Here is a 113,834-nt window from a genome sequence, read left to right on the forward strand (position 1 = left end):
TCGTCGTGCAACTCCATGGCCACACGTCGGCGTTCCTGCTCCTGCGCCTCCAGCACACGGTGCGACAGGGCTTGCAGCTGTCGGGTGGTGGTCAGCAGCCGGGTTTCAGCCTGGTGTTTGTACAGCGCCATGGCCAGCACGGTGTTGAGTTCACGCTCCGAAAAAGGCTTCAGGATATAGCCAAACGGCTCGGTGAGTTTGGCCCGCTCCAGAATGTCGTCGGCCGCGTAAGCAGTCAGAAAAACCACGGGAATGGCAAACGCTTCGCGCAGTGTGTGTGCCGTGGTGATGCCGTCCATCTCACCGGCCAGCTGGATGTCCATCAACACCAGGTCAGGCCGCCACCTGTCAGCCAGTGTGATCGCCTCTTCACCCAGCGCAGTCGAGCCCACCACCACATAACCCATGGCCTGTACCTGCAGGCTGATGTCACGCGCCACAATGGCCTCGTCTTCCACAATCAGGATCTTGGACGGCTTTTTGGGTGACGGGTCGTTCATGGGTGAGAGGGTGTGATCTTTAGTTTTCGCGTGCAGGTGGCTTTTTGGCGGACACAGACTTGGCTATTTTGGCCGATTTGTTTGACTTTGTAACAAACTGTTGCTCTGCGGCACGTTGTGGATGTGCAGGATGCTGTAATGCCGCCTCCAGGCGTTGGCACAAAGTGCGCAAAATCTTGACCCGGGCGTAGTTCTTGTCATTGGCCTCAACCAGCGTCCAGGGCGACTCTCCGGTGCTGGTGCGCTCCACCATGTCACAGATGGCTTGCTGGTAGTCGTGCCACTTTTCGCGGTTGCGCCAGTCTTCCTGGGTGATCTTGAAACGTTTGAAGGCGACTTTTTCGCGGTCCTTGAAACGTTTGAGCTGCTCGGCCTGGCTGATTTGCAGCCAGAACTTCACCACGATCACACCGGCGTCGATCAGCTCGTGTTCAAAGTCGTTGATCTCACCATAAGCGCGCAGCCAGTCGGCCTCGCTGCAGAAGCCCTCCACCCGCTCCACCAGCACCCGGCCATACCAGGTGCGGTCAAAAATGGCGACATGGCCCTGGCGTGGCAGGTTGCGCCAAAAGCGCCACAGGTGCGGTTGCGCCTTTTCTTCATCGGTGGGTGCGGCCACCGGCGTCACCTGGTATTGGCGCGCGTCCATCGCCGCCGCAATACGGCGGATGGCCCCGCCTTTGCCTGCGGCGTCAGCCCCCTCAAACGCACACACCAGAGAACGGTTTTTGAAACGCGCATCACGCAACAGCTCAGACAGCTTGCCCTGCCAGCGCGCCAACTCGTCTTTGTAGGGTTTGTCAGCCAGCACCAGGCTCAGGTCCAACTCGGACAGGACAGTGCGGCCATCCAAGTCAATACGAACCATCGGCGCCACCGTGGCACGCGGCGGCTCGGTCTCGGCCAGCTTTTTCTGGATCGCAGACAGCAACACCTGGCCCACGGTCAGGGACCGATACCGATCATCGGTGCCCTCCACCACCACCCAGGGTGCTGCGGCCGTGTTGGTGACACGCAGCAAATGGCCTGCCACCTCCTGCAACTGGTCATAGGTTTTCAGCCGGTCCCAGTTCCATGGGGTGACTCGCCAGGCGGTGCGCGGATCGCTGGACAAGGCTTTGAGGCGCTGTTTTTGCCCCTCTTTGGTCAGGTGGAACCAGAACTTGAGCACCAGCGCACCCTCGTTGACCAGCATCTCCTCAAAGCGGTTGATCTGCTCGGCCCGTGCATCGAGTTCCTTGATTGAGATCTCGCCCTGGATGCGTTCGCGGATCGGGTCGGAATACCACGAGCCCGCAAACATGCCAATGCGCCCCTTCGGTGGCAGGCTGCGCCAATAACGCCACATCGGTGGGCGCTCACGCTCCTCATCACTGGGTTCTGAGAACGCCAGCGTGGACATAAAACGGGGGTCCATCCACTCATAGAGCACGTTGATGGTTTCACCCTTGCCGGCACCGTCCTGGCCGCTGATCAGCACCACCACCGGCGTTTTGCGTTGCTCAAACAGATTCACCTGCGCATCCAGCAAGGCCGCTCGCAATCCTGGCACGGCAGCGCGGTAAACGGACTTTGACAGCTGGTGCCCGATTTCGGCAAATTCAAACATAGGAGGCTTTCAAAAAGGAGGTGTGGCCGGTGCAGCAGCCTGATGCCGTGTGGTGGTCATCACAGTCTGCCTGGCTGAGACCGTTGGCTCACACAACACACCTGACGCAACAGGGGGTCAATTTTTCTACCAACGTGGTTTGATTCTAGGGTGGGCAGAACGACCGTGGTAACAACACCGGATGAATGGGCAATTTGGACGAGGCACACAGCGCGATGACAAAGCCCGTCCAATCTTGACCCACATCAAACAAATGCGCCACCTGCCCGGAGAAGCGGGTGGGATCAAGGGTATATTGCTTGCCAAAGAGACCCAGGAGACGCTGTGCAAACAGTCAAATACAAAATATGGATTCAGCTACTGACCACCATCGGCGCTGCGCTGTTGGTCGTCTGGACCGGCGTCATCATCTGGCAGGGCCACGTGACACGCCAGGCAGCGCTGGACCAGGCCACCGACTTTTCTGAAAGCATGCACGATGCCACCATGGCCGGCCTGACCGGCATGATGGTCACCGGCACCGTGGCACAGCGCGATGTGTTTCTGGACCAGATCAAACAACTCGGAGCCATCCGTGACGTACGGGTGTTGCGCGCCGAAGCTGTGACCAAGATTTACGGCCCTGGCACCGCCACCGAGTCCGCCACGCCTGACGCACTGGAGCAACAGGCGCTGAGCACCGGCCAAGCGGTGGTAGAAGTGCAATCGGACAGCACCGGCGAATATTTGCGTGCGGTGCGCCCGGCACTGTCCTCCAAAAACTACCTGGGCAAAGACTGCACCACCTGCCACGCCGCGCCCGAGGGCACAGTGCTGGGCGTGGTCAGCATGAAGGTGTCACTCGACAAGGTCAACGCCAGCCTGGCCGACCAGCGCTTCAAGTCGATCCTGGCGGCGCTGATCACCTGCATCCCGGTGCTGATGCTGATTTACCCGTTTATCCGCAAGGTGGTCACCCAGCCGCTGGAATACTGTGTGCAGGTGGCGCGCGGTATTGCCCAGGGCGACCTGACACAAAAAATCGAGGTCGAAACCAGCAACGAAATGGGTCAGCTGGAACAGGCTTTGAAGGACATGAACGACAGCCTGGTGAAAATTGTGCAGCAGGTTCGCCTGGGCACCGACACCATCTACAGCGCCTCCAGCGACATCGCCAGCGGCAACCTGGACCTCTCCAACCGCACCGAACAACAGGCCAGCTCCCTGGAGAAAACCACCACCTCGATGGGTGACCTGACCACCGCTGTCAACCAGAACGCCGAGAACGCCCGCCGCGCCAACGAGTTGGCACAATCCGCCTCCGAAGTGGCGGTCAAGGGGGGCAGCGTGGTGGCCGGGGTGATCAACACCATGGCCTCCATCAACAGCTCGTCCAAACGCATTGTCGACATCATCTCGGTGATCGACGGCATCGCCTTCCAGACCAATATCCTGGCGCTCAATGCGGCGGTGGAAGCGGCCCGCGCCGGTGAACAAGGGCGTGGTTTTGCGGTGGTGGCGGCCGAGGTGCGCAGCCTGGCCAAACGCTCGGCCGATGCAGCGCATGAAATCAAGGCACTGATCGGTGACTCGGTCAACAAGGTGGATGCTGGCAGCACCCTGGTGCAACAGGCAGGCAGCACCATGAACGAGATTGTCGAGAGCATCCGCCATGTGACCAACATCATGGGCGAGATCGCGGGTGCCAGCGCCAGCCAGTCGGAAGGCCTTGAAATGGTCAGCAGCTCGATTGCCCAGATGAACCAGGTCACGCAGCAAAACGCCGCCCTGGTGGAGCAAGCGGCAGCGGCGGCCCAGTCCCTGCAAGACCAGGCAGAAAACCTGGAACAGGTTGTTGGCGCCTTCAAATTGAGCACAAATCCACCTCAAGCCCTTATAGGACATGGCTAAGCAGCTATCCATTAGGTAGCTACTTACAAAGCCGTCACAGGGCCCCAAGCGCCCGCCAGGCCGCACCGGGTAAACCCTTAGAATCTCCGGTTCTGGCTGTGCACCACTGACCCGTTCCTTGCGCCTGCGCCTACCTGCGCTGGCGCCTGACCGGCCCGCATCCCGGGCACGCTGAATGGCCGCCGCAGACCGGAAACAGGTACACCACACGCGCCTGTGCGTTTTGTCGTTGTCCTCCCGCCTGCGTTCGCGCAGCGGTCTCCTACTGCCCAAAGAGTCCACATGTCCAGCTCACTTCCGCTTCCCGTCGGCGCGTCTGCCGAAACCTCTCCCTCCCTGTCCCGCAAGGACGTGCAGACCCTTGGCCTGTCGGCCCTGGGCGGCACGCTGGAGTTCTACGACTTCGTCATTTATGTGTTCTTTGCCACCGTGCTTGGCAAACTGTTTTTCCCGGTGGACATGCCAGACTGGCTGCGCCAGTTGCAGACCTTTGGCATCTTCGCAGCGGGCTACCTGTCGCGCCCGCTGGGTGGCATCATCATTGCGCACTTTGGCGACATCCTGGGCCGCAAGCGCATGTTCACGCTGAGCATTTTCATGATGGCCGTGCCCACGCTGGTGATTGGCCTGTTGCCCACCTACGCCAGCATTGGCGTGGCGGCGCCGCTGCTGCTGCTCGCCATGCGTGTGTTGCAAGGTGCCGCCATTGGCGGTGAAATGCCCGGTGCCTGGGTGTTTGTGGCCGAACACGTACCCGCCAAGCGTTACGGCTTCGGCGTGGGGGCTCTCACCGCTGGCATCACCGGCGGCATCCTGCTGGGCTCGCTGGTGGCGATGGCCATCAACCGGCATTACAGCCCGGCCGACGTCAGCGATTTCGCCTGGCGTATTCCTTTCATCCTGGGCGGTGTGTTTGGCCTGATCTCGGTCTACCTGCGCCGTTTTTTGCACGAAACACCGGTGTTCCAGGAACTCGCCAAACGCCGCACGGTGGCGCGTGAGCTGCCGCTCAAGACCATCCTGCGCGAACACCGCGCTGCCTGTGTGCTGGTCGCCCTGCTGACCTGGGTGCTGTCCGCTGCCGTGGTGGTGGTGGTGCTGATGACCCCGAGTTATCTGCAAAAGGTACACGGCATCGCACCCACGCTGGCGTTGGAGGCCAATGCGGTGGCCACGCTGATGTTGACCCTGGGTTGTGTGTTGGCGGGCTGGGCCAATGATCGTTTTGGTACCCGGCCGGTGATGTTGTTGGGTTTCGGCGGACTGGTGCTCACTTCTTACCTGTTCTACACCGGCCTGCCGGGCACACCCACCTCGCTGATCTGGAGCTACGGTTTGGTGGGCCTGTTCGTCGGCTCAATTGCGATGGTGCCGATTGTGGGTGTGCGCGCTTTCCCGGCGGCGGTGCGTTTCTCCGGGCTCTCGTTCGCCTACAACATGTCCTACGCGATTTTCGGCGGCCTGACACCGATCATCATCACGCTGTGGGTGCAAAAGGATGTGCTGGCGCCGGCACATTACGTGGCCGCTTTGGCTGCGATGGGTTTTGTGCTCGGCCTGGTGCCGATGTCCAGCCGCGGTTACCAGAAAAAATAAGCCAGGTGGCAATGGGTGGGCGAACAATGGCCACCACGTGAATCAAAAAAACGGCCCTTGCAAGGGCCGTTTTTTTTGTTCGGTGCAACCCGTCAGACCGGCAGAGGGCTGCGGGCTGCTTGGCTCACCGCAAACGTTCGGTGTGCCATTTGAGCACCCGTGGCACTGTCAGGATCAACACAATCACCAGCAAGATCGACAGTGACATCGGGCGCTCCAGAAAGATCATCGCACTGCCCTCACCGATGGAGATCGCGTTACGCATCTGGGCTTCTGCCAGCGGCCCCAGGATCATGCCCACCAACACCGGTGCGGTGGGAAAGTTGAAGCGGCGCATGACCAGCCCCAGAAGGCCAATGCCATAGAGCAAAAACAGATCAAAAGCACTCTGACGCATGCCGTAGACCCCCACGGTGGCAAAAATCATGATGCCTGCGTACAGCTGCGGCTTGGGCACTTTGAGCAGTTTCACCCACAGGCCGACCAGCGGCAGGTTCAGCACCAGCAACATCACGTTGCCGATGTAGAGTGAGGCAATCAGCGCCCACACCAGCGTGGCCGAAGTGGTGAACAGCTGCGGGCCGGGCTGGATGCCATAGTTCTGAAACGCACCCAGCAAAATGGCGGTGGTGTTGGAGGTGGGAATGCCCAGCGTGAGCAGCGGGATCATCGCCGCCGTCACCGTGGCATTGTTGGCCGCCTCTGGCCCCGCCACCCCTTCAATCGCACCACGTGTGCCGAACTCCTCTTTGTGGGCACCTTTGGCCAGTTTTTTCTCAGCCGCGTAACTCAAAAAGGACGGTATCTCGGTGCCGCCCGCCGGAATACAACCAAAGGGTGCACCAATCGCGGTGCCACGTAACCAGGCTGGCAGCGAACGTTTCCAGTCGCTCAGCGTCATGCTGACACGGGTCAGGCGGTTTTCGGTGTCGATCACCCGCCCTTCAAACATCACCGCGTGCATGGCCTCGGCCACCGCAAACAGCCCCACGGCCACCAACACGATCTCGACCCCATCGAGCATCTCGGGCACACCGGCGGTGTAACGCACCTGGCCAGTGATCTGGTCCATGCCAACCAGCCCCAGCGCCAGCCCAATGAACAGCGCAGTGAGGCCACGCACCGTGCTTTTGCCCAGCACCGCACTCACCGTGGTGAAAGCCAGCACCATCAGCATGAAGTATTCCGGCGGGCCGAGCTTGACCGCAAATTCGGCCACCACCGGCGCAAACAGGGTCACCAGCACCGTGGCAATCGATCCGGCGACAAAAGAGCCAATCGCGGCCGTGGCAAGCGCGGCACCAGCGCGCCCACTCTTGGCCATTTTGTTGCCTTCCATGGCGGTCACCATGGTGGCGGTCTCACCCGGTGTGTTGAGCAGGATCGAAGTGGTCGAGCCGCCATACATGGCACCGTAATAAATACCGGCAAAGAAGATCATGGAGGCGGTCGCCTCGACCTGGGTGGTGATCGGCAGCAACATGGCCACGGCGGTGGCCGGCCCGATACCTGGCAACACACCCACTGCCGTACCCAGCGCACAACCGACAAAGGCCCACAACAGGTTCACCGGCGTGCCCGCCGTGGCAAAACCCTGCAACAACAGATTCCAGACATCCATCACAACCACCCTGTTTGGGTCAGACCAGGCAGGTTGATGCCCAGAAATTTGGTAAACGCCCAATAGACAGGTGCGGCAATCAGCAGGCCAACCAGCACGTCCACGGACAAGGACACCCGCCAGGCCACTGGCTGGCCCTGCGCCAGGCGCATGCCACGCGCTGCCAGCACAAAACACAGGGCACAGCTCAAAATAAAACCGATGCTGGTGATCAGCGCCGCATTGAGTAACAAGCCAGCCGACAGCCAGACAAATCCGACCCAGTCGGGGTGGTCACCCGAGTGGTCATCCATGTGCTGAAAACCACCCCGACCAGCCTTGTAGACCAGCCGAACACCACACAACAGCAGGGCCAGCGTCACCACCCACGGCAAAAAATTGGGCCCGACACCGGCGTACCCAGCCTGAGCCGGGATGCCATAGGCCCCCAGGCCCATCGCCAGCGCCAACAGCAGCACACCCAGGCCCACCAACAATTGCAAACGTGGCGAATGTTTCGCCGGGGCGTGTTGACGCATGGTGTCTCCTGGGCTGTCAGATCATGCCGGACTTGACCATGGTCGCCCGCAAGGACGCAAAGTCGTCGTCGACAAATTTCTCGAAAGCTTCACCCGCCAACACCGCCGGGGTCCAGGCGTTTTTCTCCAGCGCCTCGGCCCAGGCCTTGGATTGGGTGGCCTTGATCACCATCTCGGTCAGTGCCTTGCGTTGTGCTGCGGTGATGCCCGGGGCACCGTACACACCACGCCAGTTGCCAATCTCGACATCGATGCCCTGCTCTTTCAAGGTAGGCACATTGATGCCTTTCAGGCGGGCGCCCGATGTCACCCCGATGGCGCGCATCTTGCCGGACTCGATGTAAGGCGCAAATTCGCTATAGCCACTGCCGCCAATCGTCACATTGCCACCCAGGATGGCCGCAGTGGCTTCACCACCGCCCCGGAAGGCCACGTAATTGATCTTGGCCGGGTCGACCCCCACCGCACGCGCAATCATGGCGGCGGCGATGTGTTCGGTGGCACCACGCGAACCACCACCCCACTTGACGCTGGCCGGGTCTTTCTTGAGCTGTTCAACCACCTCGGCCAAGGTCTTGAAAGGCGAGTTGGCGGGCAGCACAAACACGTTGTATTCGCTGGTCAGACGGGCAATCGGGGTCGCGGCGGTGATCGACACCGGCGGCTTGCCCGTGATGATGCCACCCAGCATCACCGCACCCATCACCATCAGGGCGTTGGGGTCACCCTTACTGGCGTTGACAAACTGGGCCAGACCCAGGGCACCGGCGGCGCCGCCTTTGTTTTCGTAGACCACGGTATCAACCTGTTTGGCATCAATCAGCGCCTTGCCCAAAGCGCGGCCGGTGGTGTCCCAACCACCACCCGGGTTGGCAGGCAGCATCATCTTGAGGTTGGTGGCAGCCAGAGCCGACAGGGGCAGCCCGCTGCTGGCAGCGAGAACCGCCAAAGACTTGAGAAAAGTATCGCGACGCATCAGATTCTCCTAGGGGTTGAGACAGGGCCTGATGATGCGTGGACAGCCTGTCAAACACCTGTCCGGATGCACTAGGGAAAATACCGAGCCAAGTTGGCGCTGGGGTCCGCGGCGCTCATCTGTTACAACCCTGCCATTCACTTCGAGAGTCCAGTCCCATGTCCGACCCCGTCATCCCCGAGCGGCCCCTTCCCGTCAGCGCCAACACTGACATCCATTGGCAAGAATCTGGCCGGGCCTGCAGCGCACGCTGGCGCTCAGAACGCGGTGCCACAGCGCCCCGTCAAGTGGTGCTGGCGGATGACACCTTGACCGCCGACACCGCTTACCGCCTGGCCTGTGCAGGCACCGCTTTGCTGTGGCGGGGCGACTTCCAGAACGCGCGTCAACTGTTGCAAGCCATGGCACGCCGAGCCGACCAGGTACCCAAGCGCAAACGTGCCAAGGTGCCAGCCCCTGTCAGCGCCGCCGAGGCCTTTCACCAGCAGCGTCTGGCCCAGTCACAACGCGCTCGCACCCTGGGCATGATCCTGATCGAGTTCAACGCCGACTACAGCATCGGGCTGCGCCGCGCACCCGATGTCAAAGCCGCCTGCACCGAAGCCTGGGGCGAAGCAGAGGCCAACAGCGACACCACGTCCGGCCACTCGGTGGCCTCGCTGCGTGAACTGCTGGGCATCACCAGTGCCTTCGAGTGGCAACGGGTGGGGGTGGAGGTCAGCTCACTCGGTGCCGCGCCCAACAACCGCATCCACCCGCATTACGGCGTGTTCTCACCAGTGCGTGGTGAATACATCCAGTTGGTGGCCACGGCGCACCTGCCCAAACCTGCCAAAGGCCAGGACGGCCTGACGGCTTTTGACATCGGCACCGGCACCGGTGTGCTGGCGGCGGTACTGGCACGCCGCGGGGTGCCACACATCATTGGCACCGACATGGATGAGCGGGCCCTGGCCTGTGCCCGCGCCAATGTGGCCCAGCTTGGCCTGCAGGAGCAGATCAGCGTGGTCCAGGCCGATCTGTTTCCCCCAGGTCGCGCCTCGCTGGTGGTGTGCAACCCGCCGTGGTTGCCGGCCCGGCCAGGTTCACCGCTGGAGCGCGCGGTGTACGACGAAGGCGGTCAGATGCTCAGCGGTTTTCTGGCGGGTTTGTCGGCGCACCTGGAACCCAAGGGGGAAGGCTGGCTGATTCTGTCGAGCCTGGCCGAACACCTGGGCCTGCGTTCCCGCGAGGCCCTGCTGGCGCTGTTTGAGCAGCATGGCCTGCGGGTTATCAGCCGCATCGATGCCAAACCGCTGCACCCCAAAGCCAGCGATGCCAGCGACCCGCTGCACCAGGCCCGCGCTCAGGAAGTCACCTCACTCTGGCGGCTGGCGGTGGTGACCAGCAGCACACTCTGAAGGACCCGGTCAACTGTGAAACTGCTGCTGATCGAAGACGACGAGGCCCTGCACACCGCACTCACACGCAGCCTGACACGCTTGGGCTGGCAGGTCGAGGTCTGCCACGATGGGCGTGCTGCACTGGGCCACTGGCGCAGCAGCCAGCCCGATGTGGTGATGCTGGACCTGAGCCTGCCGGTGCGCGACGGCCTGCACATCCTGGGCCAGGCGCGTGACGAGGGCCTGGCCACCCCAGTGCTGATCCTCACCGCCCGTGGCACCGTGGGCGACCGCATTGCCGGCCTGAACGCCGGCGCCGACGACTACCTGCCCAAACCCTTTGACCTCGACGAGCTCGAAGCGCGCTTGCGTGCCCTGCACCGCAGGCGTTCAGAAAATTATGAAAAAACGGCCTCTAGCCCTTACGCCAAAAGCATTCTCAGCTACGACAAAGAGAGCGGTGCAATCTACCATGCAGGCCAAGTGCTGGAGCTGGCACCGCGTGAGTTGAGCTTTCTGAAAACCTTGCTGGCGCGCCCCGGCCAGGCGGTGTCCAAAGAGCGGCTGTTTGAGGTCGTGTTTCCGGGGCAGACCGAGGTGCAGTTTGAAGCGATCGAGGTGGTGGCCTACCGACTGCGCAAAAAATTGCAAAGTACCGGCGCCACACTGACCACCCTGCGTGGCTTGGGTTACTTGCTGAAACTGCCAGCATGAGCAACCAGGCCTTGGCGGCACCCCGCAAGCTGTCGCTGCGCAGCTACCTGATGCTGGGCATTTTGTTGCCGGTGGTGCTGTTCATTGTGCTCGACACCTTTGTGCTCTACCAGCAAGCGCTGGATGCGGTCAACACCGCCTACGACCGCACCCTGCTGGCCTCGGCCAAGTCGATTGGGGAGCGCATCAGCGCCAACGGCGAGGCAGAGGACGCGCAGCTCAGCGCGGCCGTGCCCTACGCGGCACTCGAGGTGTTCGAAGCCGACAACCGCAGCCGCATGATGTACCGTATCTCCAACACCCGGGGGGAACTGATCGACGGTTTTGCCGACCTGCGCGCCTGGCACGGCAGCCTGCCGCAACACGGGCCCTATGCGGCGCTGGTCGATTTTTACAACGATGTCTACCGGGGCGACCCGGTGCGGGTGGCGGTGCTGCTGCAGCCGGTGGCGGTGCAAAACGCCCGCGTCATGGCGGTGGTGCAGGTGGCCGAAACCCTGGAGCTGCGCCGCACACTGGCGCGCCAGATCCTGATCAACACCTTGCTGCGCCAGCTGGCGCTGGTGTCAGTGATTGCGCTGGTGGTGTTTGTGGTGGTGCAACGCGCCACCAAACCGGTACGCCAGCTCAGCGACCTGCTGCGCCAGCGCCGGGTGGACGACCTGACCCCCTTGCAGGTGGCCGATGCACCCACCGAGTTGCTGCCGCTGATGGACGCCACCAACACCACCATGAGCCGCCTCAAGGACCTGCTGGACAACCAGAAACGTTTTGTGCGCGACACCGCGCACCAGCTGCGCACCCCGCTGGCGGTGCTCAAGGTACAGGTGCAGTCGGCGCTGCGCGGCGATGTGGAGCACCAGCAGGCGCTGCAGGAGATCAGCCACACCGTGCAACGCGCCACTGTGCTGGCCAACCAGATGTTGTCGCTGGCCAAGGTGGCCCAACTCGCGCAGGAGCGATCTGACCCCGGCCCAAGCCTGGACTGGGCGCTGGTGCTGCGCGAGGTGGCGCTGGACCTGTCCCCGCTGATTGCCGAACAGGAACTCGACTTTGACATCCAGACCACCCACGCCAGCATCCAAACCCATGACTGGATGCTGCGTGAACTCACGCGCAACCTGCTGCACAACGCCATCCGCTACAGCCCGCGCGGCGGCCGTCTGCACCTGCGCCTGACACGCGACCGCCGCTGGGCGACCCTGGTCATTGCCGACAGCGGACCAGGCATTTCGGACGAACTGCGCAAACGTCTGTTCCAGCCGTTCTCGGCCGGCCAGGCCAGCAGCGGCTCGGGCCTGGGGCTGGCGATCTGCCTGGAAATCACCCGCACCCTGGGTGGCCACATCGAGCTGGTCAACCGCGAAACCCACGGCCAGCGCGACGGTCTCGACACCATCGCACGACTGCCGCTGGCGGCCAGCAAGTCCTCCAGCCAGCAGCTAAGGCAACGCTGAACAAGTAGAGTCAAAGCAGGCCCCAGCGGTATCGAGAAACCGAAGTTGTCGAAATTGCGACCAGCTGAGCTCGCTTTTGCCCCCTTTGAGGCTGTTTCAGGGGGAATTCACCCCCTATTGCGCCCTCATGGACGCACCTGTGCCATCAGCCTTTGTCGGCAGAGATAGATGTTGGCCAGCGCCAAAGCAGTAAACGCCCGCGTGGCGTTCTTCTGCAACCCACGGTAACGCACCTTGCCAAAGCCCCACAGGCGCTTGACCACAGCAAATACATGCTCCACGCGTGAGCGGATCTTGGATTTGTTGCGGTTCTTGGCGCGAATGCCTTCATCGACCACACCAGAGCGGCGACTGCGCTGGTTGGTGAAGTCTTTGGCCTTGGGTGCTGCACTGCGGATCAGCTCCTTCTGGCTGGCGTAGGCACTGTCGCCATAGACGCGTTGCTCCTTGCCATGCAACAAACTGGGCAGTGGGTGTTTGTCATGCACGTTGGCTGCTGTGACCACCGCATGGTGGGCCAGACCACTTTGGCTGTCCACACCGATGTGCAACTTCATGCCAAAGTACCACTGTTGGCCCTTGCGGGTTTGGTGCATGTCCGGGTCGCGCGCCTTATTCGCATTCTTGGTGGAACTCGGTGCACCAATGATGGTGGCGTCCACAATGGTGCCGGTGTTGAGCTTGAAGCCCTTGCTTTGCAAGACAGCGCCTACTTGGGCAAACAGGGCTTGGCCAAGTTTGTGCTTGTTGAGGAGTTTGCGAAAGTTCAACACCGTGGTGGCGTCCGGCACAGATTCACGCCCCAGGTCAATGCCCACGAAGCGACGCAGGCTCACGCTGTCGTACAGAGCTTCTTCACAGGCCAGGTCTGCCAGGTTGAACCAGTGCTGGATGAAGTGGATGCGCAGCATACGCTCAAGCCCGATGGGGGGACGCCCATTACCGGCCTTGGGGTAAAACGGCTCGATGACTTCGCACAGAGCGGCCCAGGGAACGATGACTTCCATGGTCTTCAAGAACTCATCGCGCCGCGTGGGCTTGCGGTAGGTCTCAAAGCTTTGTTGTTCGGCCATGGCCAGAGTTTGTTGTTTCATCTGCATCTCCTGCTTGGGATGCCACGAACCATGCAAGTCATGGGCCAACTGGGGACTTGATCAGTGTTGCCCTAAACTGAAACAAACACCCAGGAGCTCCACCATGTTGCGCAACACCCAGACACCCGGCTTTTTGTGGCGCCCATCGATCAGCCCGTGCCTGCTGGCTGGCGCCACGCTGTGTATGGGCCTGCTCACCGGCACGGGCGCCATGGCACAAACCAGCCCGGCCACCTCCGCTGCTTCCGGGACCAGCGCAGCCGCCTGCCCGGCCATCCTGAACCACAGCTTCAACCGGCTGCAAGACGAAGCCCCCCAGAACCTGTGCCAATACGCGGGCAAGGTGGTGCTGGTGGTCAACACCGCAAGTTACTGCGGCTTCACCGGCCAGTACGAAGGACTGGAGGCGCTTTACGCCAAGTACCAGGCCAAAGGATTGGTGGTGCTGGGCTTCCCGTCCAACGACTTTGGCCAGCAGGAGCCCGACTCCAACAAACAGATTGCCGACTTCTGCTTCAACACCTACGGCGTCAAGTTCCCGATGTTTTCCAAATCCGTGGTGTCTGGCGCAGGCCGCAACCCGTTGTTTGCCGAGCTGGCGCAAGCCACCGGCACCGCCCCAAAATGGAATTTCTACAAGTACCTGATTGACCGCAACGGCAAGGTGGTAGACAGCTACAGCAGCCTGACCGGCCCGACCAGCCGCAGCCTGATCGCCGACATTGAGCGTGCACTCTGAGCCGACACAACAGCAGCTGACACATGGACAAATTGCGCATCGACAAATGGTTGTGGGCCGCCCGCTTCTACAAGACCCGCAGCCTGGCCTGCGATGAGATCGACAAGGGCCGGGTCCAGGTCAACGGCGCAACCGTGAAACCCGCACGCGAGGTCAAGGCGGGTGACAGCGTCCAACTGCGCAACGGCGCCATCACCCGCACGGTGACGGTACTGGGAGTCAGTGACAAACGTGGCCCGGCGCCGCAGGCCGCCCTGCTGTTCGAGGAAACCGCCGAATCTGTGCAACAGCGCCAGCAAGCCTTGGAGCAACGCCGCCTGGCACCCGAACCCGCGCTGACCATGACCCAAGGCCGCCCCACCAAACGCGACCGCCGCTACGCCGACAAATTGCGCGGCGACGCCTGGGGTGACCGCTGGAGTGCGTCGCTGGAGCGGTGAACTGTCACAGTGCGGCTTGGTCTGATGTGTCGTCAACTGTACTTACCGTGACAGTGATTCAAGAGTGACCAGATAGCAGTGGTGGGCCATATGGGGTCAGGCAGAGGGCCTCATACGCGCTCCGCTTTGCGAAATCGGCCCCCTGCCTGCCCCCACATGGCCTGAGACAGTCGTGGCGTTCGGTACTGCCAGGAATCTGAGATTGAAAGCTGGCGAACCTGAACGCTTGCCGCCGTGGGTGGGGTATTGGGGACCACCGATTTCGCAAAGCGCAGCGCGTATGAGGTGGGCCCCAATACCCCACCCGCTGCCACCACAGACCAGAAACAACAGGACAATCAAAACCACCAAAGCAAAAACCCCGCACAGGCAGCCGATGCGGGGTTTTCGTGGTGACTGGCTCAGCACCAGTCTTATAGATCAAAACAGCCTCTAGCCCTTATATAACAAGGGCCAGTAGCTATTATTTTGATCAGTAGGTCTGCCCCAACTGGCTCAGGATCGCCGGGTTTTCCAGGGTTGAGGTGTCCTGGGTGATGGTTTCACCCTTGGCCAGGGAGCGCAACAGGCGGCGCATGATCTTGCCGGAGCGGGTCTTGGGCAGGTTCTCGCCAAAACGGATGTCCTTGGGTTTGGCAATCGGGCCGATTTCCTTGGCCACCCAGTCACGCAGCTCCTTGGCAATCTGTTTGGCTTCGTCACCAGACGGCACACCGCGTTTGAGCACCACAAAGGCGCAGATGGCTTCACCGGTCAAATCGTCCGGGCGGCCTACCACCGCAGCTTCGGCCACCAGGTCGGTCTTGGCGACCAGGGCCGATTCGATTTCCATGGTGCCCATGCGGTGGCCGGAGACGTTGAGCACATCGTCAATCCGGCCGGTGATGCGGAAGTAGCCACGGTCGGCGCTGCGCACCGCGCCGTCACCGGCCAGGTAGTAAGTGCCACCCATTTCTGCCGGGAAATAGCTCGATTTAAAACGCGCCGGATCGTTCCAGATGGTGCGGATCATCGACGGCCAGGGGCGCTTGATGACCAGCATGCCGCCCGAGCCATTGGGCACGTCGTGACCGGCTTCGTCCACGATGGCGGCCATGATGCCGGGCAGCGGCAAGGTGCAGCTACCGGGCACCAGCGGTGTTGCGCCAGGCAGCGGGGTGATCATGTGGCCACCGGTTTCGGTCTGCCAGAAGGTGTCAACGATCGGGCATTTTTCCTTGCCCACGTTCTTGTAGTACCACATCCAGGCTTCGGGGTTGATCGGTTCACCGACCGAACCGAGGATGCGCAGGCTCGACAGGTCTGAGCGGTCCGGGTGCACCTTGGGGTCACTCTCGGCCGACTTGATCAGGGAGCGGATCGCGGTGGGGGCGGTGTAGAAAATGCTGCACTTGTGGCGCTCGATCATCTGCCAGAAGCGCCCGGCGTTCGGGTAGGTGGGCACACCTTCAAAAATGATCTGGGTGGCACCGGCGGCCAAGGGGCCATAACCGACATAGGCGTGGCCAGTGATCCAGCCGATGTCGGCGGTGCACCAGAACACGTCGTCAGCGCGCAAATCAAAGGTCCAGTCCATGGTCAGTTTGGACCACAGCACAAAACCACCCGTGGCGTGTTGCACGCCCTTGGGTTTGCCCGTGGAGCCGGAGGTGAACAAGATGAACAACGGGTGCTCGGCACCCACCATCACCGGTGCGCAGGTGGTGCTTTGGCCAGCCAAGGCTTCGGTGAAGGTGATGTCGCGCCCAGCGACCATGTTGCATTGGGTCGGGGTGCGCTCAAACACCAACACCGTCTTGATCGACTCACAACCGCCCAGGCCCAGGCCTTCGTCGACGATGGATTTGAGCGGCAGCTCCTTGCCACCACGCATCTGGAAGTTGGCAGTGACCACCGCCACCGCGCCAGCGTCGATGATGCGTTCTTGCAGCGCCTTGGCCGAGAAGCCACCAAACACCACGCTGTGGGTGGCGCCGATGCGGGCGCAGGCCTGCATGGCAATCACACCTTCGAGCGTCATCGGCATGTAGATCAGAACGCGGTCACCCTTCTGGATGCCGCGGGCGGTCAGGGCGTTGGCAAACTGGCTGACCTTGGCCAGCAATTCCTTGTAGGTGGTCTTGGTGACTTCGCCACCGTCGGATTCAAAAATGACCGCGACCTTGCCCTCGTTGGGCGTGCCCATGTGTTTGTCGAGGCAGTTGTAAGAGGCGTTGAGTTCGCCGTCTTCAAACCAGGTGTAGAACGGGGCATTCGATTCGTCGAGTACTTTGGTGAACGGCTTGTTCCAGACCACGTTCTCACGCGCCAGGCGCGCCCAGAAACCTTCAAAGTCATTGGCAGCTTCAGCGCACAAGGCGTTGTAGGCATCCATGCCGGAAATACGTGCGGCTTTGACAGTCGCCTCGCTGGGTTCGAACACGCGGTTTTCAACCAGCACGGACTCAATAGCGGAAGGTGTGCTCACAGATCTGTCTCCTCTTTGTTAAATGGCGGTCGCACCGTAATGTCAAGGTGCGCACTTACAAGCCACTGACTAGCCAGAGGGAAAGAAGGGCCACGATAAACTCCGCACATTTCCACCCTGGTTCACCCTCTATGTCCACACCAAGTCCCATTAAAAGTCCAGCTCTTCGCCCGATCCCCCGCCTGATTTTTGCCAGCCGCTGGCTGCAATTGCCGCTGTATCTGGGCTTGATCCTGGCGCAATGTGTGTACGTCTACCATTTCTGGGTGGAGCTGGTACATCTGCTGGAAGCGGTGTTTGGCAGCCAGACCGCACTGGCGGCTTTGGTGGAAAGTATTGGTTACCGCAGTGACGCACCGGTCACCCACCTGAATGAGACCGTGATCATGCTGGTGCTGCTGGCGCTGATCGACGTGGTGATGATCTCCAACCTGCTGATCATGGTGATTGTGGGGGGTTACGAGACCTTTGTGTCACGCATGGACCTCGAAGGCCACCGCGACCAACCTGAGTGGCTGGACCATGTCAACGCCTCGGTGCTCAAGGTCAAGCTGGCCACCGCCATCATCGGCATCAGCTCGATCCATCTGCTCAAAACCTTCATCAATGCCGCCAACTACAGCGACAAGGTGCTGATCGCCCAGACGGTGATCCACATCACCTTCTTGCTCTCGGCCATGGCCATTGCCTACACCGATCGGCTGATGCATCATCCCAGCTCAGACAAACACTGAACCGGGGTGATCGGGCTCAGTGGTGGTCGGGCTGCCGCGACTGGGCCAACAACAGCGCCACCGCCAGCGTGGCACTGAGCAGCGAGCCCAGCAAGACGCCCATCTTGACCTGGACACCAAACACAGCATCGGCGCCGTCAAACGCCAGCGAGCCGATGAACAGGCTCATGGTGAATCCCACACCACACAAGACACACACACCAAAAAACTGCAACCAGCTGCTGTGTTCGGGCAGTTTGGCACCACCAAAACGCATCAGCAGCCAGGAGGCGCCAAACACCCCCACGGTTTTTCCCAGTACCAAACCAGCCGCAATGCCCAAAGGCACGGCCTGTGTCAAGGTGGACAGTGTCACACCAGCCAGCGACACCCCGGCATTGGCAAACGCAAACACCGGCAAAACCAGGTAAGCCACCCAGGGGTGCAAGGCGTGTTCAGCAGTTTTCAGGGGTGAACCACCACGCCCGTCCGACAAAGGCACGGCCAGCGCGGTGATGACACCAGCCAAGGTGGCATGCACACCTGACTTGAGCACAAACACCCAGATCACCAGCCCCACGATCACATAGGGGCCAATCGCCATCACCCGCAAACGGTTGAGTGCCAGCAGGACAAGGATGCCGACGGCAGCTGCCAGCAACATGGTCAAGGACAGGTTGTCGGTGTAAAAGAAGGCAATCACCAGAATGGCACCAAGGTCGTCGATGATCGCCACTGCCGTCAAAAAAATCTTCAGTGAGGCTGGCACCCTGCTGCCCAGCAACAGCAAGATACCCAGCGCAAAGGCGATGTCGGTCGCCATCGGAATGCCCCAACCACGCAGGCCCACCGGGTCACCGGCGTTAAAAGCGGCATAAATCAGCGCGGGCACCAACATGCCACCCAACGCCGCACCGGCGGGCAACAAAGCCTGCGCACGCGAAGCCAGTTCACCTTCAAGCAGCTCTCGCTTGATCTCCAGCCCCACCAGAAAAAAGAACACCGCCATCCACAAATCGTTGATCCAGACCAGCGTGGGTTTGGTCAGCACCAACCAGTCACCCGCCAGATGCACGGCACTGGGTGTGTTCAGAAAAGAAACGTAATACGGCGCCAGCGGTGAGTTGCTGATGATCAGCGCAACCAGCGCGGCCAAGGCCAGCAACACACCACCAATGGTCTGTCCGTTGACAAACTGGTTGACACTTCGAACGATGTTTTTGATCATGGGCTGGCGACGGGTGAAACCGTGTGTTCTGAAGGGGCTTGGTTAAACTGTGATGTTATCGAAGACACCCAAACCCGCTTAACCCTTGAGGCAAATCACCATGAGCACAGCCATACGCCAAGCCGACCTGATTGAATCCGTTGCCGCCGCCCTCCAGTTCATCAGTTATTACCACCCCGCCGACTACATCGCCCATCTGGCGCGCGCTTACGAGCGGGAACAAAGCGCAGCCGCCAAAGACGCCATCGCCCAAATCCTGACCAACAGCAAGATGAGCGCCACCGGCCACCGGCCCATCTGCCAGGACACTGGCATCGTGAACGTGTTCCTCAAGGTGGGCATGGACGTGCACTGGGAGGGTTTCACCGGCAGCCTGGATGACGCCATCAACGAAGGTGTGCGCCGCGCCTACAACTTCCCGGGCAACACCTTGCGCGCCAGCGTGGTGGCCGACCCCGAGTTTTTGCGCAAAAACACCAAGGACAACACCCCGGCGGTCATCAGCTGCGAGATCGTGCCCGGCAACACCGTCGAAGTCACGGTGGCGGCCAAGGGTGGTGGCAGCGAGAACAAGAGCAAGATGTACATGCTCAACCCCGGCGACAGCGTGGTCGACTGGGTGCTCAAAACTGTGCCGACCATGGGCGCGGGCTGGTGCCCGCCGGGCATGCTCGGCATCGGCATTGGTGGCACGGCCGAAAAAGCCGTGTTGATGGCCAAGGAAAGCCTGATGGACGACCTGGACATGTATGAATTACAGGCCAAGGCGGCCAGCGGTGCCGAACTCTCCAGCGTTGAAAAACTGCGCCTGGAACTCTTCGAGAAAGTCAACGCGCTGGGCATCGGCGCACAAGGCCTGGGCGGTTTGACCACGGTGCTCGACGTCAAGATCAAGATGTACCCAACGCACGCCGCAAGCAAACCGATTGCGATGATCCCGAACTGCGCCGCCACCCGCCACGCGCATTTTGTGATGGACGGCAGCGGCCCGGTTTACCTGACCCCACCGTCGCTCGACACCTGGCCCGATGTGGCCTGGACACCCGATTACGTCAAGAGCAAAAAAGTCGATCTCAACACCCTGACAAAAGAAGAAGTCGCCAGCTGGAAACCCGGCGATACCTTGCTGCTCAACGGCAAGATGTTGACCGGCCGCGACGCCGCCCACAAACGCATCCAGCAGATGCTGGCCAAGGGTGAAAAACTGCCGGTCGACTTCACCAACCGGGTGATTTATTACGTCGGCCCGGTCGACCCGGTCGGTGATGAAGCGGTGGGCCCGGCTGGCCCGACCACCGCCACCCGGATGGACGGTTTCACCGAAATGATGTTGGCCGAAACCGGCCTGATCGCGATGATCGGCAAGTCCGAACGCGGCCCGGTGGCGATTGAAGCGATCAAGAAACACAAGTCGGCCTATTTGATGGCCGTGGGTGGCGCCGCCTACCTGGTCAGCAAAGCCATCAAAACCGCCAAGGTGCTGGGTTTTGCCGACCTGGGCATGGAAGCCATCTACGAGTTCGACGTGGTCGACATGCCGGTCACCGTGGCAGTGGATGCCGCAGGTATCAGCGTGCACAACACCGGCCCGGCCGAATGGAAAGAGCGCATCGCCAGTGGTGAATTCAAGGGCATCACGGTCACCACAGCGTGAGTCAACAACGGTTTGACTGAGTTAACCCCTTCTTTCGATAACACGCTGCCAAGGCGCCCGATCGGCGTCTTTGACAGCGGTGTGGGTGGTTTGAGTGTGCTGCGTGCCTTGCGGACCGAGTTGCCACACGAAGACTTTGTCTACCTGGCCGACAGCGGTTTTGCGCCCTACGGCGAGCGTGACGAGGCCTTTGTGGTCGAGCGCGCGCGCCGTATCACCCACCATCTGCTGCACGCTGAACAGCCCCCCATTCAAGCGCTGGTGATTGCCTGCAACACCGCCACCGCAGCGGCGATCCACCTGCTGCGCCAGGAGCTGCCCGGCCTACCCATCGTGGGTGTTGAACCCGCCCTGAAGCCCGCAGTGGCCAGCAGCCGCACCCAACGCATCGGCGTGATGGCCACCCGTGGCACGCTGGCCAGTGCCAAGTTCAAGACCCTGCTGGCCAGGCTGGAGGGGCAAGCCGAGTTTGTCTGCCAGCCCTGTGATGGCCTGGCCGATGCCATTGAACATGCGGACACGTCAAAAATAATAGCTCTTTGCTCAATCTACACAAGGGCTATCGGCCAATTTGGCTTCAAAGAGGGCGAGGTAGACACCTTGGTGCTGGGCTGCACCCACTACCCCTTTGCCAGCGCCACACTGCGTGACTTGTTGCCTGCGGGTGTGCAACTGATCGACAACGGTGCGCCTGTGGCGCGTCAGACCCGCCGCGTGTTGCCCGACCCGGCCAGTGGCCAACACACCGGCCAAATCAAGCTACTCAGCACCGGCGACCCGGCCCTGTTGGCCCAGGCCGCAGAGCGCTGGTTGGGGCTGCAGGCACCGGTGCAAGCCTTGCCGGGATAAGGGCTGGGCAAATCCCCGCTGGGAGCGGGGCCAGTCGGGTCACACGGCCCAGCGTCATCCGGGATAATCCCCGGCCATGAACCCTCTGTTGCCCCTGCTCCAACCCTACCCGTTTGAACGTCTGCGCCAGCTGTTTGCCGGTGTCACGCCCAACCCCGCTTACACACCGATCAGCCTGGGCATTGGTGAACCCAAACACGCCACCCCACCCTTTATCCAGCAAGCGCTGTGTGAGGCGATCAACCGCGCCCCCAGCGGCCTGGCCGCTTACCCGGCCACAGCCGGTGAACCCGCGCTGCGCCAGGCTTTTGCCGACTGGATCCAAAAACGCTATGGCCTGAGCGTCAACCCGTTCACCCAGACATTGCCCGTCAACGGCTCGCGCGAGGCGCTGTTTTCACTGACCCAAACCATCATCAACCCGGGTGACAGCGCGGTGACGTGTGTGAAGCCCATCGTGGTTTGCCCCAATCCGTTCTACCAAATCTACGAGGGTGCTGCACTGCTTGCTGGGGCCGAGCCGTATTACGTGGCCAGTGACCCGGCGCGCAACTTTGCGCCCGATTGGGACAGCGTGCCCGACGCCGTGTGGGCGCGCACCCAGCTGCTGTTTGTTTGCTCCCCCGGCAACCCCACCGGTGCGGTGATGCCCTTGTCTGAGTGGCAAAAGCTGCTGGACCTGAGTGAACGTTTTGGTTTTGTGATTGCCAGCGACGAGTGTTACAGCGAGATCTACTTCCGCAACGAGCCACCGCTGGGTGGCTTACAAGCCGCAACACAACTGGGCCGCAGCGATTTCAAAAACCTGATCTCACTCACCAGCCTGTCCAAACGCAGCAATGTGCCGGGGCTGCGCAGCGGTTTTGTCGCGGGTGATGCGGCCATCATCAGCGCTTTTTTGCTCTATCGCACCTACCACGGCTGTGCCATGAGCCCGGTGGTGCAAACGGCCAGCATCGCCGCCTGGGGCGACGAGGACCACGTGGTGGCCAACCGCACGCTGTACCGAGCCAAGTTTGCCGAGGTGACCCCACTGCTGGCCGAGGTGCTGGATGTCGCTTTGCCCGATGCCGGTTTTTACCTGTGGGCCAAGGTGGCTGGCGATGAGCTGGCTTTCACCCGCGACCTGTACGCAAATTACAATGTGACCGTGTTGCCGGGTTCGTTCCTGGCGCGCGAAGCGCAGGGCAGCAACCCCGGCGCTGGTCGTATCCGCATGGCACTGGTCGCCGACAGCGCCGAATGTGTACAAGCCGCTCACCGTATCCGGGACTTTGTCAAACAGCGGTCTGCCGCTTGACCCACCCTTTTTTTCCTCTGACTCACCACACCTACCATGACCCAACAATTGCAAACCCTTTTGGACGCCGCCTGGGAAGACCGAGCCAACCTGTCAGCTGCCAGTGCCCCCAAAGAAGTGACCGATGCCGTCGAACACGTCATCCACCAGCTCAACAACGGCCAGCTGCGTGTGGCCAGCCGTGACGGTGTGGGCCAGTGGACCACCCACCAGTGGATCAAAAAGGCGGTGCTGCTGAGCTTCCGTCTGCGTGACAACGAGTTGATGAAAGCCGGTGACCTGAGCTTTTACGACAAGGTGCAAACCAAGTTCTCGGACCTGGACGAAGCCGGCATCAAGGCCACCGGCGTGCGCATCGTGCCCCCGGCCGTGGCGCGCCGTGGCAGCTACCTGGCCAAGGGTGTGATCCTGATGCCCTCGTTTGTGAACATCGGCGCCTATGTGGACGAAGGCACCATGGTCGACACCTGGGCTGCCGTGGGCTCATGCGCCCAGATCGGCAAAAACGTGCACCTGAGCGGTGGCGTGGGTATTGGTGGTGTGCTGGAGCCGATGCAGGCCAACCCGACCATCATCGAAGACAACTGCTTCATCGGCGCCCGCTCCGAAATTGTCGAAGGTGTCATCGTCGAAGAAAACTCGGTGATCTCCATGGGTGTCTACATCGGCCAAAGCACCCCGATTTACGACCGCGCCACCGGCACCGTGAGTTATGGCCGTATCCCGGCCGGCTCGGTGGTGATCTCCGGCAACCTGCCCAAGGACGGCGGCAAATACAGCCTGTACGCAGCCATCATCGTCAAGCGTGTGGATGCCCAAACCCGGGCCAAGACCAGCCTGAACGACCTGCTGCGCGACTGATCCCCACCCCGCAGCCGCGCCCTCCTCCACTCACCCAAAGGCACACCCACATGGCCAGCACCGACAGTCCCAACGAGGGCACCATGCGCCGTTTGTTGCGGCTGATGTCCGAGAAACGTGCGTCGGACATCTACCTGTCGGCGCACTCACCGGCGCTGATCCGCATCAACGGTGTGTGTGTGCCGATCAACAGCCAGCTGCTGCCGCCCGATGCGCCGCTGAGCCTGCTGTGTGAAATTCTTCCTGAGCAGCAGATCCAGGAGCTCAAAGCCAACAACGAGCTCAATGTGGGTTGGTCGATGACGGGGGTTGGGCGCTTTCGTGTCAGCGCCTTGCGCCAGCGTGGCTCGTTTGCGGTGGTGATCCGTTTTATCGTCAACGAGGTGCCGCCGATGTCGACACTGGCGCTGCCGTCAGTGCTGGCCGATCTGATGCTGCAAAAGCGCGGCTTGATCCTGATGGTAGGCGCCACCGGCTCGGGCAAAAGCACCACGCTGGCCTCGATGATCGACCACCGCAACGCCAATTTGTCGGGGCACATCCTGACCATTGAAGACCCGATCGAGTTTTTGTTCAAGAACAAGCGCTCGGTGGTGAATCAGCGCGAGATCGGCACCGACACCGAGTCCTTGCAGGTGGCGCTCAAAAACGCGCTGCGCCAGGCGCCTGACGTGATCATGATCGGCGAAATCCGCGACCAAGACACCATGACCGCGGCCATCACCTACGCCCAGACCGGCCACCTGTGCCTGGCCACCTTGCACGCCAACAACAGTTACCAGGCCCTCAACCGGATCTTGAGCTTCTTCCCGGTGGAAGTGCGCCCCACCATGCTGGGGGACCTGGCCGCCTCGCTACGTGCCATCGTGTCGCAGCGGCTGCTGCAAACCGTGGCCAGCACCCGCACACCGGCGGTGGAGATCATGCTCAACACCCGACTGGTGAGTGAAATGATCGAAAAAGGCAACTTCTCGGGCATCGTCGAGGCCATGGAGAAATCCCTGGCCGAAGGTAGCCAGACCTTTGAGCAAGACATTGCCCGCCTCATCATGGCCGGCATCGTCGAGCGCAAGGAAGGCCTGGCCAATTCGGACTCCCCTACCAACCTGATGTGGCGCCTGCAGAACGACTTCACCAGCCAGGCCAACTCCCTGGCCAAAGCCAATGAGCCCGACCCGGATGACCGGGCCACCTTCACCGAAATCACCCTGGACATGAGCCAGTAGCCAGCCCGTGCCCATGACCGCGACCCTCGACCTGGCCCAGCAACTGATTGCCTGCCCTTCTGAAACACCTCTTGACGCAGGTTGCCTGACCCTGATCGGCCAGCGCCTGGCCGCCCTGGGTTTTGTGCTGGAAACCCTGCATTGCGGGCCCCAAGACCAGAGCGTCACCAATTTATGGGCAAAACGGCCTTCAGCTCTCATAAAACAAGGGGGTACAGCTAGCAAGTTGATAGTTTTTGCAGGCCACACCGATGTGGTGCCCAGCGGCCCGCTGACCAGTTGGCACAGCCCACCCTTCACACCCAGCGTGCGTGACGGCAAGCTCTATGGGCGTGGCGCGGCCGACATGAAAACCTCGCTCGCGGCCTTCGTCGTGGCCACAGAAGAGTTCCTGCACGCCCAGCCGGACACACCCCTGGCCATTGGCTTTTTGCTCACCAGCGACGAGGAAGGCCCAGCGCTTGACGGCACGGTGCGCGTGGTGAACCTGCTGCGTGAACGCGGTGAGCGGCTGGACTACTGCATTGTGGGTGAACCAACCTCGGTGCAACGCACTGGCGACATGATCAAAAATGGGCGCCGCGGGTCACTCAGTGGCCGTCTCACCGTCAAAGGGGTGCAGGGCCACATCGCCTACCCGCATCTGGCCAACAACCCGATCCATCAACTGGCCCCCGCACTGGCCGAGTTGGTGGCCACCGAGTGGGACGCGGGCAATGCCTTCTTCCCACCCACCAGCTGGCAGGTCAGCAACATCCATGGCGGCACCGGTGCGGGCAATGTGATTCCGGGCACGGTGGTGGTGGATTTCAACTTCCGCTTCAGCACCGAGTCGACGCCTGAAGCACTGCAAACGCGCCTGCAAGAGGTGCTGACCCGGCATGGGCTGGACGTTGACCTGGTCTGGACCCTGAGTGGTCTGCCGTTTTTGACCCCACCCGGCACGCTGGTCGACGCGGTCGTGGCCGCCATCCAGGCCGAGACCGGCCTGACACCCGAACTCTCCACCAGCGGTGGCGCCAGTGATGGGCGTTTTATTGCCAGCATCTGCCCGCAGGTGATTGAGCTGGGCCCACCCAATGCCAGCATCCACAAGGTGAACGAACACATTGCCCTGGCCGACATCGAGCCCTTGAAGAACATTTACCGCCGCGTGCTGGACAACCTGAGTACCTGAACCCCATGCCTTTGTCCCCCTCTCCCACACTGAACCTGCTGCAATGTGTGCAACAAGCCGAACAGCGGCTCACGCAGGCCGGTGTCGCTTTTGGCCATGGCACCACCAATGCCTTTGACGAGGCCGCCTGGCTGGTGCTGTGGCGCCTGGGCCTGCCGCTGGACACCTCGCTTGATCCTGACGATGAGGCATCAAAACGTGCTGTAACCCTTGAAGAGCAAGGGCTGATAGCTACTTTAATTGAAGCACGCATCAGCACCCGTCAACCCGCCGCCTACCTGACCAAAGAGGCCTGGCTGCAGGGCGTGGCTTTTTATGTGGACGAACGCGTCATCGTGCCGCGTTCGCTGATTGCCGAAGTGCTGATGGAAGGCAACCTGGACTACTGGCTCAGTGCCGAGACCCACCGCGTGCTGGATTTGTGCACCGGCAACGGCAGCCTGGCGGTGATCGCCGCCATGGTCTACCCGGATGTGAAGGTACAGGCTTCCGACATCAGCCAGGACGCGCTCGATGTGGCGCGCATCAACATCGATCGCCACGGCCTGCACGAACGCATTGCGCTGCGTCAGGGTGACGGCATTCCCAAAACCGGCAGCCACTACGACCTGATCCTGTGCAACCCGCCTTACGTGAACGCGCAAAGCATGGCCGAGTTGCCGCCTGAGTTCAAGGCCGAACCGGCGCTGGCGTTGGATGGCAACACGGCGGGCGGCAGCGATGGCATGGACTTCATCCGCCAGCTGTTGTCGGATGCGCCTGCACAGATGTCTGAAGAGGCTGTTTTGGTGCTCGAAATTGGCCACGAGAGACCCCACTTCGAAGCGGCCTTTCCCGGGCTGGAAGTGATCTGGCTGGAGACCAGCGCGGGTGAAGACCAGGTGCTGCTGATGACACGCGAAGCCCTGGTGGCCTACCAAGCGCAGGCCCACCTGAGCAGCGCTCAAGCCTTTACCCTGTGCGGCGTATCGAGCGCCGAAGACTACGCGCTGTTTGGCCAACTGCTGAAGGAGTACGCGGACAAGGATCTGGCCGACGCCGCCAACAGCAGCATCTGGAAAGATCTGGAGGCCCTGCCTGAGCGTTATGGCCCGCCCCACGGTGCCGCTGTGCTGGCCTATGCGGGGGAGACCCTGGTTGGCTGTGGCGCCCTCACCAACACCCAACACACCGGCGTGGCCGAGGTCAAACGCATTTATGTGCGCGAGGCTTTTCGCCGCCAGGGGCTGGCCCGCACCCTGACCCAACAGCTGATGGCCCAGGCGCAAGCCATGGGCTACCACACCGCAGCCATCAGCACCTGGCCTGAGAACACCCAGGCCCTGGCGTTGTACCAACAACTGGGCTTTGAGCCCATTGCCCCGTTCAAAGTCCATCCCTACGCACAACTGGTTTTTCTGGGCGTGCCGCTCAGCCCGGCCACACCCAAGCTCCCTACATGATCACCCTCAAAAATGTCACCCTGCGCCGCAGCGCCAAAGTCCTGCTCGAAGGCGCCTCCGTCACCCTGAACCCCGGCGAAAAAGTGGGCTTGGTCGGGCGCAACGGCGCGGGCAAATCCTCGCTGTTTGCCTTGTTCAACGGTAGCCTGCACGAAGATGTGGGTGAGTACTACATCCCGACCCAATGGCGCATGGGCCAGGTGGCCCAGGACATGCCTGAAACCGAGCAATCCGCCACCGACTTTGTGGTGGATGGGGACACGGCCCTGCTGGCCGCGCAACAGGAAGTCACCGCGTCTGAGGCCACCGAGGACTATGACCGCATGGCCCACGCTTACATGGCCTTGCAGGATGCTGGCGCCCATGATGCACCGGCACGCGCGCAGGCGCTGATCCTGGGCCTGGGTTTCAAAACCACCGAACTCACCAACCCGGTCAATAGCTTCTCAGGCGGCTGGCGCATGCGCTTGCAACTGGCCCGAGCCCTGATGTGCCCGAGTGACCTGCTGCTGCTGGACGAACCGACCAACCACTTGGACTTGGATGCCTTGGTCTGGTTGGAGGCCTGGTTGCAGCGTTACCAGGGCACGATGATTGTCATCAGCCATGACCGCGAGTTCCTGGATGCGGTGACCAACGTCACCCTGCACATCGACGCGGGCAAACTGGTGCGTTACGGCGGCAACTACAGCAAGTTTGAGGACATGCGTGCCGAGAAGATGGAGCTGCAACAAGCGGCGTTTGCCAAACAGCAGGACAAGATCGCCCACCTCAAGAAGTTCATCGACCGCTTCAAGGCCAAGGCCAGCAAGGCCAAACAGGCGCAAAGCCGGGTCAAGGCGCTGGACCGCATGGAAAAGATTGCACCGCTGCTGTCCGAGGCAGACTTCACCTTCGAGTTCAAGGAACCGGCGAACCTGCCCAACCCGATGTTGTCGATGACCGGTGTGAGTTTTGGTTACCCGGCGCCTGCAGATGCACCTGAGGGCACACCACCGACCGTCATCGTCCACAACGTCAGCAAATCGGTGCTGGCGGGCCAGCGCATCGGTATTTTGGGTGCCAACGGCCAAGGCAAATCCACGCTGGTAAAAACCATCGCGCGTGATCTTCAGGCCATTGGTGGTGAGATCACCGAAGGCAAGGGTTTGAACATCGGCTACTTTGCCCAGCAAGAGCTTGACGTGTTGCGCCCCACCGACACGCCGCTGGAGCACATGATCCGCCTGGTCAAAGACATGACTGCGGCTGGCAAGATCGCTGGCCAGCAGACGCGTGAACAGGATTTGCGCAGTTTCCTGGGCACCTTCAACTTCAGCGGCGACATGGTCAAACAGGCGGTGGGCAGCATGAGCGGCGGCGAAAAAGCCCGGCTGGTGTTGTGCATGATGGTCTGGCAACGCCCCAACCTGCTGCTGATGGACGAGCCCACCAACCACCTGGATTTGGCCACCCGCGAGGCGCTGGCGATGGCGCTCAACGAGTTTGAGGGCACGCTGATGCTGGTCAGCCACGACCGGGCGCTGCTGCGCTCAGTCTGTGACGAATTCTGGATGGTGTCACGCGGCGGTGTGGAACCGTTTGACGGTGACCTGGACGACTACCAGAAATACCTGCTCGACGAAGCCAAACGCCAGCGTGAAGCCATCAAGGAAGCCAGCAGCGCCGCCGCCAAGGCCGAGCGCAAAGCCCAGGCCGAAGCCGCTGCCGCAGCCACCAAGGCCAAGTCCAAACCCGCGCCCACCGGTTCCCTCAAACGCAAGTTGCAGGACATTGAAGCGCGTATGACGGTGCTCAATACCGAAGGCGCAGCGCTGGAAGGCCATTTGAGCCAGTCCCCTCCGCCATCCGACTTTGCCAATTTGGGCAAACGCCTCAAAGCGCTCAACGAAGAGCTGCAGGGCCTAGAGGAACAGTGGCTGGAGGTGTCGCAGCAAATAGAATCCGCCACAGCCTGAGTCCGGGCTCGCTTTCACGGGGAAACAACATGATTTTGGTCACTGGCGGCGCTGGTTTCATCGGCGCCAACTTCGTTCTCGACTGGCTGTCCCACAGCGACGAGCCCGTCCTCACCCTCGACAAACTCACCTACGCAGGCAATGTCGAAAACCTGCAAACCCTGCAGGGCGACCCCCGCCACACCTTGGTGCAAGGTGACATCGGTGACCGCGATCTGGTGGCCCAGCTGCTGACCCAGCACCAACCCCGTGCTGTCATCAACTTTGCGGCCGAGAGCCATGTGGACCGCAGCATCCACGGCCCTGGTGACTTCATCCAGACCAACATCGTGGGCACCTTCAACCTGCTCGAAGCTGTGCGCGGTTATTGGTCAGCCCTGCCTGCTGCAGACAAAGCATCCTTCCGCTTCCTGCATGTGTCCACCGACGAGGTTTATGGCTCCTTGGCAAAGGATGACCCCGCTTTCACCGAGTCCAGCCACATCGAACCCAACAGCCCGTATTCCGCCAGCAAAGCCGCCAGCGACCACCTGGTGCGTGCCTGGCACCACACCTACGGCCTGCCGGTGCTCACCACCAACTGCAGCAACAACTACGGCCCCTACCACTTCCCCGAGAAACTCATCCCGCTGCTGATCGTCAACTCCCTGGCTGGCAAACCCCTGCCGGTGTACGGTGACGGCCAACAAATCCGCGACTGGCTCTACGTCAAAGACCACTGCAGCGCGATTCGCCGTGTCTTGGAAGCGGGCCGTCTGGGTGAGGTATACAACGTCGGTGGCTGGAACGAAAAAGCCAACATCGACATCGTGCACACCGTGTGTGCCCTGCTCGACGAGTTGCGCCCACGTGCCGATGGCCAGCCCTACAAAAACCAGATCACCTATGTGACCGACCGCCCCGGCCACGACCGCCGTTACGCCATCGATGCGCGCAAGCTCGAATCTGAACTCGGCTGGAAACCCGCTGAGACCTTTGAGACCGGCATCCGCAAAACGGTGCAGTGGTACCTGGACAACCCGGACTGGGTGGCCCATGTGCAAAGCGGTGCTTACCGCGACTGGGTCCAGAAGCAATACGCCGGTTCATCGTCGGGCCAATGATGTAATATCTCCTTGTGTTATGACACAGGAGAATTCAATGACCACCGTCACCGCCAAATTGTTCATGAGTGGCCGCAGCCAGGCGATCCGGCTCCCGGCCAAGCTGCGACTTGCCGCCAAAGAGGTTCAGATCGAGCAGATGGGTGACGGGTTGTTGATTCGCCCCGAGCCCGAACCAGGGCAAAACATGGGCGTGTGGCTGCAGCACTTTTATGACAGCACACCGGCACTGCCCGAAGAGTTTTTGGTTGAACGCCAGGATGCACCCGCGCAGACGCGTGACTGGTCATTGAGTTGACAAGTTACAAACATGCTGCGTACGCTGGACACCAACATCTGCAGCTATGTGCTGCGCCGTCGGCCAGCGGCTATGCTGGAACGGTTTGCGACACTGAACCGTCAACAGTTGTGGCTCTCTGGCATCGTGGCGGCGGAACTGCGCTTTGGCGCGGCCAAGCTGGGTGTGCCACGTTTCACAAGCGCCGTCGAGACTTGGCTGGCAGGTTTTGAGGTGCAAGCTTGGCCCGTGCAGGCCACAGAACATTACGCCCATATTCGCGCCAAGCTGGAGCGCGACGGCAACATCATCGGTGCGATGGACTTGTTGATTGCCGCGCACGCGCTGGCAAACGATTCGGTCCTGGTCACCAACAATGCCCGGGAATTTGCCCGGGTTCCAGGCTTGGCTATTGAAGAATGGCAACTCAATTGAATATGACAAGAATATTGCTCCTGGGCAAAGGTGGCCAGGTCGGCTGGGAGTTGCAACGCAGCCTCAGCCCTCTGGGTGAACTCATCGCGCTGGACCACGACAGCACCGACTATTGTGGTGATTTCAGCAACCTGACGGGTCTGGCCGACACCGTGCGTGCCATTCGCCCGGACCTCATCGTCAACGCCGCTGCCCACACCGCGGTGGACAAGGCCGAGAGTGAACCGGAGCTGGCCCGCACCCTCAACGCCCTGGCGCCCCAAGTGCTGGCCACTGAGTCCGCCAAGCTCGGTGCCTGGCTGGTGCACTACAGCACCGACTATGTCTTTGACGGCAGTGGTGACACACCCTGGGTCGAGACCGACAGACCTGGCCCCTTGAGCGTGTATGGCGCCACCAAGTTAGAGGGTGAGCAACTCATCGCTGCGGCCAACCCGCGCCACCTGATCTTCAGAACCAGCTGGGTCTATGCCGCACGCGGTGGCAACTTTGCCAAAACCATGCTGCGCCTGGCGCAAGAGCGTGAACGCCTGACCGTCATCAACGACCAGATCGGTGCCCCCACCGGGGCTGACTTGCTGGCTGATGTGACAGCGCATGCCATTTGCCAAGTAACGCGCCAGCCAGACGGCGAGAAAGACGCTGGGCTGTACCACCTGGTCGCCGGTGGCCAGACCAGCTGGTTTGACTATGCCAAACACGTGATAGCCCAGGCCCAGCTTGTGCAACCCGCTCTTCAAATCAAAGCACAGCAGGTTGACCCGGTGCCCACCAGCGCCTTCCCGACCCCGGCCAAACGCCCGTTTAACTCGCGCTTGAACACCACCAAGCTACAAGCCAGCTTCGGTTTGACCCTGCCGCCGTGGCAGACCGGGGTCAACCGGATGCTGGCAGAGATTCTTTAAACCTCCAGGGAGCAGACAGATGAGCAATACAAGCAACCGCAAAGGCATCATCCTGGCCGGTGGCTCCGGCACCCGTCTCTATCCGGTGACACAAGCTGTCTCCAAACAGTTGATGCCGGTGTACGACAAACCAATGATCTATTACCCCTTGAGCACCCTGATGCTCTCGGGCATCCGCGAGGTGCTGATCATCTCCACCCCGCAAGACACGCCACGCTTTGCCGAACTCTTGGGTGACGGCAGCCAATGGGGCATGAGCATCAGCTACGCGGTGCAACCCTCTCCTGACGGTTTGGCACAAGCCTTCATCATCGGGCGCGAGTTTGTTGGCAACAGCCCCAGTGCCCTGGTGCTGGGTGACAACATCTTCTACGGCCATGATCTGGTCAAACAACTGGCCCATGCCAATGAGCGCAGCAGCGGGGCCAGCGTCTTTGCCTACCATGTGCATGACCCCGAGCGTTATGGCGTGGTGGCCTTTGACGAGCAGATGCGCGCCATCAGCATCGAAGAAAAGCCCAAGGCACCGAAGAGCAACTACGCGGTCACCGGCTTGTACTTCTATGACAACCAGGTGTGTGACATTGCCGCCAGTATTCAGCCGTCTCACCGGGGCGAGCTGGAGATCACCGACGTGAACAAACGCTACCTGGAACAGAACCAGCTCAACGTCGAGATCATGGGCCGGGGTTATGCCTGGCTGGACACCGGCACCCATGACAGCTTGCTGGAAGCGGCCAGCTTCATCGCGACGCTGCAAAAGCGTCAAGGTTTGCAGGTGGCCTGTCCGGAAGAGATTGCTTTTGCGCAGAAGTGGATCGATGCGGCGCAGATCCAGAAGCTGGCCACACCGCTGGCCAAGAATGGGTATGGGCAGTATTTGCTGGGCTTGCTGAGCTGAGCTTGATGCTGACGTATCTCTCCAGCCAACCAAGCCACCACCTTATTCATTACTTCACTCTTTATAGCTATCAGCCCTTATCAATAAAGGGCTGAAACCACTTTTTATGCCCTACACCGTCATCCCCACCTCGCTGCCCGAGGTTCTGATCCTGGAGCCCAAAGTCTTTGGGGACGCCAGAGGTTTTTTCTTTGAGAGCTTCAATGCACGTGACTTCGCCCAGTGCACCGGACTCGACGTGCAGTTTGTTCAAGACAACCACAGCAAATCGGCCCAAGGGGTGCTGCGCGGTCTGCACTACCAGATCCAGCACCCGCAGGGCAAGCTGGTGCGGGTGACACACGGCGAGGTGTTTGACGTGGCGGTGGACTTGCGAAAAAGCTCACCCACCTTCGGGCAATGGGCGGGTGTGGTGCTCTCAGCTGAGAACAAACGTCAGCTCTGGGTGCCACCGGGTTTTGCCCATGGTTTTGTGGTCACCAGCGAGAGTGCCGAGTTCTTGTACAAGACCACCGATTACTGGTACCCCGAGTTTGAGCGCAGCCTGTTGTGGAATGACCCGAGCGTGGGCATCACCTGGCCGATTCAGAGTGAACCCTTGCTGGCGGCCAAGGACAAGGCGGCGCTGACGCTGGATACCGCTGAAGTCTTCTCATAAAACCCGCAAACCTGTAATCAACCGATCTTCCTGCACAGTTTGGACCCAATAAAAAAGCCCGCACAAAGCGGGCCTTTTTGTGTCTGGTGACATACCCGTCGCCATCAGCCCATGTGCAAACCACCATTCACCGAGAACTCTGCGCCGGTGGCGTAACCACCTTCATCGGAGGCCAACCAAGCGATGATGGAGGCAATTTCGCTGGGTTCACCCAGACGTTTGACCGGCACGGTGGCCACAATCTTGTCGAGCACTTCCTGGCGGATGGCTTTGACCATGTCGGTGCCGATGTAACCCGGGCTCACCGTGTTGACGGTGACGCCCTTGTTGGCCAGCTCCTGCGCCAGCGCCATCGAAAAACCATGCATACCGGCCTTGGCCGCCGAGTAATTGGTTTGCCCGGCCTGGCCCTTGACGCCGTTCACACTGCTGATGTTGATGATGCGGCCCCAGCCTTTTTCCACCATGTCACCGACCACCTGCTTGGTGACGTTGAACATCGAGTTGAGGTTGGTCTCAATCACCGCGTCCCAGTCTTCGCGGGTCATCTTCAGGAACATGCGGTCACGCGTGATGCCTGCGTTGTTGACCAGCACGTCGATGCTGCCATGTTCAGCCTTGGCCTTGCTGAAGGCAGCCACCGTGGAATCCCACTCCCCCACATTGCCCGCCGAGGCATAAAAGGTGAAACCGGCGGCCGCCTGTTCGGCCAGCCACTTGGCGTAGTCGCGTGTCGGGCCACAGCCAGCAATGACCTTGAAACCCTCTTTGCTCAGCCGCTGGCAGATGGCGGTACCGATACCACCCATGCCACCCGTGACATACGCTACTTTTTGACTCATCAACTGCTCCTGTTTGTCCATCATTGAGTCGTGATGATAGACGGGGAATCAGCGCTCCAAGGCGAGGGAAACCCCCATACCACCACCAATACACAGGGCAGCCAGGCCCTTTTTGGCATTTCTGCGCTGCATTTCGTGTAACAGTGTTACCAAGATACGACAGCCAGACGCACCAATCGGGTGGCCGATGGCAATCGCACCGCCATTGACGTTGACCTTGGCCGGGTCCACTTCGAGCTGCTGGTTCACCGCACAGGCCTGGGCTGCAAAGGCTTCATTGAGCTCAAACAGATCAACATCCTGCACGCTCCAACCTGCCCGAGCCAAGGCTTTGCGCGAGGCAGGCACCGGGCCCAGACCCATGGTGGCGGGGTCCAGCCCGCTGGTGCCAAACGCGGCAATCCGTGCCAGTGGGGTCAAGCCCAGGGCCGCCGCCTTTTTGGCCGTCATGACCACCACAGCAGCAGCACCGTCATTGATGCCTGAAGCATTGCCCGCAGTGACCGTCCCGGCCTTGTCAAACGCCGGGCGCAGACCGGCCAACGCTTCGGCATTGGTTTTTCGGTTCAGGAACTCGTCGGTGTTGAACACCAATGGGTCACCCTTGCGCTGCGGGATCTGCACACTGACAATTTCATCCTTGAACCGGCCCGAGTCCTGCGCGGCGGCGGCTTTAAGCTGGCTGCCAAGGGCCAGCACGTCCTGCATGTCGCGGGTGATGCCGCAGGCCTTGGCCACGTTTTCAGCGGTGATGCCCATGTGGTAATTGTTGTAGACGTCCCACAAGCCATCCACAATCATCGAGTCGATCATCTTCCAGTCACCCATGCGCTGGCCGTCGCGGCTGCCTTGCAACACGTGGGGGCTGGCGCTCATGTTTTCCTGGCCACCGGCAATCACGATCTCGCTGTCACCCCAGGCCACGGCTTGAGCCGCCAACATGACCGATTTCAGCCCCGAGCCACACACCGCATTGATCGTCAGCGCCGGGGTTTCCTGGGAGAGCCCTGCCTTCAAAGTGGCTTGACGCGCCGGGTTTTGCCCCTGGCCAGCAGCCAGCACCTGGCCCATGATGACCTCACCCACCTGATCGGCAGACAACTTGGCGCGAGCCAAGACCTCACGGATCACGATGCTGCCCAACTCGGGCGCCGACACCTTGGCCAGAGAACCTCCAAACTTGCCCACTGCGGTACGCGCTGCCGAAACGATAACGATGTCTTCCATGCTGCTTCCAGAGTTGTAGTTAGAAAAAAAGTCCAAAAAGTAGAATCAGGCCTTGGCCAGCACATACCGACCGGGCGCGGGCTCGATCACCTTGTGTTTGCCCTTGCCATAGGTCTTGGGTGCGGCGATTTGTTTGCCAGCCTGGGCTGCCAGCCAGGTCGACCAGTCGGTCCACCAGCTGCCCGGATGCTCCACGGCGCCCTGCATCCACTCGTCGTGGGTCTTGGGCAGCTTGTCGTCATCACGCACCCAGTAACAACGCTTGTTTTTGGCCGGTGGGTTGATCACACCGGCAATGTGGCCCGAAGCCCCCATGACAAAACGCTTTTTGCCTGGCAGGTATTGCGTGGTGGCGTAGGCGCCGTTGATCGGCACGATGTGGTCTTCACGCGAGCCGTAGATGTACACCGGCATATCGACCTTGCCCAGATCCACCTTCTGCCCACACACGGTGGCCTGCCCCGGCTTGGTGAGTTTGTTTTCCAGATAGGTGTTGCGCAGGTACCAGGCGTAGAACGGGCCCGGCAGGTTGGTGCTGTCGCTGTTCCAGTACAGCAGGTCAAACGGTGGCGGGGTTTCGCCCTTGAGGTAGTTGCCCACCACATAGTTCCAGACCAGGTCATTGGGGCGCAAAAAGCTGAAGGTGGTGGCCAGATCGCCACCCTTCATCAAACCGCCCTTGCCCATTTCCAGTTCGCGGTAGCTGACAAACGCTTCATCGATGAACAGGTCCAGCACACCGGTGTCAGAAAAATCCAGCATCGAGGTCAGGAAGGTGGCACTGGCCACCGGCTTTTCACCACGCGCTGCCAGCACCGCCAGCGCGGTCCCGAGCATGGTGCCACCCACACAAAAGCCCAACGCGTTGATGGTTTTGGCGCCAGACACCTCCTGCGTCACCGTGATGGCCTTGATGACCGCGTTTTCGATGTAGTCGTCCCAGGTGGCTTTGGCCAAGGAGGCATCGGGGTTGCGCCAGCTCACCAGGAAGGTGCGGTGACCCTGCGCCACCGCATAACGCACTACCGAGTTGTCGGGCTGCAGGTCCAGGATGTAGAACTTGTTGATACATGGAGGCACCAGCAGGAAGGGTTTCTCGTAGACCTTGTCGGTCAGGGGTTTGTACTCGATCAGCTGGAAGAACTCGTTCTCGAACACCACCGCACCTTCGGTGGTGGCCACGTTTTGGCCCACATGGAACAGGCTCTCGTCAGTCATCGAGATGTGGCCTTGCTGCATATCGTGCAGCAGGTTTTGCAGGCCCTTGCTGATGCTCTCGCCATTGGTGTCCAGCGCCTTTTTCTGCGCTTCGGCGTTGAGTGCCATGAAGTTGCTGGGGGCGGCGGCGGCGGTAAGTTGCTCTACCGTGAAGCGGATGCGGGCACGGGTTTTGTCATCGGTCTCCACCGCGTCGGCCATGGCTGCCAGCGTCTTGGCGTTGAGCAGATAAGCCGCAGCGGTAAAAGCCGCCATCGGGTTGGCGGCCCAGGCCGGGTCTGCAAAACGCCGGTCCTTGAGCACATGCTCCCCTTTGAAGCTGTTGTTCCAGAGCTCGGTCGCATCTTTGAGAAACTGTTGCTGCAACTCCTGCAGCTTGTCTGGCGAGAAGGACACCTGTGGCGGCTTGGTCGTGGGCGCCATCAGCTTGGCACCGGCCTGGCCCAGGTCCATGTTCTTGAACGACTCAAAGGCTTTGCCCCAGGTGTCAACCATGGATTGCTGAAACTGCTGCGCCGTTTGCAACCATTGTTGCTGTGTCTCTTCTTTCATGGGTTACCCTTTCTCAGCCAGGTTGATGACAAAACCCTAGTATGCTGGAAGAAGGCATTCGGCAAGCTGACAAACGGTTCAAAAGACCCAGACCCCAAGCGGGGCTAGGCTGCGGCCACGACCACCCGGTTGCGCCCTGCCCGCTTGGCGCTGTACAAGGCTGCATCCGCTTTCTGGAGCCAAGCCTTGGCTGCAAGGTCCGCACCGTGCACCCAGGCCAGACCGATACTGACAGTCACCGGGATCGGCAGACCGTCGTGCTCAATGCGCAAAGCCGCCACCTTCTCACACAAGCGCCGGGCAATGGCCAAGGCCTCGGCCTCGGTCACCACAGGAAGGTAGATCACGAACTCCTCCCCGCCCACACGAGCCAGCAAGTCCGAGCTGCGCAACTCTTCCTGCAGACAGCGGGCAAAGGCGACCAGCACCTGGTCACCCGCAGCATGGCCGTGCCGATCATTGATCTGTTTGAAACGGTCGATATCCAGCTGAGCAATGGCACTGTGGGCTGGCAGCACAAGCGGCAGGCGTTGCGCCAGCCAACGCCGGTTTCCGGTACCAGTCAAGGGGTCGGTCAATGCCGCCAACTCCAGTCGGACTTCTGCGCGCTCGTTGGACAGGGTGGCCACAGCCAGCGCGATGCCAAAGTGACAGAACATCTGCACATAAAAGGCCCAGGCAAATCCGTCTGATCCGGCGGTACCTGTCACGATGTACACCAGCCGCAGAGCATAGATGCCGCCACTCAGTGCCAGCAAAGCGGCCAGCAGCGTGCGTGATGGCAGGGGCTCTTGATGGCGGTCGCGCAAGGTGTCAAAGGTACACACCGCCAGCACCAGCGCCGCTGTCCCATGGAAGACCCCCGCCCGGGTGAGGTTCTGCAAAGGGAAACCAGTGGCAACGCTCATCACAAGAACAGCTGCCAGCAGCATCCACATGACATGCCAGCGCACACGCCAGCGACCACTGAACTGGCGTACCCCCACCCAGAAGCAGATGTAGCCACCCACGCCCAACAGCAAACTGCCATGGGTCCATAACCATTCGGGCAACACGGCGTATTCACCACTCCAGGCCACCGTCGAGCCGAGGGCCAGCAAGAGGTACGCTGCTGCCAGATACCCCAAGCCCTGGGGTCTGCAGGAGTGACGGCGGATGTGGACGATGCTCAAGGCGCCCGCCACCAAGGAGGTGTTGTAGACCAGGATAACGGTGGGCAAATCCAGATGGATATTCATGCGTTTTGCAGATTACACGGTCTGCGTTGTGTTCAAGCGGGCGAGTCTGTCAGCCTTGCGCTTGGCCAAGCGCCTGATACCCAGAGGGCCAAGGTCCTATTCTGCGACAAGCCTGTTAAAAATACCGGTCAAAATCACGCCATGTACCTTGTTCCCATTGCCTGGCTGTATGTGGCGCTGATGATGGCGCTGGCCGAAGCCACCAACAGCAACGGCACCGTGCTCGGCGCGGTCATCACCTTTGTGTTTTATGGACTGCTGCCAGTTGGCCTGGTGTTATACCTGATGGGCACGCCGGGACGCAAGCGTGCCATCAAGGCCAGAGAACAAGCTGAGCGGGCGGCCGCCGGCGCAGCAGCTCAGGCGCAGGCCTCAGGTGTCGCGCCAGATGCTGACCGCCAGCCGACCGCTGACCCGGTCGCGCCGGTGCGAAAAGAACCATGAGGACTGCGTTACGGTGCACCAGTCGGCACTGCCGTCATTGCCATAAACCTGGGTGATGCCCATACCTGCCAGCCGTTGACGCGCCAGCCCGGCCAAGTTGGCCAGCCATTTGCCGCCACCCAGCGGGACAAACATTTGCTCAGCCTGGGTATCTTGTTCGACAAATGCGGTGCGCACTTCGTCCCCCACCTCAAAGGCTGTCGGACCAATACACGGCCCCAGCCACGCTATGACTTCTGTATCTACCTGCCCTTTTTCCATAAGGGCTAGAGCACAAAAAGACTGATAAGTCTGCTCCAATACACCGACACCACCGTTCCCGGCCAGACCGCGCCAACCGGCATGCGCTGCACCCACCCAGGCACCTTTCCTGGTGGTAAACAGCACCGGCAAACAGTCCGCCACCATGATGGTGCAGGCGATGCCCGGCACATCGGTGATGCAGGCGTCGCCCACGCTGGCGTTGGGGGTGGTCGCATCCAGGCGCAGCACCTCGGTGCCGTGCACCTGGGTCAGAAACACCGGCTGGGCGCCGATGGCTTGTTGCAGGATGGCCCGGTTAGCCGCCACTTGGGCCGGGTCGTCGCCCACATGGTCGCCCAGGTTCAGGCTGTCATAAGGCGCGTTAGAGACACCACCCACGCGGGTGGTGCACACCGCATGCACACCGGCTGGCGCGGGCCAGTCCGGTGTGAGCCAATCAGTGCGCGCCGTGGACCTTGTCATAGGCTTTGAGTAATTGGTGGTGCATCTCACAGCCCTCCAAAGCCAGGCCGGGCGCGCTCAGACCCATGAAGCGGTCTTCCTGCATGATCAATGCGTGCGCCTGGGCCAGCGGACCGGCGCCATACAACAGTTCCAACGCGTCTAGATACGGGCCGCTGTCACCCATGTCGGCCAGGTGGATCAGGTTCTGGATACACGCGTAGATCGGTTTGCGCTGGGGGTTGAGCTGGTCAAAGTTCAGTATCCACTCACAGCCTTCGAGCGTGGCGGCTTCGTCACCCACGGCCAGGGCCAGCAGGGTTTTGAGCTCACCCAGGCGCAGATCGGCCCAGAACGAGCCTGCGTCTGCCGCCAGGCCAATCAACGCGGGCACCGGGCGATGGTCGGCCAGGTTGGACTCGTTGAGCGTCTCCAACAGGTCGGTGCACTCTTCGTCGTCGAGGTCGCTGAGGTTCAGGATGGCTTCGCGGATCGGGTTGGCGATGCTGTTGTTCTCGAACTCCAGGTCGTCGATCGGGTAAATCTCGGACAGGCCCGGCACCAGGATGCGGCAGGCGTACACGCCCAGGTGGGTGAAGTCGGCCACATAGATGTCATGGCCGTCGGCATGTAGGCGCTGCACACACCAGGCGTAGTCTTCGGCCGTGGTGCTGCTGAAGTTCCAGTCGACAAATTCATAGTCGGGCTGGTTGCCCAGGAACTTCCAGTGGATCACGCCGCTGGAGTCGACAAAGTGGATTTCGATGTTGGTGGAGCTGGCGGTCTCGTCCAGATCAAAGCCCGGTGCCGGAAAGCCCGACAAGGCATCGAGCGCACGGCCTTGCAGCAACTCGGTCAAGGCGCGTTCCAGCGCCACCTCAAAACGCGGGTGCGCGCCAAAGCTGGCAAAACAGCCCTGGTCCTGCGGGTTGAGCAGGGTCACATTCATCACCGGGTACTGGCCGCCCAAAGAGGCGTCTTTCACCAGAATGCCAAAACCAGCCTCACGCAAAGCGGCGATACCCTTGGCAATCCGTGGGTAGCGTGCTATCACTTTTTCAGGCACATCGGGCAGGCAAATGCCTTGACTGATGATGCGTGCCTTGATCGCGCGCTCAAAGATTTCGGACAGCGCCTGGGTGCGCGCTTCCATGGGGGTGTTGCCCGCCGACATGCCGTTGCTGACATACAGGTTGCCAATGATGTTGACCGGAAAGTAGACGATGGCGCCGTCCGACTCTCGCACGTAGGGGATGGCGCAGATGCCGCGCTCCTCGTTGCCGGAGTTGAACTCCACCAGACGCTCGGCTTCGATGTCGCCTTGCGGGTTGTAGAGCGCCTGAAGCTCGGGTGTCAGCAGCGTGGTGGGCCAGCTGCCGTCTTCGGGCAGGGCAAACCAGCGCTCTTGCGGGTAGTGGACAAAGTCGCGGTTCGCCACATCCAGCCCGAGGTAAAAGTGGGTCCAGAAATAGTTGGTGGACAGGCGTTCGACAAACTCGCCCAGGGCGCTGGCCAGACAGGCCAAGCGGCTGGCACCCTTGCCATTGGTGAACAGCAGCGGGCAGTCGCGGTCACGGATGTGGACCGACCAGATGCCCTCCACCGGGTTGAGCCAGCTGCGTTCTTCAATGTGAAAGCCCAGTTGCTGCAGCTTGCCTTGCAGCGTGCTGATGGTGGACTCGAGGGCGGCGTCTTTGCCGGTGATAAACGTGGTGTTGTGCATGGGGTGAGGATAACAGTGGCCCGGTGGACACCGATGGGGGTGACTAGAATGGGTCTGTTCACCGAGAACCACTCACCAGATCGCCCTTCAGCCCTTATTGGGAAAGGGCCAACCGCTATCAATCTTGATTCAAAGGCAGCACCATGATCCTCGAACTCGCTGACATCACGATCCACCCGCAACACAACGCCGCGTTTGAAGAGGCTATCCAGCGCGGTCTGAGCACCGTCATTGCCCATGCCAAAGGTTTTGAAGGCTTCAAGGTGAACCGCTGCATCGAGAACCCCCAGCGTTATGTGCTGCAGATCTTCTGGACCACCCTCGAAGACCACACCGTGGGCTTTCGTGAGTCGCCCGCTTTTGGTGAATGGCGCGCCATCGTCGGGCCGTTTTTTGCCAGCCCGCCGGTAGTGCAGCATTTTGATCTGGTGGCCAAATCGGCCTGAAGCCCGCGTATACCAAGCACCAACTGCAACCAAAAAGAGAGCACCATGAACTTTGTTTTTTCCCCGGCCGCCGCCGTGACCGTGCCGGTGACCGGCAGCGATGCCCAGTTTCCGGTGCACCGCATCTACTGCGTGGCGCGCAACTATGAAGACCACGCCAAAGAGATGGGCCAACTCAACCGCGAGCCGCCATTTTTTTTCATGAAACCCGCGGACGCTGTGCTGGTCTGCCAGCCCGGCCAGACGGCCCAACTGCCCTACCCCAGCCTGACCAGCAATCTGCACCATGAGGTCGAGCTGGTGGTGGCGATGGGCACCGGTGGCCAGGACATCCCGGTTGAGCAGGCGCTTAGCCACATCTTTGGTTACGCCGTGGGCCTGGACATGACCCGGCGCGACCTGCAAAACGACATGAAAAAGCAGGGCCGCCCCTGGTGCATCGGCAAAGGCTTCGATTTTTCGGCGCCGATCGGGTCGATCACAGCCGCCAACGCGGTCCCGGGCATCCACAGCGCAGACATCAGCCTGCAGGTCAACGGTGTGGCGCGTCAGAGCAGCCAGATCAGCCAGATGATCTGGAACGTGGCCGAGACCATCGCACAACTCTCCACCGCCTGGACCCTGCAACCCGGCGACCTGATCTACACCGGCACCCCGGCAGGCGTGGCTGCGGTGGTGCGGGGAGACCGCTTGCAGGCCAGCATCAGCGGGCTGAGCCCCATCACGCTGCAGGTGGTGTGACAAAGTGGGTTGAAACCACTGGCCCATGCTGGGCTGTCACAAGGCTGGCATGGTTTCAAATTACACTGGCAACATGCATCGTCCCCCCCTCCAACATTGCCGAAAATGCGGCCACGCGGTGGAGTACCGCATCCCGGACGACGGCGATACCAAAATACGCGCCGTCTGCCCGGCCTGCCACACGGTGCACTACGACAACCCGCTCAACGTGGTCGGCACCATCCCCGTCTGGGACAACAAGGTGCTGCTGTGCAAACGCAACATCGAACCCCGTTTTGGCAAGTGGACGCTGCCCGCAGGGTTCATGGAACTCAACGAAACCGTGGCCGAAGGCGCGGCCCGCGAGACGCTCGAAGAAGCCGGTGCGCAGTTCGAGATGGGCGAGTTTTTCTCGCTGGTGAACATCGCCCGGGTTGGCCAGGTCCACCTGTTTTACCGGGCGCGCTTGCTCAGCGACCAGTTTGATCCAGGCTTTGAGACCATTGAGGCTCGCCTGTTCACCGAAGACGAGGTGCCTTGGGACGAGATCGCTTTTCGCACCGTGGGCGAAACCCTCAAGCGGTTTTTTGCCGACCAGCGTGCGGGTCAGTTCTCGATCCATGTCTTTGATATCACCTGAGCTGCTCGCCAGCGCCGAGCTGTGGTTTTACCGCGCTGGCAGCTACTTTGTCACCAGCATCCTGGACGACCCGGCCTGGCTGGCGCTGATGTTTTGTTAACGTTTTACGGCGCAATCCCTTATATAACAAGGGCTGAAAGCTATTCTTTTTAATACCCCATGTTGCCTTGTTACGTCCTGCTTGACCTGGAAACCACCGGCGGCAACGCACAACGTGATCAGATCACCGAGATTGCCGCGGTGCGTGTGGAGCACGGCGTGGAAGTGGCACGCTGGAGCACCCTGGTCAACCCGGGCGTCCATATCTCCAGCTTCATCGAACAACTCACCGGCATCAGCAACGCGATGGTGGCTGATGCACCCCGCTTTGACGAGGTGGTACCCCAACTGCTGAAACTGCTGGACGGTGCGGTGCTGGTGGCGCACAACGTGCGTTTTGACCACGGCTTCTTGCTGCACGCCCTGGCGCGTTTGGACGTGGCCCTGCGCTGCAAAACCCTGTGCACCGTGCGTCTGTCGCGGCTGCTCTACCCCGGTGTCAAAGGCCATGGGCTGGACGCCATCATGCAGCGCCACGGCATCTCCACCGAGTCGCGCCACCGCGCTTTGGGCGACGTGCTGGTGATGCAGACCTGGCTGGCGCAGGTCACCCAGCAGTTTGGCGCCGAACATCTGCAACGCCAGGCGCAGGTGCTGTTACAAGGCAGCGCCGCGCTGCCACCGCAACTTGACACCAACGTGGCCGACATCCCCGAAGGCCCGGGTGTCTACCTGTTTTACGGCGAGAGCGCACTGCCAATCTACGTGGGCAAAAGTGTCAGGCTGCGCAGCCGTGTCATGTCGCACTTCTCTGCCAGCAGCCGCGAGCCGCGCGAGATGCGCATTGCCCAGGAAATCCGCCGCATCGAATGGATCGAGACCGCGGGTGAAGTGGGCGCGTTGCTGCTCGAAGCCCGCTTGGTCAAACAGCACCAGCCGCTGCACAACCGCCAGTTGCGCCGTGAGAACAACCTCTGCGCCTGGCGGCTGGACGCCAACCCCAATGCCCGCCCGCTGCTGAGCCTGGTGCGCGGCGCCGAGCTGAGCCCGCAACAGTTTGGCCAGCTGTACGGCCCCTATCGCTCGAAAAACCAGGCTTTAAGCAGCCTGCGCGAACTGGCCGAGCAACACCAGCTGTGCCCACAGGCGCTGGGCCTGGAGTCCGGCAAAGGCCGCTGTTTTGCGCATCAGATCGGCCACTGCAAAGGTGTGTGCTGCGGCGAGGAAACACCTGAGCGCCACCACCTGCGCCTGCAGCTGGCGCTGAGCGCCAACAAATTGCGCGTCTGGCCGTTCGGCGGACCGGTGGGCCTGCGTGAACACAACCCACACACCGGTCAAGCTGACATCCATCTCTTTGACCAATGGTGCCACCTGGCCACGGTGCGCAGCGACGAGGAACTGACCGATGCCCTGCAAACCCGTACCGAGGTGCTGGCCTTTGACCTGGACAGTTACCGCCTGGCGCTCAAGTACTTGACGCCACCGGGCAAATCCGGCACCACGGTGCTGGAACTCGGATCCATGAGAGAAAAAGACCTCTAGCCCTTTGAATACAAGGGTGAGTAGCTATGGTCTGAATAGCGTCTTGTGTGGGCAGCGTGCGCCAAGGTGGCTGATACGCGGCTGAAGCTGCGCGGTCCACGCTGATCACCAGCCCTGCCGCCAACCGTCTGGCCGTTCGAAGCACACAACAAACACCGGCCATGAAAAAAGGACTTGGCATTTCTGCCGAGTCCTTGATGTCTTTGGGTATTCATGGTGGGCGGTGGAGGCTTCGAACCTCCGACCCCAGCAGTGTGAATGCTGTGCTCTACCCCTGAGCTAACCGCCCTTGTCGTTGTAGACAAGCCCTGTATTATGCCATAGTCACGCGCATTCTGGCAATCAACTGCAACAAAAATCATATTTTTTATCTGCCGCGCAGCCGGAACAGCAAAAACTTCTGTCTATAATCTACGGCTTATTCCTCGATAGCTCAGTTGGTAGAGCGCCGGACTGTTAATCCGTAGGTCCCTGGTTCGAGCCCAGGTCGAGGAGCCAAAAATTCAAAAAAGCCCTGCCGAGAAATCGTCAGGGCTTTTTTCTTGCCCGGATAGGTCTAGTGCGGCGCCCCTGGCCCCGCATCAGTTCGGCAGCTTTGATTCTGAATATGAATTGACATGAAAACTCCGCCTGACAGTCCCTCTTTCCCATTCAGCACGTTCAAACTGGCCCTGGTCGGTAGCATCATTTTTTCCCTGCAGGGCTGTGCCGTGGTGGCTGTTGCAGATGCTGCGGTGACAGTCGTTGCCACCGGGGTCAAAGTTACTGCCAAGGCGGTCGGTGCTGTCGCCGATGCCGTGATACCGGATTCTGATGATGGCAACTAGTTTGTTCTGGAAGACGTCATTCTGGGCTCTGGTGCTAACCACCCTATGGCTGTCACTGGTTCCTTCAGAGCAAGTCCCTTCGGCCTTCCATTTCTGGGACAAGGCACAACACGCATTGGGTTTTACCGGGTTGACATTTCTTGGCCTGATGGCTTATCCGGGACGCCTGCCGAGGGTGATGTTGGGCTTGGCTCTGTTTGGTGCTGGTATTGAGGTTGTGCAGGGATTGACCGGCTGGCGGCAAGGCGATTGGCAAGACTGGATCGCCGACTGTGCGGGATTGGTGATCGGGTATTCGGTATGGCGTATAGGAAGATTGCTGGTCAGGAATCTAACCTGAATCAACTACCAGTTCGTTGGTAGCGACGCATTGACCGTAGCAATTGCAGCCGCATCAGGTGGACCGTAGCCACAACAAAAAAGGGCTGGGCTCCTGTCGAACCCTAACCCTTTGTTGCTTCCTCATGTATGGGAAGCATCATGACGGCAAACCGTCAGTCATGTGTGAGCGTCAGTGTGGTCCTTGATCATCAGCATGTCTCCTATACCGAGGTTGGGGACTCGGTTACGAAGAAATTCTGCGCCACATTGTTCGGGTAGTCAATTGTTGAATTTCCACCCTTGGGGCATTGTGGCTACCCATGCGTAAGCCTCTGTCACGACCATCTGCATTTGATGATGCTTTGTTTACGTGAATGCCCGGGCGGATTTGCACACCCCTCCCAAAGACTTCGGAGGCGAATTTGATACGCTCCCCGTCAAGGATGGAGTCAAGAAGTGAAACAGGGGGTGAATATGGCGACGGATCAAGGTCGTGTGGTTTTGGTGGCTGGCGCCACGGGTCTCATTGGAAGGGAAATCGTCGCCTTGCTGCTGGCTGACCGGACCGTCGAGTCCGTTCACTGTCTCGGTCGCCGATCACTGGCACTCAGCCACCCCAAACTCCAAAACCACGTGGTCGATTTTGCTGCGCTGCCTGCCCTTCCTAAGGTGGATGAGTGCTATATCGCACTGGGCACCACCATCAAGGTTGCCGGTAGTCAAGATGCGTTCAAAGCGGTCGACCTGGATGCTGTTGTGGCCGTCGCCAAGGCTGCAAAGATAGCAGGAGTCACCAAATTGGGGGTTGTCAGTGCCATGGGTGCTAACCCGAAGTCCCGAGTTTTCTACAACCGCGTCAAAGGCGAGATGGAATTTGCCCTTGCCAGCTTGGGGTTGAAAAGCCTGGTGATAGCTCGTCCATCCTTGCTGGATGGCAACAGGACTGCCCTGGGCCAGCCCGAGCGTGGTGGTGAGGGTCTAGGCCTGATGCTGATGCGCATACTGCGGCCTCTTGTGCCGGCAAACTACCGCGCCATCCCGGCCAAGGATGTGGCGCATGCTCTGATCCATGCGGTCCAGTCGGCCAAGCAAGGGAGCGTAAGGCTCCTGTCCGGTGACATGCAAGGTGGATGACATAGCGCTACAGCCAACACTCTGCTTTGGCAGCACACAACCTACACTGAAGCATTCACTTAAGGAAAACGATGTTTGACAAAAGCGACCAGTGGATTCATCTTGAAACGTTCGAGGACTTTGACATCGGTCTGTCGGCCCTCATTGACCTCTGGTCAAGCACCACAACCAATGCGGTCAAAGAATCGGCACTTGCTCACTTCAAAGAGGACCTGGAGGGCGCCGTGCTCAATTGGACTGACAACCGCGCCAAGTCGAAGAAATACGCGTCCATCTGCAAGGAACTGGCTGAGTTTGAGGAGGCAATCAAGTGAGTTCCGGTCTGTGCAGATAACTCCGCTATGAGAATCAATCTAGTCACACCGTTTACAGAAAAAGACGCCGTCAAAGACAACTGATTGGCTACGGAAGGCATTGTTCTGGACACTGGTGCTGGCCACACTGTGGTTATCGCTGGTGCCAGTTGAGCAGGGTCCGGCGGCCTTCAGTTTCTAGGACAAAGCCAAGCTCGCCCTTGGATTTGCCGGACTGGCATTGCTGGGTTTGATGGCTTATCACAGGCGCATACTGACGGTGTTGTTTGGCTTGATGTTGTTCGGCGCAGCTATTGAGCTTGCACAGCGGTTAACCGGCTAGCGCCAGGGCGATTGGCAGGACTGGCTGGTAGATGGCGTCGGTCTGGTCTTGGGCGCGGCATTCAGAAAGCTTGTGGTGAAGCTCAGAAACCAGCGGAGGTGATGCCACAGTCACACAGCCAGAAACACAACCACAGGCACTTGTGACTGCAGATCGTAGGCAGGCGCCACACAACTTTGTGTTGGCTGCGCCTGAGGGACAGATGCCAACCCCCCGTGTTTTACAAGCGAATCAAAGGTGCGATAAACCTTGCCCTGACAGGGGCTAAGGCACCCTACAGGAAGCCTCAAAGAAAAAGCCTCAAGAATTGCTTCTTGAGGCTTTGAATACTGGGGTGGCTGATGGGGAGCCACTGGCCACCCCCCAGGCCCAGTATCCATGCGGGTTTCAAGCCGGTTGTTACACAGCTGTGTGTAACAACTAGTGTAACAAATGAACGGTGTTTTTGGGCTCGTTTTTGGAAAAAATGGGGCCTCAAAAAGACGAAATTGAGCCAAGCGTCTAGCACCCTGTTTTAGTCACTCAATCGTGTTGGTTAGGAGATATTGGAGGCCAGCATCTTAGCCACCAGCAGCTCCTGCACGGCGTCAGCTTGCAGTGCATCACGTCTGCGTTGGGTGACTTCTCTGCTCTCCAGCCCAGACGTCCATCGCTTGAACTCGACAAAAGTTTGAGGGTCAATCGTGCGCATGGTGGCCATCTTCCCAGTAGCCGAGATGACTGGCTGGCTAAATAATGCCGATTGCGCAAGCACTGCCTCACTTCTGGCCTGGACATGCCGAAGGTCCCCTTCGGTGTTGGAAAATTGGAAAGGGTGAGTGTCTCCGGCCTCGCTCTCCACGCGCAAGAACTCCACTTCAAAACCCTTGGCGTTAATGGCACTTTTGTTGTTCAGTTCGTCATCTCTTCGCTGAAAGCTGGGGTCTACTCTCTGTAACAAGGCAAGGACTGAGCCGGCATCCCGCTGCGGGTCGACAAGAAACTCGACCCTTCGGCTAGCGTCCCAGAGCAAATTTACGTCTTGAGTAGCCACAGTGCTCGCAACTATCCGCACTCCGGCAGCGCACTCGTACGCATACAGAGCGTGGGTCCCCACCACACGAAAATGCTTCTCTAGTCCAGCTTCGCGTAAGGCGTTCAGCAACTTGACCACTATCTCAGGGGTCCGCCCGGCGCGCACAGCTTTGTTTAGTCGCTGTGCCTCATCCAGCGCGGCAGCCAGACATGACAGACGTTCCGTGGTGGTCTTTTTTCGTGCATGGAAGGCAGCATAGATGTGCTCAGACTCCAAAGAGCGAGCTCCCAGTCGCTGCTGCTTGTTGCCTGCAAGCGTCTTGACCAAATACTCGTAGGCCCCCTCTTTTTTCCAGTACATGCCCCCGGAATAAGGCTTGGCTGCGTCCAAAGCATTGAGGTACTCCGACCAGATGTTGGCAGAATCAATCGCCTGACGCGCCGTGTTGTCCGAAATAGGCAGGAATCTCATTCACCGTTGCCTTTTAAAGGTGTAAATATGGCAGGTGAACTGTTATAAATCAATAACTTACAACAATTCACCGTTGATTTCTCAAACCTCGTGTTTGACAGGCGAACCTATGCATCTAGGCCGAAGGGTACCCACATAGCCGGGCCACATGTCCAGTTTCCCAGTCTCGGGCGGCGGCGCCACACCGAACTTACGATAAAAACGCTCGAGTACTTTTACGGCGTCGTAGTGGGTACACATTGCACAAATCGCACTTTGGAATAAACTGGACGAATGTGGCTCTGTTCTCGTTATGTATTGGTTTTGACAAAAAAGGCTTCCACTTCAAGGCGGCCATTAGCCCTATCTTGTCCGAAGTGGCTAGTTCCACGGCGTCGCTGGTTTGCCGTAAGCCCAGTTCATTAGCGAGCAGCCCACGCATCGGCAGTGTGCGGCTACTCGCAGGGTAAGACACGGAGGCGCGAGGGAGTCCTAAACGGTGGGTTGCACCGGTGCCGAGGAAACTCAAGATGAAAAAACGGCGTCTGGGAGACGCCGCGTTGAGTCAGGTTACCAAGACGACTGCTTCAGAAAAGTAACGCCTTAACACCTTTAGTTTCCACCAACTGAAGCAACCTGGCGGACGCGCCACTCGGGCGGTTGTTCGCTACAGGGGACTCCCACTTTTGAACGGTCGACATGCTCACGTTTAAGAGTGCTGCAAATACAGCTTGACTCATCTTAGCAATAGCCGTGCGAATGGACACAATGCGCTCAGGCGTGTACTCAGGGGGTTCTTCGCAGAGAACCCTCATGCGAGCCATATCTGTCTTTGAAACAAGGCCGTAAGCGCTCAACTCCGCCGTTGTCTCGAGCAACTCCTGAAGCACACGTGAATTTTTAGCATTTTGATTTGTCATTACATATCTCCGTCAAGGCACCGTCTGCCTTCATTTGGTCCAATCTCGCAACATCTGCTTTCTGCAAGTTACCGCCAGTAATCTTGGCAGCCTCTTCTTCTTTCGCACTAAAGTCAGTACCGGGGTCGCTCTTTGAGCGGCCCACGACAAAGAATATGGCTTGAGCATGACGCTTGGCCACAAGGGTTCTCGTAGCGCCGCTCTTACCCATTCCAGGCATGGCAATTCTTTTCTTGCATAACCCGCCACCTAAGTCGGCCTCGAATTGGCCCTTTTCGATTTCCCGTGCAGCGACACAAAGCAAAGCGTCCGTTATCAACTTCTTCGCCCATCGGTCAAACGTTCTCGTCTTGAATACTCTTTTTGAATGCATTGTTGTTCCTAAGTATAGCATCAAATGCTAGAGTTTCAATCCTGCATATGTTTGAAAGCTCCCAATTGCCACCTTTTGTCTCATGGCACAGTCATCCCCTGTAGTCCGTTCGCGCCCATCCCGCGTTACGTATTAATGAGCTGTCTTCCAAGCGCCGATATGACGAAATATTCGGGCTTTAAGTCGCCCTTGTACCACTCGTCCAGCCTTGTCCAGGCAAGGTAATTGGGCATGTACTTGGTGGCTACGCCTCTGCGAACTCTGTTGAGCGTGGTCTTAAGGCGCTCGTGGTAGCTGTTCACGGTCTGCACGTGGTAGACACCCGAAGAGCTCACATATGCCCTAGCCTCGGCCCTCTCGTCGAAACATTTCGCGGAGTTCGCTCATCTGATTGCTGAAGGAACCCTATTTTCATGGTGCCGAAATTCGTGGAACGTAGAGCGTATCGCTCCAGCTTTGGCAAAGGCAGTCAGGGATGTGCCGGAGCACCTGCCTTTGTTAATTGATTCATGTCGAAAGAATGCGTCGCCTCTCGCCGACGCGCTGCTTGGTAAAGTCCTCTACATGGTGGAAGGTGGGGTTGAGAAGCGACTGGAAATTGGCCTCGAAGCAATAGATGCTGGACGCGCTAACAATGCGGGGATGCCAGCTTATCGGATGCTCATGGACATGTTCACGCTCAAGGTCCCTATGGGAGAGAACCAATTTGAGGTGCATCCCAAGGCGTGCAATCTGCTTCGTCAAAAACTGTACGGTCGCGCAAAAGCTGGCGGGTACCCAGCCACTGCCGCTCGAAGCATTCTCGCTTCGCTGGAGTGCGAGCGCCGGGAGCATGGACGCCCAGTCGACGAGATACGTCATCCTGACCCGAGCGATGGATTGCCATGGACAAATGCCCTTGTCTAACTCCGTAAAACTTCTCTACAGCAGCCGCATCACATGAATATTGAAATCATGCCCTTTCTTAGGCAAGTTCTTGAAGTTGGCCATGACATCAGTTCAATTTGGCTGTTTGGCTCGCGAGCCAATGGAACTGATACCGAGAAATCGGATTGGGACTTCATTGCTTTCGGCAGCGAAGGCACCCTTGAGCGACTTCAATCAGCAACCAATCTGCATCGGCAGGATATTGACTTCATGGTTGTGACCAATGGAATCGATTTTCGGAATGCTTGGGGTCCGCGACTGAAGTCTGGCTCATTGAAGACTTGGGAATGGAAAATTCTCTCCGAAGACCTGTGCGAATACATGCAATCCAAGGAGAAAGCAGGCCATGATTTTGACGTCGAATGCACTACAAAAAAAGCCATTCGAGTGTGGCCGTGACTAGCTATGCAATAGCCCTATACAACGTGGCCCGCGAAACTCCGAGATTCCGGGCCACATCTTTGCTTAGCATTCCCGAGTTGAGCAGTTGCTTAGCGGATTCCACCTTTGAGAAGTCCATTTTGGGCTTGCGCCCGCCAAGGCGCCCACGGGCCCGCGCCGCATTGAGCCCGGCCCTCGTGCGCTCCTTGATGAGCTCTCGCTCCATTTCAGCCAGAGCTGCCATGACGTGAAAGAAGAACCGACCCGCAGCGGTTGATGTGTCGATACTGTCGGTGACGCTTTTAAATTGCACACCACGGGCTTGGAAACCTTCAACCAGTTCCACCAGTCCTTTGACAGTTCGTCCGAGCCGGTCCAGTTTCCAGACAATCAGCGTGTCCCCTTCCCTCAAGTATTTGAATGCTTCGACCAGGCCCTCTTTTGTCTTGGCAGCGCCAGTGACTTTGTCAGAGAACAATTGTTCGCATCCTGCTGCCTTCAATGCATCAAGCTGCAGGTCCAGGTTTTGGTCATCAGTGGAGACGCGGGCATAGCCAACGAGCATAGGTCTACCTTTTTGGGTTGAGTTGTGATGCGGCCTTCCGCAGCATCTCGGTGGCTGTCGGAGTCATCACCCCGGCGCATTTCGGCCTAAGGGGCAATTTGAAAATTTTTGTCGCAAAAGTCATTGCTTCGTATAGCGATGCGAATTTGATATCCACACAGACTTTTGAGACAAGAAAAACAGTACTTTGAGCTGGTTTCCACATGGCATCACCAAAGTCTCACAAACGAGCGTTTGAGCGACAGTGTTTACGTATCGTCGGCATGCGGGTGCCCGAGACCGAGGAGCTCTCATGTTTACGCTGGATGTGCTGAATCAGCGGTACGGCAAAGGAGCCGTGCACATCGCAAGCGCAGGGCTCGATGGGAACCAGTGGATGTGGTCAATGAAGCAGGAGCGCAGGACACCCGGGTACACAACACGATGGGAAGACATGCCGGTTGCGCGGGCATAAAGATGTTGTGGATGCCCAGGCCAGCGCTGGATTCTCCAGACTATTGGCGGGGCAGCGAGTTCAGCAACCGGATGATTCGCGGATTCGCCTCGCCAAGTCCGACGTTTGCCCTATCAAGCAATTTGACTCCGAGGTACTGGCCAGCCCAACACGCCACCCCTGCAGACCGAGAGACTCCTGCTGAACAATGCACCAAAAGGTCCAGTCTATCTGTGTGCGCATGAAGTCGGTCCACGAATGAACGAATCGCATGTGCATGCGATAAAGACGGAACAAAATTATCCGAAAGGGCGCAGTATTGGAAGTGTTGCTCAAGCGTCGGCTCATCCGACCATGCACCCGGCATCAGACCAACATGTTCTTCGCAAACATCGAGCATGTTGACTCTCAGCACATCAAAGAATCCAGAAAAGGTAGGTAGGTCCCGTGCAGTGGAAGAGTCGTGGATGGAAATTACTGCCACACCATTCGTCGGAACAACAGATTTCACAGCTTTCAAGGACATGAATTCAACAGATTTCAACATAGCAAAAGATGCCAAAGAATTGGTAGGTCAGACTGAATTGTGCGTGTCATCTTCGTCGTTTCGACTGCAACTTTTTTCACAGGAGAGGAAGCCTGACAAAGTCAATGTTTCACGCGATTTTGAAAGTCCTCCATAAACCCATGCCATCAATCAACTAATCGTGATTTTCCGCCCCAAATCGGGCAATGTTTCACGGCAAACCTCATGGACATCGGGCACTTCCATTGAATTCATAACCGGTTACCGTAACGGTTACGGAATGTCTGGCGCTGCGATAAGCAAGCGCTCAAATCACTTGTATTCGAAGTGCCGTAAATGGCGTTGGTTCGAATCCACAAATTCGAAAATTGTTCAAGAAAACTCAAAGCCACATTTTGGAAACCCGAAATGCCATTTGGGGTGGATAACTTCCGTGATGTGAAATGAAAAAGCTCCCCTTTCCGGGGAGCCTGAATCAAAAATGGCGGTTAGAAAACTCTGTCACCACCCGAATTCGGGTGGGACGCCCATCCAGGAGCAGCTCGCAACATCTGCTCCCCTGTTACCGCTTGGTGCAAGGCGCTGAGCCAGGGCAGTCCCATTCCATCTTTTGCACCCTGCCCTGAAATCTGCGCATAGAGAAAAAGCACAAAAAGTTGGACGTCAGGGGCGGCATTGGATAGCCCGTCTGGCACGAAACCTCCCAATGACGCGTCCTGGCGAAGCCTTTTCAGCTCCCGAGCGACCCGGTCTGCGACCGGCGCTGTCGCCGGCCAAACGAAGTGGCTCAGGCGAATTTTCCCACCCATCACCATTACCAGCGCTGTCGGAATACCCAGGTACTTGGCCGCACGGTCATAAACATCTGTGCCCGCACTCGAGATTTCGGCCGGTCTGCGGCGCCACTGTCCAAGGCGCTCATAGGTGACCCCCAATTCCCTGGCTAGGTCTCCCATCTTGTGCCCCCGTCGACTTGCCATTGAAACCAGCGTCGCAATCAGCGGCTGTATGTCCAATGTGCCGTCTGAGGCATGTCGTTCCCCGTCTTTCATATCTTCCGTCTTGTCCATTCGAATGTCCTCTTGTTTGACAGCAAATTGCTGTCAAGACGTCTAGCCATCAGAAAAAAACCAGTTGAAGCATACGAAATGGGAGTTTGGAAAAGGGGGCTTCTCATTTCATATGCATGTGGTGCAGAGTTGTTCTTTTGCATGGCGACGCCACAAACGTGAGGAACATTCGATGAATCTGAGCTGGGAAATCGAACGCATCGATGCCGCACCCCGATTTGTCTTGGAACACTGGCAAGTGCTTGAAGTTGCCCCGACGGGGCCCTGCCACACCCCTCTGCCAGGCCGTCGCTTCTTGACGTTTGCGGGGTGTACTGACCATCGCGAAATCATTCAACTCTCACCAGAAATCGTTCTTTTCGACCCAACTCGAATGCTTGGGGTCAGCGCGCAGGGGGATGCGTATGGACTCGGCTATTCGTGCGGATTCACAGTGCTGATGGTCAATCAGGCGAAAAAAAGCTTTTGGCGGAGCACGCTGCGACCTCGGGACGTTACCTCCACGGTTATCGCAATGACTGGCAGCCAGGGAGTGCGCGTTCAAAGGGCTCCAGGAGACATATGAACAACAAAACACAGCGAGCAACATTAGCAAAAATCATTCAGACATACGAAGCTGCGCCTGCCAAAGGAAACACCACTGACGAGATGATTGCACGCACGGAGTACATGCTTGCAAAGCAAATGCTGAACGCTGCACAGACGGGGGAGAAAACATGGGACAGCTTCTCCATCGATGGGCCCAGAGTTAGCGAAGATTTTGGGAAATGATGTCGTCATCTCGCCGCAATGCCCTCATTCTCTTTCTCGATTTTGATGGCGTGCTGCATCATGAAAACGTGCGCATCTCAAATGGGAGCGGTCCCTTTCTGGTTGCGCCTGAGCGCTACCAGCTGTTTCAGCACGCCGAGCTACTCGCTCAACTGCTTGCGCCATACCCACAGGTGCAGATAGTGCTGTCGACATCGTGGGCCGTGCACTACGGCGTAGCCAAAGCAGCAAAGCGCCTGCCACCGGAGCTGCAGGCTCGCGTCATTGGCGGAACCTTCCATAGCCGGTATATGCGCAAAGATGATTTTCAAGCACTGCCACGGGGCAAGCAAGTCATCGCAGACGCACATCGCCGTCAACCCCGAGACTGGCTGGCACTGGATGACGCCGAAGACGGCTGGTCGGGGCCGTACGAGCGACATTGGGTACAGACTCACCAATATGAGGGGGTCTCCGCCCCGGAAGTCCTGGCAATTTTCAAGCAAAAGCTAGAAGCGATGTGCAGGCAATAATCCGTTATTGTTCATCTGACTGCCGTACATATTTCCATCTTTCGCAAACGTTTTAGACTTGAATCATGAGTACGAAAATTCGCACGAACCACGACCAGAAGTCTCAAGTGACGGTTGTGAAGGATGCTGCCGTGCGCACGCTAGTCATGTGCTCCGCGGACATGTGGGAGCAAAAACGTGCAAATCAGCGCCAAGACATCGAGGGTCTGAAAGCGGGTACTGTGTCCAGCAATGAAGTGAATTGGTTTGCTGGTGGTGTTGCACGTAGGGCAAAGCTCATCGGCTCCATTTTCTAAGGAACAGGCCTCTGCCTGCAATGCCGTCTTGCCTCGAGGCAAGACAAATATTTGTGCCCCACGAAGCTGTGCCATCAGTTGCAAATGACGTCGAGGGAGCGCGTATGAAACTTGTGCACTCCTTTCATTGCAAAGGAGTTGGCGACAAAGAGGTCTTTGCGCAGCTGAAAAATCGGCTGGCCAATCTGGCCGCGTGATGCCCAACCATTGGCCCTACAGAGTCCTCTGACCCATTTTCGTTTTCTCAACCCGCGACCAGCGGCGGCATGCAACCAGCATGCTTCTTGCCGAGCTTGCCAACCATTCCCCTGAGTTGAGGATTTTGGCTGCCAATCACGATAACGTTGGTTAATTGCAGAGTGAGCAAGTTCCGATTCTGCAAGACCGAAACCAGCTTTCCAGGTGGATAGCCCCTAAGGGCATGAACGACTAGGTGAGCGCCGCCATGGACAAAAGAATGCATCACCTTCACGGTCTCGTTAAGTCGAGCGAACTCGCGGGCTGCATCCGGGGCGTACTTCTTGATTGCGTCGAGCATGGCGGGAATGGGAGGGCCCATTTGCGGCTCTGAAAAATCCCCATCAGGTACCGGCGTGCAGAATTTTGTGACCCACTCGTCGTTGGCGCCCTGCAGTACCCATGCTGCCCTTACTACAGCTTCAAAATGGAGGCGCACGAGACTGAGTGCTGTCCCGTGCAGTCCCACCTCAATTAGAACTCTCTGGCTAATGGCGTGTTCCAGGGCCGCCTTGCAATATGCCATGCTGATTGCCAATCGCTGGGTCGATGCGTTCCAACCTGAATTAAGCAAGGCTGACACATCCTCATCAAATTCTGCCGAAAGTGCCAGTATTCGAGCAAGGTCGGCGGGCAATCCTATCGCTGCGGATGTTTGGTCGACCGTCGAAGCATTCATTCAATGTCCCATATATTGTTATCGTGAGCTGCTCACGACAAACGACAATCAGTTGTATGGTCAGTATCGTTCATATGATGCTTACTAAATTTGCTCCACCACTCCGCCCATTTGCTGCTCGTCAGCATCCGATATCGGACAGCGCCGACAATCCCTTCAGATGAGGGTAACGGCTAGCTGGTACAAGTCATCGCTCAAGGACTTGCCTGGTGTTGGCATAAACCATAAAGTTGAGGAGGACCCAGGCTTTGAGTTTGATGCATTTGCCACTTGCCAAGCGCAGACCGCTCCCGCCGTGGAGCGCACGTGCAAGGTGGAAATGGCGAGTAATGAGGACTCGCCAAATTCCCACTTTGATGCCGGCAATTTTCAGCATCTACTGAAGTTAGCGGCAGGTGATGCACACCTGAAAAGACGAAAGCCTGGGTTGCGCGCTCCCTGCAGCCGACAATAGTCACACGCATTGCATGGAATTGTGAGGTGCTTGAAATGGCTGGCATTGGTAAGGAGGTTGGCGATAACCTCTATGTCCACTTGACTAACGTAGCTGGGTTGGGGGAAGCTGGTCTGGCGCTCGTCTGCCGAGCCCTGGCCTTGCTACCCCCTGATGTGCGAGAAAGACCAAACGTTGTAAAGGTCAATAAGCGCACACAGCGAGTCTCGCTGCTTGAGTACACCGAGTTCGAGGATGAGCCATTCCCCTTGCTAAAAAGCAGTTGGTCAATGGCGACCCCAGACGCATCAGTTCTCAACTTTCGGTCCTATGTGCAGTCGGCCAACCCGCCCATCTTGCACCGCAAGGAACTTCTTGTGTCAAGCGACCATCCACGATACCCGGACTGGGCCAAGACCACGGAGACCTGCGAGGCGCTCGGGCTGTTCGAGCACCCAAAAACCATTGGGTTTCTTCTGAACTGGGAGCGAACCATTTCTCTCAAAGGTTATCGATTGGTTGGCTCCGATTTCTTGCCGTTGGGAAATGTGGAGGCAACTGACGAGACCGACGTGCGGCCCCAAGATGCGTCACCTACCATTCAACGGCATCTAACCGCTATGGCCAGGAGTTCTATTTCGGCGCCGGTACAAATGCTGGTGCGCCATGGGCTAATAGATAAGGATGACCTGTTCTTTGACTATGGCTGCGGACGGGGTGACGACCTGAAAGCATTGGCCGACAGCGGTTACGTCACGTCAGGTTGGGACCCTTACTATGCCCCAGCAAACGAATTGCCGAATAAGGCCCACGCCGTAAATCTGGGCTTTGTAATCAATGTGATTGACGACCCGGCTGAACGGGTTGAGGCAATATCCAAGGCGTTTCAGCTCACTAGTGGCGTGCTTTCCGTCGGGGTCATGCTTTATGGCCCAGAGCGGGGTGGGAAGGCGTATGGTGACGGCGTTGTTACGTCCAGAGGCACCTTTCAGAAGTACTTTAGCCAAGAAGAACTCAAAGACTATCTTGAGCAGGTTCTGCAACAAGAGGCATTCCTAGTGGCTCCTGGCATCGCCTTTGTCTTCGCAGACAAAGTGCTGGAGCAACGCTTTCTTACAGCCAAGTACAGGTCGAGAAATGTGGACTCACGCCTTATTTTGCAAAGTCGCCGAATTGTTGCTCGACGCGAAGTCCTCCGAGCACATCGAACCACAGCGAACGAACGACGCTTAGAGGCAGCGAGGCCTGTTTTGGACTTGTATTGGCAAACCGCCCTTGCGTTGGGCAGATATCCCGGCATTGAAGAGCTACCAGCGGGCTTCAGTTTCAACGGCGCAGTACCCTCGTTACGCAGAGCATGGCGCCTAATTCACGCCCACTATCCTTTGGAATTACTGGAGACGGCCTGCCAAGCTCGAAAAGACGACTTGCGACTGTACTTTGCAGTTCAGCAGTTCTCCAAACGCCCCAGGTACCGGCAATTGGAACCTAGGCTACAAAAGGACGTCGCTGAGTTCTTTGGTGACTATTTGTCTGCTCAAGCCGCTGGTCTGCAGTTGCTCCAAGGAGCCTCCGTCTCTGAAAGAATTCTTGAGGCTTGCAAGCAAGCCGCAGAATCAGGGCTGGGTGCTCTTGAAGAGGGGCACTCATTGCAGCTACACGTGGAGCTGGTAGACCGATTGCCGGTACTACTCAGGGCGTATATCGCTTGTGCAATGGTGCTTACGCAAGGCCTGAGCGATGCCAAACTTTTGAAGGTGCACATCACGTCCAGAAAGTTGTCGCTCATGGAGTTTGACGACTTTGAAGCGAACCCATTGCCCTTAATGGCACGGCGTATCAAGGTCAACCTGAGAAAGTTGACGTATGACCTATTTGAGTACGGTGGTGAGTTTCCAAAACCCATTCTGTATTGGAAAAGCTGTTACCTCAATGAAGACTCCCCGCACTATGCAGAGCAGTTGGCGTTTGACGAGGCACTTGATGCATCGGGCGTCCTAGGTGACGAAAAATATGGGCCCCGGCCCGAAGAACTGGCGGAACGACTGGAACATACACGAATGAGGGTGAAGGGCTGGGAATTGGTGCCCAGCAATACCGTACCCTCACTGGATTCGCCGTGCGGCGTTAACTTCAGCTACCGCGATTTTGTGGAGTGTGGGGAAACCCAATTGAGACTGGGATGCCGCAACATTCCCAAAAGGCCTGAAACCTACAACGCACTGCACGGTCTGGCTACCAAAATACTGGACCCGCTTATCGAGTACTTTGGCGCAATAAATCTCACCTACGGGTTCTGCTCGCATGACCTCAGCAAACACATCAAAGAGCGCGTAGCTCCGACCTTGGACCAACACGCTGGAGAAGAGCGCCTGGCCACCGGTGCATTGATATGCAAACGGGGCGGCGCTGCCTGTGATTTCTTGGTTGAATACGAGGATATGCGCGAAGTTGCTGACTGGACTGTAAAAAACTTGCCATTCGACCGGCTTTATTTTTACGGCTCAGACCGCCCCGTACATATCAGTTGGTCATCAGCTCCTGCGTTCTTAGCCTACGAGATGCTTCCTAACAAATCCGGAAGACGCATACCTCGGCCATTCAAATAACCGCAAACGTCCCCGCGTTACTTTCCGACGCCGCTAACAATATTGACGACGTTTTCAAGTCGAACAAACACGCCATGCGCACGCTTAGCGGGCTCTCCTGGCAAGCGTAAAAGCATATCGCCAGAACCTAGCAGGTTGTCAGCACCAGTTTCATCCAGAATAATTCGGGACTCAGAGCCCGTTCTTACTGTTAGAGCGACGCGTGCTGGAATATTGCTGCGAATCAAGCCGGAGAACGTCTTCGCGTCAGGCCGCTGAGTAGCCAGTACCAAATGAATTCCTGCAGCCCGCGCTTTCTGCGCCAAGCGCGCAATCAACGGTTCAATGTTTTCGTCCTGCATTAGCAGGTCGGCTAACTCTTCAATAAACACAACGATGTAAGGAAGGTTTTGCCCCTTCTTGCGGGCGTCGCCAATACTTGACACCCCCAACTTGTTGAACGCCGAGTACCGCGTATCCATCTCAATTACGAGCTCAGTCAGCATCTCTCGAGACTGCGGGATTTCTGTGGCAATTTCTCCCCGGTACAGGTTGGGTAACTTTGCGTAAGCTGCAAATTCAACTTGCTTAGGGTCAATCAACGCCAGTTGCAATGTCTCTGGCTTGTGGCGCATCAACAGCGAAAGAATGAACGAGTGCAGGCATACGCTCTTGCCGGACCCCGTAGTTCCACCCACTAGCAAGTGGGGAGCCGCTGCAAGGTCCAACGTGACATCGTTTCCGGTGACGTCAACGCCCGCATACAGTGCCAGTTGATTGACGTCTTTGGTGCCGCCATAGGCCCATTCTTGAAGCCGTTCAATTCCAACGGCCGTCCAGGTGGACTTGGGCCGTGGCACGTCAATGAATATTGTCTTGGATTCGTCACCGTTGGACACCGCGACTACGTTCGCGCCGAGGTTCAGTGCCAGGCTCAGCTGAGAAACACTGCGGTTGAGCTTGCCCAGGTCCGCCAAATTCATCAAAAGCACGCGATAGCGCGTTAGGCGAGGGCCCACCAGCGAGTTCTTAACCTGAACCTTGATGCCCAATTCGTCCAAAGCCTTAGTCAGCGTAGCGGACAGGTCTTGGGCTTCTTCGACCTGGACGGGCGACTTGCCTTGACCGTCGACATTCGCAGGGTCATCCGCCGTGCCGGCGAAATCGGGCATCTCGGAGCGCCGAATGAGGGCTTCAATGAATTTCTCGTAATTCTCATCACTGGACTTCCATTCCTCCCAAAGCGCAATCGCGCCTCGGTGCCAGTGCGCACGAATGGCATTGCGAAGTCCGTCCATATTGTCAAAAATAGGGCCCTCAGTAGAAATGGCCTGGGTCAGCAGTAGGCCCACCCATGCCCCTATGTTTTCGGACGAAAACAGGGAAGTAGCGGGGATGGCCATACCGGATGAATCAATTTTGATGTCAGGCAGTTTGCCCATGGCCAAGGACCTGCCAATTGCCAGGCGTGCAACCTGAGCTTTGGTGTCGAGTCCGAGGTTCTGCCGAAGTTGGTCCGTGTGTTTGTCGGCTTCCTGGCTTGTCACGTAGCGAGCGCTCAGTACCTGTTGAATGTCTAATTGGCTCATGCTGCGACTCCAAAGTACTCACCTGCTACCACCATGGTGCGTCCGATACCGTCGCCCACGTCCGAGTGCTTCAGCAGGTAGGTCGCACAAACGTGCTTCTCAATTCGGGCGTAGAAATCGCCATCGATTTCCTTGTCTTGCGACAGCAAGATAACTTGGCGATTGGGTGTGCCAATCCAGAACTTGAAGATGTTTTCCCGGTGTGCACTATCGAGGCGCCCCAACGGGGTGTCGACCACCAACGGTGCATTGATTTCTGAAACCTCTGCAAGACCCGCGATGAGCGCCGTAGCGAAAATTTGATTCTCGCCGGCAGACCTGTCAAACGTCATCTCCTTACCAGTCTTGCCCAAGATGCGGGTGGTTCCATCGTCATCAATTTCAATCTTGGCAACTTGGTCCTTATGAGCCAGCTGCTTATAAACTTTGGTCATGGCCGTGGCGAGCGCCTTGACCTTCAAGGGGAACAGCAGCGGGACAACTTCGTCAATGACAGCGCGCACCCGTTCAGACTTGCCCAGCAGGCTACGCACAGGACTGGTCTCGTCAAGACGAGACTTCTCATGGGAATAACTGGCCTTGGTGTTGCCCACGGTCACTTCAAGGCTGTACTCTTCGCGCTCTTTGTCCTTGATAGCTTGTTCAACGATTTCCATCTCTGAACTGATTCTGTTCAGGTTTGCAGTAAGGTCGTTCAAGGTGCCATCACGGTCAATGCCCTCGACCCGTGCAATCTTTCGATTGAGCTCCCCAATCTGTTCTTCCAACGCTTTTTGCCGCGCAAGCAAGTCATGCACTTCTTGCTGTCCGACTTGGATTGTCCCAAGGAAGTTCAGCGCTCTCTCGCGCAGGCCTTCGTGGAGGTAACCATGAACTACGTTTTCGGCGCAATTTGTAGGGGCCGGATGAAAGAGCGAGGCCCAGGCCGTTTCAATCCTGGCTTTCACGACGCTGAGTTGCTCGGCCGTCAGCTCTGGGCTGAAGCCCGGGCCCGAGTCTCCGAGAAACGAGTGCTCAAACTTGTCTCTTTTGGGTTGCAGCGTACGGCACTCGGCCTGCCATTCCGCCAGCGCGATTTCGCCCTTGAGCTGCGCCTTGAAGTCCGTTAGGGCAACGCTGAACAAGTAGAGTCAAAGCAGGCCCCAGCGGTATCGAGAAACCGAAGTTGTCGAAATTGCGACCAGCTGAGCTCGCTTTTGCCCCCTTTGAGGCTGTTTCAGGGGGAATTCACCCCCTATTGCGCCCTCATGGACGCACCTGTGCCATCAGCCTTTGTCGGCAGAGATAGATGTTGGCCAGCGCCAAAGCAGTAAACGCCCGCGTGGCGTTCTTCTGCAACCCACGGTAACGCACCTTGCCAAAGCCCCACAGGCGCTTGACCACAGCAAATACATGCTCCACGCGTGAGCGGATCTTGGATTTGTTGCGGTTCTTGGCGCGAATGCCTTCATCGACCACACCAGAGCGGCGACTGCGCTGGTTGGTGAAGTCTTTGGCCTTGGGTGCTGCACTGCGGATCAGCTCCTTCTGGCTGGCGTAGGCACTGTCGCCATAGACGCGTTGCTCCTTGCCATGCAACAAACTGGGCAGTGGGTGTTTGTCATGCACGTTGGCTGCTGTGACCACCGCATGGTGGGCCAGACCACTTTGGCTGTCCACACCGATGTGCAACTTCATGCCAAAGTACCACTGTTGGCCCTTGCGGGTTTGGTGCATGTCCGGGTCGCGCGCCTTATTCGCATTCTTGGTGGAACTCGGTGCACCAATGATGGTGGCGTCCACAATGGTGCCGGTGTTGAGCTTGAAGCCCTTGCTTTGCAAGACAGCGCCTACTTGGGCAAACAGGGCTTGGCCAAGTTTGTGCTTGTTGAGGAGTTTGCGAAAGTTCAACACCGTGGTGGCGTCCGGCACAGATTCACGCCCCAGGTCAATGCCCACGAAGCGACGCAGGCTCACGCTGTCGTACAGAGCTTCTTCACAGGCCAGGTCTGCCAGGTTGAACCAGTGCTGGATGAAGTGGATGCGCAGCATACGCTCAAGCCCGATGGGGGGACGCCCATTACCGGCCTTGGGGTAAAACGGCTCGATGACTTCGCACAGAGCGGCCCAGGGAACGATGACTTCCATGGTCTTCAAGAACTCATCGCGCCGCGTGGGCTTGCGGTAGGTCTCAAAGCTTTGTTGTTCGGCCATGGCCAGAGTTTGTTGTTTCATCTGCATCTCCTGCTTGGGATGCCACGAACCATGCAAGTCATGGGCCAACTGGGGACTTGATCAGTGTTGCCTTAGCAACTGTTTGGGCATGAGGTGGAAGGGGAGCTTGTCTGCCAGGATGCGCTCCAATTGCTTTTGCGCATCACCCATCTGTGAGCGCAAGCCTTGGCGCTCTTCTGCGAGGTCTTTAACAGTTGCGATGTCACCGCGGCCGCCGCCGGCACTGGTAATGCGCTGAAACAGCGATTCACGCTCGGCCTTCAGCATACTCAACCGTTCGCCTTGTGTTGACAACTCCGCGCGTACACCCGCCAGCCGTTCTTCATCTGCAGTAAGGGACTCCAGCAACCGCGAGATGTTGCTCTCGTCCACATTGCTGACGTCCGAACGTTTACCGTTCTCAAAGCTACGCAGCCGCTCCGCTAATTGACGCAGCAACACGACGCCAAGTAAGCCTTCAAGGCCGACCTTCACTTGTTCTATCCGCTGCTGGTCCGCAAGCTTCTTCACTTCTTCGCCATCGAAGAAGAAAAACGGCGCGATGTGCGCTGGGACAAAGTTGTCGTCCAATAGTTCTGCCAACTGAAAGCCGTTGGCACCATCTCGCCGTGGGGTCCCGCGAACATTGCGAGTCAGTTCGTAGACCAGGGCTTCTTCTTCGTTGGTCCAAATGCCACTGTTGGTGCGGAAGTACCAGCGCCGGTTAATTTCAAAGGCCTTGGCGCGGCTTTTGTTGAACACTATGCGGACCGACATGGAGTTCTGTCCGTCGCGCTTGGCCTCACCGTTGAACGCCTTTTCGAGAAAGGTTGGATAGCCCCGCGCGTCGTCCATTTTGAGGCCCGCGCGCGCTAGGTGAATGATGGCGTCTTTGCCGTACAGGCAGAGGTACAAGGCCTCCAAAACCGATGTTTTCCCGTACCCGTTCATGCCACCTATCAGCACGATGTTTTCACCGTTGACAGGCTCAGGAAATTCGAATTCTGCGTGGCTGTAACTCTTGAAGTTGGTCAGCTCTATTTTTGAAATCCACAAGATAGCTCTCCCTTAATCCATCCGACCGAGGATTTCCTCAAATCGCATGAAGATTCCGCGCGCTCGCTCCTGGTGCTGCCGTTCTCGCTGCAGAGTCACCAATTCAGTCAAAACGTCTATCGGGACGTTGTGCCGCTCACAGACTTGTTGCAATTTGGTATGTGCATCAGTATCCGTCCAAAGAGGAAGGTCCGCGAGGGACCTCTGTTCTTCCAGTACGTTGTCTTCTTGAATATCAGGCATGTGCGAGACTCTCCTCCGTTTGTAGGTCGGTAGCCCATACTTTGTGTATGAGGTCGATTTCTTCTGTTGTTATCAGCGTGGCGCCGAACTCCTCTTGAACCTTCAGGAGCCCATCCAAGATTTCTCGTCGGGCCTGTATCGTGAAGGGGCCCGGTATGTGCTTACCAGTCAGGTCAAACGTAAGACGTCCGTTTCTTCGCACCGCGCTGCGCCGTGCGGGGTCATTTCGGATGTCCACAAGCCAGTCCCTAAAGGCAACCAACGGCTTGTACGCGTGCTTTCCGGAGTCGATGAAGCCTTGCAGGCTCTTGTCCTTCTCGACAACGGTGCAGGTCCAGCATCCGAAACGACTGTTTTTTGTGCCGCAGCCAGGTGCTTCTTCCTTGCTGAGCACGACGGGGCATTCCCCGCCTTCGGCGTCCCGATATAGCTGAAACAGCTTCTGGTGCGTACCACCCCATGGCGCCTGGAAGCTGCCCAGGATTTCCCAAACGTCGTCCGTCGTGAGGTCAACGATGGGTCGGTAAATCAGGGCGCCGGGAATAGAGGTGTGCTCAGTGAGTTGCGTGCCACGAACATTTTCATACTTATTGATGGTGTTCATCCGCTGAATGCTCTCCGAGCGGCGAACGCCGAGCACCACAATCGCAGCCCCGTGCTTGGACACGTTTTCCTTGATGTAGGTACTGGTTGGCTGAATTTTCAGTCGGTCAGTACACCAACGCATGGACGAATTTGGACTTGGGTAACCTTTGCCAATTAACAAAACCCAAAATGTCTTATCCGGGTCTGGCTTCGTGCGAGCTACCGTAATAGGCAAATCCAAACCACGCCCAGCCTCATCAATCAGGTAAGTGACTTCGTCCAAATGGGCCATGACAAGGGGACTTTCCACCATGGTGTCATTGGACACCACGTGAACTGGACGGGTTCGCTGTGACGGCGCCATGGTCATCAGCGCTTCGAAAACTGCGTGAGCGACCAAGGTAGAGTCTTTGCCACCCGAAAATCCAATAATCCAAGGATAGTTCTGCGTCGTAGAGAGGTACTCCTCCCTCACGTTGTTGACGATTTCATGCCACTGGTCGAGCACGCTCAAAGATGTTGTTTCTGACACGGTTGCCTAGGTACGAAGCTTCGGTAAAACAGGAAATGCCGGGCAAACGCCCAGAGAAGCGTCCCCATACAGCCGAAGCTTATAAAAATTTATTAACCAACGTATCGTACCGCAACTCACAGGGCGTTAGGGGTACCATTGGCATCCGCCGAAATTCGTGGCGGGCTCTGATGAACGCGCGAAGTGGCAATGCAACGGTTGGTTAAGGCGCTGCTCGCAGAGGTCTTCGGCCAGCAGCAACCCAAAAATCCGTCATCATGGAAAAAGCCCCCCTTTCGGGAGGCTTCCTCGTTTGCGCCGTAGTTCAATTGCGCCGTCAAATAGACCCCGGAGCTGTGCCCCGGGGTTCGAATCAAACGAATTACGCAATCAGGGATATCTCCCTTACCTTGTCCATCCGCCGTGGTTCACCTGAAGCCAAGCCTCAAATTTCCACGCACCCCGCAAACGCTCGGGCTCACCAAACCGCCAAGTTTGACTCACCGAATTAAAGCGTCCACACGGCTCGCAAGATGCCCGCCAAGACATCTTCTGCCGGAACCCCACCCGCCAAGGCGGGGTCCGTTCACTTCAAAATCATCATCTTTTCAACCGACTCGGCTTTCGCCGGCCACTCAACCGCATAGGCAGACTCATGTCTTGGGATGTTGTCCAGGGATTGCTCCCTGCCCTTAGCCCCAGCAGTTGGCTTATAGCCCCCGGTTTGCGTGGTAGTTACTTCCCCGCACCTCGGGCCATTTTGTGTTGGTTCGATATGCAAGTCTTAACAAGTAGAACGCAAGTTGCTCACGAACAGCAGTGCTTTCTGGCGCATCCCCAGATTTCCCTCACCCCGAAACCATTAAGCGGGTGGGTACTCATCGCACTGTTCTCTGCTCATTTCCACAATTTCCAGGCACTTCAGGCCCTAGCTTGCTCACACTCATCCGACAGCCCTCGCGGGCCGTTACATGCTTTTGCTCCCAGTGATGCTGACGGCTTGATGGTGCGAACCATCTCACCCCCTGCTACCACCCATGCCCCTTGCCAAGTTCGTACCTTGGTTCGTGCATGGTCGCGGACTTCGACACCGAATCGGTGCCTCGCCTCGCCCAGCTGGACTGCATGTCGGTAATCGTCTCGCCTCTGCCCTTATTCAGGGGGCAGGGTAGCGGGCCGACAGACTTTAAAAAATCATCTCGCATATCAGGCGCTCGTCCCGGATGACAAATCCGAGGGTCACAGGCTACAAAGCCCTTGGACAGGTTATTACCCCTGGCCAGCCCTTCCCCAATCGCACGGTCTCGGCAAAGGGTGCATTCAACGCAACCATGCCCGACACCCCGGGTGGCAACCCGGGCGTATGAAGTAGAGGCGGGGGATTACTCCGGCAGCTTACGCTGCCGGGATTACTCCCCGCCCCCCTTCCGGCACCCGACGGGCCCCCGTTTGAGGAGGCATCGGGCGCTGTGGCACTCGGGAACTACCCAAGCTCACGCCGGAAGAAAAGATGATGATGAAGTTCAGGGCGTTGGCGCGCCCCTATGAACTTCGAGAAGTTTGAGGGTGTTGGCGCACCTGGCCCTGTTCAATGCGTTTGGCACGCACATCACAAGTCCTATGAAGCGTATAGACACCATTTTTTGACCTGGTCAAAAAATTTTTATGGCTTCATTGTCTTCCCTCAATCGAACGTCTACAGACGTCCCATTTCGGAAAACGGCAGTGGCAGACAACCCATTGACGTCGGCAGACGGCCCATTTTCAGGCGCTGTCGCTACAGGTATGACCGTCTACCTACAAAAGCGACATCCATATGAAAAACACACATGACATTCTTGACCTGCGCGTCCCCAGCGGCAAAACCGTCCTCATGCAGCACTTACAAACGCTTGTCCTAAGGGGCAATCCGCACTGGATTGGCGGCGTCATATCACCTGCCAAGCTCCCTGCGCTGGCCGCCAAATTGGCTGCGCGCTACCCCGTTCAGCGAGACGAGCGGGGCCGAACCTATGACCGGTCTAAAGGCTTGGCCTCCGCTCACTTCGTGGCATTTCCTGCCGCAGACGGCGCAATCGCCTGGTGGGTGCTGACCAGTGATGGGCTCGGAGGCCTCGCTGACAACAAATCGCCTGATGCCCATGTTGCCAAACATGCGCTACGGGCCAACGGCCACATCGAGTTTGACGACTACGTGCTCCTCTACGCCCACAAGAAGGACGCCCGCACTGTTCGCGATGCAAAAACTGGCCGTGAAAAGAAAATCATCAAGGACTGCTCGACTTGGACTTGGAAGATGACCAACCGGGCCTATGGCCAGGTTATGGCGGCCATCGAAAACGACGTCAATGCGTTGAACTTCGGACGCGACGACGCCAAGTTGGAAGGCCTCCGCGGCACATTGGCTTATCAGCGTCGCCGGCCTTTGTTCTCCGGCGTCCGGAGTCAGGTTCTACAGCTCCATAGGGAGGCAGACAGCCAATGGGGGCTCGTCCGAAAGGCTTGGCTGGCCCGCTACACCCAGTTCGCCCTCAAATATGGCGACAACGCCGGGCGTCTACGGTCGCTGAAAGAAATCACCAGCCAACACTTGCCAAAGATGGGCCGTTTTAAGGTATTTGGCGACATCACCTTGGGCCATCTCGTTCGCGGCGACGTCCCGCGTGGCAGCGCAGGCAACTGAGTCCACGCCGCGCAGTCGCAATCTAGCCGTCCGCGCCGCGACCAGTCGCATGGAAGCAAAGCGATTTAACAGGTTGACGCGCGGTGCCTACACAACTTGCCCGCGCGGTGACAAGGCTGTTGTCGCGCGGCAACTTCACAACCAACCGCGAGATTCCCATTCATGAAATCATTTCTCATCAAAGCCCCAGCGAAGGGAAAAACCACCTGCACACTGGTACGCCAGTTCTACGACAAGGCGTCACGACGCACCAAGACGCAGTACCTTGGCAGCTTCAACGTCGCCATTGACCCGTCAATATTGCCAGCAGGCGTGCGCCTGCGCCCGAACGTCGAAATCGATGCCGAGCAGCTTGCAGAGGTTGCAAGCTGGCTCAAGCAAAACGGCACCTTCGGCCAAACCCCTATGCTCTCAGCCGCCGTGCTTGAGCAAGCCCGTCGGCACTTGATGGAGGTCATGCACGACGAGCGCATGCAAGTTCATCAGCAATCGGACCTCGACCTTGCGGCCAGCATTTTGAATGGCGCCGCCATGGACCTCCAACATGCGTCCGCACAACTCCGCTTGCAAGGCATTGAACTCTCCTCCGGCATGCTCATCTATACCGGGACTGACATGGCCAAGTGCATCAATGACATGGACCGCCTAAAAGTGCAAAGCAATCAAATTCGCGCGGCTGCAACTCAGTTTGAAGAAGCGCTTAAAGAAGCCAAGCTGATGAAGCGGCTCAACAAGATTGCAAAGGCGGGCAACCATGCCACGCACTGACCCTCTGCACCCGTCCCAAAATGACCGCCAAACAGGCATCGACGCCGTGCCATCCAATGTTGAACAGCGCCCTCCCCTCGCGACGAATCCACGACGTTTCCATTCTTCCGCAGATAGAGAGGCACAGGAGAGAACCCCGTCACCGAACGAGCAACCTGCTTCTGAAAATGGGAGTGTCAGCGAAAGCCTATTGCCGCCTGCCATAGTTGATGAATCAGACTGCCATGGCAGACCGTTGATTCGACGCGCAGTCATTGCTTCGAAACTGAAGTTGCAAGAGCAGCGTGCAATTGCATCACAACAGGCCGGTGGGTTGAAGTACGGTGCCGAAAAACACAGCTTGCACAAGCATGTTCAAGATTGCTATGCGGACGAACAAGCCCTCGAAAGTCGACTGGAAGATAACTTCATCCCTGGCCACGGTCCAAATCAATTTTTGAGTCCAAGGTCATTTTTTCAAACTCAACTGTTTGGAGCAGGTAACCACGCAATTCAGCGAATTCACCACGTTGAAATCGTGGTTGCAGAAAAGAATGAGAAGCCCATCATTACCTACCGCGGCCCGGAGCTTCGCCAATCTGATGCCAAGGTTTTTCTGGCGCTTCTGCACATGCTTCGAGATGTACAAGTAGGCACCCAGGTGCACCTGGAACCAGAGCCAGTATGCAAAGCGCTGTTTGGCCGATACGACGGCCACAGCCGCAAGCAACTGCGCGAACACATACAGAGATTGCAGACCGGCCTCATCATCACCGAAAAGTGCAGTATTCAACTCTGCCAAGCATTTGAGCATCCGAATGCTGGGCTTTGGTCAGTGGCACTTCACAGCAACATTGTTGAGCTTTTCAGACTGTCACAGCGTGTTTGGCTCTCTTTGCCCATGCGACTTAGCCTGCCAGATGGGCTTACGTCTTGGCTCTATGCGTACATCGAGAGCCAATCTCGCCTCATACCCACCAACGTTTCCACCTTGCTGGAAAAATGTGGGTCAACATCTAAACCGCGTGGTTTCCTGAACTCACTGCGCCGCTCACTCAGGGAATTGGCGAACAGGGGCATCATTGAACCGGGCTGGTCCATTCGAAAGGGACTTTTACGCTGGATGAAAAAATCCGGCGGCCCAAATCGGTGGGAACAGTAGGCACTATCTCATGGTGTTTGCGATGCAAACATGGTATTTGCGATGCAACTGTGCCATGCAAGACGACACCATCACATATTCTGGCCCTGAAGAACATCAGGTCCATGGTAATTGCGATGCTGTTGGTGGTGTTTGCGATGTTGCAAAACCCTGCAAACCCGCGCCAGGCTTGGCTTGCGAGACTCCCGTCTCTTTACCTTAATATGCTCACGCATTTGACAGCCGCAAAGCGCCCGTTTTCATAGGCCGGCTGCTCAATCGAGGTATCTAGGCAGGTCGGATACCGAAAAGACCGCATCGCAAAAACCATGTGCCAGTGCACGAATACACGTGTGCCGTCACCTTATGAGTCAGCTTGACCCCCGACCAGTGCATCCACGAACGCCACTACAGCAGTGCGTTCGAAGATTCAAAGGGCCTAGATAGGGCTATCGGACAGCACGGAACAACCTACCAGCGCGTTGAAAATTCCATTGAGCATCGTCAGCCGCGCACGGATGGACTGACGTGTTAGGCCTCTAGACTCCAATTCACTCAGGAACTCCTCCATAACCTGCGGTGTCAATTGCTGTGGCTTGACCAATCCCATTTCATTGGCCTTACAGAACAACTCACACCAGACGGTCGAGGCTAAATGAGACCTTGCAGCTGTACGCTCTGGTACAGATGCTTTCCAACGGAAGAATGCATTCACCCAATGCGCCCATGCGAGTTCCGTGGTGGGCCTGATGACTATAGGGGCGTCTTCATAAGTACTGGGTGGGGCAATGTTGGGTTGCTCATGATGCCCTTTATTCCTATCCGCAGTTGGGTTGCTTTGGCCAAATTTAAGTGCGATACGGTCGGACCTTGGTTCGCGCAGAGTGCAGAGGAGATAGTGAAGATTTTGCATTTTGAAATTCCTAATTGATAGTGGAATCCAGTGTAAAAACGCCGGTTCTTTAAGCTCCGAAATGCGCCTTTAGATTGCGCCGCTAAAGGCGACGCGACCAGCACGACCAAAAAAAAGGCCCGGCCGCGAAATGACGACCGAGCCCTATGGTCTGCAGTACTCGTTGTACGGCATCCTTATCCGACTGCTGGTACCCGACGCGTCTTCTGTTCTGCCTTCTTGGCCGACGCTCTGATGGGGCAATCATTTTTGCGAGTGCCCCATCAGCACGCCAAAGAGTGAGCAAGTGATTGCCGGCGAGCCCAAACAGCCTACGCAAAGGATTCAGTTGGATGGGGCTCACCGAGATGGGTACACCTTCGATTTACATCGGTAGTTGTGGACGTCCTTTGTCTAAATCAAACTCTGGATAATTTTTTCATCACACCCAACTTCACAAGCGTGCTGAAAATTTCCCGGAGTACAGCCATCCGTATGCGTATGGATTCGTGACCCAAGTCTCGTTGGTGCAGATACCATGAAAATCGCTTCAAGACCTTTCGATTGACTTGGCGCAGCGATTCAATACCATCCAATCGAGCCAAGCCGTAGAACTCGCCCCAAACAGTGGTGGCGATGTGTTCGCTCTCATCTGAACGCGCGGTCGCCAATGTCTGCCACAACAGTAATGCCGTCGTCCATTCGGCCCGCATTGAGTCAGTACCAACCCAATCGAGCAACTCTTGATGGTCAGCGTCGCCCGCTTGCGCAAAGGCATGAGCCTCTCCAGGCGCATTCGAATCATGCTGGTCGCGAGTTGACACCTCATCTTTGCTGGTGGCCGCGAATGGGGTGGAATGGTGCTGGGCGGTAGAAGAAGACTGAATACTGTGCATTTTGAAATTCCTAAGTTAGTGGAATTCCGTGTAAGGACCCAGTTTCTTTAAGGTCCAAAATCCGACTTTAGATTGCACCGTTGACGTTCGCGCGACCCGCACCGGCGTAAAAAAGGCCCAGTCGCACAATGGCAACCGGGCCCACAGCTCATCAGAGCAAAGCGTTAGCCTTGCGCCTTTTCGGCTTTTTTGGCCTTCTTGGCCTTCCTGGGGTACCTGACATTACCCTTGCCCGGCAACCACGGTTGAGCGGGAATGGGGTAAAACTTGATTTTCGCGAACTCCGTGGTCAACACGTCCAAGGGAACGTCTTCAATTCCGTAACCGTCAGTGACGGTTCCCAGACCGCTTGCGTGACCCAACACGCGTTGCAGGTACATTGCATCGACATTCGCCCGGGTCATGGCATCCTTCATCGTGTGGCGGAACGAATAAAGCACTTTCTTTGGGTTGTTAATGCCGAGCATGTCTCTTTTGTAACGACCAAAAAATTTAGAGAACGCACCCGACAATTTGTCATGCCAGTCGTGTGTCAGGCTTGGGAATAGAGACTGCTGACCGCTGCGTCGGACGTGCTCAATGTATCGCAGGAGCCCCAGCTGCATCAGTTCGGGGGCAACCGGCACACGGCGGATGGAATCTCCGTTTTTGAGCAATCGACTGTGGGACTGGGTCTCATCGCCTTGAGTCGGTTTGGACTTATGCGTGGGTTTGGATTTCGGCTTTTCTTTGGATATGACGTTTTCTTCATCATCAAACAAGTCATCGTCCTCTGACGGGCGGTCAATCAAATTCATATACCAGCCGTACTTTGGGTCCTGGACCACATCGGACAATGCAAGACCGGCAATTTCTTCCGTCCGTGCTCCGGTGTAGTACATCAGAATAGGAATCCAATAACTCGCCTCCTTTGACTGCCCTTGCGAGCGCAGCTGTTGTTCATTGAAGACGCAAGAAGAGAAGATGTTGGTCAGGTCATCCTGGTCAAACGGCTGGCGCTTGTCGCGTCGCTTCACGAAGCTGTTTTCTTTCAATCCGAGGGTGTCCGCTGCCGGGTTGTGAGACATGATGCCTTTGCCCTTGAGCACTTTAAAAAGCGCTTTGACCTTTGCCAAGCGCTCGTTGAGCGTCACAACGGCCAGGCCACGAGCCGCCATTTGGTCGACAAACAGACGCATCAGGTCGGGAGTGACCTCCTCGGGACATTGAATGCCATGCTCGGCGCCCAGGCGTTTGACCTCCAAATAGGGGGTTTGCGTGGCGATGGCGGTGCTTTTCGGTCGCCCTGGCACGTAGTCCCGCCAGACCACAAATGCTGCATCCCAGCTGATTTTCTTGGCCTCGACTGCGGCCTGAGCTTCGACCAAGTCTCGCGGAGCCAAAGTTTCAGGCGCAACTTTGTCGGTCTGGACCACATCACCGCGTTGACGCTGCAGTTGAAAATCCAGCGCAGTGCAGACAGCCGTCAGAAACACGCCGCCGGCGCGTTTGGACTCCTCGGGCGACATTTCGACTTCCAGCCCGCAGAGGTGGATAAACGAATGCATGGCCGGCAGAATTTTGTCCGAACGCCGCATGGCCAGCATGCGCCCGAGCTCGGCGCGCTGCTCAGTCATGTTGAAGCCCTTCTCCTCGAATTCCTCCTCGGAGTCGTGCTCGCGGTAATGCTCATCGGTAGCAAGAACCTGATGGACCCAGTAATCCGCCAGCGACTTGAGCATCTCATCAGACATCTTGTCGAAACGTTTGACCGAGCGCTCGTCTCTTTTTTTCTTGAGGTCTTTGCGGTGCTGCTCAAATTCAGCCTTGATGCGTGTGCGCGCAATGTCTTTAAGGTCATTGGCGATACGAAGGTCGCAGGTACCTAGACATACCACTTCGTGGGTCTTTTTGGGCGGATAGGCCGACAGGATGTCTTTGGGGATGCGGAGACGCAGATAAATGCTGCCGAATTTGCCTCGCGAATAGAGGTTTGGAGAGATTTGTTTCATGTAGCTTGTATCACTGTTGTGTGTAACAAGCTGTGTAACAACCAGACTTTAAATCTGGCCCGAAACCCTTGATTTATAAGGAAATCAAGGACTTACGGCATGAAAATGAAAGATGGGGTGGCTGATGGGGCTCGAACCCACGACAACAGGAATCACAATGCGTGTTTCAAGTCAATCAAATCAACGACTTACGCAGCTTTCTGCTACAAAACATACTCTAATACTATCTGAGACTGTCTAATAGTCTCGTTCTAACGTAGCTTCATTCTGTGCGGCACGCACTCTCACGTTATCGAGCCTTTGGCCATGCAGCTGGATTTTCAGGACAGGAACCTCAGCTTGTAGATCGTCGCATCGCACAAATGCAGCACCTCGTCGATCAGATTCTGCAGCTCACTGGCCTCGCCACAGTCCTTGCGGTGCGCGTCAACCCAGGCCCGCAGCTCCGTCGGCACGCTGACCGGCTTGCTACGGTCGCCGACACGAACCGGTGCCACCGGATACTTCAGGATGCCGTAGCGACCCTGCGCCGCCTCGGCGTAGTCATCGGCCAGACCAAGGATCTCGTCATAGAAGTCGTTGAGCGCCTTGTGCTCAGCGTATGAGTTCGTCATCAGATGCGCGAAGTGCGCCTCCGTACGGGCCTGGAAACAACGAGCTACCAGCTCGGCACATTTTTCACTCATCAGTCTTCTCCTTGCATTTCAACCATTGCGCCACCCTTCATCGTGTTCCACACGTTGGCCCCGGGCAGCGCGTTGATGGCACTGTCCAGCGGGCTCTTGTCGAACATCTGCGTGAGCTGCTCGACTGCCGGGCCACCGAGGCCCAGGAACGAGCGGTTCGGGCCGAGCACGTCGGCACCCGGCTGGAACTTGCCCATCAGCCCGGCACGCATGGCGCCGTGCTCAATCTCGCTGCCAAGCCCTGCGCGCATCCAGCCCGGTTCGTCACCACCCGTCAGCAGCACACCCTTGAGTGCGTCCGTGGCGATCATCACCGGGGTGTAGGCCATCAGCAGCGTGCCCACCGGACCCATGTCGCCGTACTTTTTGTAGTCGTGCACAGCCCGCTTCATGATCACGTCGTGGAACGTGTACGCGAACTGTTTCATGTGCCAGAACACCATGTAGTGCGGGTCTGAGCCCCAGGCCGGGCGCTGCGCCGCGTTGGGCCGCATGATCGCACCGTTGACCCACTGGTGGATCGCCTGCTGAATCTTCGGGTCGGTGTAGTCCAGCTCGCCGGTCTTGGCATCAACCACCACGTCCTTGGCCGTCAGATTCAACTCCTTGAGGAACGACACGCTGTTGTCGTTGGGCTGCGTGGCGTGGCGCTTGATGAAGTTGATCGCAGCCCGCGTGGCGCTGACCTGCATGCCCCGGTTGAACCCCTCCATGCCGTTGTACTTGAACAGCACGTCGTTGGCCTTGCGGAACTTGTCGCCCATGTACTGGCTGCTGTAGAGCTGCCCGAACGCGGCCAGAAAGCCGTTGGCGTCGGTCGTGCCCACTTGGTCTGCGATCTGGGCGTCGAGGTCTTTGATCGGGTCGCCCTTGATGCTGGCGATCACCTCGCGGATGCCGCGCTTGTAGCTCGTCCAGGCGTCGGCCATCGTGCCGCCGCGCACCACGATGCCCAGCGGGTCGATGAACTGGCTGAACAGGCTCGTCGACAGCAGCCGCATGTTCTCGTACACCAGCAGGCTGTTCTGGAACCGGCGCATGCCGGGCTTGATGTCGTAGCCCAGCGTACCTTCGAGCGCCATCACGTCGGTGGCTGCACCCTTGGCTACCTTGAGTGCTTTGGCCTTCGCCTCGTCGGACGACATGCCTTTGGCGACGAGCCGCTTGACGTTGTTGTCGTGCGCGTCCTTGAGCATGGTCTGCAGCTTCTCGCCACCGTTGCCGAACCGGCGCACGTACTCCGCGCGCTTGATGCCCTGCGCGATGTAGCTGGTCATGACCTTGGCCACATCCTTCTCACCCCACTTCTCCAGCACCTCGGGCGCCAGCCAATGCAGCGTACGCCGGTTCACCGCCTGCATGACCGGGCTGAAGCCAACGGCACTGCTGTTCTCGTCCAGCTCCGAGCCGAAGCTGTTGATCAGCCGGTTCGTGATGCCGCGTGCGATGTCGTCCGGGGTGGTGGGTGTGAAGTCCGTGGCGCCGCTCTTGGTCAGCAGCTCGTTCTGCTCAGCTGCGATCTTGCTCAGCTCGGCGTTGTTGTGGGTCAGCAGGTCGGCCACGAAGGCATCGGGGTTCGTCACCATCGCAGCCGTGTTGTAGGCGCGCGGGAAATACTTCTCGTCGATCTTGCCCATCGGCACCCACTCGCCTTTTCCCGGCACCACCGGGTCAGCTTCCCAGCGCATCACACCGGCGTCCTTGAGGTACTGGTGCATGCGTGGCAGGATGCCGTCAGGACCAGTGAGCTTGGCCACGATGTCTTTGACCACCGGGTCGGTGGGCTTCTTGCCGGTGTGCAGGTACTTCGCAGCCAGCGCCAGGTCGGCAGGCTTGTAGTCCTCACCGTTGGCATCTTGGAACGCCTTGAACAGCTCGTTGCTCTTCTGCTTCATCAGGTGGTCCTTGGCGTCGAGGTAACCCTGTGCGCCGTCCTCACCCACACTGCGTTTGAACAGGCGACGGATGTCGTGGTACTCCTTGATGCCCTGGCGCTCAAGGTTCGTCTCGGCGGTGTTGACCAGGCGGCTTGCCTTCTCCAGCACCGGCTTGAACGCGGTGTTGACACTCTCGTACATGTGCTGGCGCGCCGTCACGCTGTTGGCCAGCACGCGGGCCGCAGCGTCGGCGTCCTGCATGTGGCCAGCGTCGAACGAGCGCAGCAGCAGGTCGGCACGTTCGTCGTCGTTCATGAGCCCTGCGACACGACGCAGCACGCGGGCGATCTTCTGGAACACGGTCTCAGTCTCAGGGCCGATCTTGAGCAGACCTGCCTGATGGAACTGGAACATGTAGGCCATGCGTTCTTCAGCTGCATGTGGTGCGCCGTCCTTGATCTGGGCCAATGCGCGGGTCTCGCCGTCCAGCAGACGCTGGAGCTGGCGCAGCACCGGCTGGCTGCTGGCGGCGCGGTCCAGAATCTTCACAGCAGCCTCGGCCTGCGGCTGGTCACGCAGACGGCTGAATAGCTCGTGGAAGGACTCATGTGCGCCGATCTGGCCGAGGTTGCGGGCGTACACCGAGGCTTGGATCAGCCCTTTCGTCCACTGACCGCTGATCGGCACCTGCTTGCCGCTCTTGGTCTTGCCCCACAGCTCTTCTTCCAGCACCGCTTTCATCTGCGGGCCGAGGCGTCGCAGGATGTCGGCGTGGAACTTGGCCTGTTCCTCCGCGCTCGGTGCTGGGGCTGTGCCGAAGGCACCGTGGGCGGGGTCGGCAGCCTGCTTGTTGAAGTGCACGTAGTTCGTGGTGATCTTGGCGTCGTCGTAGATCACGTAGTTCGGGTGCGTGTCGTTCTTGCCCCCGGCTGCGGCGTACTTGTGGCCCAGGATGCCGCGGCTCTGGAGGTAGTCGGACACCTCGCCCGGATCACCGCCAGAAATGTCTTCGATGTAGTGATACAGCTTCTCACCAGTCGGGTCTTTGTATTCGTCGTACCCCTTCAGACGGGCCATTACTTCTGACAACGCCTTCTGCACCAGCGCACTCTGCTCACTCAGTGGCTTGTTCCAGTCCAGCAGTTGCTCGGGCTTGATGTCCACAGAAACTTCGTAGGTGGGGGATTTTGTGTCGTCGGTGCGAGCCTCTGCGATTGTCTTCAGGTGTGCGTCGCTTTTGCCAGATTTGATCCTCTGCACAATCTCATGCGAAATTTCATCGTCCACACTTGAGAGAAGACCTTTGATAGCGGCAGCTCGAACAGCTTCTATGCTCGCCCCTTTTGGAAGCCCGCGCACCGCCTCCACAATTTCCATCTCCCCTGAATACCCCGAGGTAATTTTAAAGGCCGCATCCGTCACGGCTTCTTCACCCCTGATCTTCGCCGTGAACTGACTCTTGTACCCCTTGTGAACACCGTCGCTCGTCGAGAGATACGTCCCTGCACCGAAGGATGCGTGGCCCTCACCCTTGCCGATGTGGCTGCGCCAGTCGAACTTGCCCTCGTGGCGGATCGGGCTGTCGTGCGTCGCAGCGAAGCCCTCGCGTCCGAGGTCAGTGTGGATGCGTGTCGCCATGGCGTTGTACCTCGGCCCGCCATGCTCGGCGTGGTGGGCCTCCACCACAGCTTCGTTGGCTATCGCCTTGACGGCCTCGGCCTTGAGCAGCACAGCCTCGAAGCGCATGTCGTCGAGCTTGTCGAAGCGGTCTGAGTCGCTGTGTTCCACCTTGGCGGCTTCTTCCTTGAGCCGGGCTTCCTGCTTTGTGGCCCAGTCACGGATGGCTTCGAGCTGCTTGACGTTGTAGTCGTCAGGTGGGTTCTTGATGTAGTTCATCATCTTCTTGACCACATCACCGAACTTCTGCGTCGGCGCAGCTACGGGCTTCGGAGCCTCGGGCTTTGCCGCAGCTTTCGTCACCTTCGTCGCTGCCTGCATGGCGCCCAGCGACACAAGCGCTGCACGAGCCCGCTTGGCGAACGCCTCGATGTCTTTTGGCGCGCGGCCTGCGCCGCCCCAGATCGGGTTGTCAGCGGTCTTGGCCTCGACCATCACCTTGAGGTGGTCGAGTAGCGCTGCGCGGCGTTCGGGGCTGAGCTTGTGGGCCATCTCGTTGAACGCCGGTATGCCCTTGCGCAGAGCGTCGAGCAAAAATGCTGTGCGCTGAGCACGGGTCTCCTTGACAGCCGCAGCAGCGTCGGCCTTGGCAGCCAGTGCGTCGCGGTCGCTCTTGGCCGCTGCGGTCTCACGCTTGTCGGTATGCAGGGCCTCGCCCGTCAGCTCGTCGACGTTGCGCGGCTTGTTGTCGTGGCCGTCTTCGGCGCGGCTGCGCACGTTGGTGGTCTTGCCCATCTCGGAGATTTCCGTGGGCAGGCCGGTGTTCTTTGTTTCGGAGTAAGGCAGAGTCCGCTCGATGATCCAGTGGCCCGCGCGCTTCACGACGCGGTCGCCTTTGTCCCGTGCATACTCCAGGGCGTCTTTCTTGGTGGCGAACTTCTCACCACGGTTGTTCGTGTCGATGGCCGTGGTGAGCGTCGCACGCTGGGTTTCTTTCGTGTCAGCACCGACGGGTTTGCGGCTCTCGCGCTCTTTCTCCTTGCGGTAGTCGCCCTCGCGGCGCAGCTGGTCAAGCTCGTCGAGGTCGGGCTTCTTGAGCGCCTGCTGCATGCGCTGCAGGTCCATCATGGCCCCCTTGTAGCCACGGTCGCTGCTGTCAGCCACACGCCCCTTGAGCTTCTCCAGCTGGCGCTTGGCCCAGGCCACCAGTTCGTCGTCACGCTGGGTCTTGGCCGCAGCCTTGGCCTGGGCGTAGGTCTGGCCAGTGCTGCTGTGCATGCGCAGGTTGTCGGGGAAGTCGTCGCCCTCGGCCAGCCAGACAATGTCGCTGTCTGCTGTGGGCTTGTACCCCACGCGCCCGGTCAGCACGGGCTCGCCCTTGCCGCTCTTGCCACTGAGGCTCTTGCCGTACTTGCCTGGGCCGGGTGCGTTGTACGACGCACTCAGCAGCGAGGCCAGGCCCTGGCGCAGCAGCGTGACCTGCCCGGCCAGCCCGTTGCTCTCGTCGACCTTGCCATCACCCTTGCGCGCCGTGGCCATGCGGCTCACGATGCGCCCGGTGCTGGTGGCGAAGGCCACCGTGCGTCCGTCGCTCAGCTCGCGCTCCAGCCAGATTCGCCCTTCCTTGACCGTGCCGTGCTCGCCGTCACTGCGCTCGGCCCACTCGTTGCCCATGATCTTGCCACCGGCTGACTCGCGGCCCAGGCTGGCCACCGTGGCGTCGGTGCCCTCACCCTTGCGGCCTGCAGTCTCCTTGAGCATGTACCAGTTCTTGTTGACGACGTCCTCAGCACGCGGGGCTTTCTTGCCCTCGGCGATGTACTTGTCGGTGAGGGTGCGTATCTCTTTCTCGTGGCTCTGCAGGAAGCCAATGGCGTCGCCAATCAGGGCCTGGCTGTCGTTGCCGTGTTTCTCGCGCAGGTAGTCCATGTAGCCTATGCGCTTGACCTCACCGCCGCTCTTGGCCTGCAGGTCGGCGATGCGCAGCGGCGCCTTCTCGTCGTGGTAGCCCAGCACCTCACCGGTCTCGGGGCTGGTCGAGAAGCCACCCACCTTGAACGGCTCCTTGGTGCGCGGGTTGTAGGCGTGGTAGCGCGTGTCGGCCTTGTCCTGGCTCGGGTCACGCGCGTTGGTCATCTGGTCGAGTTCCTCGAAGCTGTCGCCAGAGCCGTCGTCCTCACCGTCAAGCACGCTGTCACCCTCGTCGTAGCCGGTGCGTGTGGCAGTGCCGCCCTGCTCGGTCTCTACCTCGGCGTCCTTCGGACGGGCCGCGTTGATCTTGGCCCACAGCGCGTCGATCGCCACACGGGCGCGCGGGCCGAACAACGCCTTGGCTTCAGCGGTGCTGACCTTGTCGCGCTGCAGCCGGTCCATCAGGTCTTCTGCGATGAGGTCGTGGTCCACGGCAGTCAGGCCCTTTGCCTTGGTGGGCACCAGCATGTCGTCGATGATCATGCCCGCTTGCTGGCGCGCCAGCTGTTTGACCTGGAGCTGCTCCAGCACGCGGTCGCGCAGCGGCAGGAGGCTGTCGTCGACGAGCCCCTGGCGGTGCAGCAGATCCACCGTGGCTTGCACCGCCTTTGCCGGGTCGGTGAACATGTTGAGCAGCGCGTTGGGCACCACAGGTTCACCGTCCTTCTTCATGCTGAAGTTGTTCTCGACCCAGGTGCGCAGCGCGTAGTTCAGCGAGGGCAGCACGTTGTCCAGCGCGTCCTGGCTCTTGAGGCCGGTGAGCGGGGCCAGCGCCTCGTCGAGCAGCGGGCTGAGGTCGTCGCGTGCGGCCTCGATGTCGAACTGCATGTCTGGCGTCTGGGCGTTGGCGCGCCCGTCTGCAGCACGCTTGCCGCTATACGCCGCCAGTGCGTTGTCCTTGGAGTTCATCAGCTTGGCTGAGCCTTCACCGAGCTTGAGCGCAGCTTCGTCGGTGAAGCGCTTGTAGGCTTCGCCGATACCCTGCGCCCGGTGCATATCGTTGACCGCGTCGGCCAGCGGCTCCCAGCCGAACGGACCCTGCGGCTTCGCTGCGTAGTCCGCCATCGCTGCCTGAACGTACTCCGGCAGAGCCCCCGTATTAGCTTGGTTCTTTGCTATGAAGTTCGTAGCGGCCTGGTGCTTGGCCAAGTCGTCGGCGCGCATGGCGCTCTCGCTCTTGTCGGTGCGCTTGGTCAGCAGCACGTCGACATCCGGGTCTTTGCCGCGCTGGGCAAGGCGCGTGACAGCGTCCTCAGCCTGGTTGTGCAGCTTGGCAGCACCCTCGCCCACCGCCACCGCCGCTTCGTCCATCGTCTTGGGCCGGTTGTCCCACAGCTCTTTGGCCTTGGCAGCACCGGCTGCACCACCTTGTTCTGCCAGCCGGGCGGCATAGGCCCCGCCCTTACCTGCCGCGTCCAGCGTACCCCCGAGCGCACCATGTGCCACGTCGCCCGCATGACCGAGTGCACCGTAACCCACACCGGGCACCGCCTCGCTGGCGGCGGCGTCGATGTAGCGCATGGTGTCCCCGCTGGTGTCGCGGTTCGCGTCGCGCCCGGTCTCGAAGTTCATGGCCACGCCTTCGGACACGGCAGCTGCACCTGAGTCCAGCGCCACGTCGCGGCCTACGCGCGTCGCTGCTGCGCGCAGTGGGTGCGTCAGCGCGGCCCGCGTGCCTGCGCCGACAAGGCTGCGCGCAGCCAGGCCGGGCACCAGCGACTCGACACCCGCCTGCGCCCACCCCTGGCTGTTCGTGTCGTCGAGCACCTGCTGCGCGGGCAGCTGCGGTGCACCCTGCTGCTCAGCCTGCATCTGCTGCAGCCGGGCCGCGTCGCGCATGTCTGGCTGCATGCCAGCGGCTGCGCCCCCGAGGCCACCAAGGGCTGCGCCACCTGGACCGACGCGCGCACCAGCCATAGCGCCTGCGAGACCACCAGCGAGCGGCTTGACCATGCTGACCGGTGCTCCGCCCATCACGCCTGCACCCCAGTCCGCGAAGTCTGCGCCACCGTGGATGTCGCCTACGCTCTGCACGCGGGGTGCTGCACGGGCGGCTTCCTCGGCCAATTGCTGGGCGCGCAGCCCGTTGGCCTTGGCACGCGGGGCGTCGCCTTTGGCCAGGGCCTTGTAATACGCAGATGTCGCCGCTCCGGCGTCCACATTGAGCAGCGCGCCTTTGAGCCCGCGCACGACGTTCGTCGCTGCGCCGGTAGGGCTGTTCTGCACTGGGTAGTCGGGTGGCAGCTCTTGGCCTGGGTACAGTGTGACAGGCGCAGTGCTCGGGTACAGGGTCGCCATTGGTTATTCTCCAGTTGCCATGTTGCCGAGCTGACCTTTGCCGTTGGCCGCGAGCCACTGGTTGAGCAGCCCCCGGTACTGCCCGCCGTTCTGATCGCTCAGGAACTCGCCCATCGGCACGATCTGCTTGCGCCCACCGAGGTCGACCTCGACGCCCTGGCTGTAGTAGCCAGGCTTGAGTGCGGCAAGCGCAGCGTCTGTGAGCTTGGAGCCCTTGAGCCAGTCGCTCGGCCCCATCTCACGAACGTCGCTGATCTTTGGTGCGCCCCAGCCGGTCTCTGCACCGAAGGTCGTGCCCTTGGCGTATTTATTGATCAGCTGGCCAAGGCCGAACTGGGTCTCGGCGGCAGTACGCATGCGCTGGTACTCACCAGGATTCGACGCACGCAGTTGCTCCAGGTTGACCGGCTTGCCGTCGGGGGTCGTCATGTTGCCTGCACTGGCGCGCAGGAACTGGCCCAGCTCGTTGGCTTTGGCCTGATTGACCTGCGGCACCCCTTTGTCGTCGACCACTGTGGCGAAGGGCGACTTCATGTTGTCGTCGTCGACACCCTTGGCGGCTGTCTGCCCCATCTCGTAGGACAGCTTGGCGCGGTCCAGACCCAGACGGTTCTGCGTCCCTTGGTACTGCAGCTCGTCACCACGCGCTTGCACCTGGTGACCCTCACGCGAGTTGGTCCGGCTGATGTCGTGACCAGCCATCGTCGAGCGGTAGTTCTTGTCAGTGGTGTTGAGGTTCTGCAGTGCCGCCACACCGGCTGCTGTCAGCGTCTGGCCCGAGCCGAGCCCACGCTGAATCTGGCCCATGAGCAGGCCCTGCGGGTCGTTGGCCGGTGTGCGTGCCTGCGACGTGCCGCGCTGCAGATCAACGCCGTCACGCAGGTTGGCGCGCATGACGGCCAGGTCGGCGTCCGATGGTGCCCCGGCGTTGTTGCCACCGTTGAACGCAGGCATGACGTTCATGTTGCCACGCCGTAGGCCCGCCGCACCTGGGCCGGTGTAGTTGTTCTGCCCAGTGTCCGCCGTATTGCTGAAGGACATCACGCCGTTGGGCTGGCGCTCCACATTGATGCTGGGTGCCTGCGGTGCGGCGTTGGCGGCTGCGAGCTTGGCGGCGTTGGGCGCAGCGAAGGGGTCGTTGTTCACCGTGGGCGCAGTAGCTGCTGGTGCCGCAGGGGCTGGCGTCGTCGGCTGTCCGGCACGAAGTTCGGCTGCTTTTTCACTGGGGAGTACGTCTGTCCGATTGTTGGCCCAATTCGACAATGCTTGTGCAGCCTTCGGCAGATACTTCTGGCCAAAGTATCCCCCGGCCAAACCGCCGAGTGCCGTGCCAACTACCGGGACCACAGACCCGATGGTCGCACCAGCCGCCGCACCGAGCGTGCCTCCCGCGACTCGGTTTGCACCTTCGGCGACACGTGTTGCACTGTCGATACCGTCCATGCCCGGCGTAGTCATGTCGTGTGCAGCCATAGCACCTTCAGCTAGTGCGCCTAAGCGTGCAACATTCTTGGCACCACTGTCGACTGCCCATGACTTTGCGTTTTTGGCTGTGCCGCCGAGGGTGTCGCCCACTTTCCCCGCGTAACTCTTGGCCTGGTTCCACAGCCCGGTGGGCTTTGGTGCCTCGGCCACCGGTATTGGGCTAGGTGTGGGAGATGCTGAGAAAGTGTTGCCAATGGACGGCTTCGGCTGGGCCTGCACTCGCGCACGAGCCTCATCGAGCGTCGGCACGCGGGGGTCGTCAAAGTGCTCGGTCACATCCATGCCGGGGATCACCCCACTTGCGTGGTGCCCGCCCGAGCGCAGCCCGCGTGCAGGAGCTTTGCCCGTGGTGGCCTTGATGGCGCGTGCGATGTTCTCAGGACCGAGGGCTGCTGTCGTCTTGGCGGGTAGCACGGACTCCCCTTTGGAGAGATGTGCAGGGATCGAGTCTGAGGTTGTCGTACCCGGCCCCTTGAGGTTGACCGCGCCACGGCGCAGACTGAGCAGCGGGCTTGGCCCCATGGGCACCATGCCGTCAGCGAAGTGGTTCGCGGCACGGGCCTTATGGAGTCCGCGTAGTATCTGTGTTTCTCTCATATCAGACTCCGTTAGAGTTTAGGGTATTGTAAAAGCGCCCGAAGACGCTGTCTTATTTGAGTTGCATGTCGCGGCTACGGCTGAGGTCGACGACCTTCAGCTTGGCACGTTCACGTCGAGCGTGCACCGACCTACGGATGTTGAACACGAGGGCAAAAACGATGAAACCGTAGCCCAGATAGTCAAGCCAGACATTTTTGACATCTTTGAGCACCCCGCTGAGGCCGTAGATCGCTCCAACGTAGATCGCACCTAGCAGCATGCCGACTATAGAGATGACAACCGCTTGGCTCCGGCTCTTCCCCTCTAGGTTGCGCAGTACCAAATAGTCCGCCACGGGGCCAAGCACCAAGGTCACCGCTACTACGGTCAGAACCCCTGCACCAATTGCAGCGCCTGCCGCCCACAGCCAAGTCGCCCCCGCACCGAGCGCATAGGCACCCACCAGCAGCCCGAACAATGCAGCCCAAAGCAACTTGTCTGTATAGATGATTTCTTTGTTCATAGTCCTGTACCAATTAAAACTTGCGCAAGCCGCCGTACGGGCGGGCGTCAGGACCACCCATTTCACTAACATCAGCCATGTAATGCGGCGAGCACCAGAATGCGCTAGATTTGACTCCCCGCTTGCGGTCCGACGCAATATCACTTTGCCACTGAACTGCGTAGCGATTGCCTGTGGCAGCTAGCGCGGTAAAATCCGTGTACGTGCTTTTGAGGCTTTGTGAGTGCGAAGAAATCAAAAAAGCGCACCACGCGTGCAATTCGCTCAGTTGGATGTCTCTTTGTGCGGCTGCTTCCTCAAGTATGCGCACAGTCTCTCGCAACCTAGAAGTTGTGTACCGCTCGTCGTCTAGCTCCGACTTACATGCCTCAATTGTGCGGGCTTGATCCAAGCTCACACTCTCAGGAACGGCTGTATGCTGCTCGCTGAATCGCCGCCATTCAATTTCCATAGCACTACAGGGTCTGACTTCACCACGGGCTATTTGCATGAAACGCGTTTGGACGCCATCTACGGGCTCACGCAGGCCGTTTAGCAGATCATGCATACGCGACACAGACAGCATACCCGAGCCCTCCCAAGTTCCTGCCATTCTAGGCTTCAGCGCGAGCGCGGGCAAGATGCTCATCACGACGTCAGCGCCATAGGGTTGTGCGTGTGCACCTTCGCTGCCAGCGCAGCATAGGCCGCAGCCGCGTCGCGCAGCCTCGCGTGAAACCCAGCGCAATGATGACGCCCGTCGTGATAGACCCGTGCGTGCCAAAGGCTGGCTCGCTTGTCAAAGTAAACGCCCTTGACGCCGCTCGTATTCCGTTTTGGTAGCCTGATATTCTGGCAGTTCTGCGAGCGGTTCACGTCGCGCAGGTTGGCAATGCGGTTGTCGCTTTTATTCTCGTTGATGTGGTCGAGTTCTTTCGACGGCCAAGCACCGTAAACATAGAGCCACGCCAGCCTGTGCGCGAGGTAGAGCTTTCCACCCACACCCAGGTTCACATACCCACTCTTTCTGACAGAACCGGCGACGTCGCCAGGGCGTAGTCGGTTGTTCGCGGTCTCGCGCCAAGTAAAAACGCCTGTCAGCGGGTCGTAGTTCAGCAGTTCGCGCAGTTTGGCCTGCGTCATCTCGATGGGATTGTTTCTGAGGGTCATGGTAATTAGGATGTAGTTGTTTGGGCCAAGAGTGTGTTCATGCCTGCCACCGCCGCCCCAGCCAGCCCGCTGTAGACCTGGGCGCTGGACACCGCCACGTTGGCCACCGACTCACCGTACTTGCGCATGTTCTCGGCCCCTGCCAGCAGGCTCTGCACGCTCAGGCGGGCATTCTCGATGCCGATCTGCGCCGTCGCCTTGTAATACTCGCTGCGGACCTGGAAGTTCGCCACCTGGGCGCTGGTCTCTGCCTGGAAGGCCAGGATGCTCTGGCGCTGGTTCTCCAGCCGGGTGCGGGCCACCTCGCCCTTGGCGCTGACGACAGCCTGGTACGCACCCACCTGGGACGTGTACTGCTTGGCCCGAGCGTCGTTGGTCAGCGCCTGGGCGCGTACCACCTCGGTCTTGGCAGCGATGGTTGCCGCGTAGCCCTGTACCTGGGCGCTGTACGCCTGCACCTGGGTGCCGAACATGCGGGCCTTGGCGTCCTCACCGTTGACCGCCGCGATGTAGCCCTGCCACTCGGAGTTTTTGGCCTGCACCTGGGCACCATACGCCTGCACCTGGGCCTGGAACAAGTCGATCTTGAGCTTCTCCAGACTGGCCTTGCTGACCATCGCATCGACCTGGGTCTTGTACATGCTGGTCATCGAGGTCATCGCGTCGATACGGGCGCGGTAAATGGCCACCCGCGCTTGGTCCACATTGGTCATGGCCTGCAGCGCGTCGACCTCAGCCTTGTAAATCTCGATGGTGGCCATGGCCGCGCGGCGCAGGGTCTCGTAGACCGACGCCTCAGCTTTGTAGGCGTCGAGCTTGGCCTCGAACACACGCACCTGGGTGTTGTAGGTCTCGACCAGCGCACTCAGGATGCTCTTGGCGTAGTCCAGCGCCTGCCCGTTGATCGTGGTCAGGTTCTGCATGTAGCTCAGCGTGGCACTGACCATCGCCGTGCGCAGCCCGGTGCTCGTGGTCACGGCGAACTGCAGGTTCCTCTGCTCCATCTCGGCCTGCATCACGACAATCTCACGGGCGGCGGCTGCGTTGTTGTCGGCACCGGCCTGACGTGCCTGCTGGGTAGCTGACAGCAATGCGCCACCAGGCATGGTGAAGCCATTCGTCGCCGCATCGGCCAGCGCCTGGTCGCGCACGCGGCGGGCCTCGGCGTCCTGCTTGCTACGCGAGCGGGCGTAGATGGCGTCCTCCACCGCTGCGTTGAGCCCTGTGCCACCGGCCAGGTACTTGCTCAGCTGGGCCTCAATAGCTGCCATCTGGGCGTTGAACTGGGGATTGAGCTTGAGCAGCTCGGCGTCCACCAGACCATTGACCATCGCCATGAACTGCGGCGCAGCGTCGGCGTACGCCGCCCGCACGTTGACCGTCAGGTCAGTCGGAGCGTTTGGCACGTCGGTGGGTGCTGAGGCGTCGAACGACGGCAGCGAGATCGTCGGCTTATCGGGCTCGGCCCGTGTCGGCATCGTCGGTTCCAGCGGCTGAATCAGGCTCGGCGCGTCTGGGAACGTGACACTGAGGTCGATGTCGGGTAACTTGGATGCGAAGTCGCTCAGGCCCGAGGGTTTGTTGGGCATGGTCAGCGTCGGAACAGAGACACTCAACGTCGGCGCGGCGCCTGCTTCAACCGCCGAGATGTCCTGGAAGGCGTAGGTCGTCGACGGCGCATCCGGTAGGTCAAAGGCGATGTCAGTCAGCGTGGGTACGGTGATTGCGGCACCGAGGCTGGGCGCGGCGGGCATGGCGATGTTGCCCGGCGTAACGATGGTATAGCCAATGGACGTGATGGCATCAGACGCATTCTGCAGCGCCGTGATAGCTTGGCTCAGCACGTTGCTGGAGTAGCCTCGGGCGTCGGCAACAAGGGCTTCGACAGTCATGATCAGATTCTCCGTTTGGTGGTGCCGACACTGAGGTCGACGGTATCAAGCTCAAACTCTTTTTCGCCGCTGATGCCCAGCGCGAAGTACCTCGCCTTGAGTCCTCGCGCGAAGCCCTGGCGGTGGTTTTGTGGCTTTGTGCTGCGCGGCGTAACGAACGCCTGGGTGACCGTCGTTTCCTCGCGTGCCGTCAAGGTGACGGTGGCTGCGCTACCGAGCCGCCCAGCCAGGTACGCCGACTCGACGGTCTTGTGCTCAGGCGCACCGAAGTCGGTCTCACAGGTCTTCACGTCGAAGGGGATGGGCGCCCCATCATCCGTCGTGCCTTCAAGCAAATAGAGCCCTGTACTGTTGGCGCCGTAGTAGCTGTTTTTGTAGCGCACCACGTGCGTGAACGGGAAGTTCGTGTAGTGCGTGGCTGCGGGCACCTTGGCGTCGTACTGGTTGCTTGGGCTACTGTCCAGAGGCTGGAGCAGGTTGATGGCATAGGCTTCGTAGGTGGCCGTGATGACCGCCGATCCAATGGCGACAAGCTCCAGGCCGGGTAGCGTGATGGCTGCACCATTCCCGCCACTGTGCAAGCTCAGCGATGGCAGCGTCAGGTGCGCAGATCCGTGGTTCTGCGCGCTGGCAAAGGATGCCACCTCAAACAGCGGTAGGCTGATCGAAGCACCACCAACCGCACCAGTGGTGCCAATGGACTCCATGGTGACAGTGCCGATGGTCACGCTGCACAGCGCTCCGGCGTAGCTCTTTCCGCTCATGGATGGCAAGGTTATGGCTGCGTTGCCAGTTGATGCAACTGTTGCCCCTGCGGCTGCGCTCAGGCTGGGTAGCGTCAGTTCTGCGTTGGAGACGGATGTCACGGTGCCTGCGACCTGATTACTCAAGCCTGGCAGAGAGATATTTGCATTAGCCCCAGCACGCGAAGACACCGAAAGACCGGGCAACTCCAAGGCTGCTGCACGTTCCCTTGTGCTGTCGTGCCCTTGGGCGGCGACTGTGAGTGATGGAAGTTGCATATTGGCCTCGCTGTATGGACCTCCGACCGGATAACTGATTGCGTAGGTGCTCAAGGATGGCAGCGTCATGCTGGCGTTACCAGTCGCTTGAACCGTTCCAGCAGCCGCAGCCAAAGGTCTTGGCAATGTCAGTGCAGCCCTTCCTCCGCTGTGCGCCTTGCTTGACAGACTAGGTAAGCTCAATGCAACATCAGCAACCCCCAGAGAAGGCACAGAGAATCTGGCAGTCGGAACGGTGAATGTTGATCCGGTGTAAAGTGCCTCGCCTTTTATGGCGATCAGTTCATCAATATAAGCAGTGTTGGCTGTGCAGTGGCCTATCTTGATAAACGGTGTTGCCGGAAGTTTGATGGCTGCAGTGCCGATGGCGAATGGTGTTCCCATAGCACCATCCATTCCAAGCGTCAGATTTCCACCAGACCGAACTAGCACGATGTACTGCCAAACCCATACATCCGTCGCAGATGGGCCAACAATGTGATGATACGTTTGCCCCCCGATAGCAGTCGTCGTCTGAAAGTCGCACGACAGCACACCATATTGCTGGGCGATATTCAAGCAATTGTCATACGACGCATTTGTCAGGTTGTACGGGATGAATATCTCATCGTCGCTTGTGCGCTTGTTCGATCGGATAATCAGCGTGAAGTCAGCCGAACCAAAGTTCAGATTCGCACTGACCTCTGCTCGAATGTAAGGAGCAATGCTTCCGCTAGGTCTGCAGTTGATGGCAGTCGCCCCAAATGCAGCAAACCCAATATCTTCGACAAACGGAACAACTCCATTGTTCGAAATCGGCGTAATAGTGATATGAGCTGGACCGCCATCTGAAATTGAAGATCCAGAAGCCCCTGACTGAATGGCAAGCGCAAGCGTCATGGCATCTCCGATGCATAAGGCGTCATTGACGCAATGTCGGGGCCAACAATGTACGGCCTCACTGGAACAAACCACGGGTGCGATGGCCTCGTCTCAAGATCGAGCACCCCAAACACCTGATCTTGTGTTTTGATGGTCTGCATGTAGCTGTTTCCGTGGGCAACGGCGCCGAACATCGCATCACCTCCGAGCCCAATCCACTCATACACGGTTGAGTTTTTCCCGACATTCATCCAGCGCCTGTACTCCTTGCGAAACTGGGCAATCGTCGCAGGGTTCTGAATTGACGGAGGCATTAGCCTGTCATTCCAAACTGGGTAATCTGGCGCATGGATTACGGGGCCGTTCTCAATCAGAGTGCCGTCATAGGAGTATGTTTTTGCGATCCTGCGACCAAGATCATTCTCAAAAGCAAAGTAGTAATCTTTGAACATGCGCAAAACATACTTACCAGTTACCGGGTTTATGGAACTCAATGCATCTGGAATGTAATAACCATAACTGAATTCAGATTCAGTAGTGCCACCTTTTCCGTTGCCGAACCAAATATCAGAGTTGATTGTCCCGGGCTGCAACTCGGTGAGAATTGCTCCAGGCGTAACTGGGTATACGACTGGCGCAATCGACAAAACACCCTCTGGGGTTCCGCCAACAACTGGCGGCGCTGAGTTGGCCCATATATTAAGAAACGACGGCGGTATTGGCACCATCAGCGCCCCAAGAGAATGGGTTGTTGGCGGATATGTGTAGGTCTGCGACTTCAGCGCACCGCCGTAATATGAAAAGGTTGGAGGGTTGACGCCGACACCTGAGTAATTGGTGATTTTGTGAACAAAATCTGCGTAAGCTGTCGAACTTCCACTAAAGCCTGGCTCATCTCCCCTGTGCCTGATGGCTTCATACTTGGCCGAACTTGAGTATCCGGCAGCAAAGGTACTGGAGACGACTGTACTTGTGTCACCGGCGACCGTGGCGTCTGCGCTAAGCGTTACCAGTTCCCCGCTGGTATTTTGACCAAATACCTCCATGCCAGTGATTGTTTTTGGAGGTTCCGTTGTGGATACGGACTTGTAGCTCCCAACAACCCCATTGGCAACCCAAGCCGTCGTCGTTCCTTTTATATTCTCAGTGCTTGATGACGCTGTTCCAGGGTGAAGTTGAAACATTGCCATCCGCTTGGCCGTCAAACTCATGGACTTCAAGGAATAGACACAAAGCATGGGTGTGTTGTCAACCCACTCTTTTGACAGGCACCACATATCCACCTTCAAGTTTCGGCTGAGCCTGATGTATTCGTGCCCGGGCTCAATGCGGACCCTGATGGAAACACCGTCAACCTCAAACGACTGGTTCGCGTAGGTCAGCCCCAGCGCTTTGAGCGACTTGATGCGACTACGGGCGAACGGTAGATACTGTTCGCCTCCTTGGATCAGTCGATGCTCCATGGCTTATGCCCAAGCCTTTCCGTCGAGCACATTGCGAATTGCCCGCCTAGACACCTGCATCATCACCGCGATTTTGTCTTGCGACAAACCACCCCCAGCGTACAGCCTACGGACTTCATCGGCTTTTGCGAAGCTGAGTTTTGCGCCTTGCTCTCGCCGTTCCTTGGTGTGTTTTTTCCCGAGCCAGCACCCGGTCATATTTTTCTTTTGTTCGTCGGTGTACTTGACGCCTTTTTTTGCTGCACTGATCTTTGCGCCAAATCCAGCAGGCTTCTTTTTTCCGTGCAAAGTACGCGATATTTTTTCCCGCTGCTCATCGGGCATCGGTTTACCGCGCTTCAAGTCAGCGGCGACTTCATACGCTTTGTCGCAGAGCCGTTTGCCATAGTACTGATGAGCCTCGCCACGCGGGACTGCGGCTGCAATCTTGGCTTTGTGCTCGTCTGTCAGCTTCATGCCCGCACATGTTTCCACCACGATGCGTTTGTTGTAGCCAAACTCTTTCTGGTTCGACTTGAAGCCGTCCATGATGCGCTGCTCGTAAAACAGAACGTCCTTTTTGTCGCAGACAATCAGCTGCTTGAATTCAAACGCAGACTCTCCACACTTATCCCATGCAGACTGCAAATGCGCAGTGGCGTGCTCACCTCTGCGCAGATGCTGCCGATGAGCAGCAAGTCTGCGCTTGACGTTTACCGATGACCCGATATACACCTTGTTGCTCAATGTGTTTCGGATTTCGTAAACACCCGCAACGGTGATACGCGCCACGACTTAAGATGCCGGACAAGTTACTGTAAACGAGTCGATTGTGGTCGGCGCACCCACAGCGATGGTCAAGTTACTCAGGTTCATCTCTGCGCCGCTGGTGGCAATGGAGCCATCCAAGCGCACAGCAGTGGTTGATACGCCATCAGCATCAAGGAAGCTTGCCTTGAATCGGAACCAGCCCGCAGTGCCTGCGGCCAACCCGTTGAAGCTCCAGGTGCCGAGCTTGCTCACAGAGCCGCCAGATGCTGCCGAGAACTGCAGGCCAGCAGTTGCGTCAACGCCGCCCGTGATATTGCCGCTCGATGTGGCTGTCATCGTTGTCACAGTCGCCGCCAGAGCCAGGCCGTTGTGAGCATCGCCAGTCCCTGCCGGGGCTTTGACGGTCACCACCGCACCGGATGCGGTTGCCGTGTAAATGCCGTTGCGGTTGATTGCATCGGCCAGTGCTTGAGCGGTCGTTGCCAAATCGGTGATAAAGGCAACAGGCCCAAGTGGGATGATGTTGAATGACCCGATGTTTACGGTGTTGACAGAGCCCGAAGAACCAGCCAGCGTCAGCGTGGCAGATGCAGCCGTTTCTGCCACATAGGTGGTCGAGGCAATAGTCACGCGGCCCAACAGCGTGCCAGTCACAGCGCTGTCCGCCGTGGCGGGCTGTGAACCAGAGTAGATGTCAATGACGCCACCGGCAAAGCTGGCGGCAAATGCGGCAGCAAGGGCATCACGCAATTTGGTGGATAAGCGAAGTGTCATGGTGGTTTCTCCTTAAAGAGCGTTGAAGGGCTCGCCGCCCTGTTGAAGAACTGCGAGATACCGTTTCTGGCCCCCGCTTTTCACAATGCAGCCCCCGGCGCGAAGGCCAGGCGCTACGCTGATCTGTCGTTCGGTGAGGTTCTGGAATGGCAGCGCGCTACACAGGCCGCGTGTCGTCCAGAAGTACACCTTGCCGTCGGCGTCCTTGTCGTCGTGCCAGCCTGGGACCACGCCGTAGTCCGCGAGCTGTACGAGCTTTGTGCCGTCGCAGGCATAGACGCGCGTCTCAGTACCGATGACCAGTGCCTCGTCGTGCGCGGCCAGCATCTGGACGTGGCCTGGCACAAGAATGAAGTTGCTGTTGAGGTTGAACAGATGGAACGCCAGCGGCTGGCTGAACCACACGACCGTCTGGTCTTCACTCGGCATGTACATGGCGGCGTACACCCTGCCCTTCCACACCTGAATCACATCGGCGCCAAGCGGCAGCGGGTCGAGGAACGCATTGAGCAGATCGCGGCCAAGGTTGTCGGGCGAACTGTTCCAGACGAAGGCTGAGGTGGTGGCGCGCCCAGCAAGCTGGTACACGTCACTGTTGGCGGGGGCGATGTAGACGTTCGAGCCTGGCGTCACGCCACTGATCTGCAACGCCTGACCGTCAGTCAGCGTGATCTCGGCAGGTTCACTGGTGCCGGTCTCACGCCCGTCAGCCAAGAACGTCGTGCAGCGCACTTGGTACATGCCTGCCGGAAGCCTGCCGGTAACCGCCGCGACGGTCGGTGCTGCGGGCGTCTGCCAGCGCCACGGCAGCACCGTGTTGTCTGGCAGGATGACCCCGGCATCCAGCCCATTGTTGAAGAACACCTGGTCGTTGACCTCGGCCCAGAACATAGGGTCAGGCGAGCTGAGCGGTATCAAGCGGTTGCCGTCATAGTCCGTCAGATAACCGTCGACCGCCGCGTAGAAACGGCTGTAGTCGAAGGTTGTGAACACCCCCACGTAGTCGCCCGCACTCACCAGCGAGTACCCTGCACGCTTGGTCAACGCCCCTGTATCGGTCACATTCACGTTGTCCGCAGTTGCCAGCCAGCCGAGACCCAACCTCAGCGAATCGCTGACGTTGTTGAGTCCTTTGAAGCGCTTGATCTGTGGCATGGTCTCGTGATTTTACGTGAGAGTCCGTTAGAGTGCTGGACTTAGTTTTGGGCGGCGTCGTGCTGGTTCACGGCTTCTCGGTACTCGTTGTACTGAGCTTGACATTGGCCGAGGTCAAGGCGTAACTTATCGGCTCGGGCAGACTCCCCAATAAGAAATTCTGCATCCGGTCGATAAAGCTGGGCACCTGTGCAACTGGCACTTGTTCCAGTGCTGGCATCCGTGGGCAGACCAGTTCCACTTTCGTTGGGGCGGGCTGGACGGTTCCGCAGGCTTGCAAGAACAGCAGAGACAGCAGAATTAAGTAGTCTGATTTTTTCATCTTTGTCTTTCAGAATTGCGTCAGCTTGGGTTTGGAGAACGCCGGACTCATGAGAAACTTGACGGCGCTTCTCAAGAGACTGCATGACGACTTGGGCCTTGTCAGCATCCCAGAGCGCCTGAACCTCAGATTTGCCGCCCAGGTAGCCGTCGTGGTGCCACCAGTACAGCCCGTAGGACAGCGCTGCTGCAATGACGAGGCCAATCCACAGCCTGGGGTTGAGAAGCGCCCTCATATCGCCCGTACCTTTCTGAAGTGGTCCCATCGGCGCTTGATGTACCAGACCGTCAGCGCGATGAATAAAGCAAAAACACCCCGATACATCAGACCGACGGGCATAGGGCGCCTGAACTCAGAATCTCCCACAACGACAGAACCTTCAAAACCGAAGAACGAGTTCCAGTGGCGCGGTAAGTCGCCGGGCGGCACAAACGACTTGAATTCGTGTCGCAGGTTGTCATAGTTGCCAAGGTGCTGCCAGGGCCAGGGGTGGCCGTCTTTGTCCCGTGCACTCATCCCTATGCAGAGATACCCACCAAGCTCGTGCACGCAGTCAAATGCGTACATGAAGCAGTTGGTCGTGGTTGGGTTCGGGTTCATATCGAGTCCGTCTCGGTATCGTTGTCTTCCCAGCCCTTGCGCTGTGGGTTCAGGCCACGGCGCTCCTTCGCAACCGGGATGCTGTGTTTGCGGCGATCTGTTTGAGGTATGCGCAGTTTTGCTGCAAGCTGATCTTGCAGAGTGTGTGCGGCACCGAGACGTTCGCGGGTGCGCTGTTCAATGATGCTCATGCCAGCACCTCGTCAGCCACACGGAACAGCGCCAGGCGCTCCTTGAAGCCGTTGGCATCGCCTTTGATCTCCGTCTTTTTGCCACGGTTGATCACATCGCTGACGCCATCCACATCGCCGAGGTCAGCCCAGTAGTTCAGGTTGTGCGCTTCCCAAAAGTCACAGGCGCTCAGAACGGCCCACAGCGGCAAGGCCAAGGCCTCCGGGTCTTGCTCAAAGTCGGGAACATTGTGGTTTGGCAGGCGGGCGCGCAGCCTGTCTCGGGCCTTTGCGTGGTTGTAGCGCCCGGTGCTTTGCAGCAGGCCGTGGCCGCGATACCGCTTGCCGTCACCGGGCTGTGAATTGCCCAGGTTGAATGCTTTGTAGTTCCTGTCGCCGCGTTGCAGGCCAGGACCCCATGACTGCGAGAAGTCGCGCTCATAGGTGCTTTGCGCAGCGGTTGGCTCAGCACCCCACAGTTCCGTGGTGCACCTGAGCATCATTGACTCGTGCAACACCTGGGGCAGAAACATTTTCTTGCGCAGTAGTGTGTCTATGCCAAATTCAGGCATGGCCATGGCCAGCAATGGTGCGTAGGTGGCGGCGCGGTCGGCGCGGACGCCCATGTGTATCAGCTCTGATGGTGTCATTTGGCTGCTCCTTCATTCTGTTTTTGCTTGACATTCCCGGCGATATAGGCGCCAACAGTGAGCGCAACCGCACCACCCCAAGCCAGTCCAGCAAGGTCCATCTTCCCGAACCACTGCAGTACATCTGCGCTGATCAATGAGCCCCAACAAAGAAGGTATCTACGGCCTCCATATTTTTCAAAGTTCATGTTTCTTTCACCTTCACGCAGATTTCTTGTTCCTCAATCCACCCATTGGCACAAGTCACCTTGATCGTGTACTTGTACTTGGCAAGATGCTCGCCGCCAACCGACCAGACCCTCACAACACCATCAACAATGGTTGCAATCTCCTTCTGTGTCATGGCCACAGTCGAACTCGTTCCATCGGAAAAAACACCGGTGCCAACGGTGACATCAGGCGCCCCAACAACATCCGTTTCAAGATCAGCCAAAAAGTCCTCGAAGTGAACGTCAAAGAACTTGGCTTCACTTGGCTGCTTTGTAAAAGTTGCAAGAATGCTCATAGTTACCCCTGGTAGGCGAGTCTGGTGTTTCTTGACGCCACGGGTACGCGAACTTTGTTTTGAGCAAGCGGCACATAAGCGCGGCGTACAGCCATAGAAACCCATGCATTAAAAATGCTTGGTCCATAGGTGTTTGAGTTGGTAACTCGAAGTGACGCACTACCGGTGGCCACTGCTGATCCATTTGCCTGCAAGCTTATTGCTGCTGGAAAACTGGCGCCACTGGAGGCTTGAGCCAGCGCACTAGCCTCCAGCGTCACAGACAAGCTAAGCGCACCACCCGCTGATGCTTGCACCAATGCATCGGCACCCAGAGGGATGTCTAGCCAAAGCATTGCACTTCCACTGGCTTGGCCCTGGCCAGCGGCTGCAATGGGTTTGCCCACCGACAGTGCGGCGCTGGCCTGTGCGTTGGCAATGGCTTGCGTGGCCAAAGTGGCAGCACCACCAAATGCCGCAGAGCTGGCGGCCTGGGCCAGGGCCACAGCGGAAAAGTTGACCGCCAGGGCCAGCGTGGCCGTGCCAGTGGCCTGGGCAGCACCAGCAGCGGCCAGGTTCACCGCGCCGCCTGCAGCGGCCACGTTCAGCGCCGCACCCCCGGTGACCTGCCCGGCGCCTGCAGCTGCCAGTGGCTTGCCCACCGCTGCCTGACCAGTGGCCAAGGCCTGGGCCAGCGCACCCGCTGCAAATCTGATTGACAGTTTGACTTGCCCGGTGCTACTGGCCGTGCCGGTGGCAGCAGCAGCTAGGGGCACAGAGTGCGACATGCTGGCCGAGCTGCTGGCCACACTGAGCGCAGCGCCTGCCAGGTTCACGCCATGCAACAGGGTGGCCGAGGCGCTGGCCTGGCCAGCAGCGTCAGCCCCCAGCAGCACATCCGAGCTGCTGACCGTGGGCACCCAGATCGTGATTTCTTCGGGCTCGAAGATTTGCCAGGGGTTGTCAGAGAGGGACTTTACCTCGGCATCAGATTTTGCAGTGTTAAAGCAAAGTGAAATATACCGCCGCCCCTTAAAGTGCCACGGACTTGGGCGCGGGGTGTGTGCACTATTGATGTCCCCAAAAGATACCTCGCCTTTACCCGATGCGCCGACGAGCGTAAATCCAGCAACATCCAAAGACCCATTTAAAAATAGTCGTGTCTCAGATTCTTTAAACGTGGCAGCTATCGTGTAAGGGTGCGTCGTAGGAACGGACAGAAGCCCGTCAAGTACAACCATGTCGCGTGTGTAAGCCGAGGGCTTGCCATTGAATACGCGCAGCCCACGGGTACTACCAGCATAGCCGGAACCGTCTCCGCCAAACTCCAACGCAATACACTCTTGTGGGTACCCGCCATCTACCAGGCAAAGCAGCGTCGCGTCTGCGTTTGCGCGCCCTGTTACGACGCTCTGAACTTGACCAGACGACGATGCATCAACATTCTTGCCTGGCTCTCCGACGCCACTTATCAAAAAACTATTCTGGTAGTTTGGGGATTGAGATATAACCCTGCCGTTGGCAAACTCACAAGCAACAAATCCAAGCGCCAGCGGGTTATCCAAATCAATCCCGCACGCATCCTGCGGCTGGCTGGTGCGCGGGATTCTGACTTTGACAAACGGCACGTCGAGCCCCCGTTACTGCGCGCGGTGCGTGGTCATCCGCGCCCGCACGGTGATGCTGCGGGTGGCCGCTTGGGGGCACTGCACACCCAGGCGGTAGCCAGTGGCTCCAGTGCGTACCGGTGCCGACTTGCGGGCCGGGTCCTCACCATTGGTGGAGTAAGTGTCCAGCTGCATCAAGAACTGGGCGTGTTTGTCGGTGTCGAAATCGGCGCCGCTGTCGCCCAGGATGTCGCCGCTGTGGTAAGCCACGAACACATTGCACACGTCGCCGCTGGCGGGAGTGCCCGTGTTGTCGGCGCTGACTTGCACGCTGGCTTCAAAATCTTCCACATTGAATGCAACCGGGTCGCTCCAGACGATGCTGGCCGATGCCACTGTGGCGGACGCTGCGGCGCTCCAGGTGAGCTGTGTTTCTGGTTTTGTAGAGGCCATGGCATCAATCCCAAGGTCCGCGCACCGCGCGGGATACATCGGCGGCGGTGATCTTGGGCGCGGGCTGCATGGGCAGGTTCAGCACGGCGTCAAGCTCCGCTTGCGTAAATACGTCGGCCTGGGTCCATTGTGCAAACTGGGCACGCAAACCGACGTCGCCAAAGTTCACACCTTTGGCATCGTTTTCCAAACGGTTCATCAGTGCCCGGGTGGACCGCGACGATGCGGCCAAGGTGTCAAGCTTGGTCAGGATGGCGTCAGGCATGGCCGTGTTGCCAGTGGCCGCCACCAGGTCACTCACAAGGCCCCGGTCTGTCAGCCAGCACTCACCCACAACCGTGCGGCCGGTGTTGAGGATGTCGGCGATGGCCTGGTCTTTGACCAGCACCTCGGCCGCGCTGATCTTGGGCGCGGCGCTGTTGTGGATGTAGGGCGCACAGTCAGCGCTGGCCAGGATCTCGGTCAGCAAATCTCGGTAGTTCATGACGATGTCCGATCAGTTGTCCATCTGAATCGTGAGCGATGCAGCCGGGAAGCTGACGGTGTCACCGGTGTTGATCGTCTTGCCGATGCTCAACGCGGTGCAAACCAGCATGTTGCCGCTGGACACCGAATCCATCAAACCGATGTGGGTGACCGTGCCCCAGCCTGCGCTGGGTGTGGCAAAGGTGATGGCGGCATTGTTGGACGTGGTGCCGCTGGTGCCCGAGCTGGCCGTGGTGCTGGCCGCTGCCTGGGTGCCTGCCCAGTTGACCAAGCTGGTGGCCAGCCCAGGCCGGGCATACGAGCCGCCCGACACCTCGGTGCCAATAGCCGAGTCGCTGCAGGCTGATGTGAAGAGTGCCACATAGACAGTTGTCGGCGCGGTGTAGGCCTGGGCCCGGAACACATGGTCAACCAGCTTGTTTTCCAGGTAATCGGATAAAGCACCGGCCTGCACCACCGGAACCGCAGCCAGTACCAACGCCAGGCCCAACAGGGCCGAACCAATCCATTTTTTAAACATCTTCACAGCTATCTCCTTCAGTAAAAATAAGCTTTTCGCTCAACTACAGATCACTCGGCCTTGTGGCGTTGGCAAGCATTTCCCGCCGGGCTGCTCTCGCCTGGGCCTTTTGAATTGGCCTTGTGTACTTGAACCAGCCGTAGACCTGAATCCCTATCCAGAGTCCAGAAAGAACACCGACAACGATGTTTACGAGACCGGCAAATGTCCCTATGCCAAGCAGTGCAGCAAGCCAGTCAAGGGCGACTTTGATCCATGATGTATGCTGGTCGTTGGTCACTTCACAGCCCTCCGTACGCCACAGACATGCTGTGGCTCTTGTATCTGTTCCACTCGGCCTTGGCCTGTGCGCAGTAGGCGTTGAACTGCTGCGTGTACTCATCGCGGCGACCCCGGTCAAAGCACTCAGCATCCTGCTTGCCGTAGGCCCGTGCCTTCATCCACAGCATCAAGTGCTCGTGGTGCTCTTCACCGATCTCGCCAAACTCAAAGCCGGGCTCGACGGTGTCCAGCGGCAGGCGCTGTACGCTGAGCTGTACGGTGTCGGCGCGGTCTGGGATGCGGACCCAGCGCACCAGGCCACGCGCCGCGTTGCGGTCCATGCCGGTCACCATGTGCGTGACCTTGCCTTGCAGCAAGCTGCGCCGCTGCGTGTTGAGCTGGCCGTAGTCACTGGTCGTCAGCGTCGGCAAGCCCGCCTCGTTGACGATCTTGAGTTCGGTGCCGTCAGACAGCAGGTATGCGCTACGGAACCGGAGAATGAGGGGGCTGACCGCGCTGGTTGGCTGGCCGGGGGCCAGGACCAGGCGGGTCAGCGCTGAGCTGGTGTCGGGAATACCCCCAATACGCCGAACGAACATCCTGTACGCATCGTTCATGTAGCCCCAGACCTCGGTGTCGCTCCAGAGGTACGGAGCTGCCGTATCGACCACGTCGCTACGGAACAGTGCGAGCAGATCGTCGGCGAGCATGGCTAGCCAGCCTTCGCCTTGAGGTACTCTTCCCAAAGCTCGTCGCGCTCTTTACCGATCACCTCGTAGCCGAGCAGCTCTTTCAGGATGCTCAGGTTCGGACGACCGCTGCCGGTGAAGTCACCGCGCTCGTTGCGCGCTTCGAGCTGTGCGAATACCGCCAGTACCTGAGCCGCGCGTTCTTGGCCAGAAGGGGCCAGCGGCAGCGCCGGTTTGTCAGGGTCCAGCACGTCCTGCTTGGGGCCATCGACGGGCTCAGCACCCAGCGCTGTGACCTCCTTCTCCAGCGCCGGGGGCACCCAGGTGGGCATCCCTTTGACGAAGTTGACGATGTGGCCCAAGGTAGAGCGGTGGGTGTAGGTGCGGTTGAGCACGTAGTCCGGCATGATGGTCTCCAGGAAGGTAAAAAAGAAGCGGGCCGAAGCCCGCTTCAAGGGCGGCACTTAGGAGGCGCTGACCTCGTTGATACGACCGTCAATCGTGTACATGACACGGACGCGGACGCGGCCAGCAGTGGCGTTACCGGCACCCAGCACCAGGGCCATGCGCAGGTCAAGGCCAGTGGCCGCGTGCGTGGGCGAGTTGTCGGTGTCTTCCAGCGGCAAGGTCAGCGCAGTGCGAGCTGCGGTCTTGGCGTCGATGGCAGCGGAGTACCAGGAGCCGGTTACCGCGTCACCGAACTGCACGGTGGCTGTGGCCGGGCCGACGTAGGCGTTCTCGACGTGGACGTCGCCGCCGATCACCTGGGCGTTGATGGGCAGGGCCAGCACTTCAAAGTAGCTGGTCTTGCCGCCACCGCCGGTGACGTAGGTGACACCCGACAGCATGCCGTCAGGTTGCACGCCGGAACCAAAGTCAGTCACGTTGGACTTGGGGTTCTGGTCGACGCTGGCGCCGTTGAGAGCCGACAGGAAGGCTTGCCCGTCGTTGAAGTTGAAGACGTACTCAGCTACCAGGGGGTACTGAGCACCACGGGTGCGGTTTTTGACTGCCATGATGTGTTCTCCTTGAAGCAGATTACTGAGCCGTGTACAAAGAGAGCACACCGAAGTCTTCGGTGGTGCCGCCGCTGTACTGGGTGTAGAACTGAGGCTTGAGGAAGCCCAGAATCTTGGCGACCGAGATACCTTGTTGGTTCTCGTAGTCGAAGCCTTCTTCGGTCCAGCTGGGAGCGCCGAGGTCGGCCATACCCAGCGCTTGGGCACCGCAGAACAGCACCTGGCAACCGTCGATCAAGCCACCGGCACCGTACTTCTGGCCGGAAGGGGTCAGGCGGGTGTTGGGGATGTGGCGGTACTCATGCAGGTACATGCCGTCGACACGCACCACGTCGCCAGTGAACAGCGGGTTGTCCTCGCCGCGTTGACGCGCCCAGCGCAAGTTCGACAGGTACTCGGGGTCCAGCTTCAGCTTGGCCATGGCCTGCGGGCTGAGGAAGACGTGATAGACCTCTTCGCCACCCTTGTCCTTGCAACCGCGCACGTAGTTGTCCTTGGCGTATGCCTTGGCCTGCACCAGCATGTTGTAGGACGGGGTGTCTGCGACAGCCACCGAGCCGTTGCCGGTGCCCCACTCCATCAGCTTGGAGGTGCCGTTCCAGCGACCGAAGCGCTTGGAGCTGGGCGCGACCACGTCCTGGGCGAATTCCAGATACGGCAGATCGGAGCCGATGCGACCCACGGTGGCGCCCACGGCGCTGAGCTTGGTGCTGTAGGACAGCCCGGCCATCGTCAGGATCGCCAGCTGGTCGACGCGGTCAGACGCCCAGTAGGACAGCTTGTCGCGGCTGTTTTCGCGGAACTGCACCACGGTCTTCTGATCGGCCATGCGGCCTTCGTTGATGTTGGCGTTACGGATCTGGTCGATCCGAATCACCTTGTCGAAGCTGCGCAGCTGCTCTTCATTGCCGCGCAGGGTGCGATCCCCTGCGATACCGTCACCTTCGAGGTCGGTCAGCAAGGTCATCACGGCGCGCGCGCCTTTTTGGGTTTTCTTCAGCTCGGTGACGTGCTGGATCAAGCTGTTCTCGTCGCTGCCGAGAAACTTGTTGACGAAAGAAAGGTTGCGGGCCTGGCGCCAGAAATCGAGCGACCAGACTGTTTTTTGTTCGCTGGTCAGCTGCGCAAAGTTAGTCGTTGCCATGTGAGGACTCCATAAGTTGTAAAACGAACACTCTCTGATGCAATCTGTGCATCAATCTCAGGCCACGATGTCGCGGTGACTGCGAGTTGTTCGGCTCTTACGGAGTCGCTTCGGGGGCTGTGTTGCCGCCCCTTGCATGTCAGATGTCGCTCTGGCTGGCGAGACGTCGCACTACGTGCGACGCCGCGATATTACATCAGATTTCGTTAGAGTGCAAACGCTGCCTCAGCTCGCAGCCCATCAGCGGCCAGATTTGCTCGATGGCGTGTTTCCTTGCCTCGACACGGCCAGTCTCTGCGCTGTGCTGCGCTGGGTCGATGGCGCCGTAGTTGATGCCGACAATCTTGGTGCTGTTGCGCAGGATCAGGACGCAGAAGGTCAGGAGGCTTAGAGCTTCGTAGTCCTTAACTTCACCGATGGTTTGTCCTTCCGCCATCTCTCCACCAATCACGCCTTCCATAGCGGTGAAGTAGTGCTCGCTGGCAATGTTCGCCTCAATGCCCTCAGGCGTCACACGCGGCGCTGTCAGTCCTTTGGCTTGGATTTCTTGCTCGATGGTTTGGTCTGCCTGAGCGATCATCGAGCGCGTGAATTCACGCGCAGCGTCGATATAGGGGTGGAGTGGTTGACTATGATTCATAGGTTCTCCTTACACGAGGTCGCCGCGCATGCGCTTGAGCGTAGCGGCGGGGATGGCCTTGAGGTCGTCGACAGTCTCCAGAACGTGCTTGCCGTCCTTCATGCCCAGCTTGTCGCTGTCGAGGCCCACGTCGCGGGTGTCGGGTGGCGTGCGCAGTGCGGCGTCGACGGCCTTGGCCTTGGCGGCTTGGGTACGGTCGGCACCCTTGGCACCTGCCAGCCCGCCAGCAGGCTTGTCGTCGGCCTTAACGGCTGGCTGAAACCGGGCCATGATGTCGGTAGTGGCTTTGACCAGCGCCTGCGACGGGCTCAGGCGGTCGCGCGTGATGAGCTGGTTCTGCGCGGCCAGCACGAGGTCTACCAAGCCCTGGTCGAACGTGTCGCTGCCCTCCTTGAGCACCGGGTAGGTCTTCTCCAGGCTCTCGATGGCCATCTCGACACGGATGCTCTCGCTGGCCTCTTCACGGCTGCGCTCGGAGATGCTGGTGCTCTCCTGGATGACGATCTGGCGGTTGATGCGGTCGATCTGGCTCTGCAGGTCCAGGCTCTTTTCCTCGTCGCCGTCAAGCCGCGCCTGGCTGTCCTGCTTGCGCAGCGCTACGAGCTGGGCTTCGAGGTCCGTCGCGGTGGCAGTGCGGCTGACCGTCTGCAGCTGCTTCTGCAGCTCAGCCACGGTGCGCTCTGCGGCCTCGCGCTTGTCGCGCTCTTTGGTCACGGCCTCGTCGAAGCGTGCCTTGGGGATGAAGCGGCCCTTGTCGTCGCGCACAGCCTCGTCGCCCTTGGCCTCGTCGGTGACATCGGCGCCAGTGACCGCGACCTTCTTGTCAGCGACCAGCTGGTCTTCGAGCGTGATAGCTGTGCCGAGCGTGTCGTGGGCCAGCGTGTCGTCGTCCGCGTCGACGGTGGGGGTGAACGTGTCGCCACGGTCGATGGTGTCTTCAGTGCCTGCCATGCTTACTCCTTTGTGGTTGTGGGTGAACTCTCGCTCTTCTCCGCCTGCGCACGCTGTGCATAGGCGTTCTGCTCAGCCTGCTGCGCCTGCTGGGCGCGCCGGGCTTGGGCATCTTCTTGCTGAATCTGCTGCTTGAGTGCGTGCTCTTCGCGCATCTGCTGCAGCTTGATAGCCGCCTGCTCACGCTCGAACTGCAGCTTCTCCTGGCGCTCCTGGCGCTCCATCTCGAAGCGCTCGCGCTCGATCTGCAACTCCTGCTGGAGCTTGGCAGCTTCGCCGTTGTCGCCGCCTTGGGCCAGGTTCTGCGTCTCGACGGTCTCCTTCTCGGTGCGGGCCGTGTCGAGTGCACTCTTGGTGTGCTTCTCCTGCGCCTCGCCTTCGAGCTTGGAGACGTTGGCCTCCATCGCGCGCATTTCGAGCGCCTTCTTCTGCTGGGCCTCGGGGCTCTGGGCCTCGGCCTGCATCTGCTTGACGATCTCGCCCCGGCGCATGAGGCGGCTGTTCTCGATGAGCACGTCGTCTGGGATGGCGATGCCCAGCTCCTTGAGGCTCTTGGCCTGCTCGAACTGGCTGTCTTCGAGCGTCGCGCGGTCTGGCTGTGCGGTGATGATGATGCCGTACTCGCCCAGCGTCAGGTCATTGATGATGGTGTCGGTGGCTGGGTCATACTGGTTGACAGTCAACGTCTGCGGCGAGTTGACCAGGTCGTTGCCGGTGATGTGGATGATGCGTTCCTCGGTGTAATACTCCTGCACCAGATCCAGCACGTTGCGCGCCAAGAAGTAGTCGGTGCGCTCCAAGTTGTCGAGCACGCGCACCAGGTTGGCCTGGCCGCTCTGGCGCTTGGCAGTGATGGCCTTGGCCGCGACGTCCTCACGGTCAAAACCTTGCATGCTGTCGCTCACGCCGCTGATGGACTTCATGTGTTCCTCAGCCTTGTAGCTGATGCGGTCCATGCCCTGTGGTATCGAGTTGGGGGTGATCTTCTTGACGTCTTTCTCGGTGTCGCCGTTGACCTCGATCACCAGGCCCGTCTTCGCCCCGCTCTGCTCCAGGTCTTCGACCTCCATGTTGACAAGGGTGCCGGTCTTGACGATCCAGCCGCTGTTGGCGCTGGTGTTGATGACGTGCAGCTCCTGGCTGGAGGACTTGTTGAGCAGTTCCTGGCTACCGAGCAGGTTCTCGACCAGGCCGATGGTGCGCCCGTGGTGGAAGTGCGGGAAGTACGGCACAGGCGTGAAGTGCTTGTATGGCGACCAGTCGTCGTGCAGCACCACGTTGTCGGCAGTCACGGTCCAGCGGATGCGCTTGACCTTCTTCTTGAGCACCGTCAGTTGGCCCTGCGTGCGCTCCAGCAAGGCAGCGATGCGGTTGCGGTCCCAGCTCTCGGGTACCGGGCGGGCGTCGCCGGTCTGCACATCGACGAAGTGTTTTTGACTGTCGAGCTTGCGGTACTGACGCTCGACCGTGCGTATGTTGCGCCGGACGTGGGCGGTGTCGAGCAAGCCGTAGTAGCTGCCGGTGAGCTGGGAGCCTGCAAAGCGGTCGCGCACCCGTTCAATGCTGTCATAGGCGTAGGGGAACAGGCTTTCCTCGCGCATCTTGAGGTAGTCAGCATCGTCCTGGTTGTACAGCGTGGCGATGTCCTGGTAGGTCAGCCACTTGGTCACAAAGACGTCGTTCCACTCGTCCGGGTCGTACTGCTCGGCGTCGGGGTCGATGACCACGTTCTTGCCATTGAGGTTGGTGATGCGGACCTCGCCCTTGAGGTTGTCCGTGAAGTCAAGCCTCACGTCGTAGAAGCCACGGCTGCGGATGAAGCCGTCGGCAGCGACGTCTGAGCGCACCCAGTTGAGCTGGTTGCTCGCTGCGATCTGCGCCCAGACCTTCTGCAATGCGTCGGCCACCTCGCTGTTGGCACCCTCCCCCGCTGGGCGGTAAGACACCTCGTTGCGGTTGTAAATCTGCTGCCCCATGATCGTTGAGACCGTAGAAATTATCTTGTTTATGGTCAAACTCGGTCGACGAGCAAGTTGCAGCGCGTTGAGGTCAGCCACATCCCACTGGTCCCCCGCGAAGAACTTGTCGCATTTATCGGCTTTGGCCAGGAAGTCGTGGTGGCCGCGCTCCAAGCAGTTGTGACAGATCACCAGCCCGGTGTCGCCAAGCACGGCGAACCGCGAACGCGGACCACAGTTGACGATGTCGTAGACATCTTGCGTGTGGCCTTCGCGGTACTCAACCCTGCGCCCAAGGGTCGGTAGTGCGTCCGCACGCACCCAGTTGCCTGCGGAGTCGAGCACCTCGTGCTCAGGCGTCATGAATACGCCGTCAACACCAACTGTGGCTTTACGACCTTTGGCAACAAGGCCGTCGTGGTTGACATACTCCACACCGTCAAATATGCGGTGGGTGCCCGTGATACGGTCGAGACGCACGTACCCGGCGTCGGTCAGTACAAGTGCGTCACCGGAGACGCAGTAGCGAAATCTGTACCAAATTTCGCTGGCAAGGGAGTCATTGACTGGCAAGATACACCTCCGGGTCAAATTTATTGCTCTTGCGACAGTTCTCGCTGCGCGTCAGTAGCTGCAGATTGGCAGGCACATGAAGCCCGCAAACGAGTTTGTGTTTGAGCGGGATGATGTGATCTACCGTCAAGTTCTGGCGATCAGCTTCTGTGTAGACGGCGTCAAGCTCTCTGCGATCCGCCCAGGCGGGGGTTGCGTGGCGTACCCGCTGGCGACGACGGGCTTTGGTCAACTTGACTTTGAGGGGGTTGGCCTTCACCCAGGCCGCGTCGTTCTGAGCCTTTCGCTCTGGATTTGCGTCGCGCCAGGCTTTGGCCTGCGCAAGTACCGTTTCGCGGTTGGCTTTGAAGTACGCACGATCACCCGCCTTTTTCTTCTCGGGGTTGGCTGCAGCCCAGGCGCGTGTTTTAGCGCGAACAAGCTCAGCGTTGCGCCGGTTGTATTCAGCGGACTTCGCACGGCGCTTCTCAGGGTCTGCCAGATGTGCGGCTTTTGCCTCGGCGCTGATCCGCTCACGGTTCTCGGCGTACCAGGCATCTTTGTAGGCTTTGACCTCGACGGCATGCTCCTTGCGGTACTGAGCGTCGTATGCCTTCTTGGTAGCGCTCTTGTTCCATTCGGCCTTTGCAGCTTTGATCTTCGCGCGGTTTTTCGCCCGGTACGCACGGTCGTACGCAGCCTTGGCGTCTTTCCGTTCTGCTTCCGATGGCGTGGCGGTTTGCATGCGTACGAAGCCTCCGAGTGTGTGCGATGACGTTAGAGTTTATCAGACTAAGCGGCCATGTGCGAGGCCCCGCCGCCGCGCAGCTGCTTCATCAGCTTGGTTTTCCAGCTCTCAGGCATCTTCGGTTTCGGTGGCCCCTTGGGTGCGGCGTGCGTCGTGGCCAGCCGCACGACGTGGGCCAGCGCGTCCACCTGGTCGTCGTGCTTGCCACCAGCCTGAAAGCGCAGCAGCTCCTTTTTGAACTCGGCGTACCACGGTGCCCGGCTGGGGAACTGGATCTTCTTCTGCTGCATGCGCCCGCGTGCGGGCTGGGCACGGGTGCGCTTGTCGGTCAGCGGTGTGATGACCTCGTACGACGGGTAGTGCTTGGCCATCTCGCACGCCTTGCTGAAGTTGGCCTTGATGGACTTCCAAATCTGACCATCCTCCACCGCAATCTGGTCGGCGTTCCAGAGCTTGGCGTAGCTCTGGACGGCGGTGCCCAGCTCGATGCCGTCGTCTGTCTTGAAGCGCCAGACGTCGAGCACGTACATGTTGTCGTACTCGTCGACCAGAACGGTGATACCGACGGTGTAATCGCTCTTCTGGTTCTCGGTGATGGCAAAGTCCCACGCCTGGTAGACGATGCGCCCGTGGCGCTGTGGCGCGTGCACGTACTCGATGAACATGTCCTTGGTGAAGAACGAGCCATCCTCGGGTGTCGGGTTCTGCTGGTAGAGCGCCGCCCACCACCGCTGCTGACCAAGCGCGTAGTAGTTGGCCATGCGCTTCTTGAGCATCTCGAACGTGTAGCGCGCCGGATGCAGCGCACTGTTCATCAACCGGGTGAGCTTGGAACCCTCGGGCGGTGTGGTGCCGGGCGGGAACTGCTCGATGGTGTCGTCGGGCAGGATGTACTCGTCGCCCTGGTCGTTGATGGCTGGGTACTTGACGATCTCGAACGTGTCGCCGTCACCGGTGGCCATGACCTGCTGGATACGCCCTGCCCAGTCGTCCTCGTTCCACCACGTATTGTGGCTCACCAAGCCGTTGGCAATGAAGTTTTCTGTGTCGTTTACTTGAACGTCGAAGACTTCCTCTACTCCGTCAAGCTCTACGCTTACCACGCGCTCCAGAGTGAAGTCGGAGATACCGAGCGGCGGCAAGTGCCACTGGCTCAGTAGCAAGGTGTCCGATTCCGGCATTGCAGTCGTTGCACAGGAGTCCTCGGACTTTTCCTGTGTCGTGACAATGGTCGACGGCGAGCTTGTGCTTCCAGTGAGCAGGCGAATTGCCCGCTTCAGCAGGCTTCCCACAAATCGCGCAGCAGCCTTTCTGGTGCTCGTACATGGCGTCGTAGTCCGCGTTTGTGATGCCGTATCGGTGTTTGAGACGCGCGTTGCGTCGTGGGATGGCATTGTCAGAGCCTGAACGGTGTCCATCTGCCCAGCGTTTTTTGGAATAGTGACTTGCGCAAAGTCCGCGGCACACGGCAGGCTGCTCGCACCCCTCGGCAGAGCACGTAACGCCTCGCCATTTGCCCCACTGCCCTTCACGGTTACGATTTTCAGGGCTGTAGTCAAGTTTTTCAGACGCGTCCACGATACCTCTCCGTTAGGTGCCACGGTCAGAAACGGGTGCCTCTGATTGGCTCTAACGATTCTACCAGAGTTCGTTAGAATTCTGTAGACTGAATCACGACGACTTGACTTTATAGCTGCGACAGTTGTGCGTGCAAGCGTTCCGCGAGCGTACGTGGCGATCTCGTCGGCAGGCTTGAGCGTGTCGAGCCTGCGCTGAGAGCCGTCAGCCATCAAAACAGGTGTGTCACCCGTCATGCACATGATGCCCAGCACGCCGCCACCGGGTGCGAGCCGGGTCAGTGCGGTGGACATGTACCACTCCCACACAGCGTCGCGGATGACCTGTGAGTCCGCAGCCTCGGCGTCCTTCACCGGGTCGTCGATGACCAGGATGTGTGCGCCGCGCCCAGTGATCATGGTGCCGATACCGGCTGCAAGGTAGCCGCCACCGTAGGTCGTGTTCCAGTTCTCGACGGACTGGCTGCTGGGGTCCAGGCGCATGTGCTCGAAGACACTCTGGTACGCCGGGTCGCGCACGAGGTCGCGGATGTACCGGCTGAAGCTCATGGCCAGGCTCTGGGCGCCCGAGGCGGCGATGATTTCCCAGTCGGGGTGCTTGCCCAGCACCCACGGGGCAAAGTGGCGGCTGGCGATCTCGCTTTTGCCGTGGCGCACAGGCATCATCAGCAGCAGTCGGGGCTCCAGACCGGCTTCGACATCAGCGACGAACTTCTCCAGGCGACGGCAAATGTCCTGGTGGACCCAGCCAGCGTCGTATTTGGGCCGGAATCGCTTGATAAACGCCAGCAAGCGGCGTCGGGCCAGGGTTCTGGCAGCGATTTCCTTCTCAACCCCGCTCAGTGGGCCGGGGGAGATGAAAACTTCGCCCGTAGAGGCGTTTTCGAGGCCCGGCGGGGGTGTTTGGGGGGTCTCTTCGGGCGGTACAGCGGTGATCTTGAGGCTGGGCGTGCGCTTCTTGGGCGGCGGAGCTACCGGCTCGGGTGATTCGAGCGTGTTTTCGGCGTCTGCTGCGAGTTTTGCCAGGCAATCGGTGCACTCCGTGTCGTTGTCACGAGGGAATAGCGTCGGTGGCCGCTTTTCTCCGCAGTGCTTGCAGACAAACTTAGTGCTGCGTCTTGGGCTCGACATCCACGACCTCCTGTGTGGGGGCCATCTGCAGGGCAAGTAGCTCTTCGTCGGTCATGGCCTCGAACTTGGAACGCAGCCGCTGCTGGTTCATGTTCACGTTGATGGTCTTGACCTCTGGCGCGTAGTGGCCCAGTATCTTGGCCACCTCGGTCCAGCCCTTGATCATGTTGCCCGAGTCACCCTGCATGCGGGCGCAGGCAATGCCGTCCAGAATGCCGTCGATCACGTCCACCCGCTTGATGGTGGTCAGGTCGGTGAGCTTCTCGCGGGCCTGGGCGATCTCAAGGCGGATAGCTTCGGAGATGTCTGGGGCGCTGGAGTTGGGATACCCCGCAGCGAGGGCCGACGCATGCCGTGACTTGCCCGTGAGCACGCCGTCGACGAAGGCGTTCTGCTTGGGGGTGAGGGCTGAGGGACGACGGGCCATGGTTCGAGATTATAAGAGTCCGTGAGATTTATGTTAAGTGCTATGGAAATGAGAGCAAGGTCTGTGAAAATTTTGAAAATTTTTATGGAGAACTTCGTGCTATGAAAAGGGGAGCGGGGTTCTGGGAAATGACGCGAACAAAGTCAAGCTGCCGACCCTCCCAGGGCTCGGAATTCCACCGCCCCACTTCGGATTCGGTTTCGTAGCAACCTTGGAGTCCCTTAACACCCAGCTTCGCAGAGCGAAGCTGAAAGACTCTTGGTTGTGTGGACGACGTGTTCATAACCAACTAGGAGTTAATCATGGCTACATCACCCAAGACCCTTGCAAACATGACCGCTGCTGAACGTCTGGCGTTCTACCGCGAAGCAACCAAGAACCAGGCTGTCAAGCAGTCTGACACCAGCTTCGCTGAAACAGTCGGCAAGTTCGGCGCTGACAGTCGCAACTTCTTCACCAACGCACAAGCTGCGTACAAGTTCCACCGCATTCAGTGACACCACAGGGCCGCAAGGCCCTTGTGGCATTGCAACCTACGCATGGTGCGTCGGTGCTAACTAACAAGGAGTACGTCATGGACGTCACTGAACTCACTCAGAGCATGGTCAGCTATCGCATCTACAACGAGCTTCGCGCCTTGGGCTACAGCCCGACGGCTGCGTGGAAGAAGGCGTATCAGCTATGAACGGCTTCTTTGGTCATATAGATGCAGCACCGCTGTTCTACGGCCTGCTGCTGGCCATCGGCATCTTCAGCATGTTGCGCAAGCTGCTGAAGTTCGACCTCGGCACCCTCGCTGTTGAGGTCATCGTGTTCTATGTGGTGTTCAGCATGCACAAGGGCACGCTCACAGGCGGCATGTCCGCTGCCATCTGCGCACTGATCGTCGGGCTTGCCTTCAAGCTCGTGGTGCGCTGGTCTAAATAAGGAGAACGCTATGCTTTTCGACAAACACTGGCTTGTTGACGTCGTAACAGAAGCCTGCCTCGTTGTGGTCTTCATCATCGAGCTTGTAGTGCTCATCATCGTCTGTGTTGTTTGACCACCAGAGCCACGCAGCGCGTGGCTCTAAGACTTTTGGTTGTGCAGACGATGTGCTCTGTATATCAACCAAGGAGTCTTTCATGATTCTTCAATCCGGTGAGCTTTACACGCTCGCCACCGACCCGATGCTGATCCTGATGGCACGCGAGTGTGAGGACGTCGAAGACGAACTCGAACTCGCTGCGCTCAGCGCTCAGCGCGAGTCCACCCTGCTCGCTGCACAGGCTTACACCGCAGCACGTCAATCCTCTCAATCGTTCTAAGGAGCTTCCATCATGTTCAATCGTTCATTCAATCTCACCAACTTCGTCAAAGACATCCCCTCGCTGGCGCTGCGCAAAGCTGCTTGGCTCAGCCTTGTGGGCTCAGTCAACGCCTCGCTGTTCGGTGCAGCCGACGCCATCGTGCAAAAGCTGCAAGCTGCTGGTTACACCGAGCTGAAGGAACTCAGCACGCGCGAGATCAAGGCGCTTTGCTCTGGCCCCGAGACCGGCGCAAGCGTTGATGTCATCGCTGCCAACAAGAAGCTGTACAAGCTGCACGTTGAATGGCGTGCCGAGTTGCAGCACACCACTGTGGTCAGCTCAGGCCGCAAGGCTGACGACACGCTCGGCAGCATTGCCAGCACCATCACGATGATGACTGGCCCGCAGAAGGAGCGCGACATCAACCGTGAAGCGGTACCGCTGCTCGCCTCGCTTGGCATCACCGTGACGCCGGACATGATCGCTGCTGCAAAGAAACAGCGTCTCATGGACGACAACCACTTCGCCAACATGCGCAAGCAACGCGCGGGCATGATCGAGTACATCATCGACAACTTGTTTGCCAGCAACGACAGCAAGTATGACGGCGATGACGACGAGAACTATTCGACGCTCGATGTCGAGGTGAAGGAGTACCTGGCCAACAAGCTCATGGCTTCGATGAACAAGGCGATGACGACCAGTGTCAACAACACACTGTTCGGTCGTGCCGGTGACAACGTGCTCGGCGTGGGTGACTACATGATCGCGCAGCGCATCGTGCCTCAGCTGGTCGATGCAATGACCGGCGTGGCCAAGCCCAAAGCTGCAAAGGCACCGCGTGCGAAGAAAGTCAAAGCGCCCGTCGTGCAACGCGCACCGCGCCCAACACAGAAGAGCGTCGTGACAACGGTCAACGACAACGGCTTCAAGGTGACACGCCCGGTTGAAGCCGCAACAGCGTAAACAGTCTGGTCATCACACTTCGGTGTGGTGGCCATTTTGTGCGTCGGGCTGACGAACATGGTGCTATGAACTTTGTAGCAATGCAAACACGAACATGGTGACGACGTGACAGTGCAACATGGCCGGTTTGAACGGTTTGAACGTGTACCAGTACCAATGTACCAAAACAGTTTTAGCTCATCCTACAATACAAATATATATTCTCTCTATCTCTATCTATTTATTTGAATAATAAATAAATTTCAGTACATTGGTACAAAAGAGGTAGTTCTCAGAGGGAAGCCCTACGTACCAAAGTGTGTACCACCACCGTCCAATAACACCGCCAATGTACCAAGAATTTCACCGTTCAGCGCCACGACGAACCAGGTGCCTCGGCCACACCGAAACATGTAACTAAATTACCGACTTTTTAGAGTTCAAAAATCAGTACAAACC

108 protein-coding genes, 2 tRNA genes and 2 pseudogenes (1 of these 112 only partly in view) are annotated in these 113,834 nt (G+C 58.9%); 48 read left to right on the plus strand and 64 right to left on the minus strand.

The features are described 5' to 3' along the window. Positions 1 to 500: the 5' portion of a response regulator gene (locus tag RF819_RS02245; protein WP_078363467.1), read on the minus strand. The gene continues 280 nt to the left of window position 1, outside the view; the window shows 500 of its 780 coding nt (coding positions 1-500); its start codon is at positions 498 to 500; its stop codon lies off the left edge, out of view. Between the two features lie 19 nt (positions 501 to 519). Next, entirely contained in the window at positions 520 to 2,109 is a 1,590-nt protein-coding gene (gene pap / locus RF819_RS02250) for a polyphosphate:AMP phosphotransferase (protein WP_078363468.1), read from the minus strand. A gap of 324 nt (positions 2,110 to 2,433) precedes the next feature. Between pap and RF819_RS02255 the strand changes: the two genes are divergently transcribed. Continuing rightward, the gene (locus tag RF819_RS02255) at positions 2,434 to 3,999 is read left to right on the plus strand and encodes a methyl-accepting chemotaxis protein (protein WP_244899855.1); all 1,566 of its coding nucleotides are present in this window, start codon (positions 2,434 to 2,436) and stop codon (positions 3,997 to 3,999) included. 282 nt (positions 4,000 to 4,281) lie between these two features. Next, positions 4,282 to 5,595 carry an MFS transporter gene (locus RF819_RS02260; protein WP_078363469.1) on the plus strand — a complete coding sequence of 438 codons (1,314 nt, stop codon included), beginning with the start codon at positions 4,282 to 4,284 and terminating at the stop codon, positions 5,593 to 5,595. A gap of 124 nt (positions 5,596 to 5,719) precedes the next feature. Here RF819_RS02260 and RF819_RS02265 read toward each other — a convergent pair whose 3' ends face one another. The 3 genes from RF819_RS02265 to RF819_RS02275 are packed head-to-tail and all read right to left on the minus strand — an operon-like array spanning position 5,720 to position 8,710. Then, positions 5,720 to 7,216 carry a tripartite tricarboxylate transporter permease gene (locus RF819_RS02265; RefSeq protein WP_078363470.1) on the minus strand — a complete coding sequence of 499 codons (1,497 nt, stop codon included), beginning with the start codon at positions 7,214 to 7,216 and terminating at the stop codon, positions 5,720 to 5,722. Then, the gene (locus RF819_RS02270) at positions 7,216 to 7,734 is read right to left on the minus strand and encodes a tripartite tricarboxylate transporter TctB family protein (protein WP_078363471.1); all 519 of its coding nucleotides are present in this window, start codon (positions 7,732 to 7,734) and stop codon (positions 7,216 to 7,218) included. Before RF819_RS02270 ends, RF819_RS02265 begins: the two co-directional genes overlap by 1 nt. Positions 7,735 to 7,750: 16 nt before the next feature. After that, on the minus strand, positions 7,751 to 8,710 hold the full coding sequence (locus RF819_RS02275; RefSeq protein WP_078363472.1) for a Bug family tripartite tricarboxylate transporter substrate binding protein: 960 nt from the start codon (positions 8,708 to 8,710) through the stop codon (positions 7,751 to 7,753). 158 nt (positions 8,711 to 8,868) lie between these two features. Between RF819_RS02275 and RF819_RS02280 the strand changes: the two genes are divergently transcribed. Genes RF819_RS02280 through RF819_RS02290 form a run of 3 tightly spaced genes read left to right on the plus strand, consistent with a single transcriptional unit; the run spans position 8,869 to position 12,263 of the window. After that, complete coding sequence (locus RF819_RS02280) at positions 8,869 to 10,110, plus strand: methyltransferase (RefSeq protein ID WP_078363473.1); 1,242 nt, start codon at positions 8,869 to 8,871, stop codon at positions 10,108 to 10,110. A gap of 15 nt (positions 10,111 to 10,125) precedes the next feature. Beyond that, the gene (locus RF819_RS02285; RefSeq protein WP_078363474.1) at positions 10,126 to 10,806 is read left to right on the plus strand and encodes a response regulator transcription factor; all 681 of its coding nucleotides are present in this window, start codon (positions 10,126 to 10,128) and stop codon (positions 10,804 to 10,806) included. Continuing rightward, positions 10,803 to 12,263, plus strand: a complete 1,461-nt coding sequence (locus RF819_RS02290) for a sensor histidine kinase (protein WP_078363475.1) — start codon at positions 10,803 to 10,805, stop codon at positions 12,261 to 12,263. The genes RF819_RS02285 and RF819_RS02290 overlap by 4 nt, the downstream gene beginning before the upstream one ends. 125 nt (positions 12,264 to 12,388) lie before the next feature. Here the strand turns inward: RF819_RS02290 and RF819_RS02295 are convergent, their stop codons facing one another. Then, a complete protein-coding gene (locus tag RF819_RS02295; RefSeq protein WP_078366726.1) occupies positions 12,389 to 13,357 on the minus strand; it encodes an IS5 family transposase in 969 nt (322 codons plus the stop codon). 103 nt (positions 13,358 to 13,460) lie between these two features. Between RF819_RS02295 and RF819_RS02300 the strand changes: the two genes are divergently transcribed. Continuing rightward, positions 13,461 to 14,096 carry a glutathione peroxidase gene (locus RF819_RS02300; protein WP_078363476.1) on the plus strand — a complete coding sequence of 212 codons (636 nt, stop codon included), beginning with the start codon at positions 13,461 to 13,463 and terminating at the stop codon, positions 14,094 to 14,096. A 23-nt stretch (positions 14,097 to 14,119) separates the two neighbouring features. Beyond that, on the plus strand, positions 14,120 to 14,536 hold the full coding sequence (locus RF819_RS02305; RefSeq protein WP_078363477.1) for an RNA-binding S4 domain-containing protein: 417 nt from the start codon (positions 14,120 to 14,122) through the stop codon (positions 14,534 to 14,536). Positions 14,537 to 15,008: 472 nt separating this feature from the next. On the opposite strand, the gene acs is transcribed toward RF819_RS02305, so the two are convergent. Beyond that, positions 15,009 to 17,003, minus strand: a complete 1,995-nt coding sequence (gene acs / locus RF819_RS02310) for an acetate--CoA ligase (RefSeq protein ID WP_078363478.1) — start codon at positions 17,001 to 17,003, stop codon at positions 15,009 to 15,011. Positions 17,004 to 17,134: 131 nt separating this feature from the next. Between acs and RF819_RS02315 the strand changes: the two genes are divergently transcribed. Further along, the gene (locus RF819_RS02315; RefSeq protein WP_078363479.1) at positions 17,135 to 17,737 is read left to right on the plus strand and encodes a YqhA family protein; all 603 of its coding nucleotides are present in this window, start codon (positions 17,135 to 17,137) and stop codon (positions 17,735 to 17,737) included. A 16-nt stretch (positions 17,738 to 17,753) separates the two neighbouring features. Here RF819_RS02315 and nhaA read toward each other — a convergent pair whose 3' ends face one another. After that, the gene (gene nhaA / locus RF819_RS02320; protein ID WP_078363480.1) at positions 17,754 to 18,944 is read right to left on the minus strand and encodes a Na+/H+ antiporter NhaA; all 1,191 of its coding nucleotides are present in this window, start codon (positions 18,942 to 18,944) and stop codon (positions 17,754 to 17,756) included. 100 nt (positions 18,945 to 19,044) lie between these two features. On the opposite strand from nhaA, the gene RF819_RS02325 reads away from it, so the two are divergent. The 15 genes and pseudogenes from RF819_RS02325 to rfbC all read left to right on the plus strand — a co-directional run bounded on the left by RF819_RS02325 (position 19,045) and on the right by rfbC (position 33,690). Beyond that, the gene (locus RF819_RS02325; RefSeq protein WP_078363481.1) at positions 19,045 to 20,598 is read left to right on the plus strand and encodes a fumarate hydratase; all 1,554 of its coding nucleotides are present in this window, start codon (positions 19,045 to 19,047) and stop codon (positions 20,596 to 20,598) included. 12 nt (positions 20,599 to 20,610) lie between these two features. Beyond that, the gene (murI, locus tag RF819_RS02330; protein WP_242472784.1) at positions 20,611 to 21,447 is read left to right on the plus strand and encodes a glutamate racemase; all 837 of its coding nucleotides are present in this window, start codon (positions 20,611 to 20,613) and stop codon (positions 21,445 to 21,447) included. A 76-nt stretch (positions 21,448 to 21,523) separates the two neighbouring features. Continuing rightward, positions 21,524 to 22,747 carry a succinyldiaminopimelate transaminase gene (gene dapC, locus RF819_RS02335; RefSeq protein ID WP_078363482.1) on the plus strand — a complete coding sequence of 408 codons (1,224 nt, stop codon included), beginning with the start codon at positions 21,524 to 21,526 and terminating at the stop codon, positions 22,745 to 22,747. Between the two features lie 36 nt (positions 22,748 to 22,783). Further along, a complete protein-coding gene (gene dapD, locus RF819_RS02340) occupies positions 22,784 to 23,608 on the plus strand; it encodes a 2,3,4,5-tetrahydropyridine-2,6-dicarboxylate N-succinyltransferase (protein ID WP_078363483.1) in 825 nt (274 codons plus the stop codon). A 50-nt stretch (positions 23,609 to 23,658) separates the two neighbouring features. Next, entirely contained in the window at positions 23,659 to 24,834 is a 1,176-nt protein-coding gene (locus RF819_RS02345; RefSeq protein ID WP_242472782.1) for a PilT/PilU family type 4a pilus ATPase, read from the plus strand. A 13-nt stretch (positions 24,835 to 24,847) separates the two neighbouring features. Then, positions 24,848 to 26,011, plus strand: coding sequence for a succinyl-diaminopimelate desuccinylase (dapE, locus tag RF819_RS02350; protein ID WP_078363484.1), 1,164 nt, complete (start codon positions 24,848 to 24,850; stop codon positions 26,009 to 26,011). Positions 26,012 to 26,016: 5 nt separating this feature from the next. Next, a pseudogene (prmB, locus tag RF819_RS21615) lies at positions 26,017 to 26,925 on the plus strand (50S ribosomal protein L3 N(5)-glutamine methyltransferase); the annotation flags it as partial. Then, positions 26,902 to 27,453, plus strand: a complete 552-nt coding sequence (locus RF819_RS21620) for a GNAT family N-acetyltransferase (RefSeq protein ID WP_242472786.1) — start codon at positions 26,902 to 26,904, stop codon at positions 27,451 to 27,453. The pseudogene prmB and the gene RF819_RS21620, both read left to right, overlap by 24 nt. Beyond that, positions 27,450 to 29,411, plus strand: a complete 1,962-nt coding sequence (locus tag RF819_RS02360) for an ABC-F family ATP-binding cassette domain-containing protein (protein ID WP_078363485.1) — start codon at positions 27,450 to 27,452, stop codon at positions 29,409 to 29,411. The genes RF819_RS21620 and RF819_RS02360 overlap by 4 nt, the downstream gene beginning before the upstream one ends. Positions 29,412 to 29,440: 29 nt before the next feature. Beyond that, a complete protein-coding gene (gene rfbB, locus RF819_RS02365) occupies positions 29,441 to 30,514 on the plus strand; it encodes a dTDP-glucose 4,6-dehydratase (protein WP_078363486.1) in 1,074 nt (357 codons plus the stop codon). Positions 30,515 to 30,551: 37 nt separating this feature from the next. Continuing rightward, a complete protein-coding gene (locus tag RF819_RS02370; protein WP_200224132.1) occupies positions 30,552 to 30,812 on the plus strand; it encodes an antitoxin in 261 nt (86 codons plus the stop codon). A 12-nt stretch (positions 30,813 to 30,824) separates the two neighbouring features. Continuing rightward, positions 30,825 to 31,226 (plus strand): type II toxin-antitoxin system VapC family toxin, encoded by a 402-nt coding sequence (locus tag RF819_RS02375; protein WP_078363487.1) that lies wholly within the window; start codon positions 30,825 to 30,827, stop codon positions 31,224 to 31,226. Positions 31,227 to 31,228: 2 nt separating this feature from the next. After that, positions 31,229 to 32,131, plus strand: a complete 903-nt coding sequence (rfbD, locus tag RF819_RS02380) for a dTDP-4-dehydrorhamnose reductase (RefSeq protein WP_078363488.1) — start codon at positions 31,229 to 31,231, stop codon at positions 32,129 to 32,131. 19 nt (positions 32,132 to 32,150) lie between these two features. Continuing rightward, positions 32,151 to 33,032, plus strand: a complete 882-nt coding sequence (rfbA, locus tag RF819_RS02385) for a glucose-1-phosphate thymidylyltransferase RfbA (RefSeq protein WP_078363489.1) — start codon at positions 32,151 to 32,153, stop codon at positions 33,030 to 33,032. 106 nt (positions 33,033 to 33,138) lie between these two features. Further along, positions 33,139 to 33,690 (plus strand): dTDP-4-dehydrorhamnose 3,5-epimerase, encoded by a 552-nt coding sequence (gene rfbC / locus RF819_RS02390; RefSeq protein ID WP_078363490.1) that lies wholly within the window; start codon positions 33,139 to 33,141, stop codon positions 33,688 to 33,690. A 104-nt stretch (positions 33,691 to 33,794) separates the two neighbouring features. Here rfbC and phbB read toward each other — a convergent pair whose 3' ends face one another. From phbB to RF819_RS02410, 4 genes are all read right to left on the minus strand, one after another. Continuing rightward, complete coding sequence (gene phbB, locus RF819_RS02395) at positions 33,795 to 34,532, minus strand: acetoacetyl-CoA reductase (RefSeq protein WP_078366730.1); 738 nt, start codon at positions 34,530 to 34,532, stop codon at positions 33,795 to 33,797. 48 nt (positions 34,533 to 34,580) lie between these two features. Then, positions 34,581 to 35,759, minus strand: a complete 1,179-nt coding sequence (locus tag RF819_RS02400) for an acetyl-CoA C-acetyltransferase (RefSeq protein WP_078363491.1) — start codon at positions 35,757 to 35,759, stop codon at positions 34,581 to 34,583. A gap of 45 nt (positions 35,760 to 35,804) precedes the next feature. Then, entirely contained in the window at positions 35,805 to 37,529 is a 1,725-nt protein-coding gene (gene phaC / locus RF819_RS02405) for a class I poly(R)-hydroxyalkanoic acid synthase (protein WP_078363492.1), read from the minus strand. Between the two features lie 104 nt (positions 37,530 to 37,633). Then, positions 37,634 to 38,767 carry a GGDEF domain-containing protein gene (locus tag RF819_RS02410; RefSeq protein WP_078363493.1) on the minus strand — a complete coding sequence of 378 codons (1,134 nt, stop codon included), beginning with the start codon at positions 38,765 to 38,767 and terminating at the stop codon, positions 37,634 to 37,636. A 141-nt stretch (positions 38,768 to 38,908) separates the two neighbouring features. Between RF819_RS02410 and RF819_RS02415 the strand changes: the two genes are divergently transcribed. Further along, positions 38,909 to 39,211 carry a hypothetical protein gene (locus tag RF819_RS02415; RefSeq protein ID WP_078363494.1) on the plus strand — a complete coding sequence of 101 codons (303 nt, stop codon included), beginning with the start codon at positions 38,909 to 38,911 and terminating at the stop codon, positions 39,209 to 39,211. Here RF819_RS02415 and pgeF read toward each other — a convergent pair. Then, positions 39,140 to 39,937 carry a peptidoglycan editing factor PgeF gene (pgeF, locus tag RF819_RS02420; RefSeq protein ID WP_078363495.1) on the minus strand — a complete coding sequence of 266 codons (798 nt, stop codon included), beginning with the start codon at positions 39,935 to 39,937 and terminating at the stop codon, positions 39,140 to 39,142. The genes RF819_RS02415 and pgeF overlap by 72 nt on opposite strands. Continuing rightward, the gene (ycaO, locus tag RF819_RS02425; protein ID WP_078363496.1) at positions 39,912 to 41,639 is read right to left on the minus strand and encodes a 30S ribosomal protein S12 methylthiotransferase accessory factor YcaO; all 1,728 of its coding nucleotides are present in this window, start codon (positions 41,637 to 41,639) and stop codon (positions 39,912 to 39,914) included. Before ycaO ends, pgeF begins: the two co-directional genes overlap by 26 nt. Before the next feature lie 143 nt (positions 41,640 to 41,782). Here ycaO and RF819_RS02430 point away from each other — a divergent pair, with 143 nt between their 5' ends. The 4 genes from RF819_RS02430 (at position 41,783) to RF819_RS02445 (ending at position 45,029) form a co-directional block, all read left to right on the plus strand. Continuing rightward, positions 41,783 to 42,085 carry an antibiotic biosynthesis monooxygenase family protein gene (locus RF819_RS02430; RefSeq protein ID WP_078363497.1) on the plus strand — a complete coding sequence of 101 codons (303 nt, stop codon included), beginning with the start codon at positions 41,783 to 41,785 and terminating at the stop codon, positions 42,083 to 42,085. A 45-nt stretch (positions 42,086 to 42,130) separates the two neighbouring features. After that, a complete protein-coding gene (locus RF819_RS02435) occupies positions 42,131 to 42,826 on the plus strand; it encodes a fumarylacetoacetate hydrolase family protein (protein WP_078363498.1) in 696 nt (231 codons plus the stop codon). A gap of 73 nt (positions 42,827 to 42,899) precedes the next feature. After that, on the plus strand, positions 42,900 to 43,445 hold the full coding sequence (locus tag RF819_RS02440; RefSeq protein WP_078366731.1) for an NUDIX hydrolase: 546 nt from the start codon (positions 42,900 to 42,902) through the stop codon (positions 43,443 to 43,445). Positions 43,446 to 43,604: 159 nt separating this feature from the next. Next, entirely contained in the window at positions 43,605 to 45,029 is a 1,425-nt protein-coding gene (locus RF819_RS02445; RefSeq protein WP_078363499.1) for an exonuclease domain-containing protein, read from the plus strand. A 214-nt stretch (positions 45,030 to 45,243) separates the two neighbouring features. Here the strand turns inward: RF819_RS02445 and RF819_RS02450 are convergent. After that, positions 45,244 to 45,318, minus strand: a tRNA-Val gene (locus RF819_RS02450). Positions 45,319 to 45,451: 133 nt separating this feature from the next. Here RF819_RS02450 and RF819_RS02455 point away from each other — a divergent pair. The 5 genes from RF819_RS02455 (at position 45,452) to RF819_RS02475 (ending at position 47,625) form a co-directional block, all read left to right on the plus strand. Then, positions 45,452 to 45,527, plus strand: a tRNA-Asn gene (locus RF819_RS02455). 119 nt (positions 45,528 to 45,646) lie between these two features. Further along, the gene (locus tag RF819_RS02460) at positions 45,647 to 45,856 is read left to right on the plus strand and encodes an NF038104 family lipoprotein (RefSeq protein ID WP_078363500.1); all 210 of its coding nucleotides are present in this window, start codon (positions 45,647 to 45,649) and stop codon (positions 45,854 to 45,856) included. Next, positions 45,846 to 46,196, plus strand: coding sequence for a VanZ family protein (locus RF819_RS02465; RefSeq protein ID WP_078366732.1), 351 nt, complete (start codon positions 45,846 to 45,848; stop codon positions 46,194 to 46,196). Before RF819_RS02460 ends, RF819_RS02465 begins: the two co-directional genes overlap by 11 nt. A 437-nt stretch (positions 46,197 to 46,633) precedes the next feature. Further along, positions 46,634 to 47,311 (plus strand): NAD(P)H-binding protein, encoded by a 678-nt coding sequence (locus RF819_RS02470; protein ID WP_244899857.1) that lies wholly within the window; start codon positions 46,634 to 46,636, stop codon positions 47,309 to 47,311. Between the two features lie 71 nt (positions 47,312 to 47,382). Continuing rightward, positions 47,383 to 47,625: a hypothetical protein gene (locus RF819_RS02475; protein WP_078363501.1), complete on the plus strand. Its 243-nt coding sequence runs from the start codon at positions 47,383 to 47,385 to the stop codon at positions 47,623 to 47,625. Positions 47,626 to 48,482: 857 nt separating this feature from the next. Here the strand turns inward: RF819_RS02475 and RF819_RS02480 are convergent. The 4 genes and pseudogenes from RF819_RS02480 to RF819_RS21385 all read right to left on the minus strand — a co-directional run. Next, a complete protein-coding gene (locus tag RF819_RS02480) occupies positions 48,483 to 49,433 on the minus strand; it encodes a GSU2403 family nucleotidyltransferase fold protein (protein ID WP_078363502.1) in 951 nt (316 codons plus the stop codon). Positions 49,434 to 49,999: 566 nt separating this feature from the next. After that, positions 50,000 to 50,332 carry a helix-turn-helix domain-containing protein gene (locus tag RF819_RS02485; protein WP_078363503.1) on the minus strand — a complete coding sequence of 111 codons (333 nt, stop codon included), beginning with the start codon at positions 50,330 to 50,332 and terminating at the stop codon, positions 50,000 to 50,002. Next, positions 50,313 to 50,705 (minus strand): type II toxin-antitoxin system RelE/ParE family toxin, encoded by a 393-nt coding sequence (locus tag RF819_RS02490; protein ID WP_078366734.1) that lies wholly within the window; start codon positions 50,703 to 50,705, stop codon positions 50,313 to 50,315. The genes RF819_RS02485 and RF819_RS02490 overlap by 20 nt, the downstream gene beginning before the upstream one ends. Positions 50,706 to 50,830: 125 nt before the next feature. Continuing rightward, positions 50,831 to 51,034, minus strand: a pseudogene (locus RF819_RS21385) (IS1595-like element ISCARN29 family transposase); the annotation flags it as partial. A gap of 127 nt (positions 51,035 to 51,161) precedes the next feature. Between RF819_RS21385 and RF819_RS20840 the strand changes: the two are divergent. Together RF819_RS20840 and RF819_RS02505 are read left to right on the plus strand one after the other, a co-directional pair. Continuing rightward, entirely contained in the window at positions 51,162 to 51,611 is a 450-nt protein-coding gene (locus RF819_RS20840; RefSeq protein ID WP_143541559.1) for a hypothetical protein, read from the plus strand. Positions 51,612 to 51,644: 33 nt separating this feature from the next. Next, positions 51,645 to 52,031, plus strand: a complete 387-nt coding sequence (locus RF819_RS02505) for a nucleotidyltransferase domain-containing protein (protein WP_078363506.1) — start codon at positions 51,645 to 51,647, stop codon at positions 52,029 to 52,031. 4 nt (positions 52,032 to 52,035) lie between these two features. Here the strand turns inward: RF819_RS02505 and RF819_RS02510 are convergent, their stop codons facing one another. After that, a complete protein-coding gene (locus tag RF819_RS02510; protein ID WP_078363507.1) occupies positions 52,036 to 52,578 on the minus strand; it encodes a recombinase family protein in 543 nt (180 codons plus the stop codon). 292 nt (positions 52,579 to 52,870) lie between these two features. Between RF819_RS02510 and RF819_RS02515 the strand changes: the two genes are divergently transcribed. Beyond that, entirely contained in the window at positions 52,871 to 53,032 is a 162-nt protein-coding gene (locus RF819_RS02515) for a DUF4113 domain-containing protein (RefSeq protein WP_078363508.1), read from the plus strand. Between the two features lie 40 nt (positions 53,033 to 53,072). Here the strand turns inward: RF819_RS02515 and RF819_RS20845 are convergent, their stop codons facing one another. Continuing rightward, positions 53,073 to 53,558, minus strand: a complete 486-nt coding sequence (locus tag RF819_RS20845) for a protein-tyrosine phosphatase family protein (RefSeq protein ID WP_143541560.1) — start codon at positions 53,556 to 53,558, stop codon at positions 53,073 to 53,075. Between the two features lie 467 nt (positions 53,559 to 54,025). After that, complete coding sequence (locus RF819_RS02520) at positions 54,026 to 54,607, minus strand: hypothetical protein (protein WP_078363509.1); 582 nt, start codon at positions 54,605 to 54,607, stop codon at positions 54,026 to 54,028. A gap of 64 nt (positions 54,608 to 54,671) precedes the next feature. Between RF819_RS02520 and RF819_RS02525 the strand changes: the two genes are divergently transcribed. From RF819_RS02525 to RF819_RS02540, 4 genes are all read left to right on the plus strand, one after another. Then, the gene (locus RF819_RS02525) at positions 54,672 to 55,172 is read left to right on the plus strand and encodes a hypothetical protein (protein WP_143541561.1); all 501 of its coding nucleotides are present in this window, start codon (positions 54,672 to 54,674) and stop codon (positions 55,170 to 55,172) included. Next, positions 55,169 to 55,378 carry a hypothetical protein gene (locus RF819_RS02530; RefSeq protein WP_078363511.1) on the plus strand — a complete coding sequence of 70 codons (210 nt, stop codon included), beginning with the start codon at positions 55,169 to 55,171 and terminating at the stop codon, positions 55,376 to 55,378. Before RF819_RS02525 ends, RF819_RS02530 begins: the two co-directional genes overlap by 4 nt. Next, entirely contained in the window at positions 55,378 to 55,890 is a 513-nt protein-coding gene (locus tag RF819_RS02535; RefSeq protein WP_078366735.1) for an HAD domain-containing protein, read from the plus strand. The genes RF819_RS02530 and RF819_RS02535 overlap by 1 nt, the downstream gene beginning before the upstream one ends. A 65-nt stretch (positions 55,891 to 55,955) precedes the next feature. Then, the gene (locus RF819_RS02540) at positions 55,956 to 56,186 is read left to right on the plus strand and encodes a hypothetical protein (protein ID WP_078363512.1); all 231 of its coding nucleotides are present in this window, start codon (positions 55,956 to 55,958) and stop codon (positions 56,184 to 56,186) included. Between the two features lie 244 nt (positions 56,187 to 56,430). On the opposite strand, the gene RF819_RS02545 is transcribed toward RF819_RS02540, so the two are convergent. Continuing rightward, positions 56,431 to 57,102, minus strand: coding sequence for a DUF6988 family protein (locus RF819_RS02545; RefSeq protein WP_078363513.1), 672 nt, complete (start codon positions 57,100 to 57,102; stop codon positions 56,431 to 56,433). A 489-nt stretch (positions 57,103 to 57,591) separates the two neighbouring features. On the opposite strand from RF819_RS02545, the gene RF819_RS02555 reads away from it, so the two are divergent. Beyond that, a complete protein-coding gene (locus RF819_RS02555; RefSeq protein WP_078363515.1) occupies positions 57,592 to 60,144 on the plus strand; it encodes a DNA phosphorothioation-associated putative methyltransferase in 2,553 nt (850 codons plus the stop codon). 17 nt (positions 60,145 to 60,161) lie between these two features. On the opposite strand, the gene RF819_RS02560 is transcribed toward RF819_RS02555, so the two are convergent. The 6 genes from RF819_RS02560 to dndC all read right to left on the minus strand — a co-directional run bounded on the left by RF819_RS02560 (position 60,162) and on the right by dndC (position 66,297). Further along, a complete protein-coding gene (locus tag RF819_RS02560; protein WP_078363516.1) occupies positions 60,162 to 61,712 on the minus strand; it encodes a DNA translocase FtsK in 1,551 nt (516 codons plus the stop codon). Continuing rightward, on the minus strand, positions 61,709 to 62,836 hold the full coding sequence (locus RF819_RS02565; protein WP_078363517.1) for a hypothetical protein: 1,128 nt from the start codon (positions 62,834 to 62,836) through the stop codon (positions 61,709 to 61,711). The genes RF819_RS02560 and RF819_RS02565 overlap by 4 nt, the downstream gene beginning before the upstream one ends. Positions 62,837 to 62,957: 121 nt before the next feature. Beyond that, on the minus strand, positions 62,958 to 63,926 hold the full coding sequence (locus RF819_RS02570; RefSeq protein WP_078366726.1) for an IS5 family transposase: 969 nt from the start codon (positions 63,924 to 63,926) through the stop codon (positions 62,958 to 62,960). A gap of 60 nt (positions 63,927 to 63,986) precedes the next feature. Further along, the gene (locus tag RF819_RS02575; protein ID WP_158081221.1) at positions 63,987 to 64,961 is read right to left on the minus strand and encodes an AAA family ATPase; all 975 of its coding nucleotides are present in this window, start codon (positions 64,959 to 64,961) and stop codon (positions 63,987 to 63,989) included. A 12-nt stretch (positions 64,962 to 64,973) separates the two neighbouring features. Next, complete coding sequence (locus RF819_RS22015; RefSeq protein ID WP_078363519.1) at positions 64,974 to 65,204, minus strand: DNA modification system-associated small protein; 231 nt, start codon at positions 65,202 to 65,204, stop codon at positions 64,974 to 64,976. Beyond that, on the minus strand, positions 65,197 to 66,297 hold the full coding sequence (gene dndC, locus RF819_RS02585) for a DNA phosphorothioation system sulfurtransferase DndC (protein WP_244899939.1): 1,101 nt from the start codon (positions 66,295 to 66,297) through the stop codon (positions 65,197 to 65,199). Before dndC ends, RF819_RS22015 begins: the two co-directional genes overlap by 8 nt. 1,819 nt (positions 66,298 to 68,116) lie before the next feature. On the opposite strand from dndC, the gene RF819_RS02590 reads away from it, so the two are divergent. From RF819_RS02590 to RF819_RS20850, 3 genes are all read left to right on the plus strand, one after another. After that, the gene (locus RF819_RS02590) at positions 68,117 to 68,983 is read left to right on the plus strand and encodes a hypothetical protein (RefSeq protein ID WP_078363521.1); all 867 of its coding nucleotides are present in this window, start codon (positions 68,117 to 68,119) and stop codon (positions 68,981 to 68,983) included. A 162-nt stretch (positions 68,984 to 69,145) separates the two neighbouring features. After that, complete coding sequence (locus tag RF819_RS02595) at positions 69,146 to 69,751, plus strand: hypothetical protein (protein ID WP_078363522.1); 606 nt, start codon at positions 69,146 to 69,148, stop codon at positions 69,749 to 69,751. Then, entirely contained in the window at positions 69,738 to 70,892 is a 1,155-nt protein-coding gene (locus RF819_RS20850) for a replication initiation protein (RefSeq protein ID WP_143541564.1), read from the plus strand. The genes RF819_RS02595 and RF819_RS20850 overlap by 14 nt, the downstream gene beginning before the upstream one ends. Positions 70,893 to 71,310: 418 nt before the next feature. On the opposite strand, the gene RF819_RS20855 is transcribed toward RF819_RS20850, so the two are convergent. The 34 genes from RF819_RS20855 to RF819_RS02775 all read right to left on the minus strand — a co-directional run bounded on the left by RF819_RS20855 (position 71,311) and on the right by RF819_RS02775 (position 111,141). Continuing rightward, positions 71,311 to 71,784 carry a hypothetical protein gene (locus RF819_RS20855; RefSeq protein ID WP_143541565.1) on the minus strand — a complete coding sequence of 158 codons (474 nt, stop codon included), beginning with the start codon at positions 71,782 to 71,784 and terminating at the stop codon, positions 71,311 to 71,313. A gap of 398 nt (positions 71,785 to 72,182) precedes the next feature. Continuing rightward, positions 72,183 to 72,659: a hypothetical protein gene (locus tag RF819_RS02610; RefSeq protein ID WP_078363525.1), complete on the minus strand. Its 477-nt coding sequence runs from the start codon at positions 72,657 to 72,659 to the stop codon at positions 72,183 to 72,185. A gap of 164 nt (positions 72,660 to 72,823) precedes the next feature. Beyond that, a complete protein-coding gene (locus RF819_RS02615) occupies positions 72,824 to 74,650 on the minus strand; it encodes a DUF6538 domain-containing protein (RefSeq protein ID WP_078363526.1) in 1,827 nt (608 codons plus the stop codon). A 320-nt stretch (positions 74,651 to 74,970) separates the two neighbouring features. Further along, positions 74,971 to 75,336 (minus strand): DUF5856 family protein, encoded by a 366-nt coding sequence (locus RF819_RS02620; protein ID WP_078363527.1) that lies wholly within the window; start codon positions 75,334 to 75,336, stop codon positions 74,971 to 74,973. After that, positions 75,336 to 83,099: a hypothetical protein gene (locus RF819_RS02625; RefSeq protein ID WP_078363528.1), complete on the minus strand. Its 7,764-nt coding sequence runs from the start codon at positions 83,097 to 83,099 to the stop codon at positions 75,336 to 75,338. The genes RF819_RS02620 and RF819_RS02625 overlap by 1 nt, the downstream gene beginning before the upstream one ends. 3 nt (positions 83,100 to 83,102) lie before the next feature. Continuing rightward, positions 83,103 to 85,181, minus strand: coding sequence for a hypothetical protein (locus RF819_RS02630; protein ID WP_143541566.1), 2,079 nt, complete (start codon positions 85,179 to 85,181; stop codon positions 83,103 to 83,105). A 52-nt stretch (positions 85,182 to 85,233) separates the two neighbouring features. Then, the gene (locus RF819_RS02635) at positions 85,234 to 85,686 is read right to left on the minus strand and encodes a hypothetical protein (RefSeq protein WP_078363530.1); all 453 of its coding nucleotides are present in this window, start codon (positions 85,684 to 85,686) and stop codon (positions 85,234 to 85,236) included. A gap of 627 nt (positions 85,687 to 86,313) precedes the next feature. Next, positions 86,314 to 86,835, minus strand: a complete 522-nt coding sequence (locus RF819_RS02645; protein ID WP_078363532.1) for an HNH endonuclease signature motif containing protein — start codon at positions 86,833 to 86,835, stop codon at positions 86,314 to 86,316. Between the two features lie 5 nt (positions 86,836 to 86,840). Next, on the minus strand, positions 86,841 to 88,727 hold the full coding sequence (locus tag RF819_RS21235) for a hypothetical protein (RefSeq protein WP_078363533.1): 1,887 nt from the start codon (positions 88,725 to 88,727) through the stop codon (positions 86,841 to 86,843). A gap of 2 nt (positions 88,728 to 88,729) precedes the next feature. Beyond that, a complete protein-coding gene (locus tag RF819_RS20865) occupies positions 88,730 to 90,628 on the minus strand; it encodes a hypothetical protein (protein ID WP_143541567.1) in 1,899 nt (632 codons plus the stop codon). Beyond that, positions 90,625 to 92,073: a hypothetical protein gene (locus RF819_RS02660; protein ID WP_078363535.1), complete on the minus strand. Its 1,449-nt coding sequence runs from the start codon at positions 92,071 to 92,073 to the stop codon at positions 90,625 to 90,627. Before RF819_RS02660 ends, RF819_RS20865 begins: the two co-directional genes overlap by 4 nt. A 3-nt stretch (positions 92,074 to 92,076) precedes the next feature. Next, the gene (locus RF819_RS02665) at positions 92,077 to 92,844 is read right to left on the minus strand and encodes a GIY-YIG nuclease family protein (protein WP_078363536.1); all 768 of its coding nucleotides are present in this window, start codon (positions 92,842 to 92,844) and stop codon (positions 92,077 to 92,079) included. Between the two features lie 3 nt (positions 92,845 to 92,847). Then, a complete protein-coding gene (locus tag RF819_RS02670) occupies positions 92,848 to 93,597 on the minus strand; it encodes a hypothetical protein (protein ID WP_078363537.1) in 750 nt (249 codons plus the stop codon). A 12-nt stretch (positions 93,598 to 93,609) separates the two neighbouring features. Then, a complete protein-coding gene (locus RF819_RS02675; RefSeq protein ID WP_078363538.1) occupies positions 93,610 to 94,752 on the minus strand; it encodes a hypothetical protein in 1,143 nt (380 codons plus the stop codon). Between the two features lie 41 nt (positions 94,753 to 94,793). Further along, the gene (locus RF819_RS02680) at positions 94,794 to 95,309 is read right to left on the minus strand and encodes a hypothetical protein (RefSeq protein WP_078363539.1); all 516 of its coding nucleotides are present in this window, start codon (positions 95,307 to 95,309) and stop codon (positions 94,794 to 94,796) included. Next, positions 95,306 to 95,674: a hypothetical protein gene (locus tag RF819_RS02685; RefSeq protein ID WP_078363540.1), complete on the minus strand. Its 369-nt coding sequence runs from the start codon at positions 95,672 to 95,674 to the stop codon at positions 95,306 to 95,308. The genes RF819_RS02680 and RF819_RS02685 overlap by 4 nt, the downstream gene beginning before the upstream one ends. Next, positions 95,671 to 95,865, minus strand: coding sequence for a hypothetical protein (locus RF819_RS02690; RefSeq protein WP_078363541.1), 195 nt, complete (start codon positions 95,863 to 95,865; stop codon positions 95,671 to 95,673). Before RF819_RS02690 ends, RF819_RS02685 begins: the two co-directional genes overlap by 4 nt. Beyond that, entirely contained in the window at positions 95,862 to 96,494 is a 633-nt protein-coding gene (locus RF819_RS02695) for a glycoside hydrolase family 19 protein (RefSeq protein WP_143541568.1), read from the minus strand. The genes RF819_RS02690 and RF819_RS02695 overlap by 4 nt, the downstream gene beginning before the upstream one ends. Further along, complete coding sequence (locus RF819_RS20870) at positions 96,491 to 96,682, minus strand: hypothetical protein (RefSeq protein ID WP_143541569.1); 192 nt, start codon at positions 96,680 to 96,682, stop codon at positions 96,491 to 96,493. Before RF819_RS20870 ends, RF819_RS02695 begins: the two co-directional genes overlap by 4 nt. Further along, entirely contained in the window at positions 96,679 to 96,999 is a 321-nt protein-coding gene (locus RF819_RS02700) for a phage fiber-tail adaptor protein (RefSeq protein WP_078363543.1), read from the minus strand. The genes RF819_RS20870 and RF819_RS02700 overlap by 4 nt, the downstream gene beginning before the upstream one ends. Positions 97,000 to 97,001: 2 nt before the next feature. Further along, on the minus strand, positions 97,002 to 97,898 hold the full coding sequence (locus tag RF819_RS02705; RefSeq protein WP_078363544.1) for a hypothetical protein: 897 nt from the start codon (positions 97,896 to 97,898) through the stop codon (positions 97,002 to 97,004). A gap of 720 nt (positions 97,899 to 98,618) precedes the next feature. Beyond that, on the minus strand, positions 98,619 to 99,038 hold the full coding sequence (locus RF819_RS02710) for a hypothetical protein (protein WP_078363545.1): 420 nt from the start codon (positions 99,036 to 99,038) through the stop codon (positions 98,619 to 98,621). Between the two features lie 4 nt (positions 99,039 to 99,042). Beyond that, positions 99,043 to 99,522 carry a hypothetical protein gene (locus RF819_RS02715; protein ID WP_078363546.1) on the minus strand — a complete coding sequence of 160 codons (480 nt, stop codon included), beginning with the start codon at positions 99,520 to 99,522 and terminating at the stop codon, positions 99,043 to 99,045. Between the two features lie 12 nt (positions 99,523 to 99,534). After that, positions 99,535 to 100,044, minus strand: coding sequence for a phage tail fiber protein (locus tag RF819_RS02720; protein ID WP_078363547.1), 510 nt, complete (start codon positions 100,042 to 100,044; stop codon positions 99,535 to 99,537). 281 nt (positions 100,045 to 100,325) lie between these two features. Next, on the minus strand, positions 100,326 to 101,051 hold the full coding sequence (locus RF819_RS02730; RefSeq protein ID WP_143541571.1) for a phage adaptor protein: 726 nt from the start codon (positions 101,049 to 101,051) through the stop codon (positions 100,326 to 100,328). Further along, complete coding sequence (locus tag RF819_RS02735) at positions 101,018 to 101,449, minus strand: hypothetical protein (protein WP_143541572.1); 432 nt, start codon at positions 101,447 to 101,449, stop codon at positions 101,018 to 101,020. The genes RF819_RS02730 and RF819_RS02735 overlap by 34 nt, the downstream gene beginning before the upstream one ends. 9 nt (positions 101,450 to 101,458) lie before the next feature. Next, positions 101,459 to 102,010, minus strand: coding sequence for a hypothetical protein (locus RF819_RS02740; protein WP_078363551.1), 552 nt, complete (start codon positions 102,008 to 102,010; stop codon positions 101,459 to 101,461). 22 nt (positions 102,011 to 102,032) lie between these two features. Then, positions 102,033 to 103,157 carry a phage capsid family protein gene (locus RF819_RS02745; RefSeq protein ID WP_078363552.1) on the minus strand — a complete coding sequence of 375 codons (1,125 nt, stop codon included), beginning with the start codon at positions 103,155 to 103,157 and terminating at the stop codon, positions 102,033 to 102,035. A 196-nt stretch (positions 103,158 to 103,353) separates the two neighbouring features. Next, positions 103,354 to 103,797 carry a Gp49 family protein gene (locus tag RF819_RS02750; RefSeq protein ID WP_244899859.1) on the minus strand — a complete coding sequence of 148 codons (444 nt, stop codon included), beginning with the start codon at positions 103,795 to 103,797 and terminating at the stop codon, positions 103,354 to 103,356. A 9-nt stretch (positions 103,798 to 103,806) separates the two neighbouring features. Next, positions 103,807 to 104,748 carry a hypothetical protein gene (locus RF819_RS02755; RefSeq protein ID WP_078363554.1) on the minus strand — a complete coding sequence of 314 codons (942 nt, stop codon included), beginning with the start codon at positions 104,746 to 104,748 and terminating at the stop codon, positions 103,807 to 103,809. A 2-nt stretch (positions 104,749 to 104,750) separates the two neighbouring features. Beyond that, the gene (locus RF819_RS02760; protein ID WP_143541573.1) at positions 104,751 to 107,279 is read right to left on the minus strand and encodes a portal protein; all 2,529 of its coding nucleotides are present in this window, start codon (positions 107,277 to 107,279) and stop codon (positions 104,751 to 104,753) included. Then, a complete protein-coding gene (locus RF819_RS02765; protein WP_078363556.1) occupies positions 107,266 to 108,003 on the minus strand; it encodes an HNH endonuclease signature motif containing protein in 738 nt (245 codons plus the stop codon). The genes RF819_RS02760 and RF819_RS02765 overlap by 14 nt, the downstream gene beginning before the upstream one ends. 47 nt (positions 108,004 to 108,050) lie before the next feature. After that, the gene (locus tag RF819_RS02770) at positions 108,051 to 110,714 is read right to left on the minus strand and encodes a phage terminase large subunit family protein (RefSeq protein WP_078363557.1); all 2,664 of its coding nucleotides are present in this window, start codon (positions 110,712 to 110,714) and stop codon (positions 108,051 to 108,053) included. Continuing rightward, complete coding sequence (locus RF819_RS02775; protein WP_078363558.1) at positions 110,689 to 111,141, minus strand: terminase small subunit; 453 nt, start codon at positions 111,139 to 111,141, stop codon at positions 110,689 to 110,691. The genes RF819_RS02770 and RF819_RS02775 overlap by 26 nt, the downstream gene beginning before the upstream one ends. 302 nt (positions 111,142 to 111,443) lie before the next feature. Here RF819_RS02775 and RF819_RS20875 point away from each other — a divergent pair, with 302 nt between their 5' ends. After that, the gene (locus RF819_RS20875) at positions 111,444 to 111,638 is read left to right on the plus strand and encodes a hypothetical protein (protein ID WP_143541574.1); all 195 of its coding nucleotides are present in this window, start codon (positions 111,444 to 111,446) and stop codon (positions 111,636 to 111,638) included. Positions 111,639 to 111,822: 184 nt separating this feature from the next. Continuing rightward, positions 111,823 to 112,068 carry a hypothetical protein gene (locus RF819_RS02780; RefSeq protein ID WP_078363559.1) on the plus strand — a complete coding sequence of 82 codons (246 nt, stop codon included), beginning with the start codon at positions 111,823 to 111,825 and terminating at the stop codon, positions 112,066 to 112,068. Here the strand turns inward: RF819_RS02780 and RF819_RS21240 are convergent. Then, positions 112,061 to 112,267, minus strand: a complete 207-nt coding sequence (locus tag RF819_RS21240; RefSeq protein WP_158081222.1) for a hypothetical protein — start codon at positions 112,265 to 112,267, stop codon at positions 112,061 to 112,063. The two genes, RF819_RS02780 and RF819_RS21240, sit on opposite strands and share 8 nt — an antisense overlap. Between RF819_RS21240 and RF819_RS02785 the strand changes: the two genes are divergently transcribed. Both RF819_RS02785 and RF819_RS02790 read left to right on the plus strand, forming a co-directional pair. After that, positions 112,266 to 112,448, plus strand: a complete 183-nt coding sequence (locus RF819_RS02785) for a hypothetical protein (protein ID WP_143541575.1) — start codon at positions 112,266 to 112,268, stop codon at positions 112,446 to 112,448. The two genes, RF819_RS21240 and RF819_RS02785, sit on opposite strands and share 2 nt — an antisense overlap. Positions 112,449 to 112,460: 12 nt before the next feature. After that, on the plus strand, positions 112,461 to 113,396 hold the full coding sequence (locus tag RF819_RS02790; RefSeq protein ID WP_078363561.1) for a hypothetical protein: 936 nt from the start codon (positions 112,461 to 112,463) through the stop codon (positions 113,394 to 113,396). Positions 113,397 to 113,834 lie beyond the last annotated feature (438 nt).

The organism is Rhodoferax fermentans, assembly GCF_002017865.1.
GTDB classification, from domain to species: Bacteria; Pseudomonadota; Gammaproteobacteria; order Burkholderiales; family Burkholderiaceae_C; genus Rhodoferax; species Rhodoferax fermentans.

Bases quoted from the DNA above. Each gene is read 5' to 3' on its own strand.
- pap (WP_078363468.1), bottom strand. From the start codon at position 2,109: ATGTTTGAATTTGCCGAAATCGGGCACCAGCTGTCAAAGTCCGTTTAC.
- RF819_RS02260 (WP_078363469.1), top strand. From the start codon at position 4,282: ATGTCCAGCTCACTTCCGCTTCCCGTCGGCGCGTCTGCCGAAACCTCT.
- RF819_RS02265 (WP_078363470.1), bottom strand. From the start codon at position 7,216: ATGGATGTCTGGAATCTGTTGTTGCAGGGTTTTGCCACGGCGGGCACG.
- RF819_RS02270 (WP_078363471.1), bottom strand. From the start codon at position 7,734: ATGCGTCAACACGCCCCGGCGAAACATTCGCCACGTTTGCAATTGTTG.
- RF819_RS02275 (WP_078363472.1), bottom strand. From the start codon at position 8,710: ATGCGTCGCGATACTTTTCTCAAGTCTTTGGCGGTTCTCGCTGCCAGC.
- RF819_RS02280 (WP_078363473.1), top strand. From the start codon at position 8,869: ATGTCCGACCCCGTCATCCCCGAGCGGCCCCTTCCCGTCAGCGCCAAC.
- RF819_RS02290 (WP_078363475.1), top strand. From the start codon at position 10,803: ATGAGCAACCAGGCCTTGGCGGCACCCCGCAAGCTGTCGCTGCGCAGC.
- RF819_RS02295 (WP_078366726.1), bottom strand. From the start codon at position 13,357: ATGAAACAACAAACTCTGGCCATGGCCGAACAACAAAGCTTTGAGACC.
- RF819_RS02300 (WP_078363476.1), top strand. From the start codon at position 13,461: ATGTTGCGCAACACCCAGACACCCGGCTTTTTGTGGCGCCCATCGATC.
- RF819_RS02305 (WP_078363477.1), top strand. From the start codon at position 14,120: ATGGACAAATTGCGCATCGACAAATGGTTGTGGGCCGCCCGCTTCTAC.
- RF819_RS02315 (WP_078363479.1), top strand. From the start codon at position 17,135: ATGTCCACACCAAGTCCCATTAAAAGTCCAGCTCTTCGCCCGATCCCC.
- nhaA (WP_078363480.1), bottom strand. From the start codon at position 18,944: ATGATCAAAAACATCGTTCGAAGTGTCAACCAGTTTGTCAACGGACAG.
- RF819_RS02325 (WP_078363481.1), top strand. From the start codon at position 19,045: ATGAGCACAGCCATACGCCAAGCCGACCTGATTGAATCCGTTGCCGCC.
- dapC (WP_078363482.1), top strand. From the start codon at position 21,524: ATGAACCCTCTGTTGCCCCTGCTCCAACCCTACCCGTTTGAACGTCTG.
- dapD (WP_078363483.1), top strand. From the start codon at position 22,784: ATGACCCAACAATTGCAAACCCTTTTGGACGCCGCCTGGGAAGACCGA.
- RF819_RS02345 (WP_242472782.1), top strand. From the start codon at position 23,659: ATGGCCAGCACCGACAGTCCCAACGAGGGCACCATGCGCCGTTTGTTG.
- dapE (WP_078363484.1), top strand. From the start codon at position 24,848: ATGACCGCGACCCTCGACCTGGCCCAGCAACTGATTGCCTGCCCTTCT.
- RF819_RS21620 (WP_242472786.1), top strand. From the start codon at position 26,902: ATGACACGCGAAGCCCTGGTGGCCTACCAAGCGCAGGCCCACCTGAGC.
- RF819_RS02360 (WP_078363485.1), top strand. From the start codon at position 27,450: ATGATCACCCTCAAAAATGTCACCCTGCGCCGCAGCGCCAAAGTCCTG.
- rfbB (WP_078363486.1), top strand. From the start codon at position 29,441: ATGATTTTGGTCACTGGCGGCGCTGGTTTCATCGGCGCCAACTTCGTT.
- RF819_RS02370 (WP_200224132.1), top strand. From the start codon at position 30,552: ATGACCACCGTCACCGCCAAATTGTTCATGAGTGGCCGCAGCCAGGCG.
- RF819_RS02375 (WP_078363487.1), top strand. From the start codon at position 30,825: ATGCTGCGTACGCTGGACACCAACATCTGCAGCTATGTGCTGCGCCGT.
- rfbD (WP_078363488.1), top strand. From the start codon at position 31,229: ATGACAAGAATATTGCTCCTGGGCAAAGGTGGCCAGGTCGGCTGGGAG.
- rfbA (WP_078363489.1), top strand. From the start codon at position 32,151: ATGAGCAATACAAGCAACCGCAAAGGCATCATCCTGGCCGGTGGCTCC.
- rfbC (WP_078363490.1), top strand. From the start codon at position 33,139: ATGCCCTACACCGTCATCCCCACCTCGCTGCCCGAGGTTCTGATCCTG.
- phbB (WP_078366730.1), bottom strand. From the start codon at position 34,532: ATGAGTCAAAAAGTAGCGTATGTCACGGGTGGCATGGGTGGTATCGGT.
- RF819_RS02400 (WP_078363491.1), bottom strand. From the start codon at position 35,759: ATGGAAGACATCGTTATCGTTTCGGCAGCGCGTACCGCAGTGGGCAAG.
- phaC (WP_078363492.1), bottom strand. From the start codon at position 37,529: ATGAAAGAAGAGACACAGCAACAATGGTTGCAAACGGCGCAGCAGTTT.
- RF819_RS02410 (WP_078363493.1), bottom strand. From the start codon at position 38,767: ATGAATATCCATCTGGATTTGCCCACCGTTATCCTGGTCTACAACACC.
- RF819_RS02415 (WP_078363494.1), top strand. From the start codon at position 38,909: ATGTACCTTGTTCCCATTGCCTGGCTGTATGTGGCGCTGATGATGGCG.
- pgeF (WP_078363495.1), bottom strand. From the start codon at position 39,937: ATGACAAGGTCCACGGCGCGCACTGATTGGCTCACACCGGACTGGCCC.
- ycaO (WP_078363496.1), bottom strand. From the start codon at position 41,639: ATGCACAACACCACGTTTATCACCGGCAAAGACGCCGCCCTCGAGTCC.
- RF819_RS02430 (WP_078363497.1), top strand. From the start codon at position 41,783: ATGATCCTCGAACTCGCTGACATCACGATCCACCCGCAACACAACGCC.
- RF819_RS02435 (WP_078363498.1), top strand. From the start codon at position 42,131: ATGAACTTTGTTTTTTCCCCGGCCGCCGCCGTGACCGTGCCGGTGACC.
- RF819_RS02440 (WP_078366731.1), top strand. From the start codon at position 42,900: ATGCATCGTCCCCCCCTCCAACATTGCCGAAAATGCGGCCACGCGGTG.
- RF819_RS02445 (WP_078363499.1), top strand. From the start codon at position 43,605: ATGTTGCCTTGTTACGTCCTGCTTGACCTGGAAACCACCGGCGGCAAC.
- RF819_RS02460 (WP_078363500.1), top strand. From the start codon at position 45,647: ATGAAAACTCCGCCTGACAGTCCCTCTTTCCCATTCAGCACGTTCAAA.
- RF819_RS02465 (WP_078366732.1), top strand. From the start codon at position 45,846: ATGGCAACTAGTTTGTTCTGGAAGACGTCATTCTGGGCTCTGGTGCTA.
- RF819_RS02475 (WP_078363501.1), top strand. From the start codon at position 47,383: ATGTTTGACAAAAGCGACCAGTGGATTCATCTTGAAACGTTCGAGGAC.
- RF819_RS02480 (WP_078363502.1), bottom strand. From the start codon at position 49,433: ATGAGATTCCTGCCTATTTCGGACAACACGGCGCGTCAGGCGATTGAT.
- RF819_RS02485 (WP_078363503.1), bottom strand. From the start codon at position 50,332: ATGACAAATCAAAATGCTAAAAATTCACGTGTGCTTCAGGAGTTGCTC.
- RF819_RS02490 (WP_078366734.1), bottom strand. From the start codon at position 50,705: ATGCATTCAAAAAGAGTATTCAAGACGAGAACGTTTGACCGATGGGCG.
- RF819_RS02505 (WP_078363506.1), top strand. From the start codon at position 51,645: ATGAATATTGAAATCATGCCCTTTCTTAGGCAAGTTCTTGAAGTTGGC.
- RF819_RS02510 (WP_078363507.1), bottom strand. From the start codon at position 52,578: ATGCTCGTTGGCTATGCCCGCGTCTCCACTGATGACCAAAACCTGGAC.
- RF819_RS02515 (WP_078363508.1), top strand. From the start codon at position 52,871: ATGTTTACGCTGGATGTGCTGAATCAGCGGTACGGCAAAGGAGCCGTG.
- RF819_RS20845 (WP_143541560.1), bottom strand. From the start codon at position 53,558: ATGTTGAAATCTGTTGAATTCATGTCCTTGAAAGCTGTGAAATCTGTT.
- RF819_RS02520 (WP_078363509.1), bottom strand. From the start codon at position 54,607: ATGGACAAGACGGAAGATATGAAAGACGGGGAACGACATGCCTCAGAC.
- RF819_RS02530 (WP_078363511.1), top strand. From the start codon at position 55,169: ATGAACAACAAAACACAGCGAGCAACATTAGCAAAAATCATTCAGACA.
- RF819_RS02535 (WP_078366735.1), top strand. From the start codon at position 55,378: ATGTCGTCATCTCGCCGCAATGCCCTCATTCTCTTTCTCGATTTTGAT.
- RF819_RS02540 (WP_078363512.1), top strand. From the start codon at position 55,956: ATGAGTACGAAAATTCGCACGAACCACGACCAGAAGTCTCAAGTGACG.
- RF819_RS02545 (WP_078363513.1), bottom strand. From the start codon at position 57,102: ATGAATGCTTCGACGGTCGACCAAACATCCGCAGCGATAGGATTGCCC.
- RF819_RS02555 (WP_078363515.1), top strand. From the start codon at position 57,592: ATGGCTGGCATTGGTAAGGAGGTTGGCGATAACCTCTATGTCCACTTG.
- RF819_RS02560 (WP_078363516.1), bottom strand. From the start codon at position 61,712: ATGAGCCAATTAGACATTCAACAGGTACTGAGCGCTCGCTACGTGACA.
- RF819_RS02570 (WP_078366726.1), bottom strand. From the start codon at position 63,926: ATGAAACAACAAACTCTGGCCATGGCCGAACAACAAAGCTTTGAGACC.
- RF819_RS22015 (WP_078363519.1), bottom strand. From the start codon at position 65,204: ATGCCTGATATTCAAGAAGACAACGTACTGGAAGAACAGAGGTCCCTC.
- RF819_RS02590 (WP_078363521.1), top strand. From the start codon at position 68,117: ATGAAAAACACACATGACATTCTTGACCTGCGCGTCCCCAGCGGCAAA.
- RF819_RS02595 (WP_078363522.1), top strand. From the start codon at position 69,146: ATGAAATCATTTCTCATCAAAGCCCCAGCGAAGGGAAAAACCACCTGC.
- RF819_RS20850 (WP_143541564.1), top strand. From the start codon at position 69,738: ATGCCACGCACTGACCCTCTGCACCCGTCCCAAAATGACCGCCAAACA.
- RF819_RS20855 (WP_143541565.1), bottom strand. From the start codon at position 71,784: ATGCAAAATCTTCACTATCTCCTCTGCACTCTGCGCGAACCAAGGTCC.
- RF819_RS02610 (WP_078363525.1), bottom strand. From the start codon at position 72,659: ATGCACAGTATTCAGTCTTCTTCTACCGCCCAGCACCATTCCACCCCA.
- RF819_RS02615 (WP_078363526.1), bottom strand. From the start codon at position 74,650: ATGAAACAAATCTCTCCAAACCTCTATTCGCGAGGCAAATTCGGCAGC.
- RF819_RS02620 (WP_078363527.1), bottom strand. From the start codon at position 75,336: ATGAGTGAAAAATGTGCCGAGCTGGTAGCTCGTTGTTTCCAGGCCCGT.
- RF819_RS02625 (WP_078363528.1), bottom strand. From the start codon at position 83,099: ATGGCGACCCTGTACCCGAGCACTGCGCCTGTCACACTGTACCCAGGC.
- RF819_RS02630 (WP_143541566.1), bottom strand. From the start codon at position 85,181: ATGAGAGAAACACAGATACTACGCGGACTCCATAAGGCCCGTGCCGCG.
- RF819_RS02635 (WP_078363530.1), bottom strand. From the start codon at position 85,686: ATGAACAAAGAAATCATCTATACAGACAAGTTGCTTTGGGCTGCATTG.
- RF819_RS02645 (WP_078363532.1), bottom strand. From the start codon at position 86,835: ATGACCCTCAGAAACAATCCCATCGAGATGACGCAGGCCAAACTGCGC.
- RF819_RS21235 (WP_078363533.1), bottom strand. From the start codon at position 88,727: ATGACTGTCGAAGCCCTTGTTGCCGACGCCCGAGGCTACTCCAGCAAC.
- RF819_RS20865 (WP_143541567.1), bottom strand. From the start codon at position 90,628: ATGACGCTTGCGCTTGCCATTCAGTCAGGGGCTTCTGGATCTTCAATT.
- RF819_RS02660 (WP_078363535.1), bottom strand. From the start codon at position 92,073: ATGGAGCATCGACTGATCCAAGGAGGCGAACAGTATCTACCGTTCGCC.
- RF819_RS02670 (WP_078363537.1), bottom strand. From the start codon at position 93,597: ATGACACTTCGCTTATCCACCAAATTGCGTGATGCCCTTGCTGCCGCA.
- RF819_RS02675 (WP_078363538.1), bottom strand. From the start codon at position 94,752: ATGCCACAGATCAAGCGCTTCAAAGGACTCAACAACGTCAGCGATTCG.
- RF819_RS02680 (WP_078363539.1), bottom strand. From the start codon at position 95,309: ATGAGGGCGCTTCTCAACCCCAGGCTGTGGATTGGCCTCGTCATTGCA.
- RF819_RS02685 (WP_078363540.1), bottom strand. From the start codon at position 95,674: ATGAACCCGAACCCAACCACGACCAACTGCTTCATGTACGCATTTGAC.
- RF819_RS02690 (WP_078363541.1), bottom strand. From the start codon at position 95,865: ATGAGCATCATTGAACAGCGCACCCGCGAACGTCTCGGTGCCGCACAC.
- RF819_RS02695 (WP_143541568.1), bottom strand. From the start codon at position 96,494: ATGACACCATCAGAGCTGATACACATGGGCGTCCGCGCCGACCGCGCC.
- RF819_RS20870 (WP_143541569.1), bottom strand. From the start codon at position 96,682: ATGAACTTTGAAAAATATGGAGGCCGTAGATACCTTCTTTGTTGGGGC.
- RF819_RS02700 (WP_078363543.1), bottom strand. From the start codon at position 96,999: ATGAGCATTCTTGCAACTTTTACAAAGCAGCCAAGTGAAGCCAAGTTC.
- RF819_RS02710 (WP_078363545.1), bottom strand. From the start codon at position 99,038: ATGGCCTCTACAAAACCAGAAACACAGCTCACCTGGAGCGCCGCAGCG.
- RF819_RS02715 (WP_078363546.1), bottom strand. From the start codon at position 99,522: ATGAACTACCGAGATTTGCTGACCGAGATCCTGGCCAGCGCTGACTGT.
- RF819_RS02720 (WP_078363547.1), bottom strand. From the start codon at position 100,044: ATGTTTAAAAAATGGATTGGTTCGGCCCTGTTGGGCCTGGCGTTGGTA.
- RF819_RS02740 (WP_078363551.1), bottom strand. From the start codon at position 102,010: ATGGCAGTCAAAAACCGCACCCGTGGTGCTCAGTACCCCCTGGTAGCT.
- RF819_RS02745 (WP_078363552.1), bottom strand. From the start codon at position 103,157: ATGGCAACGACTAACTTTGCGCAGCTGACCAGCGAACAAAAAACAGTC.
- RF819_RS02750 (WP_244899859.1), bottom strand. From the start codon at position 103,797: ATGAATCATAGTCAACCACTCCACCCCTATATCGACGCTGCGCGTGAA.
- RF819_RS02755 (WP_078363554.1), bottom strand. From the start codon at position 104,748: ATGGCAGGCACTGAAGACACCATCGACCGTGGCGACACGTTCACCCCC.
- RF819_RS02765 (WP_078363556.1), bottom strand. From the start codon at position 108,003: ATGCAAACCGCCACGCCATCGGAAGCAGAACGGAAAGACGCCAAGGCT.
- RF819_RS02770 (WP_078363557.1), bottom strand. From the start codon at position 110,714: ATGTCGAGCCCAAGACGCAGCACTAAGTTTGTCTGCAAGCACTGCGGA.
- RF819_RS02775 (WP_078363558.1), bottom strand. From the start codon at position 111,141: ATGGCCCGTCGTCCCTCAGCCCTCACCCCCAAGCAGAACGCCTTCGTC.
- RF819_RS20875 (WP_143541574.1), top strand. From the start codon at position 111,444: ATGGCTACATCACCCAAGACCCTTGCAAACATGACCGCTGCTGAACGT.
- RF819_RS02780 (WP_078363559.1), top strand. From the start codon at position 111,823: ATGAACGGCTTCTTTGGTCATATAGATGCAGCACCGCTGTTCTACGGC.
- RF819_RS02785 (WP_143541575.1), top strand. From the start codon at position 112,266: ATGATTCTTCAATCCGGTGAGCTTTACACGCTCGCCACCGACCCGATG.
- RF819_RS21240 (WP_158081222.1), bottom strand. From the start codon at position 112,267: ATGAAAGACTCCTTGGTTGATATACAGAGCACATCGTCTGCACAACCA.
- RF819_RS02790 (WP_078363561.1), top strand. From the start codon at position 112,461: ATGTTCAATCGTTCATTCAATCTCACCAACTTCGTCAAAGACATCCCC.